Consider the following 115,343-nt stretch of genomic DNA (forward strand, 5'->3'; position numbering starts at 1 on the left):
TATGAATATTACGAAAGGATCCAAAGCACTGGATGTTTGTTGTGGGACCGGCGATTGGTCTGTTTCTCTAGCCGAGGCTGCAGGAAAGTCGGGGGAAGTTATTGGTATTGATTTTAGCCAAAATATGCTATCTGTTGCTGAAGAAAAGAAAAACAACCGAGATCTTGAGCAACTTAGCTTAATGCATGGCAATGCTATGGATTTGCCATTTGATGATAATTCATTTGACTATGTAACCATTGGTTTTGGTTTACGTAATGTGCCAGATTATATGACAGTTTTAAAAGAGCTCAGACGTGTTGTAAAGCCTGGTGGTAAAGTAGTTTGTTTAGAAACATCCCAACCCACCCTGATTGGATTTAGGCAATTATATTATTTATACTTTCGTTTTATTATGCCACTAATAGGAAGAATGTTTGCAAAAAGTTATAAAGAATATGCATGGTTACATGAATCAGCAAAAAGTTTTCCGGATAAGAAGAAACTAAAGCAAATGTTTCTGGAAGCTGGTTTTTCTTCTGTTCAGGTTAAAAGCTATACAGGTGGAGTAGCAGCAATGCATATGGGGTTTAAATGAACTATATTTTCTTAAAAGTAAAAGGTGACACACATGAAAATAGCTAAAACATATGGATATTTAAAAAAAGACTTAGATGTCATTGAGGAATCATTAAATAAAGTTATACAAGCCGAACATCCCATATTACGTGAGGCATCCACTGATTTATTACAAGCGGGGGGAAAGAGGATTCGCCCTATTTTTGTCGTATTATCAGGAAAGCTGGGTAATTTTAATATGGAGCGGATTAAAACAGTTGCTGTCTCACTTGAGTTGATCCATACAGCAACACTTGTCCATGATGATGTTATTGACGATGCAAAGTTGCGCAGAGGAAAACCAACGATTAAACATTTATATGATAATCGTGTTGCCATGTATACTGGTGATTATATATTAGCTCGTGCCTTAGAGGAGATAACAGCACTCAAACAAGCCAATGTACATCATTTATTGGCAAAAACGATTGTTGAAGTTTGTGCTGGAGAAATAGAACAAATAAAGGATAAGTTTAACTTTGAACAGAACTTGCGGAATTACCTGCGGCGAATTAGGCGAAAAACTGCTTTGTTAATAGCAACAAGTTGTAAGTTGGGGGCCATTGTCAGTGATATTCCACAAGAACAGGCAGATAAACTATACCAATATGGTTATTACATTGGCATGTCTTACCAAATAATAGATGATGTTTTGGATTTTACATCAACATCGAAGGAATTAGGGAAACCTTCGGGGAATGACCTGCTCCAAGGGAATGTTACACTCCCTGTCCTTTATGCGATGCAAGATAAATCATTTCATGCAAGCATAAGAAATAAATTCCAAAATCCTGAAACAGTAACAGAGGTAGAAATGGAAGAAGTTATAAACGAATTAAAGAAAACAAATGCAATTGATCAATCCTATAGAATGAGTAATTTATATTTACAAAAAGCATTGAAAGCTTTGGAAGGACTACCGGATCATACAGCAAAAGAGAAATTACAGGATATAGCAACATTGATTGGAAGAAGACGCTCCTAACGAATTGCGATTTTTGTCTAAATTTGATAGTATTTTAGCGGTTACATAAAAAAAAGATGAAAGAGGTGCCTCATGGAAAAAACATTTATCATGGTCAAACCAGATGGCGTACAACGTAATTTAATCGGAGAAATTGTAAATCGACTGGAGGCTAAGGGTTTTAAATTAGCAGGAGCTAAACTTATGGTTATTTCGAACGATCTAGCAAAAAACCATTATGGAGAACATAAAGAAAAACCATTCTTTGGAGAACTGGTTGACTTCATTACCTCCGGCCCCGTTTTTGCAATGGTTTGGGAAGGAGATAATGTCATAAAAACCGCACGGGATATGATGGGAAAAACAAATCCGTCAGAAGCAGCCCCAGGTACAATACGTGGCGATTTCGGTGTAACAGTAAGTAAAAATGTGATCCATGGATCTGATGCTCCGGAGAGCGCAGAAAAAGAAATAGGATTATTCTTTTCTGAAAACGAGATTATTGATTATAACAAACAAGATAGCGCGTGGATCTACTAGTATGAAAAACCTCCGTTTTACAATCGGAGGTTTTATATTATATACATAATCGCTTACAGTGAGGAACAACATGGAATTTTAGTTGTTAACAGACAGAACAAATTCTCCATTCAAACCGTTATCGGGTAAACTCATTGATACATTTTTTATTAGAAAATCTATTTTTTGACTACAAGGCTGGGACAAAACAAAAGCGTTTAACTAAAAAACGAACATTTCCGAACTTAGCGCAGGGAATATAAAAAGACTTCTGTGGGAGAAAAGGCATAGGTGAGATACCTAAAGATGCGGGTAGCAATCTTTTTCGCAAGGAGTGCTACTTCGCAAAATCACTTGCAACACGACGAGCATAAGGAGGCGCACCAATCATCTTAAGGTGCGCAACGTATATTTTTAGAGGAGATTTATGTTCAGAATTTATTTATTAGTTAAAAACAATTTTGTCCTAGCTTTTTAATAATTTTTATACTTTAAAGCAATCTTTTCTAAAATTTTCACCAAAAATAAAATTAGATATGGTATAGTAATTAGAAAAACTTAACTTATCGTTTTCACTAGCTATAAAAGGAGAATGTTATATGCGCTATTTAACAGCTGGAGAATCACATGGAAAACAACTAACAACCATTATCGAAGGCGTACCAGCAAGAATGCCTTTGGTGAAAGAGAATATCAATGAATCATTGTTGCGCAGACAAAAAGGTCACGGACGGGGCAAAAGAATGCAAATAGAGAAAGACCTTGCAGATATTACAAGTGGTGTTAGACATGGCTATACATTAGGTTCTCCCATATCACTTGTCATACATAACGATGATTTCAAGCACTGGGAAAATATTATGGGAGAAGATCCAATAGAACAAGAAGCGAAGGTGAAACGTGTTGTCACCAGACCGCGTCCAGGACATGCAGATTTAAATGGGGCGCTAAAATACGGTCATCGTGATATGCGTAATGTACTGGAACGATCTTCTGCGAGGGAGACAACAGCGCGTGTCGCTGCAGGAGCTGTTGCAAAAACGCTTTTAAAACATTTAGGAATTGAAGTAAGTGGTTATGTGAAAGAAATAGCAGGCATTCGCAGTGAAGACAATCCATCACTTCCTATAAAAGAACGTCAACGCCTTTCAGAAGAATCGCCTGTACGCGTTTTAGATAAAAACGTAGAGCAGCAAATGATGGATGCGATTGATCAGGCCAAAAAAGAAGGAGATTCGATTGGTGGCGTTACAGAAGTCTATGTAGAAGGAATGCCTGCGGGGGTAGGTTCATATGTCCATTATGATCGAAAATTGGATAGTCGGATTGGGGGGAGCGTTATTAGCATTAATGCTTTCAAAGGGGTAGAATTTGGTCTCGGCTTTGAAGCAGCAAGAAAAAACGGTAGTGAGGTACATGATGAAATAGCCTGGGATGAGGAGAATGGATATTACCGCACCACCAATCGGCTCGGCGGGTTTGAAGGTGGAATGACCACCGGAATGCCAATTGTTGTCAAAGGAGTTATGAAACCTATTCCAACATTAATGCTTAAACCGCTCAAAAGTGTTGATATTGAAACGAAAGAGCCTTTTAAAGCAACGGTAGAAAGATCAGATGCATGTGCAGTACCTGCAGCGTCTGTCGTCATGGAACATGTAGTAGCATTTGAATTAGCTAAAGCAATAACGGAACAGTTTCCAAGTGATCAGTTTCCTGAGCTTCGGGAGGCAGTGGCTAAATATCGTGAAGAAATCAGGTGTTTTTAATGGAGGATATTCTCGTAAAAACAAGTACACATGATTATCCTATTTTCATTGGAGATATGCTTCGTTTTCAGTTACATCAATTAATCCAAAAAGATTACACTGCCATTCTAATTGTATCGGATAAAAAGGTTGCTGAATTATATGTAGGGGATATTGTTAGTAATTTCCCTGAAAGAAAGGTGTATCAATCCATTATCCCTGTTGGGGAACAATCAAAAAGTATTGATTTTTTCTATCAACTGCATTCAGATGCTATTAAATTTGGATTGGATCGAGCTTCCTTAATTATTGCTTTAGGAGGCGGAGTGGTTGGTGATCTAGCCGGTTTTGCAGCTGCTACCTATATGCGGGGCATCGATTATATTCAAATGCCAACAACCATTCTTGCACATGATAGCAGCGTAGGCGGAAAAGTCGCTATCAATCATCAATTCGGTAAGAATTTAATCGGAAGTTTTTATCCACCGGCAGCAGTGATTTATGATACCCAAACACTAAGAACACTAAGCGAAGAAGAGATACGTTCGGGATATGCCGAGTTAGTGAAAGAAGCGCTTATTGCAGATGAAACCTTTTGTAACAGACTATTAAAAACGAACCTAACCAATCTATCAAGTGACCAATTAACGAATCACTTAACAAATGGCATAAAAATTAAAGCATCCATCGTTGGAATGGATGAAAAAGAAAAAGGAATTCGAAAACATTTAAACTTAGGTCATACGTTAGGACATGCACTGGAAGCTGAAAAGGGATATGGAGAAATAACCCATGGGGAAGCAGTTGCAATTGGTCTATTATTTTCACTACATGTAAGTGAAAGTCTATTTTCTCGTCGTTTGCCATATCTACCTCTATTTCATTGGTTAAAGCATAATAATTATCCCTTGAATATAGGTGAATTGGATGAGGAATCTGTTATCAACCGAATGAAAACAGACAAAAAGACATTAAATGAGAGGATTCAAATGGTTCTTTTAAAACAACCAGGAGAGATAATCGTACAAGAATTAAGTGATCATGATATTCAAATGTATATACAATCATTTAGAAGAAGGCTGGTGAAGGAATGACACGTGGAGTACGAGGGGCTACTACAGTGCTTAAAAACGAAGAAAATCAAATTATAATGAACACAAAAGATTTAATTGAGGAAATGGTTGCCAAAAATAATATTCAACCATCTGACATCTCCCATGTTTTTATTTCTGTTACACAAGATTTAAATGCGGGATTTCCATCTAAAGCATTACGGGAATTTTCAGGCTGGACATATGTTCCGGTAATGTGTATGAGGGAAATCGATGTACCAGGCAGCTTGCAAGCTTGTATTCGAATTATGATGGTTGTAAATACAAACAAAGATCAACAGGATATGCAGCATATCTATCATAATCAAGCGACGCAGCTACGACCGGATTTATTATCAAAACGAGGTGAATAAAAATGGAAGGAAAACAAATTCTTAAACAATTAACACCATATCAACAGGGGAAACAAATTAAAGATATTAAAGAAATGTATGGATTAGAGCGAATTGTTAAATTGGCTTCAAATGAGAATCCCTATGGATACTCTCCCCATGTGAAAAATTATTTATCTCATAATGAATCTGCTCTCGAACTTTATCCAGATGGTTATACGGCTGAATTACGTACAGCATTAGCCTCTAAGTTACAGGTGAATGAAAAACAGTTATTATTTGGCAGTGGGTCAGAAGAAATTGTGCAAATGATTTGTCGTGCATTTTTATACCCGGGAGTAAATACCGTTATGCCGACACCGACATTTCCACAGTACAAACATAATGCCTCGATCGAGGGGGCTGAAATTAAAGAAATACCCACAGGAGATGGATTTCATGACCTTGATCAAATGCTGGAATCCATTGATGAAAGAACATCTGTCGTATGGCTATGTTCACCTAACAACCCTTCAGGCGTTACTATTCCAAAAGCTAAGCTTTATTCATTTTTGGATAGCTGTCCGAATGATGTATTGGTTGTATTAGATGAGGCTTACTATGAATATATGGACACAGAACAGGATCCGAATGCTATAGAAAATCTATCCCAGTACCAAAATCTTGTTATATTACGCACCTTTTCAAAAGCGTATGGCTTAGCGGGTTTACGGATAGGATATGCTATTTCTAATCAGGATTTAATTACGAAGCTGGATGTTGTCAGAGGGCCATTTAATACTACATCAATGGCACAAAAAGCTGCCTTCATTGCGCTTGAAGATACAGCATTTATAGAAGAAACAATAGCTAAGAACAATACTGTTAAACAATCCTTTACACAGTTTCTGGATACCATTGGGTGGGGCTATTATGACTCCCAAACGAACTTCTTACTCGTTTTTACTCCTGTTAGTGGTACGGAAGTATTTCAATATTTAATAGAAAAAGGGTTTATCATCAGGCCGGGAGAGGTTCTAGGTTGTCCCAATACTATTAGAGTTACGCTTGGAAAAGAAAAAGACATGAAGCAATTACAAGATGTATTATACATGCTACACCAACAAACAAGTAGGGAGATTTAAATGTGACACAGACGATAGTAATAGCCGGTCTTGGCTTAATTGGTGGATCTCTTGCCAAGAGTATCTACCAGTCTAATCAAAACCATGTTGTTGGATATGATATTAATGCCGAGACATTGGAATATGCACTGATAAACGAATTTATTCATGAGGCATCAACCGATTTTACACAGGCAACTAGGAAAGCGGATTATATTATTTTCGCAGCCCCCATATCTGAAACTATTCGCCTGATGCAGGAGCTAGATACATTCGTTTTGGATCATGACATTATTGTATCGGATGTATCTTCTGTAAAAAATTCTATTTTAGAAACAGCAAACAACTTATCAAATAAACATATTACATTTATAGGCGGCCATCCTATGGCGGGATCTCATAAAAAGGGAATTGAAGCAGCTAAGGGACATTTGTTTGAAAATGCCATCTACGTACTGACACCATCCACTAGAAGTTCACAGGCAAAAGTAGAATCATTGAAACAAGTACTCAAAAATACCAAAAGTAATTTTATCATTCTCGATCCGAATGATCATGATGAAATGACAGGAGTTGTATCCCATTTTCCACATTTAATTGCATCCTCACTTGTGCATCAGGCAAAGAAATGGGAAGATAAACATGCTTTTTTACCTACACTTGCCGCAGGAGGGTTCCGGGATGTCACAAGAATTGCATCCAGTAATCCGGAAATGTGGCAGGACATTTTTTATCATAATCGATTTAAAATGTCCAGGATGTTAGAAGAATGGATTACAGAGATGTCATCATTAAAGGAATTAGTTGATAATGATGACAAGACAACAATGATGACATATTTGAAAAATGCGAAAGACTATAGAGATGGTTTAGGTAAGATGGAAAGAGGGGCTATCCCTGCCTTTTACGATTTATATGTAGATATACAAGATCAACCGGGTGCTTTGGCATCTGTTACACGGCTTTTGGCCGATGAAAAAATAAGCATTCGGAATATACAAATTCTAGAAATACGAGAAGGTATTACCGGTGCTTTGCGGCTTAGCTTTCCTTCGCAAAAATTACAAAAACAAAGCCATACGCTTTTACAAACTCATGGATATGAAGTGATGATTCAAAAATAAAGGAGTGCGAGCTATTGAATGCGTTAAAATTACATCCTTACCCAAAAGCATTATCAGGAGAATTAGAGGTACCAGGGGATAAGTCTATTTCCCATCGATCCGTAATAATGGGATCTATAGCCAATGGAACAACTAAAGTTTCTCACTTTTTGGACGGAGAAGATTGTATGCGTACTGTACAAGTATTTCGATCCATGGGTGTTTCCATTGAAAAAAAAGGATCGACATTGATCATTGAAGGGAAAGGTACTGCAACACTGAAAGAGCCAAAAGAACCAATTTACTTTGGAAATTCGGGTACTACTGCAAGATTGATGCTTGGTTTATTGGCCGGTTTACCTTTTTTTACGGCGGTATACGGAGACCCATATCTATCCAATCGCCCAATGGATCGTGTTGTTACCCCCTTGAAAGAAATGGATGCAGTTATTGATGGCAGGGGAAATGGCAGCTATGTTCCGCTGGCCATCAGAGGAAAAAAATTAAAAGGAATACATTATGCATTGCCAATAAAAAGCGCTCAGGTGAAATCTGCAGTGTTATTAGCAGGCTTACATGCTGAAGGTGATACAATAGTCAGTGAAAAAACAACGACAAGAAATCACACAGAAAACATGCTTCAAGCTTTTAATGCCGATATAACGATGGATGGTATGTATACAACTATTACCAATAAACGCTCATTACAGGCTACAGATGTTTATGTTCCAGGAGATATTTCTTCTGCTGCGTTTTTTCTAGTGGCCGCATCTATTGTTCCAGGTAGTAGGCTGCGGATGAAAAATGTAGGTTTGAATCAAACAAGAACCGGTATTATCGAGGTGCTTAAGGCAATGGGGGCAATGATTGAAATTACGAATCAACAATCTATCAGTGGTGAATTACTTGGAGATCTGACAATTACATCTACTGAACTTCACGGTACCGTCATTGAAGGAGATATCATTCCTCGGTTAATTGATGAAATTCCTGTAATAGCATTGTTGGCTACTCAAGCTGACGGAACCACTATTATTCGTAATGCTGAAGAATTACGTGTGAAGGAAACCGATCGAATTGCTGCTGTTGTTAATGTTTTATCCACTTTAGGCGCAAATGTAGAGTCGACCACAGATGGTATTATTATTTATGGTAAAACAAATTTAACAGGGGGGCATATTTCTACATATAACGATCATCGTATTGCTATGATGGCGGTTATTGCTTCACTCGTTGCTCAAGAAGAAGTTATACTTGATGATACTTCTTCCATTACCGTATCTTATCCAACTTTTTTAAAGGACTTACAGCGAATAATGAATTAGAAGATAGGGTGCAACATGCTTTTCTTTTGAATAAAAATAAGCTTTTCTGTATGATAAAATATACAAATTGTATGTTTTATAGAGAGGATTTTCATCGTGGATACCATAATGAAAGCAGTAAATTTAATGGAAAGTAATCAATCAGAAGAAGCTGTTGAGTTATTGGAAAATTACTTACCTACAGCTGATGAAGAAGAGCGGCATACTATTGCTGAATTATATATTCAATGGGGTTTTTATCAAGAAGCAAGTATTATTTTAAATGAATTATTACAGCGATATCCAAATGAAAGTGAAATAAAAGTCATGCTTGCTGATATATATATAGAATTAGAAGACGATGAAGCGGCAATAAATTTATTAAATGATATCGAGGAAGATGATCCGGCATATACCCAGTCGCTCATTCAGTTAGCAGATCTTTATCAAGCACAGGGGTTATTTGAAGTTGCTGAACAAAAATTACTAACTGCTAAACAGTATGAGCCAAACGAAGTCATTATTGATTTTGCACTGGGCGAGTTATTATTTTCAACTGGTGAATATAGAAGGGCTATTACCTATTACGAAAAAATCTTACCTAAAACGAAGGAAGTCGCAAATGTATCAATTAATGACCGCTTGGGAGAAGCGCATGCTGCCTCAGGTGATTATGAATTGGCCTTATCATTTTTTCAGGATGTGGAAAGTGAACATCCAGATTCATTATTTAAATATGGTCTTACAGCCTATCAAGCTGATCGTAAGGATATTGCAATTAAAGCCTGGGAACAGGTGATTGAGCTTGACGCATATTACCATACCGTTTATTATCAGTTAGCTAACGCTTACGATGAAGAAGGAATGCCAAAAGAGGCTTATAAAACAGCGTTGGACGGATTGAAAATAGATGAATTCAATAAAGAGTTGTATTTTTTAGCGGGTTCGCTTGCTCATCAATTAAATGATGAGGCCGGAAGTGAGAAATGGGTACGACAAGCAATTACATTAGATCCAGATTATAAAGAAGCTGTATTATTTCTAATTGAACAGTTTAAAACAATGGAAAAACATTCTGACATCGTAGAATTGATCGAGGAAATCAAAGAGATGGGGGCAGATGACTCTCTTTATGAATGGGAGCTCGCCCGCGCATATAATGAAATCGAATCATTTGAGAATGCATTAAACCACTATAAGGAAGCATATAATAGACTTAACCAAGATAGTGATTTTATGAAAGAGTATGGATATTTTCTTACGGAAGAAGGGAGGGCGGAAGAGGCTATTCCGATTTTTGAAGCATATTTAGTTATGCAGCCACTGGATGCAGAAATAGAAGACTTTTTAGCTCGCCTAAGACAGAGTAAGGATAATGAATGAAGAAAAATGGATGATTAAGGAGGAACGTATACGTATGCAAACTCCTATTTCCGTACAAGACAAGAAAAGTTTTATTCAATGGTTTTTAAATCATTACCAATTAAAAAAACGCGAAAGTGTTTGGATTCTAAATTATTTAGTTAATCATAATGAAATTTTAGCAAATGTTCATTTTGTAAGAGAAGTAAAGTTTTGTCCAAGAGGAATAATTATGACAAGTCATTGTTCCCAAGAGTCGCCGTTTCGTTTTTATAAAAATAATCTCGTTACAACAAATGCTGAAAAGTCTTTTCATGATATCCGACTAAATCAGCATGAACCATTATATATCCAACTTAATTTCAAAAATGCAAAGCAAAATGCATTCTATGTAGCTGTATTAGAGGAAAATCCATATATCCCTGATGAATATTTTATTACTAAACAAGATCAAGACCTTGCAAAACAGTTATTGGAAAAATCCCTTTATGAATATAAAAAAGAGGCACTTATGAAGGAAATTGACTTTGCTTTAGATGAGATGGATCAAAAGAAATTTATGAGATTAGTGGATCAGCTACATAGACTGGAGTTGTTTCATACGAATCGACCTAAATTGCTGAAGCAATAGGTTGATTTTTTTTATGTAAATGATATATGATCTAACTAATATGTTATATTATTCTTCGTCTTGTTGAATACTAGGGAGGAGGACTTGATAAAAACATGAAATGGACAAAGGCAGATATAAAGAAGTATATTGATGAAAAGGAATATATAGACACTATTTTAATACCTTTAATACCCTTCCACTTATCGAATGATAATGATTTAGAAAAAAGCGCATTCCAGGCTGAGGTTCTGTCTGTTTTCTCCAATGAAATCGAGAAAGAATTAACTGGTAGAGTGTTGCTAACACCAAATTATTATTATCTGAAATCTACAAGTAATGAGGGGGAAGTCGAACGAATCAATACATGGATTGAAGATATACATACACAGCCTGTTGCTCATTTGTTTTTTATAACATTTGATGCCGATTGGAAAAAAAATGAACATGCATTGAATGGAGATTTATTATGGTTACCAGCCATCCATTCTGGCGATTTACATTCAAAGGAAATGCATGCAGTAATACGTAATCAGGTTGAACAAGTAATGGATCTTATTAGATCTTATTGGAAAGATAGTAAATAATAGGTTTTGATTATAAATTGAATTATTCATTAAAAACTTTAGAGACAGGAATGATTATTTATTGACCATGCCATAAGTTTGCGCTATCATAGTATTGTCCTAGTAATCTGATTAATAATGATTGTCCGTGAACAATGTAAAGAGGGGGGAAAATCATGAGCGAAAAAAAGCAACAAGTGTCCCGTAGACAGTTTTTAAATTATACGCTTACTGGCCTGGGTGGATTCATGGCAGCCGGCATGCTTGCTCCTATGGTACGAATGGCGGTAGACCCTGTTTTGCAGAAATCTGACCACGGTGATTTGGCTAATGTTGGGTTATCTGTAGATGATATTACAACGGAGCCACAGCGTGTTGATTGGACTATTACTCAGGTTGATGGCTGGTATGAATCTGAGGTAAGTAAAACAGCATGGGTTTTCATGGATGAAAATGATGAAATTCAAGCCTTTTCACCAACCTGTAAGCATCTTGGTTGTTTTGTTTCATGGGAAGGAAACGATGAATATCCGAATGAATTTTTCTGCCCATGTCATAATGGACGCTATTACAAAGATGGTACCAATGTTCCAGGTACTCCGCCATTAGCGCCATTGGATGTTTATGAGCAAGAAGTCGAAAATGGAATGTTATTCCTTGGTGATCCAATTCCAAGAGAGGAGGCGTAATAATTTATGCTACAAAAACTATATGACTGGATTGACGAGCGTGTAGATGTTACGCCTATATGGCGTGATATTGCAGATCATGAGGTTCCGGAACATGTTAACCCTGCACACCATTTCTCAGCATTTGTCTATTGTTTTGGGGGATTAACCTTTTTTGTTGTTGTTATACAGATCCTTTCTGGAATGTTTCTGACAATGTACTATGTTCCGGATATTGAAAACGCTTGGAGTTCAGTTTATTACCTGCAAACAGAAGTAGCTCATGGTCAAATTGTACGTGGAATGCATCACTGGGGTGCTAGTGTTGTTGTCGTCATGCTTTTATTACATACCTTGCGTGTTTTTTTCCAAGGAGCATATAAAAAACCACGTGAGCTTAATTGGATGGTAGGTGTATTAATTTTCTTTATTATTCTTGGTCTTGGGTTTACTGGTTATTTATTACCATGGGATAATAAAGCATTCTTTGCAACTCAGGTTGGACTTGACATTGCAGAACAGGTTCCATTTATCGGTGAACAATTAAAAACACTGTTAGCTGGTGATCCATCTATTATAGGTGCTCAAACACTGGCAAGATTCTTTGCAATACATGTATTCTTCCTGCCAGCAGCTTTGTTTGCATTATTAGCGATACACTTTATCTTAATCCGTAAACAAGGTATTGCCGGACCGCTATAAAAAGGAGGGAAAGTTGTGAAAAAAGGGAAAGGAATGAAGTTTGTCGGCGATTCGCGAATCCCCGCCGAAACAAATCCACATATACCGAAAGATTATTCTGAATATCCCGGAAGAACGGAAGCATTTTGGCCCAACTTTTTATTAAAAGAATGGTTGATAGGTTCTGTATTCCTCATTGGGTTTCTGTGCTTAACATTAGCTCATCCTGCACCTTTAGAAGGGATGGCTGACCCAACGGATGCATCCTATACCCCTTTACCGGATTGGTATTTCCTGTTCTTATATGAATTGCTGAAATATGAATTTGCAAGTGGACCTTGGACAATTATGGGGATAGTGGTTCTGCCAGGCGTTGCATTTGGTGCGCTTTTCCTTGCACCATTTTTAGACAAGGGACCTGGACGCAGACCAAACAGACGACCAGTAGCTGTTGCTATGATGCTACTTGCTTTAGCTTCTGTCATATTTCTAACATGGTCAGCTGCATCAGTAGTAGATTGGGAACAAAGAGCTGAAGAAAATCAGCCAGAGCCTACACCAGAAGTTGAAATTGATCAGGAGGATCCGGGTTATGCAGTATTCGAGAATAACTGTATGTCGTGTCATGGAGAAGATTTACAAGGTGGAGCCTCCGGACCATCTTTAATTGGGACGGAACATTCAGCTGAAGAAATTGCGACCATTGCTACAGACGGAATCGGAGAAATGCCTGCAGACCAATTCAGCGGATCTGAAGAAGAACTAGAACAACTGGCCGAGTTTATCGTTTCTGTCAATGAAGAAGCAGAATAGATGATATATATAAGTAGAGCACCTTTGCCATAACAACTGGTGAAGGTGCTTTTTGATAGACTTGAAAATTATATATTTTGATGTTGCAAATTTAAGCATCAAGGATGTTCGGCTAAGGTTTCGATGTTCTAAGGCTATGTACAAACGCTCGCCTCAACGAAAATATCTATACGAACACCGAATTAACTTACATCCTCTAGTCCCCTCATCCAACTCTAGCATTGCCATTATTTTGATTAGACTATTCAACTATCCGGGAAGGGGTTTCCATATGCTAAAATACATATTGCTTGATAAATATTTTTTAATCTGTCTATTTTTTATTAATCTGTTCGGTACGATTTATGGTTTTATATGGTATGAAAGCCAATTGGCCATCACACCGAATATATTTCTTATCTTTGTTCCGGATAGCCCAACAGCAAGCTTATTTTTTACTGTATTTCTCCTGTTTTTTATTTTTAAAAAAAACGTTCCTTATATAGAAGCTCTTGCAATGGTCAGTCTCTTTAAATACGGAATATGGGCAGTAGCTATGAATCTGCTTACGCTGATTGTAGAAGGTTCTTTAGGCTGGCAAGGTTATATGTTAATGATTTCACATGGTGCCATGGCTATTCAAGGGGTAATCTATGCCCCGTTTTATAAAATTAAATTAAGGCATATTACAGTTGCTGCAATTTGGGTACTACACGATAACATGATTGATTATGTTTTTGGAATGATGCCGATATATTCTTCATTAACGCAATATATGAATGAAATTGGTTATTTTACGTTTTGGCTGAGTATTTTATCGATCTTGATCGCATATAAACTTACCATAAAGCCAGAGGCGAAATTGTAGTTATATAAGATACGTCCACAACATATAATGATGAAGAAGATGCATGTGAGGTGATTTCTATGAGGAGAAGAGAAAAAGCATATCTTATCCTATTAGTCATGCTAACCATAGGAATTATCATACATGTACAATCTACGTTTATTGAGGCTGGATCGCAATTGCCGGAGTCCTCAGAGGCATCCACTGATAGTGATACGAAGCAACTACCTTTTTATTGGATAGTCGGAATTATTGGAGGATGTATTGTGCTTACCTTATCCTATGTGAGTTTTAGGAAATATAAAGGTGAAAAGAAAAAACAAAAAGACACAGACAAAACAGTTGACTGAAGGGCTTTTTTTGACTAAAATTGACCATAAGAAAGAATTTTAAATGATGGAGGAATGTAGATGTTTGGAAGCCTAGGTGCCTATATTATTTATATTGTCCTATTGATGGCTATCCCACTATGGGCGCAATCAAAAGTAAAAAACACGTACAAAAAATACTCTAAAAAAGCAACCTCCTCCTCGATGACTGGGGCAGATGTTGCACGCAAGATTTTGAATGATAATGGAATCTATGATGTAAATGTGGAAGAAACGAAAGGAACACTTACCGATCACTATGATCCTAAGAAAAAAGTGGTCAGGCTCTCCAGCGATAATTTCCACGGGCAGTCAATGGCATCTTCAGCCATTGCAGCACACGAAGTAGGACATGCAATCCAAGATGCAGAGGAATATGCATTTCTGAAATTCAGAAGCGCGCTCGTACCAGCAGCGAGCTCTGGGTCAAATATTTCTTTCTTTCTTATCATTGCCGGGCTTATCTTTGGTGTAAGTGAGTTGTTTCTCCTTGGTATTATCTTCATGTCAGCGGCTGTATTGTTTCAATTGGTCACCTTACCTGTTGAATTTGATGCTTCCAATCGTGCGATGGGGCAATTAGTATCAACAGGAATTATACGAAATAATGAAGAGCGTCCAACGAAGAAAGTGCTCAATGCTGCTGCACTAACCTATGTAGCTGCTGCATTGGTAGCTGTTTTAGAATTAGGTAGGTTTATCATGATGTATCTTGTTTCAAATGAATGATTAGGAATAAAAAGGATGGCAGCAAATTGCCATCCTTTTTATTATTTAATCATTTATCGGATTTTTATTCTCATCTAATGTAAACCCTTCTCCAATAACATCATGCACTGTGCTCACGGTCACAAAAGCATGTGGGTCAATTCCATTAATAATATTCTTTAAACGAACAATTTCATTACGTGCTACAACACAATAAAGAACATCCTGTTTTTCCTTTGAAAAACTTCCTCTACCATCTAGTATCGTTACGCCACGATCCATATCCTGTAAAATTTGGTTAGCTATTTGGTTACTATAGTTTGAAATAATAGTTGCGCCTCGAGCAGAATATGCTCCCTCCTGAATAAAGTCGATAACCCTGGCTCCGATATAAACAGCTACTAACGTATACATCCCTTCAATTAATTCTAGACTGGTAAACACGGAAGTTGTAATGACGACAAAATCAAATAAAAACATGGTTCTTCCCATACTCCAGCCTACGTATTTATTAACAAGCCTTGCTATTATATCAACACCGCCAGTTGTGCCCCCATAGCGAAATATTATTCCAAGGCCTACACCTATAAACACGCCTGCAAAAAGAGCTGCTAACGTCATGTCAGATTGCAAGTAGGTAGGGAAAGGGCTAATTTGAAATACCCTTAAAAATAGGGATACAGCGACTGTTCCTATAATGGTGTAGATAAATGTATTTCGACTAAGATATCTCCATCCTACAAAAAACACAGGTATGTTTAGTAAGATATTGCTTATAGCAGGATCCCACCCCCATAAAAAATAAAAAAGTAATGTGATTCCGGTGAATCCACCTTCACCAAGGTTATTTTGCATATTGAAATGCACAATACCAAAAGAAAAAATAGCTGAACCTACCAAAATGAAAAATATATTTTTTATTTTTAAACCAAATAACATTTCATGCACCCTCCTTATCCATTTTATTAATATACCATATTTATTTTTCTTTGTTTAAAATAAATAATTTGTCAAAATAGAGCCTTTTAGCTAACATAAAAAGTAGATGAAATATAAATAAAGGAGATCTTAACAATTAATACACCTATATATAACACAAATCAAATTCAAAAACGAGTAGATGATTATATTTCCCAATTTAAAGAAGGTTACTTTTCTCCACTTAGTCTGATGGCGAGATTATCGGAAGAAATTGGGGAACTAGCGAGAGAGGTAAATCATTATCATGGGGAAAAACCAAAAAAAGCAGAAGAAAAAGAAAAAACAATCGAGGAAGAACTTGGAGACATCCTATTTGTGCTCTCTTGCTTTGCCAATTCACTGGATATTGATATGTCAGAAGCCTTTGATATAGCTATAAACAAAATAGAAACGCGTGATAAAGATCGTTGGACATCGAAAGAGTAAACCTAAACCCTACTATATATATTGAAAACACACTAGGAGGCCTACAACAATGAATATAAGAATAGTCGTAGCCGGCCCCAGGGGGAAGATGGGGGCTGAAGCAATTCAAATGATCCATAGAGAAGAGAATTTACAATTAGTTGGTTGTATTGACCGTAAACATAATGGGAAGGTTGCCGAGAATTTACCGGACGTACCAATTTATGAAGATGCAGAGGAATGTTTTAAACATATTGGTGCTGATACTTTTGTCGATCTGACTGTCCCCGATGTGGGATATAAACATACCAAGGCCGCATTGGAACAAAATATTCGTCCTGTAATAGGAACGACAGGTTTTACAGACGAACAAATAAGTGAACTTTCCATTTTGTCACGGGAAAAGAAATTGGGCTGTATCATTGCACCAAATTTTGCAATTGGAGCTGTGCTTATGATGACATTTTCCAAAATGGCTGCCAAGTATTTCCCGGATGTTGATATTATAGAAAAACATCATGATAATAAATTGGACGCACCGTCAGGCTCATCTATAAAAACTGCAGAACTGATGAAAGAGACACGTAACGTTAAAGACCAAGGCCATCCAAACGAAAAAGAAACCCTGATAGGTGCTCGAGGTGCGGATTTTGATGGAATGAGAATTCATAGTGTACGTCTTCCAGGACTTGTTGCTCATCAGGAAGTATTATTTGGCGGACCCGGGCAAACCTTATCCATTAAACATGATTCATATAATCGAGATTCATTTATGGAAGGAATAAAGCTGGCAATTGAAGAAGTTATGAATTTAGAAGAGCTTGTATACGGTCTGGAAAATATTTTATAAGTTCCATTGTTCAAGCATTCGGTATAATAAACTGGACTGTCTGTAACGCGAAAATAAAAAATGATTAATGTCAAAAAGAAGAGGAAATATTTAAATGAGGAAAATAGGTATTACATGCTATCCTACAGTTGGCGGATCAGGTATTATCGCTACTGAATTAGGAATGCTTCTTGCTGAACAAGGAAACGAAATACATTTTATTACATCCGGGCTACCGTTTCGTTTAAATCATGTCTATCCAAAAATTTACTTTCATGAAGTAGAACTGAATCACTATCCGGTTTTTCAATATCCTCCATATGATTTTGCCCTTGCAACAAAAATGGCAGAAGTAATTGATCAGGAAAAGCTGGATATTCTGCACGTTCACTATGCAATGCCGCATGCTATTTGTGCTTTATTAGCCAAAGACATTGCAAAACATGATGTGAAAATTGTGACTACATTACACGGAACGGACATAACAGTGCTCGGGATAGATCGTACATTCAAAAAAATGATTAAGTATGGGATAGAAAATTCAGATGCCGTTACTGCTGTTTCCAGCAGCTTGGTGAATCAAACGGTAGATATGCTAGAAGTTAACAAAGACATTGACGTTATTTATAATTTTGTTAATGAGCAGGAGTATTACAAAAAAGAGTTACCTGCGATTAAACAGCAATACGGCATACAATCAGATGAAAAAGTAATCATTCATGTATCTAATTTTCGTAAGGTAAAGCGAACTGAAGATGTGATTCGTACTTTTTATAAAATACGAAAAAAAGTAAACAGCAAATTGCTTTTAGTTGGGGATGGTCCCGATTATGCCGACGCTAATGAACTGGTTCACAAACTCGGATTAACCGAAAGTGTTTTGTTTTTAGGCCAGCAAAAGAATATTAGTGATTTGTTATCGATATCTGATTTAAAATTATTGTTATCCGATAAGGAAAGCTTTGGATTGGTACTATTAGAGGCTATGAGTTGTGAAGTTCCATGTATAGGAACCAATATCGGCGGTATACCGGAAGTAATCAAACACAATGAAACGGGTTATATCATTGAACTTGGGGATTTGGATAATGCTGCTCAGTATGCCATTCAGTTATTAAACGACCCTGATTTATTAGAGCAATTTTCCAAGAATGCATTGATGCATGCAAGAAATAAATTTCATTCCAAGAAAATAGTCGAGCAGTATTCAAGCTTATATGATAAGCTATTAACAAATCAAAAATAGCAACGCTTTTCGTGAGTGTTGTTGCTTTTAAAAGTTGATAAAACTGCGACGTAGTCAAAGTAACTTTATGAGAAGGTTCTCGTTCTGATGATAGTTGAGCGTAGGGATACCGCTCCGGAAACACATTTACTTTCCGCGGGGGCTCACCAACCGCCCTAAGGTGCGCGTAGTGTATTTCCATAGCGAATGCTTACGCTCAACCAAGCTTGGAAAGAGTATGGCACAATACGTCGCAGTTTCTATCCCTTGTGTCAAAAGCAATAATTTTTTAGAACATAGCAATATAGAAAGAGGTTATAACAATGCTTACGGCGCCTTTTCAATTAGCGAAACCTGTTTTAGATAGAATAGAGGAATATAATCACCAGGCTTTTTTTGTTGGTGGTTGTGTTCGGGATTTTTTGTTAAAGCGTCCTATCGGGGACATTGACATCGCAACCTCTGCTCAACCTGAATGTGTTCAACAGATTTTTGAAAAGGTTATTCCGGTTGGTATTAAGCATGGAACCGTTATTGTTCGCCATCAACACCAATCCTATGAAGTGACCACATTTCGAATAGATGGACTTTATACAGATCATCGTCACCCGGATTCCGTAAAATTTATAGATAAAATTAATGAGGATTTAGAGCGAAGAGATTTTACAATAAATGCATTAGCAATGAATAAAAATGGGCGAATCATTGACTTATTTAACGGTAAACAAGACTTGCAAGATAAAATTATCCGTACGGTAGGTGATGGGTACGAGCGATTTACAGAAGATCCCTTGCGTATCATTCGGGCAGTAAGGTTTTCCAGTCAATTAGGTTTTACTATTGACAACCAAACCGTAGATAACATGAAACAAGTCAAACAGGGAATTGAAAGTCTTGCCATCGAGCGGATAGCAAATGAGATTACGAAATTGTTTGCCGGTGATTATCTTCTAAATGGCCTATCGTATTTAAAAGCGACAGAGATATATAAACATTTACCAATTATGATAGAATACCCATATATCATTCATTTACTTCCCAGGCAATTAAAACCCCTATATTCCTTTGGTGAAGTGATCGCTCTGTTTCATATTACGGAACCCAAAGTACGTATAATAACCTGGATAAGCGCATGGAAGTGTTCCAACCAAACAAAACAGGAGGCAAATCAACTTGTTGACGCACTTTACTATTATAAAAATAATGGTTTGGATTCATGGTTGGTTTATCAACTATCTTCTGAATATTATAAGGGTTTCATAAGATTAGCCAACATTTTTCACCCTACGAATACGATTGCACATCAAGAATTAGTAGATATTGAACAGAGCCTTCCAATTAAATCTAAAAGGGATCTAGCTATAAAGGGGAATGATCTGCTGGCATTATTTCCATATGTGAAAAGAGGTCCTTGGTTACAGCACACGCTGAACAGGTTGGAAAAGGAAGTTGCAACAAATAGGCTTAAAAATACGGAAATCGAATTAAAGGAGTGGGTAAAATGGAATCCACCCGAAATAAACTAATCGAACTCTTAGCTGCTAATCAGGATTATTATATATCCGGGCAGGTTTTATCTGAGAAATTAAATATATCTCGCAATGCAATCTGGAAACACATGAAAGAGCTCAAGAAGGACGGGTACATTGTAGAAGCAAAATCAAAAAAGGGTTACCAAATCACGGGTTTTCCTGATAAAATAAGTGAAAACACCATTCAGTGGGGATTAAACACAAAATGGGCAGGTAAAACAATTATACATAAGGAGACAACACCTTCTACGCAAATTGTTGCTCATCAAGCTGCAAATGAAGGCGCTGAACATGGAACCATTATTATTGCAGATGAACAAACCAAGGGAAAGGGGAGGATGGAACGGGAGTGGCACTCTGCGAAAAACAAAGGAATTTGGCTAAGCCTCATTCTTAGACCTGCTATATTGCCATATCTTGCACCGCAACTCACGCTATTAACGGCAACTGTGTTAGCAGATGTGATATATAAGCATACGAAAACAGCACCATTAATTAAATGGCCAAATGATATTATGCTAAACCATAAAAAAACAACAGGAATTTTAACGGAAATGCAGGCAGAGCAAGATCAAATCCAGTATATTGTAATTGGAATCGGAATGAATGTAAATCAGCAAACGAATGAGTTGCCGGAGGACTTGCAGGCAATAGCAACTTCCTTACACATTGAAACAAATAAAAGCTGGTCCATCCAAACACTTATCCAGGATATTTTACAAACATTTGAAGATTCCTACGATGCTTTTATAGAAACAGGGTTTTCAGAGGTGAAACGGAAATGGGAACATTACGGATTTAAAATGGGTGAGTATATTTCCATTAAAACATTAAGAGAAAAATGGGGAGGCATTTTTTCCGGAATTGCTGAGGATGGGGCACTGATTATAAAAACTAGTGACGGAAAAACAAAAAAACTGTATTCCGGAGAAATAGAATGGTTCGGGGAAGGAGAAAATGATGTTAAGCAGATTAGATCTGAAACAAATGAAAGAAAACAATGATAAAATAACAATGATTACCGCATATGATTACCCGTCGGCGAAAACGGCTGAAGAGGCTGGAGTTGACATGATATTGGTTGGGGACTCACTGGGGATGGTCGTATTAGGATACGAATCTACTGTTCAAGTAACGATAGAGGATATGATTCACCACGCAAAAGCAGTGAAGAAAGGGGCGCCAAACACGTACTCCGTAGTCGATATGCCCTTTATGTCCTATCATGTTTCTTTGGAGGAGTCATTAGCAAATGCGCGTGAAATTTTCCAAAAAAGTAATGCCCAAGCACTAAAGTTGGAAGGCTCCTCTGAAGAAATTCTATTGCTAACAAAGCGGTTGACAGAGGCTGGAATCCCAGTTGTCGCGCATTTAGGACTAACCCCACAATCAGTTAATGTCTTAGGTGGTTTTAAAGTACAAGGAAAAGACAGGGAAGCAGCGGAAAAGCTTGTTCAAGATGCCAAACAAGTGGTCGCCCATGGGGCTGTTTCATTAGTTTTGGAATGTGTTCCTAAAGAGCTGGCAGCCATTGTTACCGAGAGTATAGATATCCCGACGATTGGAATTGGCGCTGGAATTTACTGTGATGGTCAAGTATTGGTCTATCATGATATAGTTAAATATGGTGTCGATCGGCTACCTAAATTTGTTAAATCCTATGCAGATTTCAACATGCAAGGAACGGAAGGCATTAAAGGTTATATCTCGGATGTAAAAGAGCGTTCATTCCCATTGGATGAACATTCATTTTTAATAAAAGATAAAGACGTATTACCGAAAGTCTGAAGTGGGGATACAGAATGGAAATTATTCGCTCCGTAGAAAAGGTTAAAAATCAATGTAGTGATTTAATAAAGCAAGATAAGCAAATTGGCTTTGTGGCTACAATGGGTTTCTTTCATGAGGGACATTTAAACCTGATGACACAAGCAAAAAAGGAAAATGATATTGTTGTTGCAAGTATATTTGTAAATCCATTACAATTTGGGCCAAACGAGGATTATGAAAATTATCCCCGGGATGAAGAACACGATATATTGCTTGCAAAACAAACTGGGGTTGATATTTTATTTATCCCTACCGTACGTGAAATGTATCCGAATCAAATGCTTATTCGCATGTCTGTTGAAGCGCGTACCGATGTGTTATGCGGGCGCTCTCGACCAGGGCACTTTGACGGCGTTATTACCGTGTTAACTAAATTATTTCATATCATTCAGCCTAACAGAACTTATTTTGGTCTGAAAGATGCACAGCAAGTTGCCGTCGTTGATGCACTTATTATTTCTTTAAATTTTCCAATCGAATTAATCGGAATAGAAACTATAAGAGAACAAGATGGCTTAGCAAAAAGCAGTAGAAATGTTCATCTAAACAATGAAGAGCGAAATGAGGCTGTATGGATATATAAAGCGTTAATGAAAGGCCAGCAGTTAGTCGTTGACGGAGAGAAAAATCCCGCTATCGTTGTTAACGAAGTTAAAAATGTGCTTCGGGAGCATACATCTGGGACTATTGATTATGTCGAATTGGTTAGTTATCCGCGTCTCACGCCGATCATTGCAATCAATGAGCAAGTCATACTAGCAACCGCAGTGAAATTTAGAAAAGCCAGGTTAATCGATAACCTTCTATTAAATGAAAACGGAGAAATCGTGAATCAGTATCTGCAGGAGGGAATTTAATGTTTCACAGATGAAGGGCGAGATTCACTACGGAGCAAGTAACAGAAACAAATCGGAAGTGTAACAGTAGACCAACCTCTATGGGAACAAGTTGATATTTTGCCACACGAAAAGTACAATTTGTAAATAATAACAATGTGCCTTCTGGAAACCTATGTGGCTCCAAGATAGGCTCTAGAATTGAGATATCATTATAACTGTCTCTTGTACATTCGTTTCCAATGAAGAGTTAACATCCTATAAACCAAAAGTTGCAATCATGAATGAGGCAAAGAAAATAGAGCAACTTATTGAACAAGAACCTCCATCAATGAAAATGTAGGTACAAGGTGTAAAGCTCTTATCAAAAATAAGTGATAAGAGTTTTATTTTTAAAGGATAAGAAAGTTAGGTGGAAGCCATGGATAAATATGTCGTAATTGACCTTGAGACTACCGGAAATTCTCCGGTAAAAGGAGATAAGATCGTCGAGGTTGGCATTGTTGTAATTGAAGATGATAAAATAACTGATCATTATACCACCTTACTTCATCCAAACAAAGCCATTCCTCCATTTATTTCCAATTTGACCGGAATTTTTGACGAAGATATTGCTGAGGCTCCAACATTTGAAGAAAAAGCAGAAGAAATAGCTGCCATCTTTCGCGGTGGATATTTAATTGCTCATAATGTTCCTTTTGATTTAGGCTTTTTAAATAAAGAACTTGAAAATAATGGGGAAAAGCCGTTAACCAATCCGGTTTTAGATACGGTAGAGCTTGCGCGCATTTTATATCCAAGAGCACCGAGTTATAAACTTTGGCAATTAACAAGGTATCTGGAAATATATCACGAAGATCCTCATCGTGCTTTATCAGATGCCTATGTTACCGCAAAATTATTTTTAAAACTGAAAGAAAAGTTGTCTTCTTTACCATATGAAACAATAGATCATTTATTAAAACTGGAGAAAATGCTGAAGTCTGATGTGAACCAATTATTAACGAAGAGACATAAGGAATTGGCGTTTTCCGTAAATGCTGATGAAATTGTCACATACAGAGGACTTGCATTTAAACATGCAGAAATGGAAAAAGTAACACATCTTAAACCGAAAACTTCTTTCGGTGATTATTTGGATGCTATTTATGAAAAGCATGGCACCATGCAACGATATATGGAGAACTATGAAAAAAGGGACGGGCAACGTGGTATGTCCGAAACGGTTTTTGATGCGTTTCAATTACATCATCATGCGTTAATCGAAGCAGAAACAGGGACCGGAAAATCACTGGCATATTTAATTCCTGCCATTTATGAAGCTGTGCATACGAAAAAACGTATCGTCATCAGTACGCAAACAACGCAATTACAAACCCAATTATTGGAAGAGGAAGTACCACTAATTCGAAAGTTAATCGACTTTCCCTTTAATGTAAGTTTGTTAAAGGGAAAGAGCCATTATATCAGTCTGGAAAAGTTTGAGAGAGAATTAGCTTCTGATCAACAAGACAATTATGATATCGTACTGACAAAAGCAATGATACTGGTTTGGTTAACAGAAACAGACACCGGAGATATAGATGAAATTCATCTGCCTTCCAGCGGCTATTTATTTTATAAGAAAATATCCACGGAAGCAGAAGGTTATTCGGATTTTTATTCCAAGTCCTATTATCAAAAAGCACGTAAAAAAGCATCTCACGCAGATATCATTATTACCAATCATGCGTTATTATGTACAGACATATTTAATGATTATCAGTTTTTGCCAAGCTATGATAAGGTTATCGTTGACGAAGCTCATCATTTAGAAGAAACTGCTTCACGTCATTATGGATTAAAACTGGATTATATCAACCTGCACTACACACTAAATCAGCTTGGAATGACAGATGAGGCAAAACAGCTCGGTAAATTGCTGCAAAAGTACCCTTTTGATCACGAAGATTTGCCATTAAAAGAGTGGGATGAGATTTTTAGTAAGGTAACATATGAAGTTGATGATTTGTTCCGGACATTATTCCAATATGTTGTTGACCAGCAAAGAAATAACAAATCCGTGAGTGATATTGGAAGAACTCAATACCGTTTTGAAGATGAAAACGAAGATCCAAAAAAATGGAATGCAATAAAAGAAATGGCTACAAGGCTAACTTTTTTTATAAGGGATCTCGTTCATATCCTCACTGCAATTGAACAACATTATAGTAAAGCAAATGTTTTTGATACCAATGATAAGGATGAGATAAAAGGAATAATGCAAGTACTGCAATCATTTATCGATCGTGTAGAACAATTATTTTTAGTGAAAGACTCCACTGGTCAAGTTAAATGGATGGAAATTGACAAAAATGGCGCTAAAAATGCTGTTTATTTGTATAGTGAGCCTACAGATATATCTACATTAATGGTTGAGGATTTTTTTGATAAAAAGGAAAGTGTTATTTTAACAAGTGCCACGCTAACAATGAAAAATTCATTTTCATTTATACAAAATAACCTTGGTTTACCAACGGAACGACTAATTACAAAAAAAGTCCACTCACCATTCGCTTATGAGGAACAGGTGCAGCTTATGATTCCAAATGATTTTCCGGACATTAGGCACGGGAGCTTAGATGATTTCATCTATGCAACGAGTGAAGCTATTATTTCTTTGGCTGAAATAACAGACGGAAGAATGCTCGTTTTATTTACATCGTATGATATGCTTAGAAAAACACATGCCATATTAACAGAAACCATAGATGTAAATAAATATGTTATTATTGCACAAGGGATATCAAGTGGCAGTCGCACACGGCTAAAGAAAAATTTCCAATCATTTGACCAAGCCATTTTGTTAGGAACAAGTTCATTTTGGGAAGGTATAGATATACCTGGAGAAGATCTGTCCTGTTTAATAATTGTACGCTTGCCATTTCAGCCGCCGGATCACCCTGTATACGAAGCAAAATCAGAGCAGTTAAAAGAAAAAAAGAGAAATCCATTTTTCGAACTAGCTTTACCAAATGCTGTAATCCGTTTTAAACAAGGCTTTGGAAGATTAATACGTTCAACAAGTGATCGGGGAATTGTTTTTGTTTGTGACGGGCGGATCACCAAAGCACGCTATGGCAAAAATTTTACACAATCAATTCCGGATGTACCAATAACCATTGATTCGACCCATAAGCTAATGCAAAAAGCCGAGGCATGGTTTTAATAAAAAATATACTGATGTTAGCCAAACATCAGTATATTATAGTATGGTATGGGATGGAAAAAATTTGTCGAATTAATTAAAAACAAAACACATTTTCAGTAATACTTGTTATACTATAAATATGCTTATGCCTAATTTATATCAACCTTATCAATAGTGTTTACACGCCGACTTCAACTATGTGTAGTAAAATTTGATAATGGAAGAAGCATTTATATTTAAAGGAAAGATGAATTTAAAAGTATGATGAATGGATGAGAGTATGAAAAACAAAAGAAATGCCGTTTTTCTCGGACGAAGTTGGCTATTTTGGAGTGTGCTTATATTTATTCTTCTGACTGTTTCCTGTTTACTTTATGCTATGTTTTTATATCTTGACGTTATGGATAGCAAAACTGCAGGTGTCGAGGAAACAAAAGAGCAAATCCTTAATGCTACCGCAATAACGGAAATTGATAAAATTGAACAATTTAATGGTACTGAATCATACCATGTTGTGTTTGGTAAAGATGAAGATAATGAAGAAAAAATTATTTTCTATCCTTTGGAAGGTAATGAAAAAACCTTAACAACGATTGATAAATCTGAAATTGTAACAGAGGAGAGTGTTAGAAACCAATGGATGAACGAATGTAGTGGTTGTGAATTATTAAATATCGTACCTGCATTGGTTGATGATACGCCACTATGGGAGATCGCATACAATGATAATTCCAATCGATATATATTGGATTATTTGTCCATTTATGACGGTACAAGGTATGAACAATATCGTTTAAATCGAATGTTTCAATAGGAGGGTGATCTTACAATGGATTTAGCAAACAGAGTAAAAACAATAACACCATCGTCAACATTGGCGATAACCGCAAAAGCAAAAGATCTAAAATCTCAAGGATATGATGTTATAGGTCTTGGTGCTGGTGAACCAGATTTTAACACACCCACATACATTATGAATGCTGCCAAAAAGTCTATGGATGACGGAATGACGAAATATACCCCAGCTGGTGGGGTTCCAGAACTAAAACAGGCCATCATGAGCAAATTGAAAACAGATAATGACCTAACCTATACTACCGATCAAATAATCGTCTCAACAGGGGCTAAACACGCTTTATACACTTTATTTCAAGTTTTACTAAATACTGGAGATGAAGTAATCGTCCCTTCACCTTATTGGGTAAGCTATCCGGAACAAGTTAAATTAGCTGGTGGTAAACCGGTATATGTAAATGCCTTAGAACAAAGTGATTTCAAGGTAACACCTGAAGAGCTGGAAGAAGCAATAACAAGTAAAACAAAAGCAGTCATTATTAATTCGCCAAGCAATCCTACTGGTATGATGTACAATAAGGAAGAGCTGGAAAGACTTGGTGAAATTTGCTTAAAGCATGGAATTTTGATTGTATCGGATGAGATTTATGAAAAATTAATTTATACACACGATGCACATGTTTCAATTGGCGCTTTATCACATCCATTAAAAGAACAAACCGTCGTCATTAATGGACTTTCAAAATCTCATGCTATGACTGGTTGGAGAATTGGATATGCAGCTGGACCGTCGTATATTATAAAGGCAATGTCAACGCTTGCCTCCCATTCAACATCAAACCCAACATCTATTGCGCAATACGCAGCGCTTGCAGCATATAAAACCGACGAAGACGCGAGTAAAATGATGAAAAAAGCATTTGCGGAAAGACTGGATGTATTATATGACTTAATTGTTAATATACCAGGAATTACATGTGTTAAACCAAAAGGCGCATTTTATCTATTTCCAAATGTAGAAGAAGCAATAGCCATGAATGGATTCGAGCATACAGATGAATGGGTAACGGCATTACTTGAAGAAGAAAAGGTTGCACTTGTGCCCGGTTCAGGATTTGGTTCTCCTGGTAATGTACGCCTGTCTTATGCTGCATCCATTGAAAGTCTAAAAGAAGCTGCAAAACGCATAAAACGATTTGTAGTAAATCATCAATCTTAGTTTTACGGAGGTAATGTTATTGAAAATAACTATTTCACAAGTACCAAATCAAAAAGATCAAACGGTAACGATCGGTGCATGGCTTGCTAATAAGCGATCAAGTGGTAAAATCGCATTTCTGCAGCTGCGGGATGGAACTGGATTTATGCAAGGAGTCGTTGCTAAAAATGATGTCAGTGAGGAAACTTTCGAATTGGCCAAGAATATGAATCAGGAATCTTCTATGTACATAACTGGGCAAATCGTAGAAGATACAAGATCTCCTTTTGGCTATGAAATGCAGGTTAGTGCGATTGAATTGATCCATGAATCCTCGGACTACCCAATAACACCGAAAGAACACGGTACAGAATTTTTGATGGATCACCGTCACCTATGGTTACGTTCCAAAAGACAACATGCAGTTATGAAAATTCGGAATGAAATCATACGCGCAACCTATCAATTTTTTAATGATAATGGCTATGTTAAAATTGATCCACCAATCTTGACTGGTTCTTCTGCAGAGGGGACGACAGAATTATTTCATACCAAATACTTTGATGAAGAAGCTTATCTTTCACAGAGTGGTCAATTATATATGGAAGCTGCAGCAATGGCTTTTGGAAAAGTATTCTCTTTTGGTCCGACATTTCGCGCTGAAAAATCGAAAACACGCAGGCACTTAATTGAATTCTGGATGATTGAGCCTGAAATGGCATTTGTGGAGCATGATGAAAGTTTGGAAATTCAAGAACAATATGTTACCTCTATTGTAAAATCCGTATTGGAAAATTGTAAACTGGAATTACAGGTGCTGGAGCGTGACACAACACAATTAGAAAAAATACAAGCACCATTTCCACGGATTTCATATGATGATGCTGTAGAATTGCTCAAAGAAAAAGGGTTTACGGATATTGAATGGGGAGTAGACTTTGGTGCACCTCACGAAACAGCCATTGCAGAAAGCTTTGACAAGCCAGTATTTATTACCAACTATCCGGCTGAAATTAAAGCATTTTACATGAAGCCGCATCCTACACAATCTGATGTTGTATTATGTGCAGATTTGATTGCGCCTGAAGGTTATGGCGAAATTATAGGTGGATCACAGCGGATTGATGATCTGGCGCTTATGCAGAAACGATATGAGCAACATAATTTAACAGGACCTGCCTATGAGTGGTATCTCGAGCTTCGTAAATACGGAAGTGTCCCACATTCAGGATTTGGTCTCGGTTTGGAGAGAACCGTGGCATGGTTAGCCGGTGTTGAACACGTTAGAGAAACCATACCATTTCCAAGATTGTTAAATCGTCTGTATCCATAGATCATTTCCGTAGTACAAATAAATGGAAAAATCCCTTGCACTTTTTTAGCAAGGGATTTTATAGTCCGAATAAATTTAAATCATATTCATGCTATACTATGAATTGAGGTGTTCATTGTCATGACAAAATTTGTACCCTTTCAAGAAATATTATCAGGTCAATTACCTGTCCCACTAAAATTGCTAACAAACTATACGTCATTAGGTTTAAATGAGAAAGAAGTAATCATTATCATACAGTTACATCGTTTTCTACAAGAAAATGAAGCATTTCCGACACCTTATGAGATTGCATCCTATTTAACAATTGACGAAAAAGAATGTGCGAATGTATTACGAAAGCTCATCCAAAAAAATATACTGTCCATTAATCAGCATAGAAATGAACAGAATCAATTAAGTGAAGCTTACTCTCTAGAACCGCTATGGGAGAAGCTTTATGCTAATAAAAAGACAAAAGAGGAAGAGACAGATGGAACCATCTTTATTTTATTTGAACAAGAATTCGGCAGACCATTATCGCCATTTGAAATTGAAACCATCAATGCATGGCTGGATGAAGATGAAATAGCTCCTTCATTAATTAAGGCCGGGTTAAGGGAATCTGTTCTAATGGGAAAATTAAATTTCAAGTATATCGATCGGATACTTAGAGATTGGAAAAAGAAAGGAATCCATTCGGTTGAGCAAGCGCGGGATGCCAGTAAAAATTTTCATAATAAGCAAGTGGTAAAACAGGAGAATACAACCAAAAGGGATACATCATTCTATTATAATTGGTTAGAAGGGGAAGACTAAAATATGCTAAATAAGACGCAAATAAGATATTGTTTAGACGTGATGAAAGAAATGTTTCCTCATGCAAAGGCTGAATTAAATCATCAGAATCCATTTGAATTAATTATTGCTGTCCTACTGTCCGCGCAATGTACGGATGCGCTTGTTAACAGGGTTACAGCAAGTTTGTTCAAAAAATATAAAACACCGGCTGATTATGTATCTGTCCCATTAGAAGAGCTGCAACAGGATATTAGATCTATTGGCTTATATCGTAATAAAGCAAAAAACATACGCAAACTTTGCCAATCATTAATTGATGATTATGACGGGGAAGTACCACATTCGAAGACAGAGCTTATGAAGTTGGCAGGTGTAGGTAGGAAGACAGCTAACGTAGTAGCTTCTGTAGCGTTTAATGAACCTGCTATAGCAGTTGATACGCATGTAGAACGTGTGTCTAAGCGATTAGGAATTTGTCGCTGGAAAGATTCTGTACCTGAAGTTGAGGAAACGCTCATGCGTAAAGTACCAAAAGATGAATGGAGCCAAACGCATCACCTAATGATTTTCTTTGGTAGATATCATTGTAAATCCAGAAATCCAAACTGTCCAGAATGTCCATTACTTGATTTATGCAGAGAAGGGCAGAAGCGTATGAAAAAAGAAAATTTATTGCCAAATGAAAGAAGGTAGCTCCCATTTATAAGGGGCTACCTTCTTCCATTTATAAAAATATTTACTTTATCTCTTCTTCGGCCATTCTGCTCCCGAGATTATTGGTTCTCACCTTCGCTTTCATCCTCGTCTTCATCTTGCCCCTCTGATTCGTCCTCTGAGGGTTCTGCATTCTCTGTGTCTCCGTTGTCTTCACTTTCCTGGTCTTCGCCATTTTCTTGGTCTTCTCCATCGCCATTATCCTGGTCTTCTTCATTCTCTCCACTTTCACCTTCATCTTCATTTTCTTCTGCATCAGGCACTGAAACCTCAGTGCTTTGCGTATCACCACGATCACCATTTTGACCAATTGGAGTAACGTTTATGGTATACGTTTGACCAGGAGAAGCGCCAGTAATTTCTAGGCCATTTGATTCAACCGTTTGTGTTTGTCCGTTTACATCCACTTCAAATGTTGCGGATGGTCCATTATATTGCCAAGAAACATCGATAATCGCATTATCTTCATTGTAAGAAGCACTTAATCCATCTACAGAAGGAATTTCATCTTCTTCACTTTCCTCTTGTTCTTCTCCATCCTCTGGAATCGTAACTGTTGTTGAGTTAGCCTCACTCGTACTATCGCCGTCAACAGCGACAACCTGTATTTCATATTCTGAACCAGTCTCTACATCAGAAATTTCAAGCGACGTATCTTCTGTTGAAGAAAGACCTTGCATTTGACCGCCATTTTCACTTGTACTAACCTCAAATGAAATATCGGCATCTGAATCATAATCCCATTCCACTGTAATAGAATTGGATTCCTCATCATACTCAGCATTTAAGTCACTAACAGGTTCCAGCTGATCAAATCTTTCTGACTTACTGGTTGGTTCACTTCCTTTTACAAACAACTCTGTAATAATATCAGAGGATGGTGTACTAGCGCTTGGAAGTGCTGCAGGATTTGAACCATCTTCTACATCAACTTCGACAACAGAATCCGGTTTCGTAAAGTCGGCTGTTTCAATATCACTAGATATTTCTTCCATTGTATTTTTAAATAAGGCGAGTGGAATTTGAGTATCTTCAACGCCTTGTTCATAATTCTCATAACCGGTCCACACAGATATGGTATAGTTGGTCGTGTATCCATTAAACCAGGAGTCTGCTGCCCCTTCGACGCCATCTCTATTTGTTGTACCTGTCTTACCGGCAACTGGCATTCCCGGAATATTCGCATTAGTACCTGTTCCTTCCGTAATTGCTGTTTTTAGCATATCTGTAATCATATAGGCCGTATGATCGGACATAGCAGCTTCTGGTTCAGGCTGCAAGTCAATTGTTCGACCATCTGGAAATTCGACGCTTGTAACAGCATATGGTTCATTATAGATACCTTCATTGGCAAAAGCACGATAAGCTCCGGCCATTTGAAGTGGGTTGACAGTCGTTCCACTCCCTCCAATAGCATCGCGTAGACCTAGGCTATCATCAGCAAATTCAAGGCCTAAGCCTTCTGCAAATTCTTGAGCATTCCCGTAATCGATCTCTTCCAGTAATTTAACTGCCGGCACATTTAAAGATCCGCTTAAAGCTTCTCGCGCAGTCATCCATCCTGAATAGGATCGGTTATAATTTCGTATTGGATTGGAACCCTGAATTTCATATGGCGCATCATCGTTTAATTGGTGATATGTGGACATTTGATTATATTCAATAGCAGGTCCATAAGGGATGATCGGTTTGATTGTAGAGCCAGCTTGACGTTTTAAATCCGTTGCGTAGTTAAATCCATCAATCCCTTGATTATTTCGGCTACCACCAATTGCTCGAATTGCTCCATTGCTTGTATCTAACACCGTCATCCCAGCTTGCATTTCATCATCATAGTAAGGAATCGGATTTTCTTCACTATCTGTTAATAAATATTCTACATGTTCTTGTATACTGGAATCTAACGTTGTATGGACTTTTAAACCATCCGTATAAATATCTGCACCATCTACTTTTTCGCTGACTTCATCCGCTACTTGTTGCAGGAAAGCTTCATACGGTGTTGCATCAGGGCGTGTTTCACTTAACAAGGACTCGATGTCAACTTCTCTTGCCTCATCCGCTTCTTCTTGGGAGATTTTACCATGCCTTACCATCAGTGTTAAAACGGTGTCCATTCTCTCTTTTGTAAAATCCGGATTTTCATATGGATTATAAGCTGTTGGTCGTTGCGGTAATCCCGCTAAAATAGCAGCTTCAGGCAATGTAAGTTCACTCAAATCCGTTTTTCCAAAGTATGTTTCTGCGGCTTTCCCAATTCCATAAGCTCCACTACCGTAAAATATTTTGTTTAAATACATTTCCATTATTTCTTCTTTTGAATATTCACGCTCTAACTTTAGTGCCATCCATTGTTCCTGAACTTTAATGCTAAGTTTTTTATCCGATGACAAGAATGATTGTTCCACTACTTGCTGCGTGATCGTACTTGCCCCTTCTGAGCCAAATCCCTGAGTGATATTAGCAATGATTGCGCCTCCGATCCGACGTAAATCAACCCCGGAATGCTCAAAGAATCGTACATCTTCTGTAGCAGTAACAGCATCAATTAATTCGGGTGGTAAGTCTTCATAATCTACTCTACTTCGCTGTTCAGACCCTAAATCTGCATATTCATTTCCATCCTGATCATAAATGGTAGATGAAAAAGGAATGTCTAATTCAGATGCATCTATATCCGGTGCTGTAGCAATCCAATACGTAAATAAACCGCCAACACCAATTCCAATGGCTAAAATAATAATGAGTACTGTAAATATTATTTTTTTCCATAGCGGCTTCTTTTTTGCTTTTTTCTGCTTTCTTCTTGCTGTACGAGATTGGCTATTATTTGCCATAGCTCCATACCTCCGTCTCTAAAAATAAAGCTTATCGATTATTGTTAAATAGTCAACTCTTGCCTGATATTGAAAGGGAATAAGATGCCCTTTCCGTTTTATTATTTCATAAGGAATCGATTTTCTTCCACCGTTTAACTTTTCATACCAATAGGGAAAGAGTATTTTTGCTTCCATAAAATATGTCTCATCAAATGATGCAAATCGGATAATTACAAAACAAATCCCCCATGATGTACAACGGACTCCATATGCCTGATTTGATGTTCATGTATATTAGCTAATGGAAACAGGGTTTTATTCTTTGTTTCCTTGGCTTCAAAATCAATGTACTTATGGCGATATATGCCATTATAATCAGTCGTGGAAGCTTGTTTAAAATACCCTTCTGTAATAACCGCGGCACTTCTTTTCGGGTAATCTACTTTAACAATTTGTATTGGTGTAGGCTTTTTATGAATGTTTGCTTTGTCTATATCCAAATAATAGCTGTTTGTTGCATTGATATCTTCCTCTAATGTCATACCACGATTACTGTACCTTTGATTCGTTTGGGGTAGCTTTTGCTTTTCTTGTTTGTTTTTCTTTCCATTTGGATAATTCATCGTTTGATCAACCCCTTTGCATATTACAGTATCATACCAGAAAAATCATTCCCTGATAACTATAAACACGAGATGGTTATCAGCAATGACGAGAGAAAAACTATCTCCATTATATAACAAATCTTACAAGCATGCATAAAATAGACAAGACATGCCTTATGATCAAATGAAAACAAGCTAATTATTAAATAATCCTATTTCAAGTATCACGTATTTCGTAAAACTTCATACCCTATGCAGGATTTTTTGTTTAATGTATACGGTTATGTTGCCAATATGAACATCTAGATGACATAGAACCTTTGTACATGGTTTCACAAATGTAACAAATTGGGTGAGATAAGGGAAACAAATAGCTATATCACAGGATTAAATTTTCACTTTAAATACGGCGTATATTGGACTTGTCGTGATGATGAAAATGGATGAACATTTACTTGCCGACTGGTCAATACTATATTTTGGTTTGGTCTAGCTATATCCTGTCAGGATAAAATTCGAAATGATGGATATAAATCGAGGGGGTGTGAAAGTAAAATGGTTTGAAATCCCTTCGAAAGTAGGGGAGATAGAACAATCTTTCAACAAAAAAAGAAATATACCATGAGTATATCATCCTAAACTAAACGGATTATGTAGAAGAGGCCGGGCAACATAAAAGAGTTTAATAAAACAACGAACACTACAAAGTTACGTAGCGAAATATATTTCCGAAGCGCTAAATTATTGTTATTAAAACACTTTTTCCCCAGCCTTTTCTTGTTTTACGTGGAAGGTCTATTTGGGCCGTCTAATTTTTTATCACCTGTTTTAAGCGATTTTGACCTTTGACTATCGCCCTTTTTCGTTTCTTTTTTATGCTTCATTGTAAAACCTCCTTCACAAATTAGTGTGTCTAATTTCAAGAAAAAGATAAGTAATATAACTAGTTTTGTGTCTTTTCTTCTAGTTTTGTCGAATGGAAAGGATACCTCCTTGTTTTAGCGAATATGGTAGTAAATCAATTTATAAGAGGTGATAGCATGTCATTAACAGCCAGAAAGTTAGAACTAAACGAATATGATATCAATAAAAAGGACTTTGAAGCATCTATAGAGCAAATAGCAGATCAGGTACGTCTGATTGATCAGAAAATGACAATGACAATTGAAAGAGAGATATCGCAAGGATTTGAAGATAACCTAAGGAAAGTTAATGAAACAAAATTCCTTATTAAAAGGATGTCATCTTTATCTTAAAGTGATACACTATGAGTGAAATTGTATGACATTTAGTAGTAAGGATGAGCTTTGTGATGGAATTAAAAGAGCAAACAAAAACGTTAAAAATACACTTAAACAACTTGAAGGATCAATATGAAAACAACCCACCACCCGAAAATAAAAAGGATAGACAATTATTTCAAAAGGTGAAAAAGGAGACATCCCCAATTTATGAGCTTTTGGCTACATGGGAAGAAAACGCCTTAAAATTGATTAAAGAACGAAAAATTAATATGCATCCACAACAAATTACGTCAACATTAGAAAATATGGAACTACTTTTAATGCACAGTTATTATATAGACGTAAAGCGCAAACGATATATGGAACTTCATCATTCCATTCATTATATTTTTGACCAGTTATTACGGGAAGCTGAATCAAAAACATGAAAACGATTTACATTTTTTGATTTATCTCTTATAATTAACTTTCAGGTATTCTGAAAGGGGAAGAGATGGTGACTACAAATAACTTACTTGAAGAAGCAATAAACATGAGAAATAAAGCTTATGTTCCGTATTCTGAATTTCCTGTCGGGGCAGCTTTGCTGACTAAATCCGGTAAAATTTATACAGGTTGTAATATTGAAAATGCATCTTATCCTGTATCATGTTGTGCGGAACGTGTTGTGATTTTTAAGGCAATCTCTGAAGGAGAAATAGATTTTGTAGAAATGGCAGTTGCGGCCGATACAACACGGCCAGTTCCACCCTGTGGATCCTGTCGACAAGTGATGAGTGAATTTTTTTCTCGCACCATGCACATTCATTTGACTAATCTAAACAAGGATACAAAGACCGTATCGATAGAAGATCTATTACCTTTTTCTTTCCAGCCGAATGATTTGCCTTGATAAACAATATTTGTTGTATAATCGTATAGAAGCGTAAAAAAAGAGGCTGATTTTATCAGGGTCTTTTTTTATGATATACTAGTTTTTAAGAATTAGTCATAAAAAAGACAAACCCATAATAAACTTAAGAATGGCATTGTGTAAAGTCTTAAAGGAGAAATAAATAGGTGGAAACGATGAGGTGATAAAAATGAGTTCAATTCGAGTACAGCTAAATGGGAAGGATATTCTTGAAAAAGAATTTAAAACAACAATGCGAGGCTATAATCAAGAAGAAGTAGATGAATTTCTGGATATGGTCATTCAAGATTATGATGTATTCAAGCAAGAAATTGAAAGACTGCAACAGGAAAATGAAAGACTTAAGAAAAGTTCTTCAGATCAAAGTAGAACGCGTTCCACGCAACCAGCTCAACAAGTTAATTATGATGTACTGAAGCGGTTGTCGAATTTAGAAAAAGAAGTTTTTGGAAAGAAATATTCAGGATCTGAAGATGTAGAAGATACGATAACATAGGTTTAGATTATTCCAATATTTGTAAGTCCCTTGAATGATTGACTAATTCATGGTAATATAAGTCAAGATAAGTGTTAAATATTCAGGTAATCGCTGTATAATATTACAGAGGAAAGTCCATACTCACACAGACTGAGATGTTTGTAGTGTTCATGCTTGACGAAGTCATAAGTCAAGGTAACCATAGAGGTTAACGGCAGGAACTATTCCTAAGTCAATAAGATAGGGAATACTATCCTTGAAAGTGCCACAGTGACGTAGCTGAAATGGAAACATTTCAGGTGGAACGAGGTAAACCCCATGAGTGAGCAACCCAAATAAAGGTAGGGGCATCCTTTAGTAGGGAATTCAACCGAATGAGGGACAAGTGTTACTTGTAGATAGATGATTACAACCAACGTACGAGGCTGACCACCGCTTGCAGTACAATGGAACAGAACATGGCTTATCGAGTATTTAACGGTCTATAAATAATAAACTAAATATTGTTTATTGCAACCTTGCTATATGCAAGGTTTTTTATATGGTTGATTTTTATGAAATAGATATGTTTTCAGTTTAAAGGGGAGGGTATGATAAACTACAGTTAATCTAATAATTTAAACTAGAAATGAAAGGAATTTTATATGCCATATGTCACACTAATCGCTACAGCAGCTATGGGACTTGAATCTGTGGTTGCGAATGAAGTAAAACAATTAGGATACGATTGTAACGTTGAGAATGGAAAAGTGGTATTTGAGGCACCAGTAGCAGCAATCCCACGTTGTAATTTATGGCTTCGAACTGCAGATCGCCTCAAAATACAAATCGGAACATTCAAGGCAACGACATTTGACGAATTATTCGAATCCACAAAAGCTCTACCTTGGGAGAACTTTATAGCAGAAAATGGACAATTTCCCGTTAGTGGAAAATCCGTAAACTCCAGATTGTACAGCGTTTCAGATTGTCAGGCTATAGTTAAAAAGGCAACTGCTGAACGGCTTAAACTTAAATATGGTATTGCTTTTAAAATGCCGGAAACTGGCGCATTATATAAAATAGAAGTGGCCTTGCGTCAAGATATTGCTACACTAACGATAGATACCTCCGGAGCTGGTTTACATAAAAGAGGATATCGTGTAGGACAAGGGGACGCGCCCTTAAAAGAAACAATGGCAGCAGCATTAGTTATGCTTACAAATTGGAAACCTGACTATCCGTTGATTGATCCCTTTTGTGGTTCGGGTACGATTGCTATAGAGGCAGCACTAATTGGGCAAAATATCGCTCCTGGGTTCAATCGGGAATTTGCTTGTGAAAAATGGCCACTTATTAAAAATAAATACTGGGAAGAGGCTTATGAAGAAGTAGAAAACATGGCAAAATATGATCAAGAACTGGATATTACAGGTTCCGATATTGCGCACAATATGGTAAAAATAGCTAGTGAAAATGCTATTGAAGCAGGATTAGGGGATCTTATCAATTGGAAACAAATGCAAGTAAGAGATTTAACTATTCACGGTGAAAATGGATACATCATAGGAAATCCTCCCTATGGACAACGAATAGGAGATAGGGAAGAGGCGGCAAAGCTATATAAAGATCTTGGCAATGTTATGAAAGGCCATCCCAGTTGGAGTATCTATATACTAACTGCATTTGAAGACTTTGAGAAAAAATTTGGCCAAAAAGCAACAAAGAAACGCAAACTATTTAATGGTTTTATTCGAACAGACTATTATCAATATTTCGGACGTAAAACACAACAACCTTAACCGAACTCAGATAAAAATAAGATTACTTTACAGTAAGAGGAGGCCAGACAATCATCTGTCCTCCTACTATCTATTTAAGAATTACCGATTGGCCAATCAAATGCCGGTGATCCTGGTGGTGAATTTTGAATAATATCAACAAATGGTATGGTATAGGCAAATAGAATTAATGCTATTGTGATAGCAATCCAGAGCTTCCAATTTTCAAGCCACTTCGGAGTTTGCTCTGCATTTTCTTCCTCTTCGGCAATTGGAAATTCCTCATTCCCTTTGGGTGCAAAGAAGGTTAATTTAATGAAAATGTAAACCATTAAAAGTATACCTATAAATAAAATGGATCCACCTATTGCTTGTGCCATTTGATAACCTATCCATTCACTAGCCTGTTCTGTTCCTCCGTATGTGGAAAAGGAAGAGCGTCTTGGCGCACCAAGAAGTCCTTCAATATGCATCGCACCAGACATAATGGTCATACCTACTGCCCAGAAAATAGATTGAATAATACCAAGTCTATTTATAGATTTTGTTAACTTTCTTCCAGTAAGATGTGGAACAAGCCAATACGTAATACCAAAGAAAGTAAGTACCACAGTCGTTGCTGCTGTTATATGAAAATGCCCAGTAACCCAAATTGTATTGTGAACGACAGCATTCATTTGATGAGAAGCATTAATGATACCGCCTGCTCCACCTGGAATAAATGCAAGCATCCCTATTACTGGAGCAAGAAAACGAACATCTTTCCATGGCAGGTGTTTAAACCACCCAAATAATCCACGAAATCCTTTACGACGACCAGTAATTTCAAATGTTGCAAATATAGAAAATGCTGTCATTAAGCTTGGAATAACAACCATAAATGTTAAAACAACTTGAACAAACTTCCATATTGGATCAATACCTGGTTCTGTTAACTGATGATGGAATCCAACTGGAATGGAGAAAAACAATAATAATATAAAAGCAATCCGTGCTAATGAATCACTGAATATCTTTCCACCAATAATTTTAGGTATTATCGCATACCAAGCCATATATGCGGGTAATAGCCAGAAGTAAACCAATGGATGGCCAAAATACCAAAACAATGTTCTACTAATTAATACATTAATGGTTTCCGCATATCCAAGTGACCATGGAATGAACTGAACAACAACAGCCACTGCTACACCAAGTGATGCGATTACCCACATGATCATATTAATGACGACCATAAATGCTAGTAATGGCGACTTTTCATTAGGGTGTTTTTGTTTCCATACATATAATTGACGGAAATTAACGAATGCCGCAATCCAACTTCCGATAATGACGAAAGCCAATCCAATATAAAATACCGGATGCGCTTGGAGTGGCGCATAGAACGTATAAAGTACACTTGCCTTTCCCAACAAGATTGTTATAGCTGTCATTATTGTACCAATAACCATAACCCAGAAACCGATCCAAGCCATTTTACGTTGCTTGAATGATATACCTACTGTTTTACCCATTAGGGAATATTGAAATCCAATAATAAAATAGGTAGTTAATACTAATCCCAGTATGACACCATGCAGTGTTAATATCTGATAATAATCTACTCCCCATGGCATTGTAAATTCACCGGATCTAACCAACGTTTGCAAAAGACCCATTAACCCACCGATAAATAACGAAATAAATGCAACATATAAAAAAGACATGTATAATCTGGATTCAGGTTTTGCTATTTGTAATTTCTCGCTCATTATTCATACACCTCCAATGAGGCAAACATTTGATGATGGCCTACACCGCAATATTCATTACATACAATTGTATATTCTCCGACATTATCTAAAACGGTTTCAATACTACTGATATAACCAGGCTCAACCATCATATTGACATTTGTTCCTGCAACATTGAATCCGTGCACAACATCAGGACTGGCTACTTGAAATAATACAGTTGACCCTTTTGGAATACGTATATTTTTCACTGGAGTTCCTTCTTCATCTGTACCAAGATCGTAATTAAATGCTGACGCTACAATATTAACGATGTATTCGTCATCAGCCACTTTTGTAACTCCTAAATTTTCCGGTTCAAATGCTTCATGTGCTTCAAGATTATTTGGATCAATCGTAACGCCATGACTCTGTGGGTGTGTACCAAGCCAGAATGCTCCGAACCCAAGAATCAATAAAAAAAAGATAAGTGAGCCGACCCCAAATACAAGCCATATCTTTTCATATTTGTGTAAATGCATGATTAACAGTCCCCCAAAATTCATGTTTTATCTAGTAATAAAAAGGAGAAACACCCCAAACCAACTTACGAGTATAAATACACCAACTAACATAACGGAAATAAAAGTCCCTTTTAAATTAGGTGTATCTTTTTTGGGACTTTGCTGTGGCTCCTTTTCTTGCAATCTACTCATTTCATTCACCCCCATAAACCAAATAATTGCTTTTATATTTTCATCATACACAATTTGCTTATAGAATTTTTTACAATAGGGGATGTTTCACAAATCGTTTGAAAAGTTTTAGCTAGCATGTGACATTTACGTTACAAAAATGTGGCAAAAGAGTAGGAGCGTCTAAATATAAGCATTAAAAAGGAAGACCGATGTCGCTAACCTTATTCAATCAAAAAAAGCGGCAATCGATTACGATTACCGCTTATCATATATTGCTATAATGGCTGCATTATTTTTTTATGACATTTGCAGCTTGAGGGCCACGATCGCCTTCAACGATTTCAAAGGATACTTCTTGTCCTTCTTCCAGCGTTTTGAAGCCTTCTTCTTGGATTGCTGAATAATGTACGAATACATCATTTCCTTCTTCCAATTGAATGAAGCCATAACCCTTTTCTGCGTTGAACCATTTTACTACTCCGTTTTCCATGTAAATAATCCTCCTAAAACCTTTCACGTAATACGTGTTAATACAAAGTCGACAGATGAAACGTAAATAAAAAAGACACCACCCATAGAAGCGTAGGATCACTATTACATCCACTTCTATAGAAGCTGCCTGTTGTTAATGATTCCATACATCTTCTTTGCTTGACCCTAATATAGCTTATTTCCCTATTTCAGTCAAGAATTTGGCTTTATATTTTTTCGTAAATCCCTATTTTTATCCCTATTTAAAAATAATCTTATATAATTAGAAGAAATTAAGTGAAAAATCACAATTAAAAAGGTACACTAATAATAGATGTTTAAGAAGGGAGTTCTTGGATATGAAAACAGATATTGAAATTGCTCAGGAAACAAGTCTTAAACCGATTAAAGAAATTGCAGCAAAGCTTGACTTAACAGAGGAGGAATGGGAACCATATGGTCATACGAAAGCCAAGTTGTCTGAAAAGTTATTTGATAAGCTAAAAGATAGGCCAAATGGAAAAGTAATATTAGTAACTTCGATCAATCCTACTACTGCAGGAGAAGGAAAATCTACGGTAACTGTCGGTTTGGGGCAGGCATTAAATCAAGTCGGTAAGAAGGCTGTTATTGCATTACGCGAGCCATCTTTAGGACCTGTAATGGGAATGAAAGGTGGTGCAGCGGGGGGAGGTTTTTCTCAAGTGCTTCCCATGGAAGATATTAATTTACATTTTACTGGGGATATACATGCAATAACAACTGCTAACAATGCCTTGTCCGCAATGATAGATAACCACATTCATCGTGGAAATAAATTAAATATTGATCCTAGAAGAATGGAATGGAAAAGAGTAATGGATATGAATGACCGGGCATTAAGACAAATAGTCGTTGGGCTAGGCGGGCCTTTGCGAGGTGTCCCCAGAGAAGATGGATTTAACATCACTGTTGCCTCTGAGATTATGGCCATTTTATGTCTAGCATCAAGCCTTGAAGATTTAAAAGCGAGAATTGCCCGAATCGTGATTGGATACACCTATGACAAATCACCCGTCACTGTTAGGGATTTAGAAGTAGAAGGAGCATTAACATTACTGCTAAAAGACGCGATAAAACCTAACCTTGTCCAAACGACGGAGAATACACCAGCAATTATTCATGGTGGTCCTTTTGCCAATATCGCGCATGGTTGCAATAGTATCATGGCAACCAAAACCGCCGCTAAATTAGGTGATTATGTCGTAACAGAAGCGGGATTTGGAGCCGATTTAGGCGCTGAGAAATTTCTGAATATAAAGTCTCGTGCAGGGGAATTCGAGACAGATGCCGTCGTAATTGTTGCTACAGTTCGTGCATTAAAAATGCATGGAGGTCTAGCGAAGGGTGATTTAAAGGAAGAAAATATGGATGCATTACAAGCAGGGATGGAAAATTTAAAAAAACATATGGAAACGATTGAACGTTTTGGATTGCCATATGTTGTTTCTATTAACAAGTTTCCTACAGACACACCAGCGGAAGTTAATTTTATCAAGTCATGGTGTGAATCAAGGAATATAGATGCAGCATTAACAAATGTTTGGGAAAACGGAGGAGAGGGTGGCATTCCTTTAGCTAAGAAAGTTATAGCTAAAGTAGAATCAGCAAATAAACATTTTACCCCACTTTACGAATTAGACGAAAAGCTGGAGACAAAGATTCGAACCATAGCACAAAGCGTATATGGTGCTGATGACATTGAATTATCTCCTAAGGCAAGAGGCCAATTGGCGTTTTATGAGCAACAGGGCTGGGGCCAGCTACCTGTTTGCATGGCAAAAACACAATATTCTTTATCGGATGACCCAACAAAAACAGGAAGACCAAAAGGGTTCTCTATCACCATTCGAGAACTGAGGCCATCCATTGGCGCAGGATTTATTGTCGCCTTAACCGGTGATGTGATGACAATGCCGGGATTACCTGAAAGACCAGCAGCATTTAATATGGATGTTACAGAAGATGGAAAAGTACTCGGGTTATTTTAATGGAAAGAGAGAAATGTTTACAAGCAATCAAAGAGTATGTGCACACACTTTTTTATGATGATGTTACAGGACATGACTATTTTCATATGGAACGAGTTGCACGTACAGCAAGAAAGATCGCTGAACAAGAATATGCCGACCTATTTATTACCGAAGTCTCTGCCTGGCTTCATGATATTGGAGATGCGAAGCTTTTCTCTGATTCGGAAAAAGCAATGGAAGAGATGGTGGCCTTTCTAAAAACCATTGAATTATCCAGCAGTGAGATAATGAACATTAACACGGCTATAAAAGATATCTCTTTCCATAAAGGAAATGCTCCTGTAACACTTGAAGGGAAAATTGTACAAGACGCAGATCGGATTGATGCTATTGGGGCTATTGGAATTGCCAGAACTTTTGCATATGGTGGAGCAAAGAAACAATTCATTTATCATAGAGACTTTCATGATACATCTATTCAACATTTCTATGATAAACTATTAAAGTTAAAAGATTTATTATATACCACCACTGCAAAAGAAATTGCTCACGAACGACATGTATTTATGGAACAATTTTTAGAACAATTTTATAAAGAATGGTAAAACGATCAGGCAGGAGAGTTGTCCTGCCTGATTCCAAAGTTTGTGTTTCAATGTCATTCGTAGGTTCTCTTCCACCCAGCTATTTGGGTCCCAATAGGAACTTTTCAACTCAAGTTGTTTTTATGCGTTACGTTTATGTTATAATAGGTACATTCGCTATAAGTGATTATCAGTTATAAGTGGGGGAGATTCTATAATGACAGGTGAGCATGCATACTTAGAATTATGTGAACACATATTAAAAAAGGGGGCAAAAAAGGAAGACCGTACTGGTACCGGGACTTATTCTGTATTTGGTGGCCAAATACGATTCGATTTAAGTAACGGTTTCCCTTTATTAACAACTAAAAAAGTTCCATTTCGACTAGTTGCCAGTGAACTGCTTTGGTTTATTAAAGGGGATACTAACATTCGATATCTACTGGAAAATAACAATAATATATGGAATGAATGGGCATTTGAAAAGTGGATAAAAAGTGAAGAATACAAAGGTCCAGATATGACGAATTTCGGAAATCGAAGTCAGCAAGATCCAATATTCAAGGAAAAATATAAGAGCGAAATGGCGCGTTTTAAAGAAAAAATCCTCCATGATAATGATTTTGCCAACAAGTTTGGAGATCTTGGTTCTGTTTATGGAAAGCAATGGCGCGCATGGAAAACTTCCAAGAATGATACCATTGATCAATTGAAAGACGTCATCGAATCTATTCGTACAAAACCTGATTCCCGTAGGCATATTGTATCTGCATGGAACCCGGAAGATTTGCCTAGTATGGCGTTGCCCCCATGTCATGCATTGTTCCAATTCTATGTTGCTGAAGGAAAATTGTCATGCCAGTTATATCAGCGCAGTGCTGATGTTTTCTTAGGGATGCCTTTTAATATGGCAAGCTATGCATTGTTAACACATTTAATTGCACATGAAACAGATTTGGAAGTAGGAGAATTCGTACATACATTAGGTGATGCACATATTTATGCAAATCATGTAGAACAAATCAATACACAGCTTGGACGTGACGTTAAAGCTTTGCCTAAACTCAAAATTAACAAAGAAAAAAATTCCATTTTTGATTTTGAGTTGTCGGATTTTGAAATAATGGAATATAACCCTCATCCTGCAATTAAAGCACCAATAGCTGTTTAATCAAAAAGAAAAGGAGAGGAATTATCTATGATTTCATTTATGTTAGCGATGGATCGCAATCGTGTTATTGGTCTAAATAATGATTTACCTTGGCATTTGCCGAAAGATTTTCGTTTTTTTAAAGAAAGAACAACAGGACACACTATCGTAATGGGAAGAAAAACATATGATTCATTAGGAGGAGCATTACCGAACCGGAAAAATGTTGTCGCTACTCGCAAAAATATGAAGTTCCCGGATAACGTAGAGGTGATTAAGGATTTGAAAAAAATACAGGAATGGAATAAAGCGGACTCGGAAGAAGAATTCTTTGTTATAGGCGGTGGTGAGATTTTTCAACAAGCCTTGCCATATGCGGACCGCATGTACATTACATTCATTGATGAATCCTTTGAAGGTGACTCTTATTTTCCAGAATTTAATGAGAAAGAATGGAATCTAACCTCAAAAGAAAAAGGAGAGAAAGATGCTAAAAACCCATATGACTACTACTTTTTACAATATGATCGAAAATAATTATAGTGGTGGAATAAACGATTTTAATATAGCTTGTTTAATATTAGAAAAACATGTTAAACTATAAACGAATTAAAAAGTTAAATGCTTCATAAATACTTATAAAGTCAATTTGGTAAAGAAGGTGTAATGATGTTCGCAAATATAGGATTTCCGGGGTTGATTTTAATATTAGTTCTCGCGTTAATCATTTTTGGACCAAAAAAGTTGCCAGAAATCGGGAAGGCCGCTGGACAAACCTTGCGTGAATTTAAGGACTCCACAAAAGATTTAACGAGTGATGTTACAGATGAACTAAATGAAACAAAAGAAATCTTAAACGGTAAAGAAAATAAATAGAAACTATTTGGAGTGGTTCAAATGTTAAGTAATATTGGTATCCCTGGGTTAATACTGATTCTTGTCATAGCGTTAATTGTTTTTGGTCCTTCTAAGTTACCAGAAATCGGGAAAGCTGTTGGAAGTTCATTAAAGGAATTTAAAAATGCGACCAAGGATATTATATCAGATGACGATACGCCTAAAAAGGGCAATAATCATACATCAACAAAAGGTGATGAGTGAAAGGTGTAAGGTATATAACCTTGCACCTTCTTTTGTTACCAGCCTAGGAGTGTGAAGTAATTATGGTTGAGAACGTACAATCAAGCGACAAAGAAATGAACCTCACAGGTCATTTATCAGAGTTACGAAACAGGCTGATTGTTACAGTTATTTTCTTTGTATTATTTTTTATTATTGGTTTTATTTTTGTTCAAGATATCTATTGGTTTTTTGTAAATGATTTGGATTTCGATTTAGTTGTAATTAGTCCTGGAGAAATTATATGGATTTATTTCTCAATGGCTGGGATGATTGCACTTATTGGAACAATCCCAATTCTGTCTTTTCAAGTTTGGGCTTTTATAAAACCAGGGTTAACTAGTACGGAGCGAAAAGCTTCCTTAGCCTATATTCCTGCTATATTTCTTTTATTTATCGCTGGATTGGTTTTTGGTTATTTTATGTTTATTCAACTGATTTTACCTTTTTTACTATCGTTAAATGAAGGTATGTTTAACGAAATGTTTACCGTTGATCGATATTTTAAATTTTTACTTCGTATCACATTGCCATTTGCATTGCTGTTTGAAATACCAATTATTTCGATGTTCTTAACGTCTATAGGTATTTTAACACCGGAGTTCATGCAAAAAAACAGGAAATATGCATACCTTATATTAATTATTATTGGAACGATTGTAACTCCGCCGGATTTCATTCTACAAATTGTCGTTGCAATACCATTAGTTATTTTGTATGAAATCAGTATTTACTTATCAAAGGTCGTTTACCGTAAGAAGCAACGAAAACATAAGGAATTTATGGAAAGCGAATAATCACATAGAATAATGAGGTGATTGGAATGCGATCTTTTTATCAGTTTTTGATGACATTCCGTGGGGAAAAGTCACCGGATAATCAAAGTCGGCTGGCTGATTGGGTGTTTTTTGATCATGATTTTCCGAAACACTCGAAAGACTATGACGAAATAAGCAGCTATTTAGAATGGAATAGCCCTTTTCCTGGCGCATTGGTTGTATTTGATGAGCTTTGGGATAAATATAAACTAAAAGAGAACAAATAAAAAGGTTCTGGATATTTCCAGTGCCTTTTTTATTTCCAGATAACAACAAACAACCATCATTATTGATCAAACGTTTGTTTAAAATAAAAACGCATCATGATATTATCAACTAGTCATATTTCAACTAATTTCGTCATCTCATGAAGATTCTTGTTGTTCCCTGCGGTTGCCCGGGAAATAACCTGTTATTCTTTCACTCATACGCAGCATTAAATCGCCTACACGCTTTGTTCCTGCTGACGTATACTAATCTATAATGAGGTAACAATAAAAAGGAGGAGAAACGATGGTATTCCCGGTGCAACAACCTAAAAATTCTTTTCCAAATCATAGACCATATGCTGTAAATAATTCATTATTACCGACTCAACGTTTAAATGCCCCTAAAAATAGAAATAGCATAAAAAGCTTCTTTCAAAACCAATCCACAGGGGAATTAGTGAACAAGGGGATAGGTGGACTATCAGGTGTATTAAATAATGTTCAGCAAGTGCTAAATGTTGTTCAATCCACAACCCCAATCGTTCAGGAATATGGACCAATGGTTAAAAATATCCCCGCAATGTACCGAATGATGAAAGCAATTAAAGAGGTTGATCATCCTGATGATGTTGATCATACTGATGATAATGTAGATGAAAAACAAAACCATTCAGATAAAAAAGAAGACACAGTGAGCAATAATAATAATTCCAAAGCCAAAAAGGATAATGGATTATCCACACCGAAATTATTTATTTAAATATAGGCAGAGAACTTGATTTTTTACGTTATAACCGAAAAAATAGAAGTAAGATATAAAGTACTGGAGGTATAATATGAGTTCCAAACAAGAAATTGCAACATTCGCTGGTGGATGTTTTTGGTGTATGGTTGAACCCTTTGATGAACGTCCAGGTATAATAGATGTAGTTTCAGGCTATACAGGAGGTACGCTAGAGAATCCCACATATGAACAGGTTGCTTCGAATACTACAGGGCACGTGGAAGCTGTCCAGATCACATTTGATCCGACTATAATGCCATATGAACAACTCGTTACAACGTTTTGGCAACAAATTGATCCTACAGACCCGAATGGACAGTTTAATGATCGAGGAGAATCATATCAAACAGCAATTTTTTATCATAATGAAGAGCAAAGGCAGACAGCTGAAAAGTCGAAAAAGAATTTAGAAAATAGTGGAAAGTTTTCTAAACCAATTGTGACAGAAATTGTTCCAGCAAAACCCTTTTATGTCGCCGAAGATGCACACCAAGATTATTATAAGAAGCAATCTTTTCATTACCGTTTATATAAAAAAGGATCAGGCAGAGAGGACTTTATAAAAAATAATTGGCAGTCAAATGTAGATAAGACAAAATTGAAAGAAAAACTTACGCCGTTACAATATAATGTAACACAAGAAAATGGCACAGAAGCGCCGTTTCAAAATGAATATTGGGATAATGAAGAAGAGGGAATATATGTTGATATTGTTTCAGGAGATGTCTTATTTTCTTCAAATGAAAAGTTTAACTCGGCCTGTGGTTGGCCAAGCTTTACCAAACCACTCGACAGTTACCAAATTAAAGAGAATATCGATAAATCACACGGTATGATACGAACTGAAGTTAGAAGTAAGGGGGCAGATTCCCATCTTGGCCATGTATTTGAAGACGGTCCGAAAGAAGCTGGAGGCTTACGTTATTGTATGAATTCAGCTGCGATGCATTTTATTCCAAAAGATAAGATGGCTGAAGAAGGATATGGGAACTATTTATATCTATTCAACTAATTATTAGTTTATAATAATCATGTTATGTAAACTCAGATGAAAAGGAGTATTATTATGATCCATCTAGACTGGAAAAATAGAGAAACATTAAAGGAAATTGAATGTGTACATGCGGATGCTGAAAAATTTATGGTGGATCATAAATTGACACCAGGCAAGAAATATGAGGTAAAAAACGAAACAGATGAATTTTATTTTATTATTGACAACAGCAATCGAATAGGGGGTTTTTTTAAAGATTATTTTAAAGAAATAAAATAACAGAGAAGAGAGGTGTCCCTGTTATTTTTGAGTTATCTATTTTCTATTATGTCGTTTCATGCTATAATTTATTTACTATTTAACCAAGGAACAGCGCTAATGACATAATAAAAAGAGGGAATGAGCCGAGATGAAAAATATTTATTTTGTTCGTCATTGTTCTGCTGATGGTCAACACAAGGATTCACCATTGACAACGGTTGGTATGAGACAGGCTCACCTTCTTTCAAGTTTTTTTAGTGATCTAAACATTAAGGTGGATAAAATAATCTCAAGTCCTTATTTACGTGCTATTGAAAGCATAAAGCCTTTCGCAGAAAAAACAAACACTAAAATTGAAATCGATGAACGATTAAAGGAACGTATCTTAAGTGTTGAGCCAATTGATGATTGGGTGGAGGTATTGGAACAATCCTTTAAGGATCAAGATTTCGCATTACCCGGTGGTGAATCGGCGAAAGATGCTATTCAACGTATAAATACAGTATTTGAATCAATTTATACAAATGATAATATAAAAAATGCTGTTGTCGTCAGTCATGGGAACTTGATGACTTTATTTTTGCAGCAATACAATAAAAATTTTGATTTTAGAAGATGGAAGGAATTGCGACATCCAGATATCTATTTAATGAAATATGAAAAGGATGATCCCTCTATTGTGTGTGTATGGAATGAGCATTAATAGTGGTAGAGTTTCAAACATATAACAGCAAATGTCAGCATGCTTTTATTATTTTTATAATATATAAGGATGCGTTATAATAAAAGCATGAACATTTCAGGAAGTGTTACGAAGGAGGGTTTTAATTGGCTTTTGTTATTACATCACCTTGTATAGGGGAAAAATCAGGAGAATGTGTTGAAGTTTGTCCTGTGGATTGTATAGAAGAAGGAGAAGACATGTTTTATATTGATCCAGATATTTGTATTGATTGTGGAGCATGCGAAGCAGTCTGTCCTGTTGAAGCTATATATATGGAAGACGAAGTACCAGAAGAGGAAAACAAATTTATTGAATTAAATCGTAAATTTTACGAAGAATAGATTAGTAAAGCCGCTGCTTATGAAAGATATGCGCGGCTTTTTTAAACACTATTTTATTGTAAATTTATCATATCCTTTTTCTTGTTGAGAGGTTATTTCCATATGGTCTACCTGGATAAATCGGTTGAAACCGTTTTTTAATTCATCAATATATGAATTGATTTGTTTCTCCTCACCTTCAACCTCTAACTCAACTGTTCCGTTACTCTTATTGCGTACCCAACCAGTCAATTGGAATTCCATTGCCTTTTGCATGGCAGAGTACCGAAATCCGACACCTTGAACTTGTCCGCTTATTATTAAGTGTTTATTCAAATTAATCACCCCTAATCATTAATTCATTCCCTTTCTTTTACAGTTTGAAACGCTAAATATTACATAAAAGACAGATTTTACGTTAATAATAAAGTTATCTATTGATTAAAAGGAGCGATTGCATTAACATGTCGCAATTACCACAATTTCCTAAATCCTACTGGCGTGATTCAGTAAAATTACCAACTTTCCCTAAACTACAAGAATCTATAAAAGCCGATATTGGAATTGTAGGTGGTGGAATCACAGGGATAACCACAGCCTACCTGTTAGCAAAACAAAATCTGAAAGTAGTATTACTGGATGCAGGATACATATTAAATGGAACAACAGGGCACACAACGGCTAAGATAACAGCACAGCATGGGCTTATATATGATGAAATCATTCAACATTTCGGCGTAGAAAAAGCCTCCCTATATTACCAAGCGAATGCGAAAGCAAAACAATTCATTGAACAAACGATAGACCAACTCGTAATTGATTGTGATTTTAAAAAGGAAGATGCCTATATCTATACCAATACGGAATCTTATCTCAGTCATTTGGAAAATGAAAAGAAAGCATATGATCAACTCAAAATAAATAGCGAACTAACGGATAAAATTCCTTTCAAACTCCCACAAAAATCAGCTTTAATCATGAAAGATCAAGCACAATTTCATCCGTTAAAATATTTAAAGGCACTAGCTGAGAAAAGTAAAGAAAATGGGGTACAATTTTATGAACAGACAACAGCTGTAGATGTGGAGCATAACAACCATCCTACAATTGTTACGAGTGGGGGGCACCGGATCACATGTAAATATGTAATTTCTGCATCTCATTTTCCATTTTATGATAAGGAAGGTTTCTATTTCTCACGTATGTATCCGGAAAGATCCTATGTTATTGCCATTAAATCAGCAAAGGATTTCCCCGGTGGTATGTATATTAATGCAGAGTCGCCAACAAGATCCATACGAAGTACATCTATGAATGGAGAAGAACTCTGGATAATCAGTGGTGAGAATCATAAGACTGGCCAGGGTGAATCAACCATTACGCACTATAATGAACTCAAGAAATTTGCTGAAAGCCATATTGGAATTAATAACCTTGTTTATCGTTGGTCAGCTCAAGATTTAACAACACTGGACAAAATTCCATATATCGGATCAGTTACAAAAGAAACAAACTCTATATTAGTAGCAACTGGCTTTCGCAAATGGGGCATGACAAATGGAACCATAGCAGCTCAAATCTTAACTGATCAAATTTTACAAAAGGATAATCCATACAAAGCATTATATACACCATCCAGATTTCAAGCTGACCCGGCCGTAAGTAAATTCATTCAAATGAATGCTGATGTTGCAAAACATATGATAAAAGGTAAATTAGAATATACCAAAAATAACATTGAAGAACTTTCCGCTGATGAAGCTACGGTTACACGTATTAACGGCAATCGTACTGGAGTATACAGAGATAAGAACAATGCATTTCACATGGTTGATACGACATGCACACATATGGGATGTGAAGTTGCGTGGAATTCCGGTGACCGGACATGGGATATGGGATTGTCCGTGTCATGGATCAAGATTCTCCTATACTGGTGAAGTTCTGGAAGGTCCAGCTAAAAAGCCGTTAAATAAAATCGAGAGTGAATAACTTGCTAATTACGTTATAGTTAAATCAAATTATCTATAACGTATTTTATATTATATCTCACTATCAAAAGAATACTTAAATATTGAGATGGAATTTTCATTTTTCCCTATAACTTCCCATAATAAATATTATGTAAACTAGATAAATTTCAAACGTATGGTTGATTTTGTCATCGATAACCTACTTTCCATTTATAAATAGATATTTAAAATCATGACACGATATCAACGAAATCTAATATATAAAGAAATAAACCAGACCCATCAAATTTTCCTCTATATGCCATTACTCTGCCTCTTATAAACAACGCACTACTGATTAACTACTACTAAATCAAATGAGACTGGTGGACACAAAACGGAAAATAATAATCCTCTGCAGGATCCCATCGTTGATGCCAAGCCTCATCATCATTACCTTCTCTTACATTATGTCTATAACGGCGAACTTCGGGTAACACATCCACTAGGACCTTAACATCGACAATATCAGATAGTTCGGGTAGCGAGCTATAAATACCATCAAGAATAATGACCATGGAAGGCTCTTTCGTTACAAAAGACGGTGACAAGCCATTTTCTGAAAAAAGGAGAAAGGATGAAAGTGAGCGGTCTCACCTGTTATAAGTGGTAACAATGCTCCCGTACGAACGCGCTTCCAGTCGATACACCTATGACACTTCAACTCTAATGTATAGGTGTCCCATTCATCGTCAGCAATAGTTGCGTCGAAAAACTCATCACACTGAAGGACAGTTGCTCCCATGTGTGAAGCAACTTCAGCAGCCAACGTAGACTTCCCTGCCCCACTCCCTCCGTCCAGGGATACTACCAAAGGATTCGTTCGTCCTTTCAGACGGGCTCTTATAGGCTGATATGATTTGCCGCGTAGCTTCTTTTGCTGTTTGATTGTTTTTCACGATTATCACTCCACTGGGTCTGGTAAAAATATCGATCAAGCACATAATTATAAGAAATTTATTATATACAATTATTCGTCTTTTTCAAATAAATGCTTATTAAACTATACAGTCTGTGTTCTACTTTCATCCTCCTATTGATCTGGTAGTAATAGATTTCATTCGTATTTTGCCTGCCTAAGGACAATTATTTTTCATCATGGCGTATCGGCGATCCATGAACAAATAGAATTAATTTCTTTAGAAGCAACTGAATCAAAATAAGAGATATCTCTTAAATTTTGTGTAATCAACTGTGCTCCTTGAATTACTACAAATAGATGATTCGCCATCGTACTTGCCTGTTCTTCTGGAATATGAAACTCCTCTAATTTTTTTTGAAGCCATAATACATTTTTATTAAAAAAAGTATTGATCTCTTGCCGCAATTCATTATTCAAAGAAAAAGATTCCATTGATAGCATCGAACATAAACATACTTGATAATTCTTCTGTAAACTGTTTTTAAATTGTTCTGTATATGCAGTAAGAACCTCTTCAAGAGAACGAAGATTACAACAACGATCATCTAAAGAAGTAAAAAAATGTTTAATATAGTGTTCTAATACACTTTTCACTAAGTCTATTTTCGTTGGGAAATAATAATGGATGCTTGCTTTTCTGATACCCACTATATTTGCAATATCAGCAAAACTAAATCCATTTACTCCTCGTTCTTGAATGAGCACTTCCCCTGTTTCAATAATTTTTGTTTCCGTATTTTCTTTTTTGGCCATTCTATCACCTGTATCTTTATTATTAACGCAGTCTTGCTGTAGCTCCTCCATCTACAGGCATAACTGTTCCTGTAACCCAAGAAGCTGATTCACTTGCTAAGAATAAAATAGTTTTCGCAACGTCTTCTGGTTGTCCATTTCTTTTTAAAGGATGAAATTCATTAAATGAACCTAACACTTCTGGTACTTCATCCTCAGAAAGAAAATTATTATAAATTGGCGTTTCAACTACTGCAGGAGCCACCGCATTTACCCGGATATTATCTGCCGCTAATTCTACCGCCATATTTTTGGTAAGCGCATGTCTTCCCGCCATAGCCGCAGAATAAGCAGCTGACGGTGTTGCTTCTACGGATTGAATTGCCCAAATAGAACCAGTGTTAATAATGGCACCTTGTCCACGTTTTTTCATTTCTGGGATGACTGCTTGGGAAGTAAAGACGGTTCCTTTCACAATCACATCAAGATAAGATTGCACATCTTCCGGTGTATATTCGGTAAATGGAGTCGGAACAAACTTTCCAGTATTGTTAACCAGTATATCAACTCCGCCAAATAATTCAACAGCTTTATTAACCAGCTCTTTAGAAGTTTCAGGATTACTAATATCGCCTGCTACAAAGCTTACTTTTTGACCAGTCGGATCAATCTCTGTAGCTGTTGTTTTCAATACTTCTTCTCTGCGGCCATTGATGATGACATTAGCACCTTCGTTATAGAATAATTCTGTCGTTTTTCGACCAATCCCGGTACCTCCACCAGTGATAATCACGGTTTTATTTTGAAATTGCATATTCGTTTCCTCACTTTCATTTTATTTATGGAACACCTCAATTCTACCTATCAATAGGTAGAAAGTCAATTAAAATTTAATACAACAGCTCTCACTTATGTACGAAACTTCACGATCAACGTTATTTCTAATAAATCGTCCTCCAACTTACATATTGTTGATGATATTCACAATTTCCTTGATCGCTTTTTTTGCCTCCGGAATAGGATAAAGTACAAAGATATGGTTCATTTTCGCATATTCAAAATAATTCATTTTAATACCTTGGGTTGTAAACCTATCTCTTAACTTTTTCGCATCGGGGAAAAGAACTTCATGTGTTCCTACGAATAAAGAAATTTCCCCCAGCCCATTTATCTTCCCATTTATTGGGCTTAGTAAATGGTTATTTGGGTCAGTATCTCCTGCATACGCTTTCCCCATTTGAATCAAACCATAAATGCCTAACATTGGGTCCTTACGTTCGAATGCATAAGCATCTGGGTTCTTCATCGTAATATCAAGCCAAGGTGAAAGTAAAATGATATGCCGAGGTTGTGGTAGCTCTTTTTCCAAAAGCAATTGTGCTAATGCTAATGCAAATCCTCCCCCAGCAGAGTCACCCATCAAGATGGTATTTTTGTTATTTGATGTTTTTAAAATCCATTCATATATTGGAAGAACTTTACTAAATGACTCTTTATATTGATGATTGGGTGCTTTAGGATAGATGGGAACGTATATTTTAACGTTGGTTTCTTTTGCTAATTTCCTAAGAAAACGCCAGTGGTATATTGAAGGTTGTTCTATATATCCTCCTCCATGCAAATAGAGTATGGATTTTTCTGAAGTGACTTTTTCTTGATTAAAGATATAACACTCCATTCCATCATACTTTTGTTTTTCAATATTAAACTTTCTCTGAATATATTTTGGCAAGACATAAGGTTTTTCATTTTCATTTTGTCTTTTTTTGAAAAATTTAGCGTACAATTCTTCATTCGTAAAGCTTTTTTTGTTACTATATTGTGTGAGTAAACGTTCAGCAATCCAGCTCTGAATACTTCTCATATTAATTTCCTCCAATATGCAAACGTTTATGGCTTGACATGGATCCTCTGCGAGCATGAGTAGTAGTGAAAGATAAAACGGGGAAAAACGATTTCATAAGAATAAAGTGTACCATGCCCACCTCTCCATGTAAAACCATGTCATCTAATTTTATTAATTTTCCTTCCCAAAGGCCAATGGATAACATGAAAAGACTCGGATATTTTCTATTCGATCAAGTATTACATGTCCTGATGATATTCAACTTGTATCCATTTCTTTCATAGGTAAGTTGCAGCAATGGCAGCGAGTCTTTATGGGTTATTTATTCAATGGGGTAAGTAGATATGAACCGTATTCAGAGCGTTTGCTTATACTGTGCCGATGAGTGGCTTTAAGATCTTATTGTTTAAACGCTTTTCTAATCAGAGGTAGAGACATTACAAACCGTTTCATACATGTTAATTAGCATACAAATGAAAAGGTACTTTTGCGAGATAAATATAGTCATCTTCCCCCTTTTCCTGTGGTACAGGGATTTCTTGTACTTCTTCAAAGTATTTTTTGAGTTTTTCAACAAAAGCTTGTGATGAAGCAGCGCTCCAAAAAGCTAATACCCCACCGGAAGATAGTAATCCCGCCAATAAATGAAGGGTGTTCGTTTGATATAATTTCGTATTTGAATCAGTCACTGTCCAGTCAGGTCCATTATCAATATCTAAGCATATAACATCAAATTTATCTGATGCTGCATTAATCCATTCAAGAAAATCAGCCTGTATGATTGTTGTCCTGGAATCTTCTAATGCATGATTCGAAAAAGCCGCAAGATAAGTTCGATTCCATGTAATAATTGCTTTTTCTATCTCGATGACTGTTACTTCAGTGACTTGTTCATGGCACAAAGCTTCTGCTAAAGAAAATCCAACTCCTAATCCCCCAACAAGCACCTTTCTAGGAGCAACTGTGTTTTTTAATGCAGCACTTACTAAGAGCCTTTCTGATTCTCCATTATAAGTTGCCATTAAAAAAGTACCATTACTTATGATTTCATAGTGGTTGCCGCGTTGTTGAAGTTGTATTTCCCCTCGGGGGTACGAACACGCTGTATTATATTTCGTGTTTGACCATACATAAACATATACATCCTTTAGCAAGTATTGATACAGGGCATTATAATAAACAAATTCATGCCCGTTTTGGTTAATCGGTTCCGCTAATTTCTCCATTTGTCCTTAGCCTTTTCTCATTGTGTTTCTTTGCTTGTGTTGTGCTGCGAAATAATTCACATGGATGCTTTTTTACCCTATCACTCATTATAATCGTAAACATTCCTTCACCTCAAGAAATGTTTACCTTACGTAGTTGTTATACACCGTTTATATCAACCAGTATTGACTAAGAGATGGGGCGAAACAAAGCCGTTTAATTAAAAAATGAAATTTCCAGACTTAGCGAAGGAAAACATAGGGGGAATTTAGGAGGAAAGGTATAGGTGAGACACCATTGTGCGATAGCAATCTTTTGCGAAGAGTGCTGATCCTCGAAATCACTTGTAACACGACGAGCACAAGGGGCTCACCAGCCACCCTAAGGTTCACGGAGTATATTTCCGAAGCGTAATATGTTCGAATTCTATTTGTTATAAATACATTTGTTCCTTTTTTGGTTTTATATTAAAAATTTCTAAAATACACTTTATCACCGCATATAAGAATTAGCGTAATGACTATGTTAAGTCCCACTTTATTAAATAAATTGTTAACAATGGTCAGACAGAATGTATTGTCTTCCTTAAACGCTATAAAGATAACTAGGCCTATCCCAAAAGCGTTGTTTAGCCATCGCATCGATAAAGGTTTGCCCAAATTGAGAGTCTATATCCATAACAACTCCTGGCATTCCTTCTATACCCATTTCCTGTAATAAGTGAGCGCTCTCTCCTCTAGCTCCTATCGGTTTGAAATGATTGTACATATTCATGATAAAGGTACGAGCTTGATAAAGAAAATAGTCGTCTACTTTCGAACCGCCAACAAGATATACCCCTTCATAGCTCAATGGCGATCCTGTTAGGAAGCTTTGATCCACCTGATAGGTTACTCCATCGCTGCCACTTACTTCGCCAAGTTTATTGCTAACAATAACCGGGTGCATGCCTGCCTCCTTCCATTGTTTTAGTAGATCATCCACTTCCTTCCCGGGAAAACCTTCCACAAGAAAAACAGCAACTTTCAATGTTTTCGCCACAAAATTAGTATTCATCAAACTTATAGCTGGAGACGATTTCGTAACCGTTGACTCTTCTACGTCTGGTACTGTCACCCCAACATTTTGGGAAACAGCCTCTGCAAGTTCTGTACTGACCCTTGCCAATCGATCCACCATCTGTTGACGTACCGGTACATGAAGGCATCTTCCCAATTCAAAACTATAGGCTCCAATAATATGCTCCCGTTCCACTGGTGTCATGCTGTTCCAGAAAAGCTTTGCCTGTGAGTAGTGATCTTTGAAAGAGTCTGCTGTTTTACGCTGTTTCAATCCCTCGACGGTGGAGGGATACGTAACAAAACCCCCTTTGTTTGGCGAAACCTCGGACGGCGTATTATCCGCCAATAAGTTTTTATGATAAGAAACTTTTCCACGGTCAATCACATGACGCGAGTTACCATCCCGCTGGTTGTTAAAAACGGGACAAACTGGTTTGTTGATCGGAAGTTGCTGGTAATTTGCACCGATTCGCGCCTGTTGGGTATCTGTATACGAAAATAAGCGCCCTTGCAACAGCGGATCATTGGAGTAATCCATTCCCCGTACAATATTCCCCGGATGAAACGCACTTTGTTCTGTTTCTGAAAAAGCATTCTCGACCGTTTTGTTTAAGGTTACCTTTCCTATCTTTTGAAGCGGCACATCCTCTTCCGGCCAAAACTTTGTCGGATCTAAAATATCGAAATCAAACATAAATTCCTGATCTTCCCGAATAACTTGTACAGCCAGTTCATATTCTGGATGATTTCCCATTTTGATATTTGTCCAAAGATCTCTGCGATGAAAATCGGCATCTTCACCAAGCTTCTGCGCTTCATCCCAAATTAATGGATGAACTCCCAGTACGGGCTTAACGTGAAACTTGACAAAATGAGCAACGCCCTCTTTGTTTACAAAACGATACGTATGAACCCCAAAACCTTCCATGGTACGAAAATTCTTAGGGATAGCCCGGTCGGACATAATCCACATCGCCATATGGGTCGTCTCTGGATTACTCCCCATAAAATCCCAAAATGTATCATGTGCCGTTTGCCCTTGCGGATATTCATTATCAGGTTCTGGTTTGACAGAGTGAATCAAATCAGGAAATTTAATCGCATCTTGGATGAAGAAAATCGGGAAATTGATGGCCACAATATCAAAATTCCCATCATCGGTATAGAATTTAATCGAAAATCCTCGCACATCACGGACCGTTTCATTACATCCCCGTGAACCGATTACTTGTGAGAAACGCACAAATAGCGGTGTTTTTTTGGAAGGATCCTGCAGGAAATCAGCCATGGTGATATCACTCATCGATTGATACAATTCAAATTCTCCATAAGCACCCGTCCCTCGTGCATGTACAACCCGTTCTGGTACCCTCTCCCGGTCAAAATGTGCTATCTTTTCCCTGGCAAGAAAGTCTTCAATCAGGGTCGGCCCACGATCTCCGGCAGTCAGTGAATTTTCATCGTCCACGATCTTTTTCCCTTCATTGGAAATCATCTCTTGATTACGGGTATCTCTAATAGATGATTCTAATTGCTGTTCCTTTTTGTTTACATTTTTCTTTTCACTCACAGGATCATCTCCTAACAATGGTAATTACGTTTTATTTTTAGCAAAAAAATGAAAAGTATTCATCAATACAGGGGACCTCCACCGTATGAATCTATAAATTCGTAACCAAATAAGAGAAAGTAAGCGAAAATACCATAAAAAAGTTATGTTCCGGTGTAAAGGAACATAACTAACCATCTTCATAAATATCGTTCTATAATAAGGCTGGTACAAACGTGTTTTTAACAAATAAATTCCAAACATACATCACTGCAGAAGTCTACGAATGTTTCGTGCGCTAAGTTTGGAAATATACGTTTTTTAGTTGGACTGGACGCTTTTGTTTTGTACCAACCTCGTTCTTGCTTCCATAGACTAACTTATCATAGCTATAGAAAACCTAAAAAATAGGAATGAACATTGTTCATCAACACCATCTTTTAGTCCGCTTCATCAAATAAATTCATACTTAAATACCGCTCACCTGAATCAGGGGCTATACACACGACCTGTTTATCTTTTCCTAACTGTTTAGCGACTTTCATTGCGGCAAAAACAGAAGCTGCTCCCGAAGGCCCAACAAAAACACCTTCTATTCGGGCAAGTTGCCTTAACATCTTAATAGCTTCCTCATCTTTTATTTGTATAATTTCATCATAAATTTCTGTGTTGAGAATATCCGGAATAAAACCTGGACTTGTACCGACCAGCTTATGCTTTCCAGGTTCTCCTCCGGACAAAACAGGGGATCCCTCTGGTTCTACAACTGCTGTATGAATACTAGGAATTTTCTCCTTTAATACTTCTCCAGTTCCCGTAACCGTTCCTCCAGTACCGGCAGTACATACAAAAGCATCTAGATTCCCGTTCATCTGTTCATATATTTCAACTGCTGTCGTCCAGCGGTGAATATCTGGATTTGCTGTATTTTCAAATTGCTGTGGGATAAAGCTCCCTGGAATATCTTTTTGCAATTCTAAAGCTTTACGAATTGCTCCGGGCATCTTCTCATCACTTGGCGTTAACACAACTCTAGCCCCGTATGCTTTTAATATATTTCTTCTTTCCATCGTGCTGTTATCGGGCATAACTAAGATTGCCGTATATCCTTTTGCTGCTGCAATCATGGCTAATCCTATACCCGTGTTCCCACTTGTTGGCTCGATAATTGTATCTCCCGGTTTTATCAATCCTTTATCTTCTGCTACTTTTACCATATTATATGCAGCTCGGTCTTTCACACTCTTACTGGGATTGAATGATTCGAGTTTAACATAAACATCAGCCGCATCCTCAGGTACAATTTCTTTTAATTTAACTAGTGGTGTATCACCAATTAATTCAGTTATATTTTGGACAACTTTCATCATATCAACAACCTACCTTTTCATACCAATTTACTTTCTAATCTTTAGTCGACTATCCAATTTTATTTCATTATTAATTTCCAGAATTTGTTTTATAAATTCTTCCTGATCTTCAGGGGAAACGGAAATAACATCAAATCGTCCGGAAACTAATTCTAACTTATCTGTAGATAAGGCTGGTGCTGTAAAAGGATTTTTTCGCTTTTTAATCATTTGTATATTATTGATGGGTACTTTCATTTTAATTGGACCATAACGCACCATAATAATCTCATCTTCTATCTTATAACCTGTACGAAACCAAAACCATAATAAGAATAATGATAATGGCAACATAATAAAGAACCCAAGCATTTCACCATTCACAGCAGGTATGGTAACCCCTAGTAGTGGCACACCCCATAACACTATTGTCATCCATAAATCTCTTTTTGAAGGGAAGTACATTTTATCCATTCCTCCTGTATGGTGTAATCATCATTCTCCATACTATTTTTCTTCTTTCATTATAACTTTACCAAAATTATTTTCAAAGCAAAGGAATAAAGGAAAGAAGACATTTTATCTTTTGAGGTACAAATTTTTAACTATAATTTCAAACGGAGCTTAAGCCAATAAAATCTTTCCCTTCTCATAATATTGTTTCATATCAAAATTAGGTACTAAATCTCCTCCTGTTGACCATGCAATATGTGTAGCGTTATCTATATTGATATTATATTGTTCTATATATGTTGATTTTAATATATATTTCGGTCCTAAAAGGCCTGCCGTTGCGGATGGTTCCACGTAGAGATCCTCGTTATCGGCAAGCATTGTAAGTATTTTATATAACGCATCATCTTCCACTGTATAAATACCACTTATAAGATGTTCACTAATGGATGTAGCAAAGCTCGATGGTCGGCCAACAGCCAATCCATCGGCTTCTGTATGATTATCAATCCCAAAATCCTGTACACATATTTGATCCTTTTCCCCTGTTAACAATCCGAGTAAAACAGAAGGAGAATGGGTTGGTTCTGCAAAAAAACAATGAACATGATTTCCAAACAATTGTTTCATACCAAATGTAATGCCACCAGGAGAACCTCCAACTCCACAAGGTAAATAAAGAAATAGCGGATTGTCTGCATCTACATTAATATCCATTTCTTCCAGTTGTTTTTCCAATCTAAGTGCTGCAACACTATAGCCTAAAAACAAATGCCTGGAGCTTTCATCATCTACAAAGTAACCTTTTGGATCTGCAATTGTTTCTTGCCTGCCAGCATGGATAGCTTCACTAAAATCGCCAGTAAATTCAACTACCCTAACCCCTTTTTCTCGAAGTAAATCTTTTTTCCATTGTTTGGCATCCGCCGACATATACACCGTTACAGTAAAACCAAGTGCTGCACTCATTATCCCTATACTTAAACCTAAATTACCAGTTGATCCAACACCTATGGAGTACTGTTTGAAGAATGATTTGAATTCCTCACTTAAAAATGCTTCATAATTTCCATCATACGACATCAACCCATTTTCGATTGCTAATTTTTCTGCATAATGAAGCACTTCGTAGAATCCGCCTCTTGCTTTAATTGATCCTGCAATCGGAAGCTCATTATCGCATTTAACATACAAGTTCCCATCTATATTAAAATGATAATAGTCTTCAAGAACCGGCTTTAATGAATCCAAACGTTTTAGCGGAGATTCAATTTGTCCATCCGTTTCTTCCAATTCTGAAAAGGCCTTCTTTAAAAATGGAACAAAGCGCTTCCATAATTTTTCGGCTTCGTACATATCCTTCTTGGTCAAAGGTAGTTCAGGGGTATGTTGCTCTTCCTTTATACGTTGATTTAGCCATAAGATGGGTTCTAAGTTTGTAATTGGCTCCAACAATGGATATTTTTGTTTCCATAACTTTTTATTTCCCGATTCTGAAAATCCCATTCGTAACACCTGCTTTTTATCAATGTTTGTTTCCTTATTTAGTATAACCGAATCGTCGCCTGTATAAAAATAAGAGAAACTTAAATTTTAAACTTTCAAATTTATCATTACCTTGCCTGTTTGTAATGTATTATTTATAAATAATACCCCCATAAAAACCTTATATTCAAAACGGTAAATCAAAGACTTACAAGGTATATACATATACTCTGAAGGGTATATGTATAGATTAAATAAAACATGATACCAGTATATACATATAGGTGTATATGTATATACTGGTATCTAAAAGTTAATAAAAATGTAGTTTGGGAAACTACATTTTTATCGGTCTATTCATTTCATTTTACTCAATAGCTTTATTAACAGTATCTGACATTTCCCTATTTTCGTAAAGGTATTATAATAATTTGGCCAGATTTTTAAATTCCAACTCATCAAATTTTTCTTCAATCTTTGTTTTATCGTATTTCCATAATGCGTGATTCAGTTGGCAGTCAATAGGAATGTCACATTTTATCTCAGCCAGATTTCTCGATAGATGAAGCATATCAATATTTGCATTTATTTTTGTTTGAACTCCTTTTGGCAGGCTTTCTATATTCTCAAGTAAGTCATCAATCGTTCCATATTCTTGAAGTAGTTTCAGTGCTGTTTTTTCACCTATTCCTTTGACTCCAGGGTAATTGTCTGAAGTATCACCCATTAACCCTTTTAAGTCAATGATCTGTTTAGGTGATATCCCTTTTTTCTCATAAAAGTTCATGTGATCAAAGACCTCATAATTTCCCTGTCCTTTTCTCATAATGGCAACCCGAATTCCTTTATCAACAAGTTGAAGGATATCCTGGTCACCGGTCAGAATAATCACATCATTGTCTAAACCATATGTTTTTGCTAATGTACCAATACAATCATCAGCCTCATAGTTTTCAAGTCCGATATTAGGCATGTTAAAGGCTTCAACAACTTCTTTTATAAGGTCAAATTGCGGAATCAGTTCCTTTGGTGGATCCTGCCTGTTCGCTTTATATCCATCATATAGCTCGGAGCGAAATGTTTTACTTCCCATATCCCAGCAACAAATTATATGCGTAGGCTGAAAAGTATCAGTAGCATCTAAGAAATACCGGAGAAACTGATAAACAGCATTTGTTGGTATTCCTTTACTGGTTTTCATAAAGTTTCCCCGAAAAGCTGTTGCGAAGAAGCCACGAAACAATAATGCCATGCCATCCACCAATAATATTTTTTGTTTTTCCAATTACTGCACATCCTTTATAGCATGCTTATCTATGATACGATCCAAGACATGAAGTTTTTCTGTCAAACGCTGCATATCAACAGAAGATTCCATGATTTCTACATAACTGTTAATATGTGCATCTAAGTTTCCCATCGTTTTCTGTTTCATAGTTTCAACTAGTTTATCCCATTGCTGCAAATACATAGAATTCATTATCGATTCATTGTCGTTTAAATACTGTTTTTCATGTGGTTCCAATACACTATAGAGCTGTTCTTTCATGGCTACTTTTTCATTCTTCACAAAAAAGGCTTTGGTTCCCTTATACATTGCAAGTACATGATCAAATTCTGAAAGCACTATCTCCTGAAAAGCTTTTTCATAGGATGGTGTCTCCAGTTCTACCTGGTCAAAGTTAGGTAAAATGAATGTATTATCCACTTCTTTACTACTTTCAACAAACGTATCGTATACTTCCGCCGCGTGTGATTGAATATATGACTCCACTCTTAAGGAAACAGCTTGAATCTCTTGCAATAATTCAAAACCAACATAATCAATGAGGGTTTGTAATGCACCTCTTAACTGAGGGCGTGCTTTTCCTCCTGATTCCGTTATCGTTGTTGGATTAAACGATTCCTTGAACATATCATGATAACGAATGGCTAGTCTTTCCAGTACATAAAATAATTGCTTCTCTATTTTTTGTGCTATTTGTTTTTTATGCACTTCTGTGTCAAACTTTTTTAGTTTTTGCATTACGATATCTTTTTTTGATAATAGATCGTGTTTACGTCTGCTTTTTTCTTTATGGTCCAGGTTCAATGATTCAATATAGTGTTGCAATGTTTGATAGCTACGTTTAATATCCCATAATGTAGCTTTTACAGTTAATAGACTCAAGTCATTACGGATGAAATGATAGAAGTTGTCTTCGAATTGTTGCATCTGTTCATGTACGTGTTGCCTATTTTGTTTGCTTTTTAATGCTAGTTTACTGGACACCGGATAAACCTTGGGTAAACGAATGCCCAGTTCCAGCAACTGTTCCTGAACGTAATTCGTAACCAATGTCAATTCTGCGTCATCTCCTGCCAAATCAGCGGCATTGACGACAAAAAACATTTTATCTAACTGGAACGCTTCTTTCACGCGACCCAATTGCATGAGAAAGTCTTTATCAGCACGTGATAATGCATGATTATAATAGGTTACATAAGAAATTGCATCGGCATGTTTGATATAGTTAAAAGCCACATTGGTATGACGGGCGTTTACAGAATCTGCCCCGGGTGTATCAACCAATGTAATTCCTTGACGAGTTAGAGAACAATCATAATAAAGATCGATTAACTCGATATAACATGCTTTTGTTTCATCCGTTACATATTTTGTGAATTCATTTAATGTAATTGTAATTGTCTTTCCAATAAAGCGCTTGTTTTCACGAAAACCTGTAATCAATGCCTGTAAATACGATTGATACATTTTATTTAGCTGCGGATTTTGATGAATTCCTTTATCTTGAACCCACTGCAATAATCCTTCAAAATTTACATCTGGTGGAGAAAAAATCGCTGTAACTACTAAAATATCATTTCTTAACACATCTTGATTCTTCAACGTAACATTTACCGTACCATGTTTATTCCATTTCGTTACAGGGCGAATACGATTTACAGCGGCAGTTGTCGGATTTGGTGAAACAGGCAAGACAGGTTCTCCAAGTAGTGCATTCGCAAAAGAAGATTTACCTGCACTGAATGCGCCAAAAAGTGCAATCGTATATGTGCGATTAGTTAATCGATTCTGTTTGTCTTTCAGGTCGCCGATTAATGTTTGAAACCCCGGCAGCTCTTCAATTACCTCAAGTGTTTCGCGAATACTTTCAAGAACGAGACCTACCGATAGTGTTTCTCCCATTTTTATTTCTGCTTTTACTAGCTCGTCGTTCCTATTAGTGGGAGCGTTTGGGTCTTGCGTTGGTATATCTACACGTGACATTGATTGTTGTTTAGACTCTCTATCTTGTCGAAAAGCGCGCCAGGCTTCTTCGTCATATTCAGGGACTTGGATTTGTCTGTCTATCTGACTGTATTTCTCTTCCAATTCTGCTTGAAGAGCATCTTGTTCTTTCATCCGTGCTTGAGCTTCCTCTAATTGCGTCAGCTGTTCTTCGTACGTTGAAATCATTTCCTTATTTTTATTGATAATGGCCTGAGAAATAAATTCCGACAAAGAGCGAACCCTTTTTCTAAATTGCTGTTTAATATCAGTGGCTACATCGCTTGTATAATTTATTACATAATCACCATTTACTTTTGCACCGGTCTTTATGAGTTTCAAAAGATCCTCATGCGAATACGTAATTGATAAATCCTGAATTTTCTTCTGAAGTTCCTGATCGTTTATATCATAACTTTTTAGCAAATCTATTATTTTTTCACGAAGTTTCCACTGAATGGATGCTTCAATATTTTCCTGCAATAATGCTAAGAAAGCATTTGACCTCTCCTTCCTTTCTTCAGCAGTCTTCTTTTTCATTGCAAGTAATCCAATTTTAAAAGATTTCTGTTGTGATTCTAGGAATGCTGCCGCCTTATCGCGAACAGTGGCAGGCATTAAGTATGCATTTTTTAATGTATGTTGTAATTCATGCTGCAGAGCTTTTTCAAATTCCATAGGCTCATTTTTCAGCTCTGTTAATTTCGCTTCTACAACTTCCATTTCTTCTACGTTATTTTCGGGTTCACTCGTGACATCCATAATCGCCTCATATTGTGTTTTGAGAAAATGTTTATGATCCTTCATTACTTGTTTGATAACATTAGTATGATTTAAAAATGTTTCCTTATTTTTACTCATCATTGTAAAAAGTGTCTGTTTTATTTCATCAAACTGATTATGTTTGGATGAGGGATTAACTAAGGAAGAATAAAAAATTTGCTTTGGAAATAGGCCCCACTGATCAAACGTTTGTTTAATATTTGCATCAAAAGTTTCAAATCGGATTTCGTCTTCATCATGTTTATCCATTTGATTAATAATGACATAAAATGGAATACGCTTGTGTTGCAGCGTTTTTAGAAAATGTAAATTAACCTCTGATTGCACATGATTGTAATCCATGACATAAAATAATGCATCGGCGAGATGTAATGAAGCCTCTGTCATTAATCGATCAGCATCATTTGCAGCATCAATCCCGGGTGTGTCTATGATAGCAGCGCCTTCAGGAACAACCTTTTTTCCGGTACTTATTTCGATTTTTTCAATGGCATCTTTTTCCATTGAATATGCTTTAATCCGATCCATATCATAAGGTTCTATATATTCGACTGGCTGGCTGTGTTTAAAAAATACGCGTGCTACACCTTCACCTGAATTAATTTTAACGACATTGGCACTTGTTGGGATCGGGCTTTTCGGTAAAATATCCTCTTCTAAAAGTGCATTTATCATCGATGATTTTCCAGCAGAAAAATGACCAGCAAAACTGACTACTAGTTCACCCTTTTCGAGTTTTTCATAAATATCTACTATTTTTGTAGCATTTACGCTATCTTTATTCGTTATCATTACTTTGTGAAGAGCTACTAAGTGCTGTGTTCCGACTTGTGTGTATATTCCATTTAGCATCTACCTGTTCAAGTCCTTTCTCAATAACCTACTAGGATCTATTATACGAGATTAAATCCTATTTTTCTACATTATTTCTTATCACAATTTAGTTTACATAATAATATTATTGTGAATCCATATTTGTGTTATCCTATGTATTCTACATTATGGTATGAAAAAGCTTTGATATTAATAAAATATCAAAGCGAAACAATTAAACTGGATATACACCGTGTTTTCTTTCCGTAAAAGTGATGTTTTTTGTTTCATAAATCGTAAATCGTTTTGCTAATTCACTTCTCAGTTTATCCGGGGCAACGATTGCATCCACAACCATTTCAGATGCTAAGCGATAAATATCAATATTATCTTTGTATTCATTCTGTTTTTCTTTTATAAAAGCAGCGCGCTCTTCTTCAGGTAATTCGGCAATCTTATTTGCATAAACAGCATTTACTGCCGCTTCAGGGCCCATTACTGCTATTTGTGCACTTGGTAAAGCGATACAACAATCCGGCTCAAAGGCTGGACCTGCCATGGCATATAACCCTGCACCGTAAGCCTTTCTGACGATAACAGAAATCTTTGGAACCGTTGCCTCACTCATCGTTGCTAACATCTTGGCTCCATGACGAATAATTCCTGCCCGTTCTACCTTTGTGCCAATCATAAATCCGGGAACATCCGCCAAGAATAATAATGAAATATTAAACGCATCACAAAGCTGAATAAATTTTGCTGCTTTATCTGCAGAATCCGGGAATAGTACTCCTCCTTTCATACGTGGTTGATTAGCAATGATTCCAACCGATTTCCCATTTATTCTTGCTAATCCGGTAATTAATTCCGGTGCAAATTTCTTTTTAATTTCACAAAAACTATCCTCATCAATAATTTGTTTAATCAAATCATACATATTAAAAGCGGCATTTTGATTTTCCGGGATTAAATCAGTGATGGATTGCTCAAAAGTTTTAGCTTCTTTTGGTTCTGCCTCCCTTGCTCTTTCCCTGAAACTAGCTGGAAAGTAGCTTAAATAATTGCGTGCATATTCAATGGCTTTTTCTTCCGATTTTACTAAAACATCACCTACACCAGATACAGAAGCATGCATCTTAGCTCCACCCATTTCTTCAAGACTCACATCTTCTCCAATCACTTTTTCTGCCATTCGAGGTGAACCCAAATACATGGAAGCATTTCCATCAACCATAACGACAATGTCACAAAATGCCGGAATGTATGCGCCACCTGCAGCAGATGGTCCGAATAATAGACAGACTTGAGGTACGCGTCCAGATAATTTAATCTGGTTATGAAAAATTCGCCCTGCGCCCCGGCGACCTGGGAACATTTCGATTTGATCTGTAATCCTTGCTCCAGCTGAATCAACTAAATATAACATTGGAATTTCTAATTTTTCAGCTGTTTCTTGGATACGGATAATTTTCTCTACCGTTCTTTTCCCCCAGGATCCGGCTTTTACAGTAGAGTCGTTTGCCATTACACAAACATCTTGACCATTCACTTTTCCAATCCCTGTGACTACGCCATCAGATGGAAGCGAATCATCCATATTATTTGCAAACAGAGCATCCTCTATATCAACACCTTGATCAAATAATAATTCCAATCGCTTACGAACAAAGCGCTTTCCCTTTTCATCATTTTTTTGGTGGTATTTTTCGTGTCCTCCTTTTTTTATTTTTTCTTTTCTATTTTCCAGATCATCGACTTCAGACATTATGTATCCTCTCCTTAATTTCCTTTAAATTGCGGCTTTCTCTTTTCTTTAAAAGCAGCCAACCCTTCTAATCTGTCATTTGTGGGGATGGTTTGCTTATAGCTTAAATGCTCTAATGTTAAAGCAGTTGATACATCCGTTTGCATGCCCCTGTCAATTGCTAATTTAGCTTGACGCAATGCTAACGGGCCGTTCATTGCAATTGTTTTTGCTAGTTGAATGGTTTCATCTAATAAGTCATCCGCTTGGACAACTTGTTCCACTAATCCAATATTTAATGCTTCATCAGCTTGCAGAGGTTTCGCCGTATAAATTAAACGCTTTGCCTGCCCGATACCAATTAAACGAGGAAGACGCTGCGTGCCACCTGCTCCTGGTATAATCGCCAAAGATGTTTCAGTTAATCCCATTTTTACATGTTTCGCGGCTATTCGAAGATCACAAGCTAAAGCTAATTCAAGCCCGCCGCCAAAAGCCACACCGTTAAGTGCGGCAATTACGGGCATACGCATCTTTTCAATAGCGGAAATCGTACTACCTATATACTGTACAGCTTCTATTACCTGATCATCTGACATGCCTTTACGCTCTTTTAAATCTGCACCAGCACTGAATGCTTTTTCATGAGCCCCGATAATAATGGAGCAATAAACGGATGTATCCCGATCTACCTTATTAACGGTTTGATGAAGTTCATTGAGTAAAGCTGTTGACATAGCGTTTGCAGCTTCCGGTCTATTCAATGTTATGATTGCAATATGGTTCTCGACTATCTTTAAATCTACTAACCCATTATTTATATTAAACCTCCTCCCAATCTATAAAGACGATTAAATTAGTCACTTATAATAGCGATACTATCGTCCTCATTGACAAAGTCGCCTTCAGCTACTTTTATTTCCTTAACTGTTCCTGGACCTTCTGCAGCAATTGGAATTTCCATTTTCATGGACTCTAAAATAACAATATCCTGATCTTCTTCTACATTATCTCCTTCTTCCACCATAATTTTCCATACATTTCCTGCCATACTTGCTTTAATTTCCTCCATTAATAATTCCTCCTATTTTGTTTTCACTAATGGTAAATAGTAATCTTGTACAAACGATGTGGTTGTCTTTCCCGCTTTAAATTGCGGAGAATCTGCAATCTTTAATAACATTGGTATATTTGTTTTAATTCCCTTAATTTGATAGTTCGTCAGCGCATCCTTAAACCTTAAAATCGCTTCCTCTCTAGTTGCACCTTTAACAATTAACTTACCAATCATCGGATCGTAAAAAGGTGTAATTTCATCATTGTTGCTTACAGCTGTTTCGTTACGTATAGAATCGTTTGATGGGATATTTACTTCTGTTATTTTTCCTGGAGAAGGAAGAAATGTAATCGGATCCTCCGCGTAAATACGTGCCTCTATCGCATGACCATTCATCGCTAATTCATCTTGCGTCATTTTAAGTTTTTCACCATTTGCAATATTTATTTGTTCCTCAACAATATCTATTCCTGTAATTTCTTCCGTAACCGGGTGCTCAACTTGAATTCTAGTATTCATTTCAAGGAAATAGAAATTTTCCTGCTCGTCCACTAAAAATTCGATTGTGCCCGCATTCGTATAACTAAGTGCCTTTGCAGCGCTTACGGAAGCGCTTCCCATAGCATTACGTGTTTTAACAGATAGAAACGGGGAAGGAGCCTCCTCAATCACCTTTTGATTACGACGCTGAATAGAGCATTCCCGTTCAAATACGTGTACTACATTTCCATGATGATCTGCCAAAACTTGAATTTCAATATGTCTCGTATTCTCTAATCTCTTTTCTACGAACATAGCGCCGTCACCAAAAAATGATAAGGCTCGCTTCGAATTACTTTCATACGCTTTTATTAATTCCGCATCGGAATATACCAATTGCATCCCTATTCCGCCGCCACCGGCAGAGGCTTTTAACATGATTGGATAGCCTATTTCGCCAGCTGCATCCATTGCTTCCTCAACAGATGTTACCCCTCCGTCAGTTCCTGGGACAACTGGTACACCAGCTTCCTGCATTGCTTTTCTTGCAGCAATCTTACTTCCCATCTTTTTCATTACATCGCCCGTAGGACCAATAAAGATAATACCTTCTTCTTTGCATCTTTTTGCAAAGGTATCACTTTCACTTAAAAAACCATAACCGGGGTGAATCGCATCAACTGCAGTTTTTTTAGCAACATCCATTAGTTTGTCCACATTTAGATAACTTTCATTTACACGTGAGGGCCAATCAAGTAGCTTTCATCAGCCATCCTAACATGTAAAGCTTTTTGATCTGCTTCTGAATATACGGCAACCGTTTGAATAGCAAGTTTTTTACATCCCCGTATAATCCTTGCTGCAATTTCCCCACGATTTGCTATGAGTACTTTCTTAATCATAAAACTTCTCCCCTATTGTTCTGTATTTCTAGCAGCCTAATTTTCTCGCAATAACGACACGCTGAATCTCAGATGTACCTTCCCCAATTTCCAAAAGTTTTGCATCACGTAAATATCTTTCCACTTCATATTCACGCATATACCCATACCCCCGTGAATTTGAACGGCCTCATTTGCTGTACGAAAGGCGGTTTCTGTTGCATAAAGCTTTGCATACGCAGCCTCTTTACCAAAAGGTTTCCCATTGTCTTTTAACCAAGCTGCCTTATGTACGATGTTTCTGGCAAGTTCAACTTCCATAGACATATCAGCAAGTTTAAACTGGATGGCCTGGAAGTTGGAAATTGGTTTTTTAAACTGCGTTCTTTCTTTTGCATAGCTTAATGCCCTGTCTAATGATCCTTGAGCAATTCCAAGTCCTAGTGCTGCAATGGATACTCTACCCCATCTAATGTGTGCATAAATTGATGAAATCCCTTTTGTGGGTCGCCGAGCAAATTTTCTTTGGGAACGCGTACATTTTCCAGAACAATCTCTGCTGTATCGGAGCCACGAACTCCTAATTTATCGTAATTACTTGTAATGGTCATTCCTTCTGTATCTGTTGGAACAATTATGGCAGAAATGATGTTTTTCCCCTTCTCGTTTTTCCCAGTAACAGCTGTAACGATGACTGTTTTTGCAAAGCTCGCATTCGTAATAAAAGATTTTTCCCCGTTAATAATATAGTCGTTTCCCTCTTCCACTGCAGTCGTTTGCGTACCACCGGCATCAGACCCGGCGTTCGGTTCCGTTAATCCAAATGATCCTAAAGCTTTTCCTTGTGCTAATGGTGTTAGAAATTTTTCTTTTTGTTCTTCTGTTCCAAAAGCATAGATTGGACTTGCTCCAAGAGAAACTGCTGCAGCGTAACTTAAACCAGTGCTCCCACATACACGGCCGATCTCTTCCACTGCCAGGACGTAGGAAAGTGTATCACCACCGGAACCTCCATATTCCTCAGGAAAGGGGATTCCTAATAATCCTAATTCTCCCATCTGATCAAAGGTATCGACAGGAAACTTTGCCTCTTTATCAGCCTCTATCGCTCTTGGTTGTATAACTTCATCTGCAAACGCTTGAACCATTTTTTTAATCATATGTTGTTCTTTGGATAATTCAAAATTCATGTCCTTCCCCCTCTACTATCACGCAATAAATTCAACTAATTGATTTTTTTATCTTATCATATTCTCCCAAAAATAGGAAGCGTTTACAACATGGATGAGTAAAAATATAGCAGATAGGAAGGCGTTAACCTTTCCTATCTGCAGAGAGAATGATCATGTTATCCCAAAACTTTTTTTACTGCTAATAGTTTATTCCATAACATCATCAAAAGGTTTTTGATATGTTTTTTCCTTCCAAGCCTCTGTCACTTCGCCTTGATTATCTGTATCAATGATAAACGATCCATTGCTTGTTCTGGTACTGCTGGATAGTTCAAGTGGAAAAATGCTGTGGGTTTTTCCATTTGCTGTTTGGAAGTACAGTGTGTCATTTTCTTTAACAATGAAAAACCCCTTCACGCGATGTGGCTTTTTCTTTAATTCTTTTAACAAGGCTTGACCACGTTTAGCTCTACTACTCTTTTCAACTTCCGCTAGTTTCATCCGCTTACATGCTCCGCGTTGTGTCAAGATAACCATTGATGGCTCTGCCAACTCATCAAATACATGTCCACTCACAACATATTCATCGTCCTTTAATTGCATGGCTTTAACACCTGCAGCCCGTTGACCAACAAGTGAAACCTCTGATTCATGGTACCATAGACCATATCCTTTATTGGAAACAAGGAATACATCAGAGTGTCCATTTGTTTGATAAACATTGACAACTTCGTCATCTTTTTTGAGATTCATCGCGATTAATGTTTTTGAATGCCTTTGCGCATCATACAGTTTAATCTCGCTTCGTTTGATCATCCCATTCTTAGTAAAGAAAATAAGATGATAACCTTCTTCAAATTCACGAACAGGAATACACTGAACAATATACTCATCTTTTGCCATCGATACAATATTTGATACATGCTGACCAAGATCTTTCCAGCGTATATCCGATAATTGATGAACGGGGAGAAATATATAATTTCCTCTGCTTGTGAAAAGCAGGATGTTATCTGTCGTGTTTAACTCCATCAGTCCTACAAGGTGATCGTTATCCTTAATGGCCAAGTCCTCCCCATTTGATGCCCCGTAGGACCTTAAACTGGTTCGTTTAAGGTATCCATCTCTTGTAATAGAAACAAGTACATCTTCACTTGCAACCGTTACTTCTATATTAAACGTTAACTCCTCTATTTTATCTTCAATACTTGTCCTTCGTTTATCCGAAAATGTTTTCTTGATTTGCTTTAGATCTTTTTGATTGTTTGATAAAGGCTTTTTTCACTTGCCAAAATCGTTTCCAACTCTTTTATTGTATTACGTAATTCATCTGCTTCTTTTTTAAGTAGTGTAATATCTGTGTTTGTTAAACGGTATAGTTGTAGCATCACGATAGCCTCTGCTTGCGCTTCCGTAAAATCATATTTTGCTATAATGCGTTTTTTGGCATCTTGTTTATCTTTCGATTCCCGGATGGTAACAATCAACTCATCCAATATAGATATAGCCTTTATCAAACCTTCTACAATATGGGCACGATTTTTTGCTTTTTTTAAATCAAACGTTGTTTGCCTTGTTACAACTTCCTTTTGGTGGTTAATATATGCATCCAGTATCTGTGGTAAAGATAATAATTTAGGTGTCTTATCCTGTATAGCTACCAAATTGAAATTATAAGTTACCTGCAAATCCGTGTTTTTATATAAATAATTTAAAACACCTTCACTATCTGCACCTTTTTTCAATTCAATAACAATGCGCAATCCCGTTCGATCGGTTTCATCTCGAACCTCGGCAATCCCTTCTACCTTACGATCGATTCTGAGTTCATCGATTTTTTTAACCATATTTGCTTTATTTACTTCAAATGGAATTTCACTGATAACGATTTGCTGACGATTCCCCCGTACATCTTCTACATACGCTCTGCTACGGTTTACTACTTTGCCTCGACCGGTCTCATAAGCCTTCTTTATGCCATCCACACCCTGAATAATACCACCTGTAGGGAAATCTGGTCCTTGAATGACTTTCATTAAGTCATCAACTGTAGCATCAGGCTTATCCATTCTCATAATAACTGCATCTATTACTTCAGCTAAATTATGAGGAGGAATATCCGTTGCATATCCAGCAGAAATCCCTGTGGAACCATTAACCAATAAATTAGGGAATTTAGCAGGTAATACAACTGGTTCTTCACTCGTTTCGTCAAAATTAGGAAAGAAATCAACTGTTTCTTTGTCAATATCTTTCAACAGTTCTGAAGCAATACGTCCTAATCTTGCTTCTGTATACCGCATCGCTGCCGCTGAATCTCCATCAATACTCCCATTGTTTCCATGCATCTCAATTAATACGTTTCTAACTTTCCAATCCTGACTCAGGCGAACCATGGCTTCATAAACGGAAGAATCACCATGTGGATGATAGTTACCAATTACTGTACCAACAGTTTTGGCAGATTTTCGAAAGCTTTTATCATGTGTGTTTTTTTCTTCATGCATCGCATACAAGATTCTGCGTTGAACAGGTTTGAGACCGTCTCTCGCATCTGGTAATGCTCTATCTTGAATAATATATTTACTATACCTCCCAAATCTGTCACCAATAACTTCTTCTAGTGGAAGGTCCATAAATTTTTCAGGTTGTGCCAAACCAACCCCCCTTATTCTGTATGAATTTTCTCGTTTTCTAATATATTGGCATCCTCATCCATATCAAATTCTACATGGCTTTCAATCCATTTTCTTCTTGGTTCTACTTTATCGCCCATTAATGTGGTTACTCTTCTTTCCGCCCTAGCCAGATCTTCTATTGTAACACGAATTAACGTACGACTCTCAGGATTCATCGTCGTCTCCCAAAGCTGATCCGCATTCATTTCACCTAGACCTTTATAGCGCTGAACGATATAGCCATTTTTAAGTTCCTTTGTCACTTCTTTCATCTCTTCCTCATCCCATGTGTATACTGTTTTCTCTTTCTTTCCTTTGCCTTTAGAAATTTTAAATAGTGGAGGAAGAGCGATGAAAATTTTACCAGCTTCAACAAGTGAGCGCATGTAGCGATAGAAGAACGTCAATAATAAAACTTGAATATGGGCACCATCCGTATCAGCATCTGTCATAATTATAATTTTATCATATTGGACATCCTCTAAATTAAAGTCGCCTCCTACTCCTGCGCCTATCGTATGAATGATGGTGGAGATTTCCTCGTTTTTAAATACATCCTGCAGGTTAGCTTTTTCCGTATTAATAACTTTTCCGCGTAGAGGGAGGATAGCTTGAAACTTTCTGTCTCTGCCTTGCTTTGCCGACCCCCTGCGGAATCCCCTTCCACTAAGTAGAGTTCGTTTTTTTGGCATTTCTGGATTGCGCTGGTGTAAGCTTTCCACTTAAAAGCGCGTCCTTTTTACGCTTTTTCTTACCCGTTCTGGCATCTTCACGGGCTTTACGTGCTGCTTCACGAGCTTCCTTTGCCTTCATGGATTTTTTTATCAATGCTCCGGAGATATCAGGATTCTCTTCCAGAAAATAAGAAAGTTTTTCAGAAACAACAGCATCTACGATTGATCTTGCTTCTGTAGTACCAAGTTTTCCTTTTGTTTGACCTTCGAATTGCAGCTTTTCTTCAGGAATTCGAACAGAAATAATGGCTGTTAGCCCTTCGCGTATATCGGTACCTTCTAAATTCTTGTCTTTCTCTTTTAATAAACCGACTTTTCTCGCATAATCATTAAATGTTCTTGTAATTGCTGTTCTAGCTCCAGATTCATGTGTGCCACCATCCCTTGTTCGAACATGATTTACAAAGGAAAGCATGCTTTCTGCATATCCATCATTAAATTGAAAAGCAAATTCGACTTCGAATCCCTGTTGATACCCTTCAAACGAAACAACCTGATGCAGGGTGTCTTTTTCCTCATTTAAATAGTCCACAAATGATTTAAGCCCATCAGGATATTGATACGTTTCTTCTTCGTTTGTTCGATTGTCGATTAATTGTATCTCTAACCCCTTTAATAAAAAAGCAGATTCCCGCAGCCTTTCTGACAGAGTTTCAAAATCAAAAACAACCGCAGATAGAATCGTTGGGTCAGGCTTAAAATGAATCAAGGTACCAGTCTTTTTTGTAGATCCTTTTTTCTCAAGTGACCCAACCGGTTGACCACCATTTTCAAACCGCTGTTGGTACGTATATCCGTCGCGAAAGATCGTCACTTCAAGCCATTCAGATAATGCATTCACAACAGAACCACCGACACCATGCAGGCCGCCACTCGTTTTGTATCCACCTTGTCCAAATTTACCTCCTGCATGAAGAACAGTAAAAATCACCTCTATTGTTGGCTTCCCAGAGCTATGCATACCTGTTGGTATCCCTCTTCCGCTATCTTCAATAGAGATACTATTATCGTTATGTATCTGTACCTTAATAAAATTTCCATAACCTGCTAATGCCTCATCGACTGCGTTATCAACGATTTCAAATACTAAATGATGCAGACCACGTATATCGGTACTACCTATATACATTCCAGGCCTTTTTCTAACAGCTTCAAGGCCTTCTAAAACTTGGATGGAATCATCTGTATATCGTGTTGGATTAGCCAAATCACCATCGACTCCTTTCCCCTAATAAAAGTATCATTCTCATATAATAGAACAAATGTTTTTTGTTGGCAAGTAAGAACATATAATTATTTCCTTACTTATTCACTATCTAAAGCCGCCACATCATGGGTTATGCGTAAATGCCCACCCCATTTGAAGCCATTTGTGGCAACGCCAGTACTAGCACGTCTTTTGCGTGTTTAGCATTCGAATGACTAACGAACGCTAAGGTTTCTAATCAATGTATACGAAATTACTGATATGAAGCTAAGCATGATAATAAGTATACTATAACTGAATTCCGCTTGCATATTTTTTTGTAACAAGAGAAAGGATGACTGAAAATGTCATCCTTTCTCTTGTTATTTCTGCACTAGTACACTGTGTACTACTTTGATGCATAAATCCATCATGACGATGAAATCCCGTTCTTTTAAATAATGATAAGCTTCTTCGTTTACAATACCTTGTTGTGCCCAAAAAACGCGGCAATCCGTTTGGGCAGCTTCTTCCGCAATAGCAGGCAAGTATTCCGGTCTTCTAAAAACATTGATAATATCTACTTTTTCAGGTATATCCGTCAATTTTGGATAAGATTTTTCACCGAGTACTTCTTCAACAGTGGGATTAACTGGGATGATCCGGTATCCTTTTTCCTGCATTATTTTTGCTATTTGATGTGATGTTCTGTCAGGGTTATCAGATAGTCCAACGACTGCAATTGTGTTCGCTGATTCCAATATTTCTTTCAATGTTTCATTTTTCGGGTTTTCCCAAGACATATTTTCACAGCCCCTTCTCTATTTTAAAGTAAACCTTCGCTTTCCAGAAACTCTCTTGCTACTTCGTTAGGAGACCTGTCTTCATAGTCAACTTCATAATTCATCTCGCGCATCTCTTCATCTGTTATTTTACCACCCAGTTGATTTAATACCTCTTCTAATTCCGGATGTTCCTTCAATGTTTCCGCCCTGAGAAGTGGTGCTCCTTGATATGGCGGAAACAGATTCTCCGGATCGTCTAATGTTACTAGGCCTAATTCTACCATATAACTGTCTGTTGCGTAAGCATCAATGATGTCCACTTCACCTTTATCTAAAGCATCCTGACGTATACCAGGATCCATTGTGCTGATGCTTTCGATATCAAGGTTATAAACATCTTGCATGCCTATATATCCATCGTACCTATCCCTAAATTCCAATGTAAAACCTGCTGTGATTTCATCTTCTATTTGCTTTACGTCTCCAATATCTTCTAAGTTAGACTCTTTGGCAGTCTCCGGTCTCGTAGCTATCGTATACGTATTATTGTATTCCATAGGTTGGAGAAACTCCATGTCATATTCTTCTTTCATTCCTTGTTTTGCTTGTTCATATACTTCAGTGGCATCATTGCTCTCTGTCTCTTCTTCTAAATGGGTAACAATTGCTGTTCCGGTAAATTCAGGAAATATATCAATACTCTCCTCTTGTAACGCCGTAAACACGAATGCTGTCTTTCCAAGCCCAGCTTCCAGTTCTACTTCCAAATCAGTTTCATCCTCAATTAAGAGCTTGTACATATTAATTAAAATTTCCGGTTCGGCCCCCAATTTCCCACCGATTACCACATCTGCATTTTTGGAAGTAGTAATAAAAAATGGGGTGGTAACGATGAGTACAGCGATAACTAACATGACAATAAACGATTTAAAGCCAGCTTTTTTTGAAATACGTTCAAATCCTCGTAAAATTAAATCCAACGCAATGGCTAATAATGCTGCAGGTATGGCACCAAGTAATATGAGATTAACATCTGCTCCTCGATCTATCCCCAATAAGATTAACTCACCTAATCCACCCGCTCCAATAAGAGCTGCAATCGTTGTAGTTCCAACAATCAGAACCATCGAAGTTCGAATTCCTGCCATCATCACAGGCATTGCAATTGGTAATTCAACTTTAGTTAACCGTTTTACTGAATTCATCCCCATACCTGTTGCCGCTTCTTTTAAAGCTGGATTAACTTCTTTAATTCCTGTATATGTATTTCTTAAAATGGGAAGAAGGCCATATACGGTGAGTGCTACAATAGCAGGTGTTGTGCCAATCCCAAAGAAGGGGATTAAAAAAGCTAATACTGCTAAACTCGGTATTGTTTGCATGACTGCAGACAGACCGATTACCGGCTCAGCAACACGTGGATACCTTGTTAAAATTAAGCCTAAGGGAACTGCAATAATAATAGCAATAATAAGTGAGATAAGTGATATTTGTAAATGTTCCCAAATCAACTCCAGCAACATATCCTGTCTATCTTGAAATACGGAAATGAATTCACTCATGATCGGATCACCCCGTTTTCAATCCTTGTTTGCTTTTTTAAAAACAAAACAATATCCTTACTACTGATAACACCCACCATTTTTTGGTTTTTTAATACGGGAAATAATAATTGATCCCTTGACTCTATTATTTCTGTAGCTTTAAAAAGAGGCGTGTCGTTATCCAGTGTAGTTGCCTCTGTTAATTTTCCATTATTTACTGCCCCGGTATACATATTGTTCTCATCAACTATAATGTACATCCCTATTTTGCCATAGTTCCCATTATCAAACGCCTCCTGTGAAATAACCTGTAGATGTGATTGATCTGCAATCACATCTACAGCAGTTTGCCATGGAGATTTTCGTTCTCCAATGAAATCTTTTACAAATTGTGTTTTGGGTTGCAAAATTAATTGTTGTGGTGTGTCAATTTGTATCGCTTCACCGTTTCTCATCAGACAAACCCTATCACCTAGAGCCATTGCCTCATCCATATCATGTGTAACAAAGACAATGGTTTTCTTAATCTCCTCTTGCAAACGACGGATATCCTGTTGCAATTGCTCTTTGCTTATAGGATCCAAGGCACTAAAAGGTTCGTCCATTAAAATAATATCCGGGTCTGCAGCTAAGGCTCGTATTACCCCTACACGTTGCTGCTCACCACCGGATAACTCTCCTGGCATTTTCTTTTGGTATGTTGAAGGATCCAATCCCACCATATCCAGGAGTTCTTCACTCCGTGCTCGTATGTCTTTGCGTTTCCACTTCTTCATCTCTGGTACCACTGAAATATTCTCGGAAATGGTCATGTGAGGAAATAGCGCAATTTCCTGCAGGACATAGCCAATATTCCAGCGTAATTCATGTATATTGTAATCATCTATATCTTTCTCGTTTATGTATAGCATCCCAGCAGTAGGTTCAATAAGACGGTTTATCATTTTCAAACTTGTTGTTTTTCCACAGCCGCTTGGTCCTATAAGTGTTACCATTTCTCCATTCCTTACCTTTAAGGAAAAATCTTTTAAAGCCCGGGTTCCATCTGAATATTCTTTGCCTATATTTTTGAATTCTATCATATCATTCTTCCTTTTTTCTAAGTTTAAAAGCAATTTTAGACTAATTTCTTTTCTGGATACCCTTTTCAAGCAACCTAAAAACCTCATTTTCGCTTCTATTTACATTATAAGTAGTATTTCATTTGTTTTGAGGTTCTTTCCATCACGAGTTCATGCTAAAATAAAACTATAGCCCTTTTTCCATATTATAAAGAGAGTAGGATGAATAATGGAATATTTATTATTTGGTATTATTGCATATTTATTAGGTTCTATACCCTCTGCCCTCATTGTTGGCAAGATTTGGTATCATATAGACATACGGGAACATGGCAGTGGGAATATTGGAGCAACGAATACATTTCGAATATTAGGCTTTAAAGCAGGTAGCATTGTTGTTTCAACAGATATATTAAAAGGTACTACGGCTACACTGGTTCCTTTATTATTTGACGGGGATGTATACCGACTGGCCATTGGCCTATTTGCTGTTGTTGGACATACATATCCTATTTTCGCTAAGTTTAACGGTGGAAAAGCAGTGGCGACATCCGGCGGAATAATCCTGGGTATTAATCCATTATTATTCATCATTATGGTTACAAGCTTTCTTTTGACATTGTATTTATCAAAATATGTCTCCCTTTCTTCCCTGATTACAGGGATTATTGCTGTGATTGCTTCTATACTTTTACACGAGATTGGTCTTGCTATAGTGACTGCGTTATTAACAGTTTTTGTTTTTTACAGACATAGGGAGAATATCAAGCGAATCAAGAACAAAACCGAACCCAAAATCACCTGGATGTAATCAAAGTCGATTCTATTCTAACGCAAATCAATAAATTGAATAGAGTCCGTACTTTTTAGTATACTGGTACTTAGTCATAATTCGAAAGGATGTTATGTTATGGACAAGATTACAACTTTCCCAATAAAACAATTACCAAATAAAGCTGAACGTCATAAATTATTCGGTTCTGTAGATCCGCTTCCAAAGTCAAAACCTGTTGAGAAAAGTAAAATGGCAGATTTACAGAACACCAAAAAAGATTTTCTTTTTGACCTTGACGCAGTTGGAATAGCAAATGTAAAACATCCTATTACTGTTTTCAGTAATTTGAAACCAACGACGCAAACAAGTATTGGAACAATAGAATTTACCTCAAGCTTGAAAAATACGAGTAAAGGGACAAATATGAGTCGTTTTACACAGCAATTAAATCATTATCATGAACAAGGTCTTCCTGTGGATTTTGCTACGCTTAAGAGGTTTACAAAAGATCTAGCTGAACGGCTGGATCAGAAAGATGCTATGATAAAAGTGGAATTTCCTTGGTTCTTTGAAAGAAAAGCACCTCAGTCAGGTCTATCTGGGATGAACCATGCAGATGCTGTTATTCATGTTTCTTATGATAAAGAAAAGGGACATACAGTTAGCGTATCACTTTCAGGGTTGATCACAACATTATGTCCATGTTCCAAAGAAATAAGTGAATACAGTGCACATAATCAACGCGGACAAATTACAATGGAAGTTTCACTAACAGAAGGCTTTGACGGCACCAGCCTTGATTGGAAAGAAAGTCTTTTAGAAGCAGCTGAAAGCAACGCCAGCGCCAGATTACATCCAGTTTTAAAAAGACCTGATGAAAAAATGGTAACGGAACAAGCTTATGAAAACCCACGTTTCGTTGAAGATATGGCTCGTCTTGTAGCTGCAGATTTATATGAAATGCCCTTTGTAACTAAATTTAACGTTTCATGCCGAAACGAAGAATCCATCCATTTGCATGATGCCGTTGCTTCAGTCAGTTATGATAAGCGTCATACGGAATCTAACTGAGAAGGATAAGTCACAATGAAGTATATTTTTATAGGGTTCATTAAATTTTATCGAAAAGCAATTAGCCCTTTTAAGCCGCCATCCTGCCGGTTCTACCCAACATGCTCTGAATACGGAATCGAGGCTTTTCACCGTTTTGGAGCTGTTAAGGGTGGATTTTTAACAATAAAAAGGATAAGTAAATGTCACCCCTTTCATCCGGGTGGTGTTGATTTAGTTCCTGAAAAAAAGGGAAAACAATCTTAAACGAAAAATAGCAGTTGATGCTATAAGGAGCTGACTTCATTGAAACTACAGATGAGTAAAGAAGTTGCCAAATGGTATAAGCAAGAATTGGATATCACAGATAACTCCAAATTACGTTTCTATGTAAGATACGGGGGAATGGGCGGTAATATTCCAGGTTTCTCGTTAGGAATTATGAAAGATGAACCAGAAGATGTTCATACCTCTATAGAAGTAGAAAATATAACTTTTTTTATTGAGAAAAAAGATGCTTGGTATTTTGAAGAGAAAGATCTAAAAATTCATTTAAACAGAAAAATAATGGAACCTGCGTTTAACTATATGGATGAAAAGCAATAGAAAAGGGCGTACTTAAACGTTAACGCCCTTTTCTATTATAATCTGAATTTATCTATATGATCCCATTTGTTCTCTTGCTGCAATATATCCTTTTGTTGTTTACCAAACAAATCAAAATGTGGAAATCTTTCATCTTTATGGATCCAATTTTCTATAAGTCCATATTTTTTCCCCCACTTTTTTAACTTATCGATATCGCTGCAGCCGACCTTTGTTACGGTATCACAACCTGGAAAACGGTCATCAATCCAAAAATGTGTTAAAAATGCGATATTTCCGCTCTCAACTTTTTTCTTCCACGCGTTTACTTCTTCTCTTTTCACACCAAATGCCATGTTTATTCCCCTTCAATTTGTTGTATGTAAGCTTGGTGCCATTCAGGAAACGTTTTACGCAGTGATAAAGGGCGAAAGTTTTCTTTTTTTACAATGACATGCTGGGTCGTTCCGCTAACTGCAACATTCTCTTTTCCATCCAGTATATGATAACCATATATGGTTCGAATTCCATCATATTTTTCCAACCATGTTTCAACGATAGCTTGTTCTCCGTATCGAATAGGTTTTTTAAACGAAATTTGGGCATCTATAACGGGCGATACAATAGCATATTTTTCCATATCTGAATAACTAAATCCTAACATTTCGACATATTTGGTTCGCCCGATTTCAAACCATACTAAATAATTGGCATGATAAACAACGCCCATCTGATCTGTTTCCTGATATCTTACATCAATAGATGTACGTATTTTATTCATATGATCTTCTCCCTCTGCTTTTATTTCATCTTCCAGCTTATCATAAATGTAATGAACGCAATGAAATTTAGCTTAATCGATTTTAAAACCCCAACTCTTTGGGGAGAGCTAGGGCTACTGATTCTTATTCATTATTTCGTTCATCTTTGATCTCATCTCGCATCCCTTCAATTGCTTTCTCGCGACGCTCGTTCTTCGCTTTTATTTTCTCCTTATCTTCTCCGGAGGAAAATTCCATCGTATCCTGGGCTTCCTCCAGATTTTGCATGGTATCTTGGACCATATCTTGAAGTTTCTCTGCATTATCACTACGATCATCCGGTTTTGGCTGATGATTTTTGTCAGTCATCATGATGCTCCTTTCTTTCAAAAGCTATTACTATTTTTTTCAACAACTAACATTCTTATACGCGAAAAAGTTTCCCTTTTCACAAAAAGGCCATCTTTTGTGTGATTCAATAATCATTCACAGAAGATGGCTTCTCATTATGATAGTTCTTTTCGCTTTACGGATTGATGCATTCTCTTTTCTAAGTTTTTTTCGATTTTTTCCATTAGTAAATGGTCCTTCAAAATTTGTTGACGATTTTCCCGAACTAATTCATCAAATGCAAGTCTTTTCTTTAAAGACACAGCAGCTCACTCCTTTTAAAAAGAAGTATTGCCACTAAATCCAAATATTATAACAGTTAATTGATTGAATTTATTGTTTCCTCCATAAAGTCATACGTCATTGGTCCAACTTTTCTCGGTGCTTGAATGGTTCCATCTGTACCTACAAAGTAAGTAGTTGGTACAGTAATAGCCTTATAATCATCACTTACAGTTGAATCGGTATCAAGGGGAATAGTATAGGTGTATTCATATTCGTTTCTATAATCAACAACATCCTGTTTACTTGTTTCGGTATCTGTTAAATTTACAGCAAGGATCTCTACTTCATCCCCGTACGCCTCATGAAATTTCTGCATCTCTGGCATTTCGTCACGACAAGGCGGGCACCATGTTGCCCAAAAATTTAGAATAACTTTTTTTCCCTTCAATTCAGAAAGTGTTATTTTCTCTCCATCCAGCGTTTCCATTTCAAATTCTGGTGCAGATTCGCCTTGTTCAATCTCAGTACTTCCAGGAGGAGTTATAGCCGCACCTTCTACGTCTGAATCTCCGCTAACATTATATTCATTAGGAGCATTCTCCGTTTGTGTTTCATTATTTTGTTGTATGAAATTAAATACGACAATTCCAGCTAACACCAGAATACCGACAATACTAAGTATCTTTTTATACATGCGTTGGATTTACCTCCTCCGTTTACATATCCTTATAACATAGCGACCTGATATTACTATATTCTATACTTTAAATGGTATGTCTATATTGACCATTTGTAAAGAAAATGCCACTATTGTTCAGAAAAAATTCATTTAGTTCAGATGAAAAAGCCCTTACCATGAAGAAGCATGTAAGGGCTAGTTTCACTCATTTATCTATTCGTTTACTGCAACTTGCAATTTGTCTCGTAAGACCATTGGTAAGATGCCACCATGACGATAATAATCGACTTCCACATCACTATCGAAACGAGCAATAGCTTTAAATGCCGTTGTTTTTCCATTTTCATCAACTGCAGTAATGTTCACTAAATCATTTGAGCTAATCGACTCATCAATCTCAACATGGAAAGTTTCTTTTCCGGTTAAGCCTAATTTTTCCGCGCTTTCCCCTTTTTCAAATTGTAATGGAAGTACACCCATCATGACCAAATTTGAACGATGAATTCGTTCGAAACTTTCAGCAATAACAGTTTTAATGCCTAACAAATTAGTACCTTTAGCTGCCCAATCACGTGATGAACCCATCCCGTAATCTTTGCCGCCCATTACAAGTAAACCAGTACCATCCTGTTGATATTTCATTGCAGCATCATAAATTGGCATGACTTCTCCTGTAGGCCAGTATGTTGTATAACCGCCTTCCGTTCCTGATGCCAATAAGTTACGAATACGTATATTGGCGAATGTCCCACGCATCATAATTTCATGGTTACCACGACGTGAACCATATGAGTTGAAGTTTCGAGGTGAAACTCCTTTTTCCTGTAAATACTGACCTGCCGGCATATCCTTTGCGATTGCTCCCGCCGGCGAAATATGGTCTGTTGTTACAGAATCACCAAATTTACCGATTGCACGCAGATTGTTCAGAGCATTAACGGAGCCTGGTTCTTTTGGTAATTCCTCAAAAAATGGTGGGTTTTGAATATAGGTAGATTCACTATCCCATTCAAACAAAGGCTCATCCGTTGTGTCAATTTCATTCCATCTTTCATTGGAATCAAAAACATTTTTATATTCTTTTCGGAAAATTTCCGGCTTAACAACGCTGTTTACCTGTTCTTTAATTTCTTCCATTGTCGGCCAAATATCCTGCATATAGACCGCGTTTCCTTCTTTATCTGTACCCAGCGCTTCTTTCGTTAAATCAACATCAACCGTACCTGCTAAGGCATATGCAACGACAAGTGGTGGTGAAGCAAGATAGTTTGCTTTCACTAGTGGGTGAATACGTCCCTCAAAGTTACGATTACCAGACAATACAGATGAAACAGTTAAATCATTATCAACAATAGCCTTTTCTATTTCAGGTCTGAGTGGACCAGAGTTACCAATACATGTTGTACAACCGTATCCCACTAAGTTAAATCCTAACTGATCAAGGTATGTCATTAATCCGGAATCCTCTAAATAACGTGTAACAACTTTTGAACCAGGAGCTAAAGATGTTTTTACATACTCAGGAACTTCCAATCCTTTTTCAATAGCATTTTTGGCAAGTAATCCAGCACCCAACATAACATAAGGGTTAGATGTGTTTGTACAAGACGTAATCGCTGCAATCGCAAGTGCACCTGTTTTCATCAAAGAAGTTTTTCCATTTGGATGATCAACTGTTACTTCTTTATCAAACTCGGATTTATCCATACCAAATCCTTGGTTACCTTCTGGTGCTGTAATTGCTTTATTGAATTCTTTTTTCATGTCAGAAAGAGCGATCAAATCTTGTGGACGTTTCGGTCCGGAAAGGTTTGGTTCAAGTTCTGAAAGATTTATTTCTACCAACTCTGTGTATTCAGGATCTGCTTGCTCCGGGGAATACCATAGATCGTTGATTTTACAGTATTGTTCGACTAAATCAATTTGCTCTTGACTGCGTCCTGTTAAGTGAAGATAATTCAATGATTCTTGGTCCACAGGGAAAAAACCACACGTTGCTCCATATTCTGGAGCCATGTTTGATATGGTGGCACGGTCTGCCAGTGGCATATCCTGCAGGCCCGGACCAAAATATTCCACAAATTTACCGACAACATTCTTTTCACGTAAAACTTGTGTTACTTTTAATGCTAGATCCGTAGCTGTTGTTCCATTTGGGAAACTTCCTGTAAATTTAACACCAATTACTTCCGGTGCAGGGAAAAAGGATGGCTGGCCAAGCATGCCTGCCTCTGCTTCTATACCACCAACGCCCCAGCCCAGTACGCCAAGACCATTGATCATTGTCGTATGAGAGTCCGTTCCCATAAGTGTGTCAGGGTATGCATCATATTCCCCGTCTTCATTCTCTACACCATGGATAACGTTTGCAATGTATTCCAAGTTCACCTGATGCACAATACCAGTTGCCGGAGGTACAGCACGATAGTTATCAAATGCCTTTTGTGCCCAGTTTAGAAATTCATAACGCTCCGCATTTCGCTCAAATTCCAAATCCATATTTGCTTGAAGTGCATTTGGTGTTCCGTATTGATCCACTTGTACTGAGTGGTCGATAACTAAATCAACCGGTACTTCAGGATTTATTTTATCTGGTTCTCCTCCCATATCCACCATAGCTTTACGTAATGATGCAAGGTCAACTACTGCAGGTACTCCAGTGAAATCTTGTAAAATGACACGTGAAGGTTTGAATGGAACATCTGAATTTGTGCCTTCTTTGCTGCCCCATTTTGATAGACCTTGTACATGCTCATCTTTAATTTGATGGCCATCATGCTGGCGAATCAGTGATTCTAAAAGAACTCGAACAGAAAATGGTAAACGTGACACTTTTCCCAAACCAGCTTCTTCCAATGCTTTTAATTCATAATAGTTATAGGTTTTTCCATGTAGATCAAATTGTTTTTTGGCATTGAATGCATTACTCTTACCCATATGTTTGATCCCCTCTCCATCGTATTTTTGCTCCATTACCCTATTGCTATCTTTCTATAAAACGGATGGCAAATAGCAAAAAGCCTTTCATTCCTTTTTCACCTTTATTCTGAAAGGTATATGGAAAACTTGGCTTTTGCCAGGGCTTTACGGCATACCTTAGCTGCACTTATGCAGATAAGTTTTATACTTCCTTACCTACTAAAAATAGTTCTACTCTATATATCTTAAATCAATTTGTATGATAAAACAATTGATTTATGTAAGTTAACCAATACAAAAAACTTATTTGTAATGATAAGTTTAAGTTATACGAAAAACATTAACTAAAAATAGTCCGTTCTATTACGGTAGGGGGAAAAAGATATGAAAGGTACTTCCCTTATACTCATTTTGTTCTATTTTTAAAATTGCATCATGATGGTTTAGGATTTGTTTTGATATCATCAGTCCTAGCCCGGTTCCATTTTGTTTCGTCGTAAAGAAAGGCTCACCCAATTTATGAATGATTTCATCCGGTATACCTAAACCCTCATCCCTAATACTAAGTATAACCTGGGTTTTGGTAGATGTCGTTATCAGTTTAATAGTACCACCGTCAACCATCGCTTCAATCGCATTTTTTACTAAATTAATTAAGACCTGTTTTATTTGCGAACGATCACAATAAATAGAACCTTTATATGTATCATCATACTCAATATTGATACCCTTTACATTTGCCTGTGTGCTCAATAATAGGATAACGTCATGGATCATTTCCTCAAGCGATTCATTTCTCATTGATTCTGTTAACGGTTTTGATATAAATAACAGTTCAGAAGTAATGGATTCCATCTTGTCTATCTCATCTAACATGATTTTATAGTATTGCTCATTCCCCTTCACTCCTGCTTGCATTAATTGCAGGAATCCTTTTAGAGACGTGAGCGGATTTCGAATTTCATGTGCTATTCCTGCAGCAAGTTGTCCTGCTATAGACATTTTTTCGGAACGTATCATCATTTCTTCTGCTTCTTTTTTATCCGTAATATCTTTAATGGTGGCAATATAACACATCCTGCCATTTTCATCATCTGGCATCTTGGCAATCGTACACTCTGACCAAATATACTTGCCTTGCTTATTTAAAATATTAATAGTAAAAATTTGTGGCTCATCTGTATATTGATTAAAGTTTCTTTTTATGTATGTAACATCTTCTAGTGAGATTTTTTCATGCCATGCTACATCTTCCAAATCAGATGCATTGTATCCTAATAGCCGTTCAATTGATTTTGAAATATAAAGTACGTTTCCATCTTGATCCCACACGGTTATAATTTCATTTTTATTATATTCAATCCATGAGAGCATATTGGATGGCAGTGTTGATAAATCAGAAAAAATGCCACCATCTTGTTCCTTATTTAAAATGTTAGACGTTTGTTTATTTTTTCTGTCAATCGGATTATAATTTTCAAATTCCAACATGTCTCCCCCTCGTATCTTATTTTTAGACGCCCTTACCTGCATGTTTCTATTATCATTCTTCCTTTTTGAATACGCACTTTAACAAAAATTCAACAATAAATTTTTCTTTATTCGATTATATGATAAATTATACAGTAATATGACGGTTGTTTGTACAGTATAATCCTATTATAATAATAACTAATAGATTGTTTGTTTTGTTAACATCCAATTATTAGTAATAGTACTATAAAGATGATAAAAAATAAATTGCTTTGAACATTAAATTCATAAAAGTTAGCATAAATCAATTTTGAGTATATGAAGTAGGGGGTGTCAATAATAGTTGATTATTTAATTGTATTATGGGGATTTATTATGATATCTCTAATGGGGATTGGCGGTTTCTTCATGTTTCGTAAGTTTCTAAAAAAACTGCCCAAAGAAGACGGCAAATCCAATATGGATTGGGAAGAATATTATATGGAACAAACAAGACATATGTGGGAGGAAAATGAAAAAACACTACTGGAAGAATTGGTCTCCCCTGTCCCTGAATTATTTAGAGATGTTGCAAGACACAAAATTGCAAGCAAGATAGGAGAAGTAGCTTTAAAGAAACAACGAGAAAAAATTACACAGGATATATTGATTGAAGGATATATTATAGCCACTCCAAAAAGAGATCATAAATTTCTAAGAAAAATGCTCAAACAAAAAAATATCGATGTAACACCATACGAGCCCTTTTTCGAACAATCACAGTCCAATTATTCTACGAATTGGCAACAACGTTATAATAAGGAATAAACAAATGCGCCAAACCAAACGGGTCTGGCGCATTCCTATGTATTAATAGTTCATACTTTTTTCAAGTTTTACAAACTTATACAACATGGATAGTCGCCATGTTACAATCATACCGAAAGCAAGAATGAAAAACATCCCGCTCGTCTCTCCCAGCGATATTGTACTCCCAATAATTAACTTGAAAATGATTCTAAAAAGCAATAGTCCAATCAATATAAAAGCAAAGGCCTTAGATGGGATTAAATAAATAGCCTGGTCACGAACTTCAAATTTAGATGTTTTAATAAGAAAAATGGCGCAAATAATGCCCAGAGTTACAGCCTCAAGAACCTGTATCCATCTAACCTGGAATGCTGGAAAGATAAACATTAACGCACCAGTGCTCATAAATAACGGTGGCAAAATTATTTTTTTAATGGATGCTGGTTTTTTTGCGGCTTTTAATCGCATTATAATCATTAAACTAGCCATAAATGCTGCCGCTACAGTACTTGCCACTAACCAAAACATACACAATCACACTCTCCCTAAAGCCTGGCTCCCTGTTTTAAATGTTAAATTACTGAATCGTCTTAATACCTACTTATGACAGGAATAATAATTATGCATACCTGTAGCTAAAGGAAACTTCCATGCATTATTATACAGACTGATCGTTTGCAATAGTTGATATGATCGTAGTAACTACTCCTACCACCGTCAAATATACACCAAGGTCAAAAATCATAGCTGTCGCTAATTCAACCTCACCAAAAAATGGAAAAGTGAAATAACCAAATGATTGTGATAAAAAAGGTACATGAAACAGAAATGATCCCAACCCTGTTATAACAGCAATTGCTAATCCTATGGGAACCAGCATCATAAAATTAATCGGTAGTATTTTTTTAACAACATCCATTCCATACGCCATATACATTAGTAAAACAGCTCCGGACGTCAACAAACCACCAACAAATCCACCACCAGGAGAGTTATGTCCCGCTATCAATAAATAGACAGAAAATCCTAATAAAATAAAAGCAATTACGGACGTAGTTGTGCGTAATATTAGGTCATTTGTCTTTACCATTAAACTATTCTCCTTTATAAACGGATCAACACTTAAATCTATAGTTGATTTTAGTCAAACAGACGATCACTATCATTTATACTTACACCTAGTTTGTCAACCATAGGTTTTGGTGAAGAACCTTATAAGCTACATATAATCCATTTAATAATAGTATAAAACAGACTAAAAGTCCATTAAAACCCCAAAAAACCAAACCATCCTGATAAAAAGGCGGTTAATTTAGTCATCCAGTCAAAGAACAATGCAATTCCCATAAATATCATAATATAGCCACCAATTTTTACTAATCGAGCACTGTGTTTCCGAATCCATTTTAACTTGCCAATAAAGAAGGATAAGATGAGAAATGGAATAGAAAAACCTAATATGTAACTGATCATCATAACCATACCAATATCAGGATCAGTCGCAGCTAATGAGAGCACGATAGCAAGAATAGGTCCCATACATGGCGTCCATCCCAAGGAAAAAGCCATACCAATAAGGAAAGAACCCACAAAACCTGCCGGCCGATTTTTAAATGTGATTTTTCTGTCCTTCATTAGAAACTCAAAATTGAAAACACCAACAATAACCAAGCCAAAGAAAATAATGACGATCGCACCTATTTGTCTAATGATTTCCTGATATGTTATTAAGAAATCAGAGATAAATGAAGTTGTAAAACCAAGCATAATAAAAATACTTGAAAACCCAATTAAAAAGAAAATGGTATGCATCAAAGCTTTTTTATTCACTTTTTTATTATCTTCTTTTAATTCGTTTACACTCATACCTGTTATATAGGATAAAAAAGCAGGATAAAGAGGTAAAACACATGGTGATATAAATGATAAAAATCCGGCACCAAAAGCAATAAAGATATTTATTTCAGACATTTGAATCCTCCTAACATGTACTTTTTTATTTTACCAGAAGATAACTAAAAAAAGTCGAATGTGTTTGACAATAATCTGAATCCTGTTAGAACATGAAATGAACAAAATACCCCTTACCATAGTCAAAATTGGAAAGGGGTATTATGCAAATTTACAAATCGTATAATTGCGCTATTTCTTACCGGATTGATTCTGATTCTCCATGGCACGCATCATTTGATTGATTTTCTTTTGTGATGGCTTTTGCCCCATTTGCATCATTAATGTACGAAGCATTTGCTCATTAATAGGCGGATTCTTTTTTAGATAGTTCATCATATATTTTCTGGCAATAAAAAATCCAAGAGCAACACCAGCGATTAATGCTACTATAGCTATAAGTACAACCCATATCGTGTTCATGACAAGCTTTCCTCCTTCGTGTTGTTCCTCATATAGTATAGTAAATTCGGGCTAAGAATACAACACTTGTTCACTATAATAGTTTCCACTATATGGCATTCGTGACATCCAACCATAATTTTCTATATTATTACCTATTATAAAAAGAATGGGTTGAAATTGCCTTAGCATAGGAAATAGAAACTCCTCTGCATCTTCTAATGATTCACATCGAAATTTTAAATGTTTTTCACTAATATGTAAAGAAATTAACTTTTGGTTTTTATATAATTGAATATGCGCTTTTTCCCTTTGAATGGAAATTTGATGCTTCCGGCAAGAATTATCAATATGAGAGATCAAAGCATTTTTAGAAAAGCGATTGGTAACATAGTCATATTGTAGCTTTAGATCTTTCCTGTTCTGATTATTTTGGTATTCTTTGATAAAACGATATAAAATGCCACTTTTATAAAAGTAGTTTTTGGCAACGCTTTCCTTTATACAAAAAATAGAATACTCATACATAGATATTCCCCCTTGTACAATCTATTATACGTACTCTATTCCTAAATAATGTCATTTTATAGTGCTTTTTTTCACTAGTTTTGTCGAAAATATAAAAGATGGCTCCAACTGCTGGAACCATCTTACTAATTTTATTTGATCAGTGATTCTACATACTGAATGACATTTTCGACTGTGAAACCATATTCTTCAACCACTTTATCTCCATTTGCAGATGCGCCAAATGTATCAATAGCTAGAATCTTACCACCGTCACCAACATAGCGATCCCATCCGAACGGCGAAGCCATTTCTATTGCTAAGCGACTTTTCACATGTGGTGGAATTACTTCGTTTTGATATGCTTTATCTTGAACATTAAAACGATCCCATGAAGGCATACTTACAACTCTTACATCAATACCTTTTTCTTTCAGTGCTTTTTGTGAAGCAACAGCTAATTGGACCTCAGAACCAGTAGCCAACAATAACGCATCGGGGGTTTCTTTTTCAGAATTACTTAGTACATACGCACCTTTTTTAACACCTTCATATGCTTTTTCTTTTGTACCTTCTAACGTAGGAAGGTTTTGTCTGGTTAACACTAATCCAGTTGGTTGATCTTTGGATTCTAAAGATAATCTCCATGCCGCTTGTGTTTCGTTTGCATCTGCAGGACGAATTAATGAAAAACCGGGAATTGCACGCAATGCGGCCAAATGCTCAATCGGTTCGTGAGTTGGACCATCTTCACCAACTGCAATAGAATCATGCGTAAAGACATAAGTAACCGGCGCACTCATGATGGAAGATAGACGAAGTGATGGTTTTAAATAATCACTAAATACAAAGAATGTCCCTGCATAAACGTTTAATCCACCATGTAAAGCCATACCATTCAACGCTGCTGCCATCCCATGTTCGCGTACACCAAACCATATATTTCTGCCTGCAGGGTTGCTTCGCGTGAAGTCATCTTCATCATTAATTGTTGTCTTATTTGAACCAGCTAAATCAGCACTTCCTCCAAATAAATTTGGAATTGTTTTTGCTATTGCATTTAAGACTTTCCCCGAAGAAGCTCTCGTCGCAAGGGTATCCTTCTCAGGCTCAAACACTGGTAATTCCCTCTCCCAATCTACAGGTAGATCACCTTTCATGGCAAGCTTTAGGTCAGCTGCAAGCTCAGGATAAGCAGACTCATATTTCGTTAAAATTTGGTTCCAGTTTTGCTCTGCTTCTGCACCCTGGATTCCGATTTTTTCATTAAAGTCCGAATATACTTCTTCTGGTACATAAAAGTCCTCATGGGTCCACTTATAATATGCTTTTGTTAATTTTACCTCATCTTCACCAAGTGGTGCTCCATGTGACGCAGCAGAAGCTGATTTATTAGGTGATCCGTACCCAATAATTGTTTTAACCTCAATTAATGTAGGTTGATCGGTATTTTCCTGTGCCGCTTTAATTGCACTTCTTATATCATTTACATTGTTACCATCTTCTACATGTATAACTTGCCAGCCATATGCTTTAAAACGTTGTTCTGTATTATCAGAAAATGAACGATCTAAATCACCATCCAATGAAATATCATTCGAATCATATAATACAATTAATTTTCCTAAACCGAGATGCCCGGCTAAAGATGCAGCTTCATGAGAAATACCTTCCATTAAATCACCATCACTCACAATAGCATATGTATGATGGTTAATAATAGATATATTTTCTTTATTAAATTTAGCTGCTAGGTGTGCTTCAGCCATTGCCATTCCAACTGACATGGCAATCCCCTGACCTAGTGGTCCAGTCGTAGCTTCTACACCTTCTGTATGATGCACCTCCGGATGGCCTGGTGTTTTAGAACCCCACTGACGGAAACCTTTTAAATCATCGACCGTCACATCATAACCGGATAAATGAAGTAGACTATACAAAAGCATGGAACCATGACCTGCTGAAAGAACAAACCGATCCCTATTAAACCATTTGGAATTTGTTGGATTATGATTCATAAAGTCCGTCCATAACGTATATGCCATTGGTGCTGCCCCCATAGGCAGACCCGGATGACCTGAACTTGCGTTTTCTATTGCATCAATAGATAATGTGCGAATTGTGTTGATTGATAGTTGCTCGATATCGTTCGACATATTGTGTGCTCCTTTCACATTTTACGATTAACAAGTCTCCTAGCCTTTCTTTATTCTATAACAAAATACGATCTAGCCACAAGTAAAACGAAGACGAGTTATTTATCAGCTAGTGTTTTTTGTTTCTTGCTTGTAGATCCCTTACTTTCTCAGGTGTGACATCATTACCTTCTGGGTCTATTACTTTCATACTTTTAAATTCATTCTTAAATGAATGACGAACATTTGCCAAATACTCTTTTCGAAGTGCTGATTGTTCCGCTTTTTCCTTATCAGTTAAACCATCAAGCTTTGATTTTTTCGATAGTTGATTTATACGCTCTATTTTTTCTTTTGACAGCATCTAAAATACCTCCGTCACATAACGTCAGTTCTTTATATAAATAAAACGGGAATATATAGAATTCCCACCTTTATACTACTAGTCCTGCAAACGGTTATCAAGTATTATGAAAGTCCTGATATCTTCGATGTACAGTAGCCTTAGATACAGCGTAGCCCATGCCATTTAGTGTTTTCGCAATTTCTTCGAATGTTAACTTATTACGTCTTAAGCGTACCACTTCTTCAATTGGAAAAGAAATTCTTTCCCTTCCCGGAGCTTTATTGTAATTAGAGAGATTACGACTCGGATCATATCCCTCTTTAACTGCTTTTCTCATCCCTCTTTTGATTTTTGTATTATGAATCTTACGTTGGTACTCTTCCACAATGCCAACGATTTGTAACACCATGGAGTCTGATTCAGATACCTCTAATTCTCCATCATGAATAGCGGTGTAGATAGGAATATTTAATTTATACAGCTGATGAAATAATGCGATTTTTGTATTACCTCGGCCTAACCTTGTTTCATCCTGTATCAATAAGCAATCTGCCGTTCCCGAAGAAAAATAGTCAAGCATTTGAAAAATACCATCCCGATCAATCTCATACCCGCTCTCCTGCTCTTCTATACATTTGATAATAGAAAAATTATAGTGTTTGGCTAGATCAATTAGTTCTTGCTTTTGTCTGGCTAATGATGTTTCTTGCTCTGTTTTATTTGTACTAACACGACAATATATAATAGCTTTCACGTTGCTTCCCACCTCTTGAATTTATCCACTGGTTACCATTGCAAAATATAAAAATACTAAAGTCAATCCAAAAGCAACTAAGTAAAATACATCTATTTTTGAGATTTTTTCAAACATATTAGGAGTCCTCCCTTATTTATTTTAGGAACACTTGTCCGTCTATATATAGCATTACACGAACTCATGATCCTGTCAAGGAATTTCGAACGAACGTTTGCGCTTTTGAAAATATAATGATAAACTAGTATTAATAAATATTATGTGAGAGGTGTTAGCTGGATGACTAAATTATCCAAAAGGCAACAAATGATACTCGATTACATTAAAGATGAGGTAAGTAAAAAGGGTTATCCGCCATCTGTACGTGAAATAGCGGTTGCGGTTGGACTTGCTTCTAGCTCTACCGTGCATGGCCATCTTGCTAGAATAGAAGAGAAGGGCTATATCAGAAGAGATCCGACAAAACCTAGAGCAATTGAAGTGTTAAATTTATCAGAAGATAGTTCTATTCCAAGAGAAGAAGCTCGATATGCCCCATTAATAGGTAAAGTAACCGCTGGACTTCCCATCACAGCTGTTGAAAATATTGAAGAATTTATTCCATTACCAAGTTCGAGCGCTGGACCGGATGATAATTTATTTGTACTTGTTATTGATGGCGAAAGCATGATTGAAGCCGGAATTTTAAATGGGGACATGGTTATTGTTAAACAACAAAACACAGCACAAAACAGTGATATTGTTGTTGCAATGACCGAAGAAAATGAAGCAACCGTAAAACGCTTTTTTAAAGAAAAAGACCACATACGTCTGCAACCAGAAAATGCAACCATGGATCCTTTAATCTATCGAAATGTAACAATCTTAGGTAAAGTTATTGGGTTGTATCGAAATATCCATTAGAACGCTCAAACTTTATCGTTGAACTAACACACATATATACAGAGGCAGTGTTCATCCTGCCTTTTCTACACACGAATAAACTTTTAATAAAATAGTTATTTTTAGTAGAACCTTTGTTCGATTGGTTTTGGCGCATCATTCAGATGACAACCATCAATTATAAGTAATAACGATACAGCGGACATTTTCTTTACTAATATATGATAAGAGTAAATGAGTAGATTTTAAAGATGAAACATTTCAAAGACTGATGGAAAATATATATTGGATACACGTTAGCAACTGCATTGATAAATCAAGTGTTATTAAGTTTGTTCACACTGAACTAAATGGGAATGAAAGCCCCCACAAACGTGAGGGCTTACTTGTTTAGTAATATCTGTTACAGCAATAACAGAATTTCTTCTTACGGTGATTGAATTTTCTGTGTGGACTATGGTAATGATTTTCTTGACATTTGTCATAGCCTCGTTCTTCGTAATGGTCTTTTTCATGACAACATTCATTTTTCTTATGACAGTCACATTTGCAATGGTCTTCATGTTTCTTTTCGCATGGATCGTAGCACATAATTTATCACTCCTTTCTTAATCAACATACGTAATTAAGAAAAAGAAGATTGGACAAAGCTAATAGTAGATAACACATTTATTTTAATAAGGGTTTACGTGTTTCTGAGCCCCTTTACAAGCGTGAGGGCTTATTATTTACCCCTTACTCTCCCAACCTGAAATGATTTACATCATACAGGCCCATATTCTAGTTTTTAATTGACTTATCAGCTGCCAGTTGAGACAGGATCACCCATTTTAACAGCATGGTATTTTTTTGTGGGCACGGTCCGTTTAATCTTATCATCAACAACGTTGATTTTTTCCGGAGTTAATGCTATTAAGTCTTGCAACTTTTTAGTTGTCATACTATGATTTGCCACAATTGGTGATAGGATATCGCCTTATTACTCTGTACATTTTTGCGCTTTTGGCTTACTAGACTTATTTACTGGTTTAATCCTTTTTATTAGTGCCAACCGTAAAGAATTGACCGCCTGTTTCGTTTAAATCGACAACATTCTCGGTAATACCTGCTACGTTTCCATTATTGGAGTACTGCCACAAGTAGATGTCACTCAAATTCACATTAACTGGATCACTTGCGTAGCGTGCATGCCAATAAGCATAATCATCCAGCAAGGATTTGTCTACGTTATTTTCAAAGAAGTTACCAAAGCTGTATAACCCAGCTGAACCCAACTCTTCCTCAACATGTTCTAAAAAGGCTTTTGCCGCTTGATTCATAACCGATACAGACGGGCAGTTGTTTTCTTCCAAATCAAGCATTGGTGGCAAGGTAAAATCATGCTCTTTAATATGCTCGATAAACCAGTCCGCTTCCTCAATTGCATCATTTACGGAAATAAATTTGGCATAATGGTAAAAGCCAGCGTCTAGACCATTACTGGTTGCACCTGTGAAATTGGTATCCTTTTGGCTATCCACAAATGCAGCTCCAGCAGCTGACCCTTCTGTTGCTTTGATATAGGTTCCTTCTATCCCATCATTTGCAACCTGATTCCAATCAATATTACCTTGATAGTGTGATACGTCAATAAATTTTTTACCCATAATAGATCTCTCCTTTTAAAATTTTATATGAAAAATCTGTCATACTAGAAACCTCGCTTGACCTACTTCTACGATTTTTCCATCTTTATACTAAGATAGTTTTACTATGTTTTTCTCTCTTCTTTTATAGCATTACAATAAGACACTCTAATCGGATGCCTTATTGCATGATTCTTATTTTGCCATTGGATTCTACACTGATATGAAAGCAACTAGGATATGCCAGCTACCAGATTACTGCAGATGTTTACTCATACCTCGAAAAAATGGCCAAAAAAAACTGCCCATTTACTATACATGGACAGTTTTCTGAAATAATATTTTGGTGGGCATTCTCGGGCGAAAGCATTTTTTAATCATTTATACTAGCTCACCCACGAACTAAAATACCTTCATATCAACGTTAATAAGCAGTTAAATACTGTTCTCTCTCCCATGGGTGGACCGTTGTGCGGAACATATCCCATTCAATTTCTTTTGCTTCCATAAAGTGTTCAAATAAATGTTCACCTAAAGCATCTACAATTACATTGCTTTCCTGTAATTCATTCAATGCGCCCATTAATGTAGCAGGCAAATCCTTAATGCCATTTTCTTCACGTTCCTCTCTCGTCATGACGTAAATGTTGCGATCGATAGCAGTTGGTGGTGTTAATTTATTTTTAACTCCATCCAATCCAGCAGCAAGTAATACCGCCATAGCCATATAAGGATTAGCAGAGGGATCCACGCTTCGTACTTCAATTCGAGTACTAACACCACGTGAATAAGGCACACGCACTAATGGACTCCTATTTGCTGCAGACCATGCTACATAAGACGGCGCTTCGTAACCAGGAACCAATCTTTTATAGGAATTTACCGTCGGGTTAGTAACAGCTGTAAAATTGGTTGCATGTTTGATAACTCCAGCAGTAAATTGATATGCTACATCGCTTAATTGTAACTCCCCGTCTGTGTCATAAAATGCATTGTCCCCATCTCTGAATAGGGACATATTTACATGCATTCCTGATCCATTCACACCGAACAAGGGTTTAGGCATAAACGTTGCATGTAAATTATGTTTTCTTGCGATTGTTCTTACAACTAATTTAAAGGTTTGAATATCATCAGCATGCTTAACAGCATCGGCATATTTAAAATCGATCTCATGTTGACCTGGTGCCACCTCATGGTGGGATGCCTCGATTTCAAAGCCCATTTCTTCCAACTCGAGAACGATATCTCTGCGGCAGTTTTCACCTAAATCAGTTGGTGCTAAATCAAAGTATCCACCATGATCATTCAGTTCTAATGAAGGAGCTCCTTTTTCATCTAACTTAAACAGAAAGAATTCTGGCTCTGTTCCAATGTTAAATGCATTAAATCCCATCGCTTCCATTTTTTTAATATTTCGTTTTAAATTATACCGCGGGCAACCAGCAAACGGTGTTCCATCAGGGTTATAGATATCACAAATAAACCGTGCTACTTTCCCCTTTTCCGATGTCCATGGGAATACAACAAAAGTGTCTAAATCAGGATATAAATACATGTCAGATTCTTCGATACGAACAAACCCTTCAATCGAAGATCCGTCAAACATCATTTTATTGTCCAACGCTTTATCCAATTGGCTAAGCGGGATTTCCACATTTTTGATGGTTCCAAGCATGTCAGTAAATTGTAAGCGAATAAACCGAACGTTCTCCTCTTCAATTTGGTTTTTTATTTCTTCTTTCGAAAGTTTTCTTCCCATTCATTCTCCTCCTAGCAAGTTTATATAAAGTATGTAATTCGGAAAACATAGCCTCATTTAACCAGCTAAGTTTTGCCGATACTTTTTAATGGTTAACAAAAAATCGTGATAACTCACCTTGTCTCAAGCTTGTTTTTCCATTTCTTCCAGCTTCAATTAGTTCATTTCTTAATATTTTCCTTAGTTCCCTATCAGAAAGATCAGCATTATACGATCGTTCAGTCTCTATTTCCTTACCCGTTTCCAGAAGAAGTTTAATCCCAGCTATATTAAGTCCTTTATCTAAGTAATCTTTTATTTCTAGGAGTTGATCAACATCATTAAACGAGAATAATCGCTGATTTCCTGAAGTTCGTTCAGGATGAATTAAATGATTTTCTTCATAATATCTAATTTGTCTAGCTGTTAATTCCGTTAGCTTCCTGACAATACTTATTCCAAATAATGGCATAGAGCGACGATCTTGATCATTCAATCAATGACCCTCCAATTTTTATAATGCTTAGTATAATGTATGTAAGAGAATATGTCAAATTGATGTTAGAATACCTCACATCTTTAAAAATAATTTCACTGTAATAGGGCCCGTACAGATTCAATTAAGGCAACCTTTATATGAGAATAGGTAAGCCCACCTTGAACAAAGGCAGTGTAAGGCTCTCTAATAGGGCCATCAGCTGATAATTCAATACTTGAACCTTGAATAAATGTCCCTGCTGCCATAATAACCTTATCTTCATAACCGGGCATATCACTTGGATAAGGGGTTACAAAAGAATTAATTGGCGAATTTTGCTGAATTGCCTGACAGAAGGCAATCATTTCATCTGGATTTGTAAATGTAACGGATTGAATCAGATCGGTTCGCTTTGCCTCAAAATCCGGCGTCGTTGTATAACCAACCAATTCCAAAAAACGCGCTGTAAATACAGCACCTTTAAGAGCTTCACCCACAATATGAGGTGCTAAAAAGAAACCCTGGTACATTTCTTGAAGCGAATTAAGTGTTGCACCAGTTTCCTTACCTAAACCAGGTGCTGTTAATCTATTCGCACATTGCATAATAAGATCTTCTTGTCCAACAATATACCCTCCTGTCCGAACAATCCCACCACCTGGATTTTTAATAAGGGAGCCTGCCATAATATCTGCACCAACATGCAAAGGTTCATTCACTTCAACAAATTCACCATAACAGTTGTCTACGAATATAATTAAATTCTCATCTATTTTTTTAATAAATTGAACCATTTGTCCGATTTCATCTATCGAAAATGATGGGCGATCTTCATATCCTTTCGATCGTTGAATCCCAATGACCTTTGTTTTATTGGAAATAGCGTTTTTAACAGCTTCTAAATTAACGGATCCATTCTCATTTAAACGAATTTCATTGTATGTAATATAAAAATCCATTAAAGAACCTGTGTTATTTCCTCTTTTTCCTATGACTTCCTCCAATGTGTCATAAGGTTTACCAGTAATATAAATTAGCTCGTCTCCCGGTCGCAGTAATCCAAATAAAGTTGTTGTTATAGCGTGTGTTCCAGAAACTATTTGTGGCCTGACTAATGCATCTTCTCCGCCAAATACATCTGCATAAACCGCTTCTAAACCTTCGCGTCCAAGATCATCATAACCATACCCTGTTGTTGAATTAAAATGGCTATCACTGATTGTGTTCTTTTTAAATGCATCGAGTACGCGTTTTTGATTTATTTCTACAATCGTATTCATTTCTTTATGTTTTATTTTGCAATCTTCTTCTGCTTGTTGTATTAATTGTTCTATCATTTGCTAAATTTCTCCCTTAAAATCGATTCAGGCGGGTGTTCTTCCCTCATAAAACCTTCTACAATAAATTGATTGGTATCTTCATTAAAATATTTCTCTGTTACAATTGTTTCATGATCTAGACGATGAAGTATTTTCCCCTCATCCGGATCTAAACGTAGGGTATAATTATCCCATTGTTCTTTTAAAATAGCTTCAATCTCCTCAAAAAGCGAATGTAAATCGGTTTGTTCATATGCACTTATAAAAATATATGGATGATTCAATGGTATAAAATCATCCGTGACTAAATCCTTCTTATTATAGACTGTTAGCGTGGGTATAGCCCCGGCATTTAACTCCTCCAATTGCCTAATGACAATATCTTGCTGTTTTTCTTGGTCCGGATGCGCGGCATCTACAACATGAATTAAGAAATCTGCCTCTGCCACTTCTTCTAACGTTGATCGAAAGGATGCGATTAATGATGTAGGCAAATCTTGAAGGAATCCAACTGTATCTGTAAGTAAAGCCTGGAAGCCAGAAGGTAGTCGTACTTCCCGGCTTAATGGATCAAGTGTCGCAAATAGCTGATTCTCTTCCAATGAATTACTGTGGGTTACCCGGTTAAACAGCGTGGATTTTCCCGCATTTGTATAACCTACAATGGCAATTTGAAATACATCATTTGTTTTTCTTCTTTGACGGTATTGGTTTCGTTGCTTGGCAACTAATTTCAATCGACGTTTTAGATCATCTATTCGACGCCTGATATGACGTTGATCCGTTTCCAGTTTCGTTTCTCCTGGTCCCCTAGTGCCAATCCCCGCCCCAAGGCGCGACATAGCTTCCCCTTGACCATGGAGTCTTGGAAGCGTATATTCCAATTGAGCAAGTTCTACTTGCAGCTTCCCTTCCTTTGTCCGTGCTCGTTGTGCAAAAATATCTAAAATCAATTGACTTCGATCAATCAATCGGATTCCAAAACGGTCATTCAAATTTCGTAATTGACCAGGAGATAATTCGTCATTGGATATAACTAAATGAATATCAAGTTCATCTATCTCTTGTTTAATTTCATCTATTTTACCTTCTCCTAAATAGGTTGCGGGATGAATACGGCTACGATTTTGTGTAATAACTTTTTTTACCTCACCACCTGCTGTATTACTCAATGATATCAATTCTTCCAGTGAATAGTTAAATCGTAAGTCATTTTGTTCCTTATTTTTAACCGCTATGATCAGTACTTTCTCTCTAGACATGGATGCTAACCTCTTTCTGTAATACACTAGTAAAAACAGTATCCCTTTCATTACATATTTTATCATGCTCAAAAAGGAATAGACCGTGCAATATGCATTAATCTTTTTTAATCATTTGCATATAAATCCTTTTCCGTTAACAGTATTAAGTCTTCGGTAGAAATCTGTTCTTTTGTCAATAATCTAACTGCATGTTTCCTTATGGCATTTTCGATAACATTACGTACATAGCGCGCATTGGAAAAGTTTCGATTCATTTCTGTGGTCTTTTTATATAACTGGGTTTTTAATTCCCATTCCGCCGTTTTTGTAAACTTATATTCCCTTTCTGCAGCCATTTGTTTTGCAATATCCATTAATTGATCTACCTCATAATCTTGAAAATCCAATATAAATGGAAATCTGGATTTAAGTCCGGGATTTAAAGTTAAAAAACGTTCCATCTCGTTTGAGTATCCTGCTAATATTAAAACAAAATCATTATGGTTATCTTCCATATGTTTTACCAATGTATCAATCGCTTCTTTTCCAAAGTCTTTTTCCCCACCGCGGGCTAAGGAATAGGCTTCATCAATGAATAATATTCCACCCATTGATTTTTGAATAATAGCCCGTGTTTTCTGCGCCGTTTGACCGATATATTCCCCCACTAGATCGGCTCTTTCTGCTTCGATAAAATGTCCCTTTGATAAAATATTCATCTCATAATATATTTTTGCAAGCTTTCTAGCAACCGTCGTTTTCCCCGTTCCGGGATTTCCTTTAAAGAGCATATGAAGTACTTGCTTTGATCCGGTAAGTCCTACTTGTTTCCGTTTTTCATTAATAATGATAGTGGCATAAATTTCCTTGATGGTTCGTTTTAGTTCATTCATCGCAACAAATGATGAGAATTCTTGATCGATATGGGTAAACGGGCTATTATCAATATATGGAACATGATCGCTATTTTCGATTTTCACTTCTTTTTTATCATGTAACACAATATTAATTTGACCGTTCCTATTTCGTATCATTTGTGTCTCCATGCCATCACCCCTTATTCACAACAGTATACGTTACAGTTTAAAAGTTGTGACAAACGCCTAGGAAGAAAATGCCGGACATGTTTTTTAAAAATTCAAAAGGAAGAGGCCATTTTAGTAGAAACCCCGGTGAAAATAACCGATTGCAGTATTAGAATCGTTCATTTAAAAAGAAAAAACGGGCGCTCAGGCAGCGACCGCTTTTTACTTACTTATTCCTTTTCAAGGGAAACATTTTTAACAGGTGAAAAAGTGGATATCGCATGTTTGTAAATAAGTTGTTGCTTCCCATCCGTTTCCAAAACAACAGTAAAATTGTCAAATGCTTTAACAATTCCTCTTAACTGGAACCCATTTGTTAGAAATAAAGTAACCGGAATATGGTTTTTCCTCAGTTGATTTAAATATTGATCTTGAACATTTGCTGTTTGGGCCATGGCGTTTCCTCCTCTTTTCTATCTATATTATATATAATTCTATCTATTTTTTAAAATTCCTGCTAAATCATCTAAAATCATTTGATATCTCTCGTCCATGGTTTCAGGTGTGATTCTATACCACATAATATCCATTTTATTTTTGAACCATGTATATTGACGTTTGGCATATCTTCTGGAATTACGTTTCAATAATTCAATGGACGTCTCAAAGCTTTGTTCTTCCTTTATGTAGGGGATACATTCTTTATAGCCTATCGCCTTCATGGATGGGCAGTTTTCAAATCCTTGATCATATAAACGACTTACCTCCGCTACTAGTCCATTCTTTACCATTGTATCAATACGACGATTAATTCGATCGTATAAATTCGCTCTATCCATCTCCACTCCTATTATAATTAGATTGTATGGTGACTCAAGCTCTTGTTCTTGCTGATACTCCGTCTTTGTCAAACCAGTGATTTCGTAAATTTCCAATGCTCGAATCACACGACGATGATTATTCGGATGAATTTTAGCAGCTTGTTCTGGGTCAGTTTCTTTTAAACGATTGTATAATGGCAGAACCCCATCATTTTCCAACTCTTTTTCTAATCGTTCCGTGACAGCGTCATTTCTCTTCTGTTTGGAGAAATTATAATTGTATAATGCAGCCTGAATATATAAGCCGCTACCACCAGCAATAACTGGAACTTTATTACGAGAGGAAATTTCATCTATATATGTTTGAACGTAGTATTGAAAATCCGCTGCGGAAAAATCCTCATCCGGATCCTTTATGTCTATCATATAGTGGGGAATTCCTTCCATCTCATCTTCCGTTATCTTCGCTGTACCGATATCAAGACCTCTGTATACCTGCATAGAATCACCACTGATAACTTCACCATTAAATCGTTTTGCAATTTCAATGCTTAATTTGGTTTTGCCTACAGCAGTTGGCCCTACGATCGCAATGACAGTCTTTTTCATTAGCATTCCCCTTGATTAATTCTTTTATTCATATGCACGATATGCCTTAAGCATCCAGACATATTTTTCGAGTTTTGCCTGTAGAGAAATTAGCATATCACCAGTTGGTTCATCATCACTTTCTTTTGCAAGATTTATTCCACCCTCACGTATTTCTGAAATAATCTGCTCATAGTCCTGAATCAATTGGGCAATCATTTCATCTTCTTTATCATCAGCGTTTGCTTCATGTAAGGTTGTCTCTTTCAAAAATTTACGCATGACTGCCAGCGGTTTACCATCAATCATTAAAATTCGCTCTGCAATTTCATCAAGATCAACAGCAAATGTTTGATACATTTCCTCAAACGTTTCATGTAACTGAAAGAAATGCCTTCCTTGAACAAACCAATGATAACGATGCAATTTCACATACATAACAAAGTAATTGGATAATTGTTGGTTGAGAAAATTAATTAGTCTTTGATTATCCATAGGACACCTCATTTTTACATTTTCCCTATCTTTAACGAGGTGCAAATAATTTATACGCCATCACATCACTCGTTTAAACATTTTTTCAAGGTCATAGGTAGAAAAATGAATAATTATTGGTCTGCCATGCGGACATGTAAATGGGTCAATGGATTTTCGTAAGTCTTCCAACAATTGAAACATCTCATCCTGATTCAAATAATGATTTGCTTTTATGGAGCGTTTGCAGGACATTAAAGTCGCTGCATCTTCCCGTATCTTTTCTACATTAATTTTTTCCTCCTGCATAATTTGCTCAATCATTTCTCGGATGACCTCTTCTTCAAAACCCTTTGGGAACCAATTCGGGTGGGAACGAATGACATAAGTTTGGTGGCCAAAAGATTCAAAGAATAAACCTGCTTTTTCGAGTTCCTTTTTATACTGTTCGATAAAAATGGATTCCTGCTTAGAAAATTCAAATGTTAGTGGGAGTAGCAATTCCTGTAATTCGTTATTTGTTTCCCCTAATTTTTTCTTAAAAAATTCATATTTAATCCTTTCCTGAGCAGCATGCTGATCAATCATATATAAACCATTTTCATTTTGAGCTAAAATATAGGTCCCTTGAGCCTGACCAATTGGATACATGGTAGGAATACGTTGTTTATTTACCCCTTCTTGGTGAATGTTTGTTCCTTCTTGTGGAGGTTGTGTATATTCAACCTCCCACGTGGTAGAAGGGGTCTCACTGGATGGCAGTTCAAAATCATATTGCTCTTTGCTACCCAGGTTAGATTGTTGTTCATGAACTTGTGGCTTTGCATCCCAATCCATTGGTTTAGCTGTTTCCTCAAATTGCATGATATGCTGCTCCGATTTCTCTTTCTTTACTTGGGTCGGTTCCATATCCGGAATTAACGTAGTCTCGCGAAATTTATTTCTTATCATTTCTTCAACTGCTGCAAATAGTTCTTTTTCTTTACTAAAACGCACCTCCAATTTTGTCGGATGTACATTGACATCTACCAAAACAGGATCCATACGAATAGTAAGTATAACAATCGGTGAACGTCCAATTGGTAATAGTGTATGATATCCCTGCATGATTGCTTTCGTTAAGGGGATGCTTTTAATATACCGACCATTAATAATGGTAGAAATATAGGATCGTGATGCCCTTGTTACTTCCGGCTTAGCAATATAGCCTTCAATGGAAAAATCGAGTGTTTCCTGATGAACCGGCAACATTTTTCTCGCTGTATTCATCCCATAAACTTGTGAAATAACTTGTAAGATATCGCCGCTACCAGCAGTTTTAAATAAACCTTTGCCGTTATGGGTTACTTCAAATCGAATTTCAGGATGAGCTAATGCCAATCGGTTAAGTAGATCTGTGATGTGTCCAAGTTCTGTATGAATACTCTTCATATATTTTAAGCGTGCCGGTGTATTATAAAATAAATCTTCAACCAATACCTCTGATCCTTTACGGGCATCGCTTTTTGCTTTTTCTATAATGCTTCCACCTTCTAGAGATAGCTTTATACCAGCTCTATTCCCTTGGGAAGTTCTGATCGTCAATCGGCTAACAGATGCGATACTGGCAAGTGCTTCGCCACGGAAACCAAGGGTTTTTACATGGAGTAAGTCGTTCTCATCTTTTATTTTACTTGTAGCATGTGGTAAAAATGCTCTTTCACCATCTTCTTCAGACATACCATCCCCATCATCCGTTATTTTAATATGATCTAGTCCTGCTTCAGCAATTTCTACTTTTATCCATGCACTGTTTGCATCAATACTATTTTCAACTAATTCTTTCACAACAGATGCAGGTCTCTCAACTACTTCACCAGCTGCTATTTTATTAGCTAACCTATCAGGCATTTGTACGATTTCCATGCAAACAATCCTCTCCTATACAGCTAAAACTACTTTTTAGCGTCTTTTTGCAACTTATATAATGTGTTCATTGCTTCTAATGGTGTCATTTCGAATAAATTCATCTGCCTTAATTCATTTATAACTTTTTCATTGGAATGAGCAGGCTTTGCCTTCTTGGCTGGCTTCTTTTCTTCAACAAAAAAAGAAAGTTGGCCGGACTCTATTTTTTCAGTCTCGGGTTTAGGCTTATCATTCCTTTCCAATTGCTCCAAAATAGAACTAGCGCGTTCAATTAAATCCTGCGGTAGATCGGCCAGTTTCGCTACCTGGATACCATAACTTTCATCTGCAGCACCCTCTTTAATCTGATGTAAGAAAACCACATTGCCTTCATGTTCCTCCGCTCGAACATGAATATTTTTCAAACTCGATAAGGAGTCTTCCAGTGTCGTTAACTCATGATAGTGTGTAGAAAAAAGTGTCTTTGCATGAATGTTATTATGAATGTATTCTACAATGGCTTGTGCCAAAGCCATCCCATCATATGTGCTTGTCCCGCGTCCGATTTCATCCAGTAAAATTAAGCTTCTGTCTGTTGCATTAACTATTGCATGATTTGCTTCCAGCATTTCCACCATAAATGTGCTTTGTCCTGAAACAAGGTCATCTGCAGCCCCAATCCTTGTAAAGATTTGATCAAATATAATAAGTTCCGCTTCGTCGCTTGGTACAAAACAACCGATCTGCCCCATAATTACTGTTAACGCCAGTTGACGCATATACGTACTCTTTCCTGACATATTCGGCCCAGTTATTAACAATATATTCTTGTTATTATTTAAGGAAATATCGTTTGGAACAAATGATCCTTCTTTCATAACCTGCTCTACCACAGGATGACGTCCATTCTTAATGGATAATTGGTTATCTACAAATGTAGGACGCTTGTAATTATTTGCTTCACTTACGGTTGCAAATGCTTGTAACACATCAATCGCACTAACTGCATCAGCCAGGTGTTGCAGACTGGGGATATATTCCTTCATTTGTTCGCGAATCTCGATAAATAAATTGTATTCGAGATCTACACTCTTTTCCTCTGCTTCTAATATAAGCTGTTCTTTTTCCTTTAACTCCGGTGTAATATAACGTTCTGCATTTGTCAGTGTCTGTTTCCGTTCATATCTTCCTTCAGGCAACAGATGCAAATTTGCCTTAGTGACTTCGATATAGTAACCAAACACACGATTATAACCTATTTTAAGTGACTTAATACCTGTTTCCTGCTTCTCTTTTTGTTCCAGCTGCGCAATCCACTGTTTTCCATTTCTTGAAGCATCTCGGTATGTATCAAGCTGCTCACTATAGCCGTCCTTCATAAGTGAACCTTCTTTAATAGATAATGGTGGATCATCTACTAAACTTTCATGTAATAGATCTACGATATGGTTAGGAACAACGAGATCGTCAGCTAAAAGGTTAATTTCACCACTCCCAAATTGCGCCAACAATAATTTTAACTCAGGAATTCGTTGAAGCGATTGTTTTAATTGAATAAGATCACGTGCATTTACATTACCAAAAGCAATTCGACCTGCAAGACGCTCCAAATCATAGACTGATTTTAATATTTCCCGCAACGTATCCCGCTCCATGAATCCTTGATAAAAACCTTCCACAATTTCAAGTCGTTGTTCAATCTGACCTCGGTTCAATAAAGGACGTTCCAGCCACTTTTTCAACATTCGAGAGCCCATGGCTGTCACTGTTTGGTCAAGAACCCATAATAAACTCCCACGTTTTCCTTTTTTCCGTATGGTTTCTGTTAATTCTAGGTTCCGCTTGGAGTACATATCAAGTGATAAGTAATCATTTAACTCAATCACCATAGCTTGCTGCAAATGATCAAGTGATCGCTTTTGAGTATGCTGTATATAGTTCAACAGGCGGCTAAAGGCTTGCATTAGACGTTCATCATTTAAATTCCCACTCAAGGAGCGAAATTCCGCACTGAATGTAACCTCATCCTGATAGGATAAAGTTACTTGCAGGCGATCACGTAGTTGTTCTTGTAAATCTTGGGGTAAATTAGTAGAAATAACAATTTCTTTGATTGGCTGATTATATAATTCGTGTATGACCCCATCCCAGCCGTTCGTAATAAGGGCAATCCGATTTTCCCCTGTAGATAAATCATTGTATACAATGACATAAGAGCCATCGCTAAAGTGGGAAAGACTTGCAATGTAATTATTCTCACCATCACTTAGCATATTGCTTTCCATAACCGTTCCTGGTGTAATTAGCTGTACGACTTCTCTTTTTACGACACCTTTTGCTTCTTTTGGATCTTCCACTTGTTCACATATTGCTACTTTATAACCTTTTTCTATTAATGTTTTTATGTAATTGCTCGCTGAGTGATAAGGAACCCCGCACATCGGTATTGGTTCCTTTTGTCCGGGATCTCGTTGTGTAAGTGTAATTTCTAATTCCCTTGCAGCATTAATTGCATCATCAAAGAACATTTCGTAAAAATCACCTAAGCGAAAAAACAGGAAGGCATCCTTATGTTCTGCTTTAATTTCCAAATATTGCTCCATCATTGGTGTATGTTTTTCCATAATGAACCCTCCAAAAGCCTATATATACTTATGTAATTATACCATATTCTAAAGTAGATAATCGAGACAGAAAAATTACGAGGAAGTTTCTCCCTCGTAATCCAGTTAGTCTTTTTCATTTAAAAAATCGGCTTCCACGTCGCTTAACTCATCATCGGTTAATTTGAAATCCCAGCCCTCATCATCTTCATCGTCTTTATCCCACTTTGGATTAACTTTCACACTTATCTTGGTTTCACCTATAACTTGCACGACAAATTCCCTTTCGATTTCAACGGTAATTTTCTGTCCTTTACTAGCAATTTTGCACTCCAGACAATTTGGTTGCTGAATTACTTTGGCAATAACATCATACTCATCATTGATGCAGTTATCATCCATAACAGAAAGCGGAATAATATCACTATAAGTTACTCTTTCTGTAACGACTTCTGTTTTCGTATTATCATTATACGAATACCAAATATTTATGTCATAGCTACCATTAACTTCCACTTCATCATCTGATTTTTTCTTAGCGTTATATAAATGATTGATCACCCAGCAACCCAAAATACTCGAAGGCCGATGGGATGGTGCGATGGTATGGCTGGCTTGCGTAAACTTCCGTCCCTTACCACAGACAGCTTTTGTAATGATTTCTCTATAGTCTTTTTCAAGAAAAGTCATAACTACTTTTACCTCCTCTTTTTTCATTGTCATTTTATGCAAGACAAATACCTAAAGTGCATAGCTAATTTTTAAAAGCACGGAAAGATAAGGTATTAGGGGGTAAAATAAATAAAAACCAGGTGAGAAAAGATATCTCTTCCTCCCTGGTTATAATTATTCTAGTGACAACTTGATGTGCTTTTCTTTGCTTTGGATCCTGTTTCTCCCGCAAGAATATCGCCGCCGGTCGACTCAATGACATTATTGGTAACTTCTCTAGCAATCGTGCCGGATACCAACTGTAATACATCGTTTACGACAACCTGCGATTCTTTAAATTCCTGTACCACAGGAATTTCATCAATTTCCTCCTGAAGCCGGTCTATTTCAGCTTCCACTTTTTTCAAGGCTTCTTTTTTTTCGTATGCTTGAAAGTTTACGGCTTGTTTTTGTAGTGTTTTTATTTTTGTTATTAATTGCTGCACTTTTTTATTATCATTTATCTTAGCTTCCACTTGTTTAAAACGATCTATTTCTTCTGTACTTGCAAGCATATCTGCTAATTTCTTTGCTTCATCCAGTACTTGGGCTCTTGTGTATTCGGCCATCTTAGTTCACCTCTGCTGTAGTTTCTGCCATTATACCATTTAATGACCATGTTTTGGATTCTGTAATTTTAACATCAACAATTTTTCCAATTGATGATTTAGGCCCTTTGAAGTTTACAAGTTTATTCTTTGTTGTATAGCCAGCAAGAACATCAGGGTCCTTTTTACTTTCACCTTCAACAAGTACTTGAACGATCTCTCCATCATACGATTTCATGGACGCGGCAGATTGTTTGTTCACAAGTTCATTCAAACGGTACAGACGCTGTTTCTTCACATCTTCAGGCACATCGTCTTTTTTTCGTGCAGCTGGTGTGCCATCACGCGGGGAATAAATGAATGTAAAAGCTGCCTCAAAGCCAACTTCTTCCACCAGTGTCATTGTCTCTTCAAATTGCTCTTCCGTTTCATTTGGGAATCCAACGATGATGTCGGTGGTGAGTGTTGCGTTTGGAATGGCTTGACGAATCTTACGAACCAGCTCTAAATAATCCTCCCGAGTATATTTACGGTTCATGCGTTTTAACACTTCACTACTACCTGACTGTACGGGCAAATGGATATGGTCCAGAAGATTACCACCTTGAGCTAACACTTCAATCAAACGATCATCAAAATCTCTAGGATGTGATGTTGTAAAACGAACTCGTGGTATGTCAATTTTATGAATATCATCCATTAAATCACCCAGACCATAAGTCATCCCTTCAAAGTCTTTTCCATATGCATTCACATTTTGTCCGAGTAGTGTAACTTCCTGATAGCCTTGGGCAGCCAAATGCCGAACTTCCTGAATAATATCCTCCGGACTGCGACTACGCTCTTTCCCACGCGTCATTGGTACAATACAGTAGGTACAGAATTTATCACAGCCATACATGATATTCACCCATGCTTTAATTTTTCCTTTGCGGACCTTTGGAAGGTTTTCAATAATGTCCCCCTCTTTGGACCATACCTCCACAATTTTCTCCTTGCCAAACATTGCTTCTTTTACTAAATGCGGCAAGCGATGAATATTATGCGTCCCAAAAATTAAATCCACATGCTGATGCTTCTCCAAAATTTTATTTACGACAGATTCTTCCTGTGACATACAGCCACAAACACCTAAAATCAAATCCGGATTTTCTAATTTAAGCGGTTTTAAGTGACCGATTTCTCCGAATACTTTATTTTCCGCATTTTCTCTAATTGCACATGTGTTTAATAAAATGATATCTGCTTCATTGGTATCGAACGTTGCTTCATAACCCATTTCCGTTAAAATACCAGCCATCACTTCTGTATCGTGTTCATTCATTTGACAACCATATGTACGGATTAAGAATTTTTTTCCTTTACCTATGTTTTCCATATCTTCTGGAATTCGGAAGTCATAGTGAACATTTACCTGATCCCGACCACGTTTACGTGCTTTGTTCAAATTCGGTGGTTCATAGGTTGTCTCAAAATACTTTGCAAAATCCGCGCTCGTTTTCTCATGCAAGGGTTTATCCTGACCGGATTTTATGTCCGCGGAATTTTCCTGCTTTATTTGCGACTGTTCTTTTCGTTGTTGTTCATTCATAACGAATTTCCTTTCTTTTTATAGAAATTAACATTAGCTTACCCGTCCAGTATAAAGGCTATATATAAATTAAACAATACATGCTGGTTAAGCGCAAATAAAAACTTCCGGTATATGACATGGAAATTAAAAAATAGTGCTACGCTTCTGCGTAACACTAAAGTCCATTTCTTTTCACATCTATCTAGGCTCTACAATTAACTTAATTGCTGTTCTTTCTTCATTATCGATCATAATATCGGTAAATGCCGGTATACAAATTAAATCGACTCCACTTGGTGCCACAAATCCTCTAGCTATGGCAACCGCTTTAACGGACTGGTTTAACGCACCAGCACCAATTGCCTGCATCTCCGCTGAGCCATTTTCACGTAGTACATTTGCAAGTGCGCCTGCTACTGAATTTGGATTTGATTTAGCTGAAACTTTTAATACGTCCATTACTAGTACCTCCTTCATTTACTAATGTAGTTCTATTGCTACTATATTCCTGGAGATGTTAGCTTATTCCCTATTATGCATCAATAATTCGAAAGATTCAATTAATCAGCCGAA

At 36.8% G+C, this 115,343-nt stretch carries 112 protein-coding genes, 1 other RNA gene and 6 pseudogenes (2 of these 119 cut by a window edge); 57 read left to right on the forward strand and 62 right to left on the reverse strand.

The window, feature by feature from the left end; translation table 11 throughout:
• From menG to KFZ56_RS10690, 18 genes are all read left to right on the forward strand, one after another.
• On the forward strand, nt 1–577 hold the 3' portion of the coding sequence (gene menG / locus KFZ56_RS10605; RefSeq protein ID WP_222641908.1) for a demethylmenaquinone methyltransferase. It extends 128 nt beyond the left edge of the window; only the last 577 of its 705 coding nucleotides appear in the window; its start codon lies off the left edge, out of view; it ends in the stop codon at nt 575–577.
• Nucleotides 578–610: 33 nt separating this feature from the next.
• Nucleotides 611–1,582, forward strand: a complete 972-nt coding sequence (gene hepT, locus KFZ56_RS10610) for a heptaprenyl diphosphate synthase component II (protein ID WP_222641909.1) — start codon at nt 611–613, stop codon at nt 1,580–1,582.
• 72 nt (nt 1,583–1,654) lie between these two features.
• Complete coding sequence (gene ndk, locus KFZ56_RS10615; protein WP_222641910.1) at nt 1,655–2,101, forward strand: nucleoside-diphosphate kinase; 447 nt, start codon at nt 1,655–1,657, stop codon at nt 2,099–2,101.
• 578 nt (nt 2,102–2,679) lie between these two features.
• Complete coding sequence (gene aroC / locus KFZ56_RS10620; protein ID WP_222641911.1) at nt 2,680–3,849, forward strand: chorismate synthase; 1,170 nt, start codon at nt 2,680–2,682, stop codon at nt 3,847–3,849.
• A complete protein-coding gene (gene aroB, locus KFZ56_RS10625) occupies nt 3,849–4,922 on the forward strand; it encodes a 3-dehydroquinate synthase (RefSeq protein WP_222641912.1) in 1,074 nt (357 codons plus the stop codon). The genes aroC and aroB overlap by 1 nt, the downstream gene beginning before the upstream one ends.
• A complete protein-coding gene (aroH, locus tag KFZ56_RS10630) occupies nt 4,919–5,293 on the forward strand; it encodes a chorismate mutase (protein WP_222641913.1) in 375 nt (124 codons plus the stop codon). The genes aroB and aroH overlap by 4 nt, the downstream gene beginning before the upstream one ends.
• A 2-nt stretch (nt 5,294–5,295) precedes the next feature.
• A complete protein-coding gene (hisC, locus tag KFZ56_RS10635) occupies nt 5,296–6,396 on the forward strand; it encodes a histidinol-phosphate transaminase (protein ID WP_222641914.1) in 1,101 nt (366 codons plus the stop codon).
• Nucleotides 6,397–6,398: 2 nt separating this feature from the next.
• Nucleotides 6,399–7,499, forward strand: coding sequence for a prephenate dehydrogenase (locus KFZ56_RS10640; protein WP_222641915.1), 1,101 nt, complete (start codon nt 6,399–6,401; stop codon nt 7,497–7,499).
• A 14-nt stretch (nt 7,500–7,513) separates the two neighbouring features.
• On the forward strand, nt 7,514–8,803 hold the full coding sequence (gene aroA / locus KFZ56_RS10645) for a 3-phosphoshikimate 1-carboxyvinyltransferase (RefSeq protein WP_222641916.1): 1,290 nt from the start codon (nt 7,514–7,516) through the stop codon (nt 8,801–8,803).
• A gap of 96 nt (nt 8,804–8,899) precedes the next feature.
• Entirely contained in the window at nt 8,900–10,165 is a 1,266-nt protein-coding gene (locus KFZ56_RS10650) for a tetratricopeptide repeat protein (protein WP_222641917.1), read from the forward strand.
• 34 nt (nt 10,166–10,199) lie between these two features.
• Nucleotides 10,200–10,775 carry a ReoY family proteolytic degradation factor gene (locus KFZ56_RS10655; protein ID WP_222641918.1) on the forward strand — a complete coding sequence of 192 codons (576 nt, stop codon included), beginning with the start codon at nt 10,200–10,202 and terminating at the stop codon, nt 10,773–10,775.
• 95 nt (nt 10,776–10,870) lie between these two features.
• Nucleotides 10,871–11,341, forward strand: coding sequence for a YpiF family protein (locus KFZ56_RS10660; RefSeq protein WP_222641919.1), 471 nt, complete (start codon nt 10,871–10,873; stop codon nt 11,339–11,341).
• Between the two features lie 155 nt (nt 11,342–11,496).
• Entirely contained in the window at nt 11,497–12,009 is a 513-nt protein-coding gene (locus tag KFZ56_RS10665) for a QcrA and Rieske domain-containing protein (RefSeq protein ID WP_222641920.1), read from the forward strand.
• A gap of 6 nt (nt 12,010–12,015) precedes the next feature.
• Nucleotides 12,016–12,690: a menaquinol-cytochrome c reductase cytochrome b subunit gene (gene qcrB, locus KFZ56_RS10670; protein WP_222641921.1), complete on the forward strand. Its 675-nt coding sequence runs from the start codon at nt 12,016–12,018 to the stop codon at nt 12,688–12,690.
• A gap of 15 nt (nt 12,691–12,705) precedes the next feature.
• Nucleotides 12,706–13,482 (forward strand): menaquinol-cytochrome c reductase cytochrome b/c subunit, encoded by a 777-nt coding sequence (locus tag KFZ56_RS10675; protein ID WP_222641922.1) that lies wholly within the window; start codon nt 12,706–12,708, stop codon nt 13,480–13,482.
• A 271-nt stretch (nt 13,483–13,753) separates the two neighbouring features.
• Nucleotides 13,754–14,329, forward strand: coding sequence for a lipoprotein heptaprenylglyceryl N-acetyltransferase LhaT (gene lhaT / locus KFZ56_RS10680; protein WP_222641923.1), 576 nt, complete (start codon nt 13,754–13,756; stop codon nt 14,327–14,329).
• A gap of 59 nt (nt 14,330–14,388) precedes the next feature.
• Nucleotides 14,389–14,658, forward strand: a complete 270-nt coding sequence (locus KFZ56_RS10685) for a sporulation protein YpjB (protein ID WP_255585117.1) — start codon at nt 14,389–14,391, stop codon at nt 14,656–14,658.
• Between the two features lie 60 nt (nt 14,659–14,718).
• Nucleotides 14,719–15,405 carry a zinc metallopeptidase gene (locus KFZ56_RS10690; protein ID WP_222641924.1) on the forward strand — a complete coding sequence of 229 codons (687 nt, stop codon included), beginning with the start codon at nt 14,719–14,721 and terminating at the stop codon, nt 15,403–15,405.
• 45 nt (nt 15,406–15,450) lie between these two features.
• Here KFZ56_RS10690 and KFZ56_RS10695 read toward each other — a convergent pair whose 3' ends face one another.
• Nucleotides 15,451–16,323 carry a YitT family protein gene (locus tag KFZ56_RS10695; protein ID WP_222641925.1) on the reverse strand — a complete coding sequence of 291 codons (873 nt, stop codon included), beginning with the start codon at nt 16,321–16,323 and terminating at the stop codon, nt 15,451–15,453.
• Between the two features lie 147 nt (nt 16,324–16,470).
• Here KFZ56_RS10695 and KFZ56_RS10700 point away from each other — a divergent pair, with 147 nt between their 5' ends.
• The 13 genes from KFZ56_RS10700 to nth all read left to right on the forward strand — a co-directional run bounded on the left by KFZ56_RS10700 (nt 16,471) and on the right by nth (nt 31,011).
• On the forward strand, nt 16,471–16,791 hold the full coding sequence (locus KFZ56_RS10700) for a nucleotide pyrophosphohydrolase (protein WP_222643967.1): 321 nt from the start codon (nt 16,471–16,473) through the stop codon (nt 16,789–16,791).
• Nucleotides 16,792–16,840: 49 nt separating this feature from the next.
• Nucleotides 16,841–17,620 (forward strand): 4-hydroxy-tetrahydrodipicolinate reductase, encoded by a 780-nt coding sequence (gene dapB / locus KFZ56_RS10705; protein ID WP_222641926.1) that lies wholly within the window; start codon nt 16,841–16,843, stop codon nt 17,618–17,620.
• A gap of 94 nt (nt 17,621–17,714) precedes the next feature.
• The gene (gene bshA, locus KFZ56_RS10710; RefSeq protein WP_222641927.1) at nt 17,715–18,845 is read left to right on the forward strand and encodes an N-acetyl-alpha-D-glucosaminyl L-malate synthase BshA; all 1,131 of its coding nucleotides are present in this window, start codon (nt 17,715–17,717) and stop codon (nt 18,843–18,845) included.
• A gap of 302 nt (nt 18,846–19,147) precedes the next feature.
• Nucleotides 19,148–20,350 (forward strand): CCA tRNA nucleotidyltransferase, encoded by a 1,203-nt coding sequence (locus KFZ56_RS10715; protein WP_222641928.1) that lies wholly within the window; start codon nt 19,148–19,150, stop codon nt 20,348–20,350.
• Nucleotides 20,326–21,360 carry a biotin--[acetyl-CoA-carboxylase] ligase gene (locus tag KFZ56_RS10720; RefSeq protein ID WP_222641929.1) on the forward strand — a complete coding sequence of 345 codons (1,035 nt, stop codon included), beginning with the start codon at nt 20,326–20,328 and terminating at the stop codon, nt 21,358–21,360. Before KFZ56_RS10715 ends, KFZ56_RS10720 begins: the two co-directional genes overlap by 25 nt.
• The gene (gene panB, locus KFZ56_RS10725) at nt 21,317–22,144 is read left to right on the forward strand and encodes a 3-methyl-2-oxobutanoate hydroxymethyltransferase (RefSeq protein ID WP_222641930.1); all 828 of its coding nucleotides are present in this window, start codon (nt 21,317–21,319) and stop codon (nt 22,142–22,144) included. The genes KFZ56_RS10720 and panB overlap by 44 nt, the downstream gene beginning before the upstream one ends.
• A 14-nt stretch (nt 22,145–22,158) precedes the next feature.
• Nucleotides 22,159–23,043 carry a pantoate--beta-alanine ligase gene (gene panC, locus KFZ56_RS10730; RefSeq protein ID WP_222641931.1) on the forward strand — a complete coding sequence of 295 codons (885 nt, stop codon included), beginning with the start codon at nt 22,159–22,161 and terminating at the stop codon, nt 23,041–23,043.
• Between the two features lie 400 nt (nt 23,044–23,443).
• Nucleotides 23,444–26,230 (forward strand): ATP-dependent DNA helicase DinG, 3'-5' exoribonuclease type, encoded by a 2,787-nt coding sequence (locus KFZ56_RS10735; protein WP_222641932.1) that lies wholly within the window; start codon nt 23,444–23,446, stop codon nt 26,228–26,230.
• Nucleotides 26,231–26,492: 262 nt separating this feature from the next.
• Nucleotides 26,493–27,026 (forward strand): cell wall elongation regulator TseB-like domain-containing protein, encoded by a 534-nt coding sequence (locus KFZ56_RS10740; RefSeq protein ID WP_222641933.1) that lies wholly within the window; start codon nt 26,493–26,495, stop codon nt 27,024–27,026.
• A gap of 15 nt (nt 27,027–27,041) precedes the next feature.
• Complete coding sequence (locus tag KFZ56_RS10745; protein WP_222641934.1) at nt 27,042–28,226, forward strand: pyridoxal phosphate-dependent aminotransferase; 1,185 nt, start codon at nt 27,042–27,044, stop codon at nt 28,224–28,226.
• A gap of 19 nt (nt 28,227–28,245) precedes the next feature.
• A complete protein-coding gene (gene asnS, locus KFZ56_RS10750) occupies nt 28,246–29,538 on the forward strand; it encodes an asparagine--tRNA ligase (RefSeq protein WP_222641935.1) in 1,293 nt (430 codons plus the stop codon).
• Nucleotides 29,539–29,658: 120 nt separating this feature from the next.
• Entirely contained in the window at nt 29,659–30,336 is a 678-nt protein-coding gene (locus tag KFZ56_RS10755) for a DnaD domain-containing protein (protein ID WP_222641936.1), read from the forward strand.
• A gap of 3 nt (nt 30,337–30,339) precedes the next feature.
• The gene (gene nth, locus KFZ56_RS10760) at nt 30,340–31,011 is read left to right on the forward strand and encodes an endonuclease III (protein ID WP_222641937.1); all 672 of its coding nucleotides are present in this window, start codon (nt 30,340–30,342) and stop codon (nt 31,009–31,011) included.
• An 80-nt stretch (nt 31,012–31,091) separates the two neighbouring features.
• On the opposite strand, the gene KFZ56_RS10765 is transcribed toward nth, so the two are convergent.
• Both KFZ56_RS10765 and recU read right to left on the reverse strand, forming a co-directional pair.
• Nucleotides 31,092–33,869, reverse strand: coding sequence for a penicillin-binding protein 1A (locus KFZ56_RS10765; protein ID WP_222641938.1), 2,778 nt, complete (start codon nt 33,867–33,869; stop codon nt 31,092–31,094).
• An 18-nt stretch (nt 33,870–33,887) separates the two neighbouring features.
• Nucleotides 33,888–34,474 (reverse strand): annotated as a pseudogene (gene recU / locus KFZ56_RS10770) (Holliday junction resolvase RecU).
• Nucleotides 34,475–35,496: 1,022 nt separating this feature from the next.
• Here recU and KFZ56_RS10775 point away from each other — a divergent pair.
• The 6 genes from KFZ56_RS10775 (at nt 35,497) to KFZ56_RS10800 (ending at nt 38,872) form a co-directional block, all read left to right on the forward strand.
• A complete protein-coding gene (locus KFZ56_RS10775; RefSeq protein ID WP_222641939.1) occupies nt 35,497–35,712 on the forward strand; it encodes a hypothetical protein in 216 nt (71 codons plus the stop codon).
• A gap of 56 nt (nt 35,713–35,768) precedes the next feature.
• Entirely contained in the window at nt 35,769–36,128 is a 360-nt protein-coding gene (locus tag KFZ56_RS10780; protein WP_222643968.1) for a DUF1798 family protein, read from the forward strand.
• Between the two features lie 65 nt (nt 36,129–36,193).
• Complete coding sequence (locus tag KFZ56_RS10785; protein ID WP_222641940.1) at nt 36,194–36,592, forward strand: cytidine deaminase; 399 nt, start codon at nt 36,194–36,196, stop codon at nt 36,590–36,592.
• A 190-nt stretch (nt 36,593–36,782) separates the two neighbouring features.
• Nucleotides 36,783–37,109, forward strand: coding sequence for a cell division regulator GpsB (gene gpsB / locus KFZ56_RS10790; RefSeq protein ID WP_222641941.1), 327 nt, complete (start codon nt 36,783–36,785; stop codon nt 37,107–37,109).
• A gap of 78 nt (nt 37,110–37,187) precedes the next feature.
• Nucleotides 37,188–37,562, forward strand: an RNA gene (rnpB, locus tag KFZ56_RS10795) — RNase P RNA component class B.
• A 173-nt stretch (nt 37,563–37,735) separates the two neighbouring features.
• Nucleotides 37,736–38,872: a THUMP domain-containing class I SAM-dependent RNA methyltransferase gene (locus KFZ56_RS10800; RefSeq protein WP_222641942.1), complete on the forward strand. Its 1,137-nt coding sequence runs from the start codon at nt 37,736–37,738 to the stop codon at nt 38,870–38,872.
• A 74-nt stretch (nt 38,873–38,946) separates the two neighbouring features.
• On the opposite strand, the gene KFZ56_RS10805 is transcribed toward KFZ56_RS10800, so the two are convergent.
• The 4 genes from KFZ56_RS10805 to KFZ56_RS10820 all read right to left on the reverse strand — a co-directional run bounded on the left by KFZ56_RS10805 (nt 38,947) and on the right by KFZ56_RS10820 (nt 41,751).
• Entirely contained in the window at nt 38,947–40,602 is a 1,656-nt protein-coding gene (locus KFZ56_RS10805) for a b(o/a)3-type cytochrome-c oxidase subunit 1 (protein WP_222641943.1), read from the reverse strand.
• Nucleotides 40,602–41,105, reverse strand: coding sequence for a cytochrome c oxidase subunit II (locus tag KFZ56_RS10810; RefSeq protein WP_222641944.1), 504 nt, complete (start codon nt 41,103–41,105; stop codon nt 40,602–40,604). Before KFZ56_RS10810 ends, KFZ56_RS10805 begins: the two co-directional genes overlap by 1 nt.
• Nucleotides 41,106–41,132: 27 nt before the next feature.
• Nucleotides 41,133–41,279, reverse strand: coding sequence for a cytochrome c oxidase subunit 2A (locus KFZ56_RS10815; protein WP_222641945.1), 147 nt, complete (start codon nt 41,277–41,279; stop codon nt 41,133–41,135).
• Nucleotides 41,280–41,550: 271 nt separating this feature from the next.
• Complete coding sequence (locus tag KFZ56_RS10820) at nt 41,551–41,751, reverse strand: cold-shock protein (protein WP_222641946.1); 201 nt, start codon at nt 41,749–41,751, stop codon at nt 41,551–41,553.
• A 340-nt stretch (nt 41,752–42,091) separates the two neighbouring features.
• Between KFZ56_RS10820 and KFZ56_RS10825 the strand changes: the two genes are divergently transcribed.
• The 13 genes from KFZ56_RS10825 to fdxA all read left to right on the forward strand — a co-directional run bounded on the left by KFZ56_RS10825 (nt 42,092) and on the right by fdxA (nt 50,728).
• Nucleotides 42,092–43,762 (forward strand): formate--tetrahydrofolate ligase, encoded by a 1,671-nt coding sequence (locus tag KFZ56_RS10825; protein WP_222641947.1) that lies wholly within the window; start codon nt 42,092–42,094, stop codon nt 43,760–43,762.
• Nucleotides 43,762–44,349, forward strand: a complete 588-nt coding sequence (locus KFZ56_RS10830) for an HD domain-containing protein (protein ID WP_222641948.1) — start codon at nt 43,762–43,764, stop codon at nt 44,347–44,349. The genes KFZ56_RS10825 and KFZ56_RS10830 overlap by 1 nt, the downstream gene beginning before the upstream one ends.
• A 196-nt stretch (nt 44,350–44,545) precedes the next feature.
• Complete coding sequence (locus KFZ56_RS10835) at nt 44,546–45,499, forward strand: thymidylate synthase (protein ID WP_255585118.1); 954 nt, start codon at nt 44,546–44,548, stop codon at nt 45,497–45,499.
• Between the two features lie 27 nt (nt 45,500–45,526).
• Nucleotides 45,527–46,015, forward strand: coding sequence for a dihydrofolate reductase (locus KFZ56_RS10840; protein WP_222641949.1), 489 nt, complete (start codon nt 45,527–45,529; stop codon nt 46,013–46,015).
• A gap of 132 nt (nt 46,016–46,147) precedes the next feature.
• Nucleotides 46,148–46,354 carry a twin-arginine translocase TatA/TatE family subunit gene (locus tag KFZ56_RS10845; RefSeq protein WP_222641950.1) on the forward strand — a complete coding sequence of 69 codons (207 nt, stop codon included), beginning with the start codon at nt 46,148–46,150 and terminating at the stop codon, nt 46,352–46,354.
• 21 nt (nt 46,355–46,375) lie between these two features.
• Nucleotides 46,376–46,579, forward strand: a complete 204-nt coding sequence (locus KFZ56_RS10850; RefSeq protein WP_222641951.1) for a twin-arginine translocase TatA/TatE family subunit — start codon at nt 46,376–46,378, stop codon at nt 46,577–46,579.
• Nucleotides 46,580–46,641: 62 nt separating this feature from the next.
• Nucleotides 46,642–47,394, forward strand: a complete 753-nt coding sequence (tatC, locus tag KFZ56_RS10855; protein ID WP_222641952.1) for a twin-arginine translocase subunit TatC — start codon at nt 46,642–46,644, stop codon at nt 47,392–47,394.
• A 26-nt stretch (nt 47,395–47,420) separates the two neighbouring features.
• Complete coding sequence (locus KFZ56_RS10860) at nt 47,421–47,642, forward strand: YozE family protein (RefSeq protein ID WP_222641953.1); 222 nt, start codon at nt 47,421–47,423, stop codon at nt 47,640–47,642.
• A gap of 286 nt (nt 47,643–47,928) precedes the next feature.
• Nucleotides 47,929–48,384 carry a VrrA/YqfQ family protein gene (gene vrrA / locus KFZ56_RS10865; protein WP_222641954.1) on the forward strand — a complete coding sequence of 152 codons (456 nt, stop codon included), beginning with the start codon at nt 47,929–47,931 and terminating at the stop codon, nt 48,382–48,384.
• 76 nt (nt 48,385–48,460) lie between these two features.
• Nucleotides 48,461–49,420 (forward strand): peptide-methionine (S)-S-oxide reductase MsrA, encoded by a 960-nt coding sequence (gene msrA, locus KFZ56_RS10870; RefSeq protein WP_222641955.1) that lies wholly within the window; start codon nt 48,461–48,463, stop codon nt 49,418–49,420.
• Nucleotides 49,421–49,474: 54 nt separating this feature from the next.
• A complete protein-coding gene (locus KFZ56_RS10875; protein ID WP_222641956.1) occupies nt 49,475–49,681 on the forward strand; it encodes a DUF6501 family protein in 207 nt (68 codons plus the stop codon).
• 130 nt (nt 49,682–49,811) lie between these two features.
• On the forward strand, nt 49,812–50,366 hold the full coding sequence (locus tag KFZ56_RS10880; protein ID WP_222641957.1) for a histidine phosphatase family protein: 555 nt from the start codon (nt 49,812–49,814) through the stop codon (nt 50,364–50,366).
• A 125-nt stretch (nt 50,367–50,491) separates the two neighbouring features.
• A complete protein-coding gene (gene fdxA, locus KFZ56_RS10885; protein ID WP_222641958.1) occupies nt 50,492–50,728 on the forward strand; it encodes a 4Fe-4S ferredoxin in 237 nt (78 codons plus the stop codon).
• A gap of 48 nt (nt 50,729–50,776) precedes the next feature.
• Here the strand turns inward: fdxA and KFZ56_RS10890 are convergent, their stop codons facing one another.
• Nucleotides 50,777–51,052: an acylphosphatase gene (locus KFZ56_RS10890; protein WP_309228291.1), complete on the reverse strand. Its 276-nt coding sequence runs from the start codon at nt 51,050–51,052 to the stop codon at nt 50,777–50,779.
• 113 nt (nt 51,053–51,165) lie between these two features.
• Between KFZ56_RS10890 and KFZ56_RS10895 the strand changes: the two are divergent.
• Nucleotides 51,166–52,699, forward strand: a pseudogene (locus KFZ56_RS10895) (FAD-dependent oxidoreductase).
• A 328-nt stretch (nt 52,700–53,027) separates the two neighbouring features.
• Here the strand turns inward: KFZ56_RS10895 and KFZ56_RS10900 are convergent.
• The 23 genes and pseudogenes from KFZ56_RS10900 to KFZ56_RS11005 all read right to left on the reverse strand — a co-directional run bounded on the left by KFZ56_RS10900 (nt 53,028) and on the right by KFZ56_RS11005 (nt 81,532).
• The gene (locus KFZ56_RS10900; RefSeq protein WP_222641960.1) at nt 53,028–53,270 is read right to left on the reverse strand and encodes a hypothetical protein; all 243 of its coding nucleotides are present in this window, start codon (nt 53,268–53,270) and stop codon (nt 53,028–53,030) included.
• Nucleotides 53,252–53,533 carry a (d)CMP kinase gene (locus KFZ56_RS20060; protein ID WP_222641961.1) on the reverse strand — a complete coding sequence of 94 codons (282 nt, stop codon included), beginning with the start codon at nt 53,531–53,533 and terminating at the stop codon, nt 53,252–53,254. The genes KFZ56_RS10900 and KFZ56_RS20060 overlap by 19 nt, the downstream gene beginning before the upstream one ends.
• 282 nt (nt 53,534–53,815) lie before the next feature.
• A complete protein-coding gene (locus KFZ56_RS10910) occupies nt 53,816–54,394 on the reverse strand; it encodes a TetR/AcrR family transcriptional regulator (protein WP_222641962.1) in 579 nt (192 codons plus the stop codon).
• 22 nt (nt 54,395–54,416) lie between these two features.
• The gene (locus tag KFZ56_RS10915; protein ID WP_222641963.1) at nt 54,417–55,187 is read right to left on the reverse strand and encodes an SDR family NAD(P)-dependent oxidoreductase; all 771 of its coding nucleotides are present in this window, start codon (nt 55,185–55,187) and stop codon (nt 54,417–54,419) included.
• A gap of 147 nt (nt 55,188–55,334) precedes the next feature.
• A complete protein-coding gene (locus KFZ56_RS10920; protein WP_222641964.1) occupies nt 55,335–56,237 on the reverse strand; it encodes an alpha/beta hydrolase fold domain-containing protein in 903 nt (300 codons plus the stop codon).
• Between the two features lie 440 nt (nt 56,238–56,677).
• The gene (locus KFZ56_RS10925; protein WP_222641965.1) at nt 56,678–57,445 is read right to left on the reverse strand and encodes a spermine/spermidine synthase domain-containing protein; all 768 of its coding nucleotides are present in this window, start codon (nt 57,443–57,445) and stop codon (nt 56,678–56,680) included.
• A gap of 565 nt (nt 57,446–58,010) precedes the next feature.
• Nucleotides 58,011–60,056, reverse strand: coding sequence for a catalase (locus KFZ56_RS10930; protein ID WP_309228292.1), 2,046 nt, complete (start codon nt 60,054–60,056; stop codon nt 58,011–58,013).
• Nucleotides 60,057–60,475: 419 nt separating this feature from the next.
• A complete protein-coding gene (gene cysK, locus KFZ56_RS10935; RefSeq protein WP_222641966.1) occupies nt 60,476–61,402 on the reverse strand; it encodes a cysteine synthase A in 927 nt (308 codons plus the stop codon).
• 30 nt (nt 61,403–61,432) lie between these two features.
• On the reverse strand, nt 61,433–61,819 hold the full coding sequence (locus tag KFZ56_RS10940; RefSeq protein WP_255585119.1) for a PH domain-containing protein: 387 nt from the start codon (nt 61,817–61,819) through the stop codon (nt 61,433–61,435).
• Between the two features lie 189 nt (nt 61,820–62,008).
• A complete protein-coding gene (gene dsdA / locus KFZ56_RS10945) occupies nt 62,009–63,343 on the reverse strand; it encodes a D-serine ammonia-lyase (RefSeq protein ID WP_222641967.1) in 1,335 nt (444 codons plus the stop codon).
• Between the two features lie 400 nt (nt 63,344–63,743).
• Nucleotides 63,744–64,607, reverse strand: coding sequence for a 5'-3' exonuclease (locus KFZ56_RS10950; protein ID WP_222641968.1), 864 nt, complete (start codon nt 64,605–64,607; stop codon nt 63,744–63,746).
• Nucleotides 64,608–68,228, reverse strand: a complete 3,621-nt coding sequence (locus tag KFZ56_RS10955; protein ID WP_222641969.1) for a dynamin family protein — start codon at nt 68,226–68,228, stop codon at nt 64,608–64,610.
• A 196-nt stretch (nt 68,229–68,424) separates the two neighbouring features.
• Entirely contained in the window at nt 68,425–69,954 is a 1,530-nt protein-coding gene (locus tag KFZ56_RS10960; protein ID WP_222641970.1) for an acyl-CoA carboxylase subunit beta, read from the reverse strand.
• Between the two features lie 14 nt (nt 69,955–69,968).
• Nucleotides 69,969–70,754 (reverse strand): enoyl-CoA hydratase, encoded by a 786-nt coding sequence (locus KFZ56_RS10965; RefSeq protein ID WP_222643972.1) that lies wholly within the window; start codon nt 70,752–70,754, stop codon nt 69,969–69,971.
• A 35-nt stretch (nt 70,755–70,789) separates the two neighbouring features.
• Nucleotides 70,790–71,005, reverse strand: a complete 216-nt coding sequence (locus tag KFZ56_RS10970) for an acetyl-CoA carboxylase biotin carboxyl carrier protein subunit (protein ID WP_222641971.1) — start codon at nt 71,003–71,005, stop codon at nt 70,790–70,792.
• A gap of 12 nt (nt 71,006–71,017) precedes the next feature.
• A pseudogene (locus KFZ56_RS10975) lies at nt 71,018–72,372 on the reverse strand (acetyl-CoA carboxylase biotin carboxylase subunit).
• A 28-nt stretch (nt 72,373–72,400) separates the two neighbouring features.
• Nucleotides 72,401–72,846 (reverse strand): annotated as a pseudogene (locus KFZ56_RS20065) (acyl-CoA dehydrogenase family protein).
• Nucleotides 72,792–73,541 carry an acyl-CoA dehydrogenase family protein gene (locus KFZ56_RS10980; protein WP_375540677.1) on the reverse strand — a complete coding sequence of 250 codons (750 nt, stop codon included), beginning with the start codon at nt 73,539–73,541 and terminating at the stop codon, nt 72,792–72,794. Before KFZ56_RS10980 ends, KFZ56_RS20065 begins: the two are co-directional and overlap by 55 nt.
• 189 nt (nt 73,542–73,730) lie before the next feature.
• Nucleotides 73,731–76,180: pseudogene (gene parC, locus KFZ56_RS10985) on the reverse strand (DNA topoisomerase IV subunit A).
• Nucleotides 76,181–76,191: 11 nt separating this feature from the next.
• Nucleotides 76,192–78,064: pseudogene (gene parE / locus KFZ56_RS10990) on the reverse strand (DNA topoisomerase IV subunit B).
• A gap of 440 nt (nt 78,065–78,504) precedes the next feature.
• On the reverse strand, nt 78,505–78,924 hold the full coding sequence (locus KFZ56_RS10995; protein ID WP_222641972.1) for a CoA-binding protein: 420 nt from the start codon (nt 78,922–78,924) through the stop codon (nt 78,505–78,507).
• A gap of 23 nt (nt 78,925–78,947) precedes the next feature.
• On the reverse strand, nt 78,948–80,468 hold the full coding sequence (locus KFZ56_RS11000) for an ABC transporter permease/substrate-binding protein (RefSeq protein ID WP_222641973.1): 1,521 nt from the start codon (nt 80,466–80,468) through the stop codon (nt 78,948–78,950).
• Entirely contained in the window at nt 80,465–81,532 is a 1,068-nt protein-coding gene (locus tag KFZ56_RS11005; RefSeq protein ID WP_222641974.1) for an ABC transporter ATP-binding protein, read from the reverse strand. The genes KFZ56_RS11000 and KFZ56_RS11005 overlap by 4 nt, the downstream gene beginning before the upstream one ends.
• A gap of 208 nt (nt 81,533–81,740) precedes the next feature.
• Here KFZ56_RS11005 and plsY point away from each other — a divergent pair, with 208 nt between their 5' ends.
• The 4 genes from plsY (at nt 81,741) to KFZ56_RS11025 (ending at nt 83,942) form a co-directional block, all read left to right on the forward strand.
• Entirely contained in the window at nt 81,741–82,322 is a 582-nt protein-coding gene (gene plsY, locus KFZ56_RS11010; RefSeq protein WP_222641975.1) for a glycerol-3-phosphate 1-O-acyltransferase PlsY, read from the forward strand.
• A gap of 99 nt (nt 82,323–82,421) precedes the next feature.
• Entirely contained in the window at nt 82,422–83,357 is a 936-nt protein-coding gene (gene folE2 / locus KFZ56_RS11015; RefSeq protein WP_222641976.1) for a GTP cyclohydrolase FolE2, read from the forward strand.
• A 15-nt stretch (nt 83,358–83,372) separates the two neighbouring features.
• Entirely contained in the window at nt 83,373–83,603 is a 231-nt protein-coding gene (gene yidD / locus KFZ56_RS11020; protein ID WP_222641977.1) for a membrane protein insertion efficiency factor YidD, read from the forward strand.
• Nucleotides 83,604–83,642: 39 nt separating this feature from the next.
• Complete coding sequence (locus KFZ56_RS11025) at nt 83,643–83,942, forward strand: HesB/YadR/YfhF family protein (RefSeq protein ID WP_222641978.1); 300 nt, start codon at nt 83,643–83,645, stop codon at nt 83,940–83,942.
• A 35-nt stretch (nt 83,943–83,977) separates the two neighbouring features.
• Here the strand turns inward: KFZ56_RS11025 and KFZ56_RS11030 are convergent, their stop codons facing one another.
• From KFZ56_RS11030 to KFZ56_RS11060, 7 genes are all read right to left on the reverse strand, one after another.
• Nucleotides 83,978–84,277 (reverse strand): hypothetical protein, encoded by a 300-nt coding sequence (locus KFZ56_RS11030; RefSeq protein WP_222641979.1) that lies wholly within the window; start codon nt 84,275–84,277, stop codon nt 83,978–83,980.
• A gap of 2 nt (nt 84,278–84,279) precedes the next feature.
• Nucleotides 84,280–84,702 (reverse strand): acyl-CoA thioesterase, encoded by a 423-nt coding sequence (locus KFZ56_RS11035; protein WP_222641980.1) that lies wholly within the window; start codon nt 84,700–84,702, stop codon nt 84,280–84,282.
• Nucleotides 84,703–84,826: 124 nt separating this feature from the next.
• A complete protein-coding gene (gene tlp, locus KFZ56_RS11040) occupies nt 84,827–85,051 on the reverse strand; it encodes a small acid-soluble spore protein Tlp (RefSeq protein ID WP_375540678.1) in 225 nt (74 codons plus the stop codon).
• Nucleotides 85,052–85,188: 137 nt separating this feature from the next.
• Nucleotides 85,189–85,335: an FbpB family small basic protein gene (locus KFZ56_RS11045; RefSeq protein ID WP_222641982.1), complete on the reverse strand. Its 147-nt coding sequence runs from the start codon at nt 85,333–85,335 to the stop codon at nt 85,189–85,191.
• 56 nt (nt 85,336–85,391) lie between these two features.
• Complete coding sequence (locus KFZ56_RS11050; protein WP_222641983.1) at nt 85,392–85,991, reverse strand: TlpA family protein disulfide reductase; 600 nt, start codon at nt 85,989–85,991, stop codon at nt 85,392–85,394.
• Between the two features lie 198 nt (nt 85,992–86,189).
• Complete coding sequence (acnA, locus tag KFZ56_RS11055) at nt 86,190–88,913, reverse strand: aconitate hydratase AcnA (protein ID WP_222641984.1); 2,724 nt, start codon at nt 88,911–88,913, stop codon at nt 86,190–86,192.
• A gap of 345 nt (nt 88,914–89,258) precedes the next feature.
• Nucleotides 89,259–90,383 (reverse strand): ATP-binding protein, encoded by a 1,125-nt coding sequence (locus KFZ56_RS11060; RefSeq protein WP_255585121.1) that lies wholly within the window; start codon nt 90,381–90,383, stop codon nt 89,259–89,261.
• Nucleotides 90,384–90,698: 315 nt separating this feature from the next.
• Between KFZ56_RS11060 and KFZ56_RS11065 the strand changes: the two genes are divergently transcribed.
• The gene (locus KFZ56_RS11065; RefSeq protein ID WP_222641985.1) at nt 90,699–91,175 is read left to right on the forward strand and encodes a DUF2621 domain-containing protein; all 477 of its coding nucleotides are present in this window, start codon (nt 90,699–90,701) and stop codon (nt 91,173–91,175) included.
• 42 nt (nt 91,176–91,217) lie between these two features.
• Here KFZ56_RS11065 and KFZ56_RS11070 read toward each other — a convergent pair whose 3' ends face one another.
• The 8 genes from KFZ56_RS11070 to KFZ56_RS11105 form a co-directional block, all read right to left on the reverse strand.
• Entirely contained in the window at nt 91,218–91,685 is a 468-nt protein-coding gene (locus tag KFZ56_RS11070; RefSeq protein WP_222641986.1) for a CcdC family protein, read from the reverse strand.
• Between the two features lie 130 nt (nt 91,686–91,815).
• Complete coding sequence (locus KFZ56_RS11075; protein ID WP_222641987.1) at nt 91,816–92,247, reverse strand: Na(+)/H(+) antiporter subunit B; 432 nt, start codon at nt 92,245–92,247, stop codon at nt 91,816–91,818.
• Nucleotides 92,248–92,423: 176 nt separating this feature from the next.
• Nucleotides 92,424–93,128 carry a cytochrome c biogenesis CcdA family protein gene (locus KFZ56_RS11080; RefSeq protein ID WP_222641988.1) on the reverse strand — a complete coding sequence of 235 codons (705 nt, stop codon included), beginning with the start codon at nt 93,126–93,128 and terminating at the stop codon, nt 92,424–92,426.
• Between the two features lie 171 nt (nt 93,129–93,299).
• Complete coding sequence (locus KFZ56_RS11085; protein ID WP_222641989.1) at nt 93,300–93,530, reverse strand: YneF family protein; 231 nt, start codon at nt 93,528–93,530, stop codon at nt 93,300–93,302.
• 51 nt (nt 93,531–93,581) lie between these two features.
• Nucleotides 93,582–94,037, reverse strand: coding sequence for a sporulation inhibitor of replication protein SirA (sirA, locus tag KFZ56_RS11090; protein WP_222641990.1), 456 nt, complete (start codon nt 94,035–94,037; stop codon nt 93,582–93,584).
• A gap of 131 nt (nt 94,038–94,168) precedes the next feature.
• Nucleotides 94,169–96,172: a transketolase gene (gene tkt / locus KFZ56_RS11095; RefSeq protein WP_222641991.1), complete on the reverse strand. Its 2,004-nt coding sequence runs from the start codon at nt 96,170–96,172 to the stop codon at nt 94,169–94,171.
• A 109-nt stretch (nt 96,173–96,281) separates the two neighbouring features.
• Nucleotides 96,282–96,515, reverse strand: coding sequence for a DUF896 domain-containing protein (locus tag KFZ56_RS11100; RefSeq protein WP_222641992.1), 234 nt, complete (start codon nt 96,513–96,515; stop codon nt 96,282–96,284).
• A 97-nt stretch (nt 96,516–96,612) separates the two neighbouring features.
• Nucleotides 96,613–97,251 (reverse strand): YneB family resolvase-like protein, encoded by a 639-nt coding sequence (locus tag KFZ56_RS11105; protein ID WP_222641993.1) that lies wholly within the window; start codon nt 97,249–97,251, stop codon nt 96,613–96,615.
• A gap of 279 nt (nt 97,252–97,530) precedes the next feature.
• Here KFZ56_RS11105 and lexA point away from each other — a divergent pair, with 279 nt between their 5' ends.
• Nucleotides 97,531–98,154 carry a transcriptional repressor LexA gene (gene lexA / locus KFZ56_RS11110; protein WP_222641994.1) on the forward strand — a complete coding sequence of 208 codons (624 nt, stop codon included), beginning with the start codon at nt 97,531–97,533 and terminating at the stop codon, nt 98,152–98,154.
• Nucleotides 98,155–99,161: 1,007 nt separating this feature from the next.
• On the opposite strand, the gene KFZ56_RS11115 is transcribed toward lexA, so the two are convergent.
• The 16 genes from KFZ56_RS11115 to ymdB form a co-directional block, all read right to left on the reverse strand.
• The gene (locus KFZ56_RS11115; RefSeq protein WP_222641995.1) at nt 99,162–99,779 is read right to left on the reverse strand and encodes a glycoside hydrolase family 25 protein; all 618 of its coding nucleotides are present in this window, start codon (nt 99,777–99,779) and stop codon (nt 99,162–99,164) included.
• A gap of 403 nt (nt 99,780–100,182) precedes the next feature.
• On the reverse strand, nt 100,183–101,520 hold the full coding sequence (gene glnA / locus KFZ56_RS11120; RefSeq protein WP_222641996.1) for a type I glutamate--ammonia ligase: 1,338 nt from the start codon (nt 101,518–101,520) through the stop codon (nt 100,183–100,185).
• Nucleotides 101,521–101,605: 85 nt separating this feature from the next.
• Nucleotides 101,606–101,995 carry a MerR family transcriptional regulator gene (locus KFZ56_RS11125; RefSeq protein ID WP_222641997.1) on the reverse strand — a complete coding sequence of 130 codons (390 nt, stop codon included), beginning with the start codon at nt 101,993–101,995 and terminating at the stop codon, nt 101,606–101,608.
• 95 nt (nt 101,996–102,090) lie between these two features.
• On the reverse strand, nt 102,091–103,314 hold the full coding sequence (locus KFZ56_RS11130; RefSeq protein WP_222641998.1) for a methionine gamma-lyase family protein: 1,224 nt from the start codon (nt 103,312–103,314) through the stop codon (nt 102,091–102,093).
• Nucleotides 103,311–104,558, reverse strand: coding sequence for a GTPase HflX (hflX, locus tag KFZ56_RS11135; protein ID WP_222641999.1), 1,248 nt, complete (start codon nt 104,556–104,558; stop codon nt 103,311–103,313). Before hflX ends, KFZ56_RS11130 begins: the two co-directional genes overlap by 4 nt.
• A 107-nt stretch (nt 104,559–104,665) precedes the next feature.
• The gene (gene spoVK, locus KFZ56_RS11140; protein WP_222642000.1) at nt 104,666–105,586 is read right to left on the reverse strand and encodes a stage V sporulation protein K; all 921 of its coding nucleotides are present in this window, start codon (nt 105,584–105,586) and stop codon (nt 104,666–104,668) included.
• Nucleotides 105,587–105,795: 209 nt separating this feature from the next.
• The gene (gene hfq / locus KFZ56_RS11145; protein WP_222642001.1) at nt 105,796–106,020 is read right to left on the reverse strand and encodes an RNA chaperone Hfq; all 225 of its coding nucleotides are present in this window, start codon (nt 106,018–106,020) and stop codon (nt 105,796–105,798) included.
• A 39-nt stretch (nt 106,021–106,059) separates the two neighbouring features.
• Entirely contained in the window at nt 106,060–106,995 is a 936-nt protein-coding gene (gene miaA / locus KFZ56_RS11150) for a tRNA (adenosine(37)-N6)-dimethylallyltransferase MiaA (RefSeq protein ID WP_222642002.1), read from the reverse strand.
• Between the two features lie 24 nt (nt 106,996–107,019).
• Nucleotides 107,020–107,469 carry a Dps family protein gene (locus KFZ56_RS11155; protein WP_222642003.1) on the reverse strand — a complete coding sequence of 150 codons (450 nt, stop codon included), beginning with the start codon at nt 107,467–107,469 and terminating at the stop codon, nt 107,020–107,022.
• Nucleotides 107,470–107,529: 60 nt separating this feature from the next.
• A complete protein-coding gene (gene mutL, locus KFZ56_RS11160; RefSeq protein WP_222642004.1) occupies nt 107,530–109,353 on the reverse strand; it encodes a DNA mismatch repair endonuclease MutL in 1,824 nt (607 codons plus the stop codon).
• Nucleotides 109,354–109,382: 29 nt separating this feature from the next.
• Entirely contained in the window at nt 109,383–111,959 is a 2,577-nt protein-coding gene (mutS, locus tag KFZ56_RS11165) for a DNA mismatch repair protein MutS (RefSeq protein ID WP_222642005.1), read from the reverse strand.
• A 105-nt stretch (nt 111,960–112,064) separates the two neighbouring features.
• On the reverse strand, nt 112,065–112,628 hold the full coding sequence (locus KFZ56_RS11170) for an outer spore coat protein CotE (protein ID WP_222642006.1): 564 nt from the start codon (nt 112,626–112,628) through the stop codon (nt 112,065–112,067).
• Between the two features lie 161 nt (nt 112,629–112,789).
• Nucleotides 112,790–113,218: a YlbF/YmcA family competence regulator gene (locus KFZ56_RS11175; protein WP_222642007.1), complete on the reverse strand. Its 429-nt coding sequence runs from the start codon at nt 113,216–113,218 to the stop codon at nt 112,790–112,792.
• A 1-nt stretch (nt 113,219) separates the two neighbouring features.
• A complete protein-coding gene (gene miaB / locus KFZ56_RS11180; protein ID WP_222642008.1) occupies nt 113,220–114,788 on the reverse strand; it encodes a tRNA (N6-isopentenyl adenosine(37)-C2)-methylthiotransferase MiaB in 1,569 nt (522 codons plus the stop codon).
• A 180-nt stretch (nt 114,789–114,968) separates the two neighbouring features.
• A complete protein-coding gene (locus KFZ56_RS11185; RefSeq protein ID WP_222642009.1) occupies nt 114,969–115,229 on the reverse strand; it encodes a stage V sporulation protein S in 261 nt (86 codons plus the stop codon).
• 105 nt (nt 115,230–115,334) lie between these two features.
• Nucleotides 115,335–115,343: the 3' portion of a 2',3'-cyclic-nucleotide 2'-phosphodiesterase gene (gene ymdB / locus KFZ56_RS11190; protein ID WP_222642010.1), read on the reverse strand. It continues 789 nt past the right edge of the window; the window shows 9 of its 798 coding nt (coding positions 790–798); its start codon lies beyond the right edge, outside the window; the stop codon is at nt 115,335–115,337.

It is taken from the genome of Virgibacillus sp. NKC19-3 (genome assembly GCF_019837165.1).
GTDB classification, from domain to species: Bacteria; Bacillota; Bacilli; order Bacillales; family Amphibacillaceae; genus Virgibacillus_L; species Virgibacillus_L saliphilus.

What these genes read in the sequence shown, in the direction of transcription:
- KFZ56_RS10685 (WP_255585117.1), top strand. Translation starts at nt 14,389, where the DNA reads ATGAGGAGAAGAGAAAAAGCATATCTTATCCTATTAGTCATGCTAACC.
- gpsB (WP_222641941.1), top strand. Translation starts at nt 36,783, where the DNA reads ATGAGTTCAATTCGAGTACAGCTAAATGGGAAGGATATTCTTGAAAAA.
- tkt (WP_222641991.1), bottom strand. Translation starts at nt 96,172, where the DNA reads ATGTCGAACGATATCGAGCAACTATCAATCAACACAATTCGCACATTA.
- mutL (WP_222642004.1), bottom strand. Translation starts at nt 109,353, where the DNA reads ATGGAAATCGTACAAATGCCTGATAGGTTAGCTAATAAAATAGCAGCT.
- KFZ56_RS10880 (WP_222641957.1), top strand. Translation starts at nt 49,812, where the DNA reads ATGAAAAATATTTATTTTGTTCGTCATTGTTCTGCTGATGGTCAACAC.
- KFZ56_RS10695 (WP_222641925.1), bottom strand. Translation starts at nt 16,323, where the DNA reads ATGTTATTTGGTTTAAAAATAAAAAATATATTTTTCATTTTGGTAGGT.
- sirA (WP_222641990.1), bottom strand. Translation starts at nt 94,037, where the DNA reads ATGTATGAGTATTCTATTTTTTGTATAAAGGAAAGCGTTGCCAAAAAC.
- KFZ56_RS10940 (WP_255585119.1), bottom strand. Translation starts at nt 61,819, where the DNA reads ATGACAATAGTGTTATGGGGTGTGCCACTACTAGGGGTTACCATACCT.
- KFZ56_RS10925 (WP_222641965.1), bottom strand. Translation starts at nt 57,445, where the DNA reads ATGGAGAAATTAGCGGAACCGATTAACCAAAACGGGCATGAATTTGTT.
- KFZ56_RS10735 (WP_222641932.1), top strand. Translation starts at nt 23,444, where the DNA reads ATGGATAAATATGTCGTAATTGACCTTGAGACTACCGGAAATTCTCCG.
- KFZ56_RS10860 (WP_222641953.1), top strand. Translation starts at nt 47,421, where the DNA reads ATGCGATCTTTTTATCAGTTTTTGATGACATTCCGTGGGGAAAAGTCA.
- KFZ56_RS10720 (WP_222641929.1), top strand. Translation starts at nt 20,326, where the DNA reads ATGGAATCCACCCGAAATAAACTAATCGAACTCTTAGCTGCTAATCAG.
- KFZ56_RS10840 (WP_222641949.1), top strand. Translation starts at nt 45,527, where the DNA reads ATGATTTCATTTATGTTAGCGATGGATCGCAATCGTGTTATTGGTCTA.
- KFZ56_RS10780 (WP_222643968.1), top strand. Translation starts at nt 35,769, where the DNA reads ATGGAATTAAAAGAGCAAACAAAAACGTTAAAAATACACTTAAACAAC.
- yidD (WP_222641977.1), top strand. Translation starts at nt 83,373, where the DNA reads ATGAAGTATATTTTTATAGGGTTCATTAAATTTTATCGAAAAGCAATT.
- KFZ56_RS10660 (WP_222641919.1), top strand. Translation starts at nt 10,871, where the DNA reads ATGAAATGGACAAAGGCAGATATAAAGAAGTATATTGATGAAAAGGAA.
- KFZ56_RS10740 (WP_222641933.1), top strand. Translation starts at nt 26,493, where the DNA reads ATGAAAAACAAAAGAAATGCCGTTTTTCTCGGACGAAGTTGGCTATTT.
- cysK (WP_222641966.1), bottom strand. Translation starts at nt 61,402, where the DNA reads ATGAAAGTTGTCCAAAATATAACTGAATTAATTGGTGATACACCACTA.
- KFZ56_RS10810 (WP_222641944.1), bottom strand. Translation starts at nt 41,105, where the DNA reads ATGCATTTACACAAATATGAAAAGATATGGCTTGTATTTGGGGTCGGC.
- msrA (WP_222641955.1), top strand. Translation starts at nt 48,461, where the DNA reads ATGAGTTCCAAACAAGAAATTGCAACATTCGCTGGTGGATGTTTTTGG.
- KFZ56_RS10765 (WP_222641938.1), bottom strand. Translation starts at nt 33,869, where the DNA reads ATGGCAAATAATAGCCAATCTCGTACAGCAAGAAGAAAGCAGAAAAAA.
- miaB (WP_222642008.1), bottom strand. Translation starts at nt 114,788, where the DNA reads ATGAATGAACAACAACGAAAAGAACAGTCGCAAATAAAGCAGGAAAAT.
- KFZ56_RS11130 (WP_222641998.1), bottom strand. Translation starts at nt 103,314, where the DNA reads ATGATAGAACAATTAATACAACAAGCAGAAGAAGATTGCAAAATAAAA.
- panC (WP_222641931.1), top strand. Translation starts at nt 22,159, where the DNA reads ATGGAAATTATTCGCTCCGTAGAAAAGGTTAAAAATCAATGTAGTGAT.
- KFZ56_RS10745 (WP_222641934.1), top strand. Translation starts at nt 27,042, where the DNA reads ATGGATTTAGCAAACAGAGTAAAAACAATAACACCATCGTCAACATTG.
- mutS (WP_222642005.1), bottom strand. Translation starts at nt 111,959, where the DNA reads ATGGAAAAACATACACCAATGATGGAGCAATATTTGGAAATTAAAGCA.
- acnA (WP_222641984.1), bottom strand. Translation starts at nt 88,913, where the DNA reads ATGGGTAAGAGTAATGCATTCAATGCCAAAAAACAATTTGATCTACAT.
- vrrA (WP_222641954.1), top strand. Translation starts at nt 47,929, where the DNA reads ATGGTATTCCCGGTGCAACAACCTAAAAATTCTTTTCCAAATCATAGA.
- KFZ56_RS10805 (WP_222641943.1), bottom strand. Translation starts at nt 40,602, where the DNA reads ATGAGCGAGAAATTACAAATAGCAAAACCTGAATCCAGATTATACATG.
- aroC (WP_222641911.1), top strand. Translation starts at nt 2,680, where the DNA reads ATGCGCTATTTAACAGCTGGAGAATCACATGGAAAACAACTAACAACC.
- KFZ56_RS10875 (WP_222641956.1), top strand. Translation starts at nt 49,475, where the DNA reads ATGATCCATCTAGACTGGAAAAATAGAGAAACATTAAAGGAAATTGAA.
- KFZ56_RS10920 (WP_222641964.1), bottom strand. Translation starts at nt 56,237, where the DNA reads ATGAGAAGTATTCAGAGCTGGATTGCTGAACGTTTACTCACACAATAT.
- KFZ56_RS10910 (WP_222641962.1), bottom strand. Translation starts at nt 54,394, where the DNA reads ATGGCCAAAAAAGAAAATACGGAAACAAAAATTATTGAAACAGGGGAA.
- KFZ56_RS11115 (WP_222641995.1), bottom strand. Translation starts at nt 99,779, where the DNA reads ATGGGTAAAAAATTTATTGACGTATCACACTATCAAGGTAATATTGAT.
- glnA (WP_222641996.1), bottom strand. Translation starts at nt 101,520, where the DNA reads ATGGGAAGAAAACTTTCGAAAGAAGAAATAAAAAACCAAATTGAAGAG.
- KFZ56_RS11075 (WP_222641987.1), bottom strand. Translation starts at nt 92,247, where the DNA reads ATGGTAAAGACAAATGACCTAATATTACGCACAACTACGTCCGTAATT.
- tlp (WP_375540678.1), bottom strand. Translation starts at nt 85,051, where the DNA reads ATGACTGACAAAAATCATCAGCCAAAACCGGATGATCGTAGTGATAAT.
- KFZ56_RS11185 (WP_222642009.1), bottom strand. Translation starts at nt 115,229, where the DNA reads ATGGACGTATTAAAAGTTTCAGCTAAATCAAATCCAAATTCAGTAGCA.
- KFZ56_RS10915 (WP_222641963.1), bottom strand. Translation starts at nt 55,187, where the DNA reads ATGCAATTTCAAAATAAAACCGTGATTATCACTGGTGGAGGTACCGGG.
- hfq (WP_222642001.1), bottom strand. Translation starts at nt 106,020, where the DNA reads ATGGCCCAAACAGCAAATGTTCAAGATCAATATTTAAATCAACTGAGG.
- nth (WP_222641937.1), top strand. Translation starts at nt 30,340, where the DNA reads ATGCTAAATAAGACGCAAATAAGATATTGTTTAGACGTGATGAAAGAA.
- dapB (WP_222641926.1), top strand. Translation starts at nt 16,841, where the DNA reads ATGAATATAAGAATAGTCGTAGCCGGCCCCAGGGGGAAGATGGGGGCT.
- tatC (WP_222641952.1), top strand. Translation starts at nt 46,642, where the DNA reads ATGGTTGAGAACGTACAATCAAGCGACAAAGAAATGAACCTCACAGGT.
- KFZ56_RS11175 (WP_222642007.1), bottom strand. Translation starts at nt 113,218, where the DNA reads ATGGCCGAATACACAAGAGCCCAAGTACTGGATGAAGCAAAGAAATTA.
- KFZ56_RS10830 (WP_222641948.1), top strand. Translation starts at nt 43,762, where the DNA reads ATGGAAAGAGAGAAATGTTTACAAGCAATCAAAGAGTATGTGCACACA.
- folE2 (WP_222641976.1), top strand. Translation starts at nt 82,422, where the DNA reads ATGGACAAGATTACAACTTTCCCAATAAAACAATTACCAAATAAAGCT.
- aroB (WP_222641912.1), top strand. Translation starts at nt 3,849, where the DNA reads ATGGAGGATATTCTCGTAAAAACAAGTACACATGATTATCCTATTTTC.
- qcrB (WP_222641921.1), top strand. Translation starts at nt 12,016, where the DNA reads ATGCTACAAAAACTATATGACTGGATTGACGAGCGTGTAGATGTTACG.
- hflX (WP_222641999.1), bottom strand. Translation starts at nt 104,558, where the DNA reads ATGTCTAGAGAGAAAGTACTGATCATAGCGGTTAAAAATAAGGAACAA.
- KFZ56_RS10960 (WP_222641970.1), bottom strand. Translation starts at nt 69,954, where the DNA reads ATGTCTGAAGTCGATGATCTGGAAAATAGAAAAGAAAAAATAAAAAAA.
- KFZ56_RS10655 (WP_222641918.1), top strand. Translation starts at nt 10,200, where the DNA reads ATGCAAACTCCTATTTCCGTACAAGACAAGAAAAGTTTTATTCAATGG.
- KFZ56_RS10995 (WP_222641972.1), bottom strand. Translation starts at nt 78,924, where the DNA reads ATGTCTTGGGAAAACCCGAAAAATGAAACATTGAAAGAAATATTGGAA.
- KFZ56_RS10715 (WP_222641928.1), top strand. Translation starts at nt 19,148, where the DNA reads ATGCTTACGGCGCCTTTTCAATTAGCGAAACCTGTTTTAGATAGAATA.
- KFZ56_RS10800 (WP_222641942.1), top strand. Translation starts at nt 37,736, where the DNA reads ATGCCATATGTCACACTAATCGCTACAGCAGCTATGGGACTTGAATCT.
- panB (WP_222641930.1), top strand. Translation starts at nt 21,317, where the DNA reads ATGTTAAGCAGATTAGATCTGAAACAAATGAAAGAAAACAATGATAAA.
- lhaT (WP_222641923.1), top strand. Translation starts at nt 13,754, where the DNA reads ATGCTAAAATACATATTGCTTGATAAATATTTTTTAATCTGTCTATTT.
- KFZ56_RS11070 (WP_222641986.1), bottom strand. Translation starts at nt 91,685, where the DNA reads ATGTTTTGGTTAGTGGCAAGTACTGTAGCGGCAGCATTTATGGCTAGT.
- KFZ56_RS11080 (WP_222641988.1), bottom strand. Translation starts at nt 93,128, where the DNA reads ATGTCTGAAATAAATATCTTTATTGCTTTTGGTGCCGGATTTTTATCA.
- KFZ56_RS10980 (WP_375540677.1), bottom strand. Translation starts at nt 73,541, where the DNA reads ATGAATTTTGAATTATCCAAAGAACAACATATGATTAAAAAAATGGTT.
- KFZ56_RS11030 (WP_222641979.1), bottom strand. Translation starts at nt 84,277, where the DNA reads ATGGCATTTGGTGTGAAAAGAGAAGAAGTAAACGCGTGGAAGAAAAAA.
- KFZ56_RS11170 (WP_222642006.1), bottom strand. Translation starts at nt 112,628, where the DNA reads ATGACTTTTCTTGAAAAAGACTATAGAGAAATCATTACAAAAGCTGTC.
- plsY (WP_222641975.1), top strand. Translation starts at nt 81,741, where the DNA reads ATGGAATATTTATTATTTGGTATTATTGCATATTTATTAGGTTCTATA.
- KFZ56_RS10850 (WP_222641951.1), top strand. Translation starts at nt 46,376, where the DNA reads ATGTTAAGTAATATTGGTATCCCTGGGTTAATACTGATTCTTGTCATA.
- KFZ56_RS11005 (WP_222641974.1), bottom strand. Translation starts at nt 81,532, where the DNA reads ATGATAGAATTCAAAAATATAGGCAAAGAATATTCAGATGGAACCCGG.
- KFZ56_RS11100 (WP_222641992.1), bottom strand. Translation starts at nt 96,515, where the DNA reads ATGCTGTCAAAAGAAAAAATAGAGCGTATAAATCAACTATCGAAAAAA.
- ndk (WP_222641910.1), top strand. Translation starts at nt 1,655, where the DNA reads ATGGAAAAAACATTTATCATGGTCAAACCAGATGGCGTACAACGTAAT.
- spoVK (WP_222642000.1), bottom strand. Translation starts at nt 105,586, where the DNA reads ATGGAGACACAAATGATACGAAATAGGAACGGTCAAATTAATATTGTG.
- KFZ56_RS10955 (WP_222641969.1), bottom strand. Translation starts at nt 68,228, where the DNA reads ATGCTAAATGGAATATACACACAAGTCGGAACACAGCACTTAGTAGCT.
- KFZ56_RS11085 (WP_222641989.1), bottom strand. Translation starts at nt 93,530, where the DNA reads ATGAACACGATATGGGTTGTACTTATAGCTATAGTAGCATTAATCGCT.
- KFZ56_RS10755 (WP_222641936.1), top strand. Translation starts at nt 29,659, where the DNA reads ATGACAAAATTTGTACCCTTTCAAGAAATATTATCAGGTCAATTACCT.
- KFZ56_RS10785 (WP_222641940.1), top strand. Translation starts at nt 36,194, where the DNA reads ATGGTGACTACAAATAACTTACTTGAAGAAGCAATAAACATGAGAAAT.
- lexA (WP_222641994.1), top strand. Translation starts at nt 97,531, where the DNA reads ATGACTAAATTATCCAAAAGGCAACAAATGATACTCGATTACATTAAA.
- KFZ56_RS10970 (WP_222641971.1), bottom strand. Translation starts at nt 71,005, where the DNA reads ATGGAGGAAATTAAAGCAAGTATGGCAGGAAATGTATGGAAAATTATG.
- KFZ56_RS10825 (WP_222641947.1), top strand. Translation starts at nt 42,092, where the DNA reads ATGAAAACAGATATTGAAATTGCTCAGGAAACAAGTCTTAAACCGATT.
- KFZ56_RS11035 (WP_222641980.1), bottom strand. Translation starts at nt 84,702, where the DNA reads ATGAATAAAATACGTACATCTATTGATGTAAGATATCAGGAAACAGAT.
- KFZ56_RS10690 (WP_222641924.1), top strand. Translation starts at nt 14,719, where the DNA reads ATGTTTGGAAGCCTAGGTGCCTATATTATTTATATTGTCCTATTGATG.
- KFZ56_RS10845 (WP_222641950.1), top strand. Translation starts at nt 46,148, where the DNA reads ATGTTCGCAAATATAGGATTTCCGGGGTTGATTTTAATATTAGTTCTC.
- KFZ56_RS10665 (WP_222641920.1), top strand. Translation starts at nt 11,497, where the DNA reads ATGAGCGAAAAAAAGCAACAAGTGTCCCGTAGACAGTTTTTAAATTAT.
- KFZ56_RS11155 (WP_222642003.1), bottom strand. Translation starts at nt 107,469, where the DNA reads ATGGATAATCAAAGACTAATTAATTTTCTCAACCAACAATTATCCAAT.
- KFZ56_RS10820 (WP_222641946.1), bottom strand. Translation starts at nt 41,751, where the DNA reads ATGGAAAACGGAGTAGTAAAATGGTTCAACGCAGAAAAGGGTTATGGC.
- aroH (WP_222641913.1), top strand. Translation starts at nt 4,919, where the DNA reads ATGACACGTGGAGTACGAGGGGCTACTACAGTGCTTAAAAACGAAGAA.
- dsdA (WP_222641967.1), bottom strand. Translation starts at nt 63,343, where the DNA reads ATGGGATTTTCAGAATCGGGAAATAAAAAGTTATGGAAACAAAAATAT.
- KFZ56_RS10815 (WP_222641945.1), bottom strand. Translation starts at nt 41,279, where the DNA reads ATGAGTAGATTGCAAGAAAAGGAGCCACAGCAAAGTCCCAAAAAAGAT.
- hisC (WP_222641914.1), top strand. Translation starts at nt 5,296, where the DNA reads ATGGAAGGAAAACAAATTCTTAAACAATTAACACCATATCAACAGGGG.
- hepT (WP_222641909.1), top strand. Translation starts at nt 611, where the DNA reads ATGAAAATAGCTAAAACATATGGATATTTAAAAAAAGACTTAGATGTC.
- KFZ56_RS11000 (WP_222641973.1), bottom strand. Translation starts at nt 80,468, where the DNA reads ATGAGTGAATTCATTTCCGTATTTCAAGATAGACAGGATATGTTGCTG.
- miaA (WP_222642002.1), bottom strand. Translation starts at nt 106,995, where the DNA reads ATGAAAAAGACTGTCATTGCGATCGTAGGGCCAACTGCTGTAGGCAAA.
- bshA (WP_222641927.1), top strand. Translation starts at nt 17,715, where the DNA reads ATGAGGAAAATAGGTATTACATGCTATCCTACAGTTGGCGGATCAGGT.
- KFZ56_RS10835 (WP_255585118.1), top strand. Translation starts at nt 44,546, where the DNA reads ATGACAGGTGAGCATGCATACTTAGAATTATGTGAACACATATTAAAA.
- KFZ56_RS10775 (WP_222641939.1), top strand. Translation starts at nt 35,497, where the DNA reads ATGTCATTAACAGCCAGAAAGTTAGAACTAAACGAATATGATATCAAT.
- KFZ56_RS11050 (WP_222641983.1), bottom strand. Translation starts at nt 85,991, where the DNA reads ATGTATAAAAAGATACTTAGTATTGTCGGTATTCTGGTGTTAGCTGGA.